Annotated in this window: 94 protein-coding genes, 1 tRNA gene, 1 rRNA gene and 1 other annotated feature; of the genes, 18 read left to right on the plus strand and 78 right to left on the minus strand. The window is 35.9% G+C overall.

What is annotated here, in order from left to right; all coding sequences use genetic code 11:
* Positions 1–329: 329 nt before the first annotated feature.
* Together perR and HCJ50_RS09970 are read right to left on the minus strand one after the other, a co-directional pair.
* A complete protein-coding gene (gene perR, locus HCJ50_RS09965) occupies positions 330–776 on the minus strand; it encodes a peroxide-responsive transcriptional repressor PerR (protein WP_185347129.1) in 447 nt (148 codons plus the stop codon).
* A gap of 85 nt (positions 777–861) precedes the next feature.
* Complete coding sequence (locus HCJ50_RS09970) at positions 862–1803, minus strand: D-2-hydroxyacid dehydrogenase (RefSeq protein WP_185347131.1); 942 nt, start codon at positions 1801–1803, stop codon at positions 862–864.
* Positions 1804–1946: 143 nt separating this feature from the next.
* On the opposite strand from HCJ50_RS09970, the gene HCJ50_RS09975 reads away from it, so the two are divergent.
* Together HCJ50_RS09975 and HCJ50_RS09980 are read left to right on the plus strand one after the other, a co-directional pair.
* On the plus strand, positions 1947–3236 hold the full coding sequence (locus tag HCJ50_RS09975) for a glutamate-1-semialdehyde 2,1-aminomutase (protein ID WP_185347133.1): 1290 nt from the start codon (positions 1947–1949) through the stop codon (positions 3234–3236).
* A 114-nt stretch (positions 3237–3350) separates the two neighbouring features.
* Positions 3351–4439: an aromatic acid exporter family protein gene (locus HCJ50_RS09980; RefSeq protein WP_185347135.1), complete on the plus strand. Its 1089-nt coding sequence runs from the start codon at positions 3351–3353 to the stop codon at positions 4437–4439.
* A 42-nt stretch (positions 4440–4481) separates the two neighbouring features.
* Here HCJ50_RS09980 and ntdP read toward each other — a convergent pair whose 3' ends face one another.
* From ntdP to mutY, 3 genes are all read right to left on the minus strand, one after another.
* Positions 4482–5009, minus strand: coding sequence for a nucleoside tri-diphosphate phosphatase (gene ntdP, locus HCJ50_RS09985; protein ID WP_185347137.1), 528 nt, complete (start codon positions 5007–5009; stop codon positions 4482–4484).
* 145 nt (positions 5010–5154) lie between these two features.
* Complete coding sequence (gene fabL, locus HCJ50_RS09990; protein WP_185347139.1) at positions 5155–5901, minus strand: enoyl-[acyl-carrier-protein] reductase FabL; 747 nt, start codon at positions 5899–5901, stop codon at positions 5155–5157.
* Between the two features lie 3 nt (positions 5902–5904).
* A complete protein-coding gene (mutY, locus tag HCJ50_RS09995) occupies positions 5905–7002 on the minus strand; it encodes an A/G-specific adenine glycosylase (protein WP_185347141.1) in 1098 nt (365 codons plus the stop codon).
* Positions 7003–7201: 199 nt separating this feature from the next.
* Here mutY and HCJ50_RS10000 point away from each other — a divergent pair, with 199 nt between their 5' ends.
* Positions 7202–8182: a metal-dependent hydrolase gene (locus HCJ50_RS10000; protein ID WP_185347143.1), complete on the plus strand. Its 981-nt coding sequence runs from the start codon at positions 7202–7204 to the stop codon at positions 8180–8182.
* 142 nt (positions 8183–8324) lie between these two features.
* Here the strand turns inward: HCJ50_RS10000 and HCJ50_RS10005 are convergent, their stop codons facing one another.
* The 3 genes from HCJ50_RS10005 to recX are packed head-to-tail and all read right to left on the minus strand — an operon-like array spanning position 8325 to position 9843.
* The gene (locus HCJ50_RS10005; RefSeq protein ID WP_185347145.1) at positions 8325–8786 is read right to left on the minus strand and encodes a dCTP deaminase/dUTPase family protein; all 462 of its coding nucleotides are present in this window, start codon (positions 8784–8786) and stop codon (positions 8325–8327) included.
* Between the two features lie 12 nt (positions 8787–8798).
* Complete coding sequence (locus HCJ50_RS10010; RefSeq protein ID WP_185347147.1) at positions 8799–9032, minus strand: YfhJ family protein; 234 nt, start codon at positions 9030–9032, stop codon at positions 8799–8801.
* A gap of 1 nt (position 9033) precedes the next feature.
* Positions 9034–9843 (minus strand): recombination regulator RecX, encoded by an 810-nt coding sequence (recX, locus tag HCJ50_RS10015; RefSeq protein ID WP_185347149.1) that lies wholly within the window; start codon positions 9841–9843, stop codon positions 9034–9036.
* 95 nt (positions 9844–9938) lie between these two features.
* On the opposite strand from recX, the gene HCJ50_RS10020 reads away from it, so the two are divergent.
* A complete protein-coding gene (locus HCJ50_RS10020; RefSeq protein ID WP_185347151.1) occupies positions 9939–10841 on the plus strand; it encodes a TIGR01777 family oxidoreductase in 903 nt (300 codons plus the stop codon).
* Between the two features lie 18 nt (positions 10842–10859).
* Here the strand turns inward: HCJ50_RS10020 and mprF are convergent, their stop codons facing one another.
* Both mprF and HCJ50_RS10030 read right to left on the minus strand, forming a co-directional pair.
* The gene (gene mprF / locus HCJ50_RS10025; protein WP_185347153.1) at positions 10860–13457 is read right to left on the minus strand and encodes a bifunctional lysylphosphatidylglycerol flippase/synthetase MprF; all 2598 of its coding nucleotides are present in this window, start codon (positions 13455–13457) and stop codon (positions 10860–10862) included.
* Positions 13458–13481: 24 nt separating this feature from the next.
* Complete coding sequence (locus tag HCJ50_RS10030; protein WP_185347155.1) at positions 13482–14156, minus strand: VanZ family protein; 675 nt, start codon at positions 14154–14156, stop codon at positions 13482–13484.
* A 205-nt stretch (positions 14157–14361) separates the two neighbouring features.
* Between HCJ50_RS10030 and HCJ50_RS10035 the strand changes: the two genes are divergently transcribed.
* Positions 14362–15327, plus strand: coding sequence for a cation diffusion facilitator family transporter (locus HCJ50_RS10035; protein WP_185347157.1), 966 nt, complete (start codon positions 14362–14364; stop codon positions 15325–15327).
* A gap of 53 nt (positions 15328–15380) precedes the next feature.
* Here the strand turns inward: HCJ50_RS10035 and HCJ50_RS10040 are convergent, their stop codons facing one another.
* From HCJ50_RS10040 to HCJ50_RS10055, 4 genes are all read right to left on the minus strand, one after another.
* Positions 15381–15929, minus strand: coding sequence for a GNAT family N-acetyltransferase (locus HCJ50_RS10040; RefSeq protein WP_185347159.1), 549 nt, complete (start codon positions 15927–15929; stop codon positions 15381–15383).
* A 337-nt stretch (positions 15930–16266) separates the two neighbouring features.
* Positions 16267–16665 (minus strand): FosX/FosE/FosI family fosfomycin resistance hydrolase, encoded by a 399-nt coding sequence (fosX, locus tag HCJ50_RS10045; protein ID WP_185347161.1) that lies wholly within the window; start codon positions 16663–16665, stop codon positions 16267–16269.
* Between the two features lie 17 nt (positions 16666–16682).
* Positions 16683–18062 carry a 23S rRNA (uracil(1939)-C(5))-methyltransferase RlmD gene (rlmD, locus tag HCJ50_RS10050; protein WP_185347162.1) on the minus strand — a complete coding sequence of 460 codons (1380 nt, stop codon included), beginning with the start codon at positions 18060–18062 and terminating at the stop codon, positions 16683–16685.
* Positions 18063–18126: 64 nt separating this feature from the next.
* Positions 18127–18507, minus strand: a complete 381-nt coding sequence (locus HCJ50_RS10055) for an OsmC family protein (RefSeq protein ID WP_185347164.1) — start codon at positions 18505–18507, stop codon at positions 18127–18129.
* 106 nt (positions 18508–18613) lie between these two features.
* Here HCJ50_RS10055 and HCJ50_RS10060 point away from each other — a divergent pair, with 106 nt between their 5' ends.
* On the plus strand, positions 18614–19258 hold the full coding sequence (locus HCJ50_RS10060) for a deoxynucleoside kinase (protein ID WP_185347303.1): 645 nt from the start codon (positions 18614–18616) through the stop codon (positions 19256–19258).
* Between the two features lie 25 nt (positions 19259–19283).
* Here the strand turns inward: HCJ50_RS10060 and HCJ50_RS10065 are convergent, their stop codons facing one another.
* On the minus strand, positions 19284–20153 hold the full coding sequence (locus HCJ50_RS10065) for a YihY/virulence factor BrkB family protein (protein ID WP_185347165.1): 870 nt from the start codon (positions 20151–20153) through the stop codon (positions 19284–19286).
* A gap of 88 nt (positions 20154–20241) precedes the next feature.
* Here HCJ50_RS10065 and HCJ50_RS10070 point away from each other — a divergent pair, with 88 nt between their 5' ends.
* Positions 20242–20463, plus strand: a complete 222-nt coding sequence (locus HCJ50_RS10070) for a DUF1128 domain-containing protein (RefSeq protein ID WP_185347167.1) — start codon at positions 20242–20244, stop codon at positions 20461–20463.
* Between the two features lie 20 nt (positions 20464–20483).
* Here the strand turns inward: HCJ50_RS10070 and HCJ50_RS10075 are convergent, their stop codons facing one another.
* Both HCJ50_RS10075 and map read right to left on the minus strand, forming a co-directional pair.
* Positions 20484–21290 carry an aminoglycoside N(3)-acetyltransferase gene (locus tag HCJ50_RS10075; protein ID WP_185347169.1) on the minus strand — a complete coding sequence of 269 codons (807 nt, stop codon included), beginning with the start codon at positions 21288–21290 and terminating at the stop codon, positions 20484–20486.
* Between the two features lie 114 nt (positions 21291–21404).
* Positions 21405–22163, minus strand: a complete 759-nt coding sequence (map, locus tag HCJ50_RS10080) for a type I methionyl aminopeptidase (protein ID WP_185347171.1) — start codon at positions 22161–22163, stop codon at positions 21405–21407.
* Positions 22164–22351: 188 nt separating this feature from the next.
* Between map and HCJ50_RS10085 the strand changes: the two genes are divergently transcribed.
* The 5 genes from HCJ50_RS10085 to HCJ50_RS10105 all read left to right on the plus strand — a co-directional run bounded on the left by HCJ50_RS10085 (position 22352) and on the right by HCJ50_RS10105 (position 26991).
* Positions 22352–22798: a flavodoxin gene (locus HCJ50_RS10085; protein ID WP_185347173.1), complete on the plus strand. Its 447-nt coding sequence runs from the start codon at positions 22352–22354 to the stop codon at positions 22796–22798.
* A gap of 142 nt (positions 22799–22940) precedes the next feature.
* Positions 22941–24173: an aminopeptidase gene (locus HCJ50_RS10090; protein WP_185347174.1), complete on the plus strand. Its 1233-nt coding sequence runs from the start codon at positions 22941–22943 to the stop codon at positions 24171–24173.
* Positions 24174–24276: 103 nt separating this feature from the next.
* Positions 24277–25533 carry an MDR family MFS transporter gene (locus HCJ50_RS10095; protein WP_185347176.1) on the plus strand — a complete coding sequence of 419 codons (1257 nt, stop codon included), beginning with the start codon at positions 24277–24279 and terminating at the stop codon, positions 25531–25533.
* Positions 25534–25810: 277 nt separating this feature from the next.
* Positions 25811–26803: a rod-share determining protein MreBH gene (mreBH, locus tag HCJ50_RS10100; protein WP_185347178.1), complete on the plus strand. Its 993-nt coding sequence runs from the start codon at positions 25811–25813 to the stop codon at positions 26801–26803.
* A gap of 116 nt (positions 26804–26919) precedes the next feature.
* Positions 26920–26991 (plus strand) — tRNA-Arg (locus HCJ50_RS10105).
* 376 nt (positions 26992–27367) lie between these two features.
* Here the strand turns inward: HCJ50_RS10105 and HCJ50_RS10110 are convergent.
* From HCJ50_RS10110 to HCJ50_RS10195, 18 genes are all read right to left on the minus strand, one after another.
* Entirely contained in the window at positions 27368–28456 is a 1089-nt protein-coding gene (locus HCJ50_RS10110) for a DUF871 domain-containing protein (RefSeq protein WP_185347180.1), read from the minus strand.
* A gap of 21 nt (positions 28457–28477) precedes the next feature.
* Positions 28478–28780 carry a PTS lactose/cellobiose transporter subunit IIA gene (locus HCJ50_RS10115; protein WP_185347182.1) on the minus strand — a complete coding sequence of 101 codons (303 nt, stop codon included), beginning with the start codon at positions 28778–28780 and terminating at the stop codon, positions 28478–28480.
* Between the two features lie 43 nt (positions 28781–28823).
* On the minus strand, positions 28824–29156 hold the full coding sequence (locus tag HCJ50_RS10120; protein ID WP_185347184.1) for a PTS sugar transporter subunit IIB: 333 nt from the start codon (positions 29154–29156) through the stop codon (positions 28824–28826).
* 150 nt (positions 29157–29306) lie between these two features.
* Positions 29307–31991 carry a sigma 54-interacting transcriptional regulator gene (locus HCJ50_RS10125; protein WP_185347186.1) on the minus strand — a complete coding sequence of 895 codons (2685 nt, stop codon included), beginning with the start codon at positions 31989–31991 and terminating at the stop codon, positions 29307–29309.
* A 135-nt stretch (positions 31992–32126) separates the two neighbouring features.
* A complete protein-coding gene (locus tag HCJ50_RS10130) occupies positions 32127–33461 on the minus strand; it encodes a DEAD/DEAH box helicase (protein ID WP_185347188.1) in 1335 nt (444 codons plus the stop codon).
* A 42-nt stretch (positions 33462–33503) separates the two neighbouring features.
* The gene (locus HCJ50_RS10135; protein WP_185347190.1) at positions 33504–34277 is read right to left on the minus strand and encodes a hypothetical protein; all 774 of its coding nucleotides are present in this window, start codon (positions 34275–34277) and stop codon (positions 33504–33506) included.
* Positions 34270–34950, minus strand: a complete 681-nt coding sequence (locus HCJ50_RS10140; protein ID WP_185347192.1) for an ATP-binding cassette domain-containing protein — start codon at positions 34948–34950, stop codon at positions 34270–34272. The genes HCJ50_RS10135 and HCJ50_RS10140 overlap by 8 nt, the downstream gene beginning before the upstream one ends.
* A 1-nt stretch (position 34951) precedes the next feature.
* Positions 34952–35311 carry a GntR family transcriptional regulator gene (locus HCJ50_RS10145; protein ID WP_185347304.1) on the minus strand — a complete coding sequence of 120 codons (360 nt, stop codon included), beginning with the start codon at positions 35309–35311 and terminating at the stop codon, positions 34952–34954.
* 182 nt (positions 35312–35493) lie between these two features.
* Positions 35494–35946, minus strand: a complete 453-nt coding sequence (locus HCJ50_RS10150) for a DUF5085 family protein (RefSeq protein WP_185347194.1) — start codon at positions 35944–35946, stop codon at positions 35494–35496.
* Positions 35943–36392, minus strand: a complete 450-nt coding sequence (locus HCJ50_RS10155; RefSeq protein WP_185347195.1) for a hypothetical protein — start codon at positions 36390–36392, stop codon at positions 35943–35945. Before HCJ50_RS10155 ends, HCJ50_RS10150 begins: the two co-directional genes overlap by 4 nt.
* The gene (locus HCJ50_RS10160) at positions 36389–37372 is read right to left on the minus strand and encodes a hypothetical protein (protein ID WP_185347197.1); all 984 of its coding nucleotides are present in this window, start codon (positions 37370–37372) and stop codon (positions 36389–36391) included. Before HCJ50_RS10160 ends, HCJ50_RS10155 begins: the two co-directional genes overlap by 4 nt.
* Before the next feature lie 5 nt (positions 37373–37377).
* Positions 37378–38862: a hypothetical protein gene (locus HCJ50_RS10165; protein ID WP_185347199.1), complete on the minus strand. Its 1485-nt coding sequence runs from the start codon at positions 38860–38862 to the stop codon at positions 37378–37380.
* The gene (locus HCJ50_RS10170; RefSeq protein ID WP_185347201.1) at positions 38853–39215 is read right to left on the minus strand and encodes a hypothetical protein; all 363 of its coding nucleotides are present in this window, start codon (positions 39213–39215) and stop codon (positions 38853–38855) included. Before HCJ50_RS10170 ends, HCJ50_RS10165 begins: the two co-directional genes overlap by 10 nt.
* 12 nt (positions 39216–39227) lie before the next feature.
* Entirely contained in the window at positions 39228–39479 is a 252-nt protein-coding gene (locus tag HCJ50_RS10175; protein WP_003720034.1) for a hypothetical protein, read from the minus strand.
* A 182-nt stretch (positions 39480–39661) separates the two neighbouring features.
* Positions 39662–40645 carry a Gfo/Idh/MocA family protein gene (locus tag HCJ50_RS10180; RefSeq protein WP_185347203.1) on the minus strand — a complete coding sequence of 328 codons (984 nt, stop codon included), beginning with the start codon at positions 40643–40645 and terminating at the stop codon, positions 39662–39664.
* Positions 40646–40704: 59 nt separating this feature from the next.
* A complete protein-coding gene (locus HCJ50_RS10185) occupies positions 40705–41670 on the minus strand; it encodes a LacI family DNA-binding transcriptional regulator (protein ID WP_185347205.1) in 966 nt (321 codons plus the stop codon).
* A 47-nt stretch (positions 41671–41717) separates the two neighbouring features.
* Positions 41718–44978, minus strand: a complete 3261-nt coding sequence (locus tag HCJ50_RS10190; RefSeq protein ID WP_185347207.1) for a GH36-type glycosyl hydrolase domain-containing protein — start codon at positions 44976–44978, stop codon at positions 41718–41720.
* Complete coding sequence (locus HCJ50_RS10195; RefSeq protein ID WP_185347209.1) at positions 44978–47146, minus strand: glycoside hydrolase family 3 N-terminal domain-containing protein; 2169 nt, start codon at positions 47144–47146, stop codon at positions 44978–44980. Before HCJ50_RS10195 ends, HCJ50_RS10190 begins: the two co-directional genes overlap by 1 nt.
* A 431-nt stretch (positions 47147–47577) precedes the next feature.
* Here HCJ50_RS10195 and HCJ50_RS10200 point away from each other — a divergent pair, with 431 nt between their 5' ends.
* The 3 genes from HCJ50_RS10200 (at position 47578) to HCJ50_RS10210 (ending at position 50623) form a co-directional block, all read left to right on the plus strand.
* A complete protein-coding gene (locus HCJ50_RS10200; RefSeq protein WP_185347211.1) occupies positions 47578–48819 on the plus strand; it encodes a sugar ABC transporter substrate-binding protein in 1242 nt (413 codons plus the stop codon).
* 62 nt (positions 48820–48881) lie between these two features.
* Positions 48882–49775 (plus strand): carbohydrate ABC transporter permease, encoded by an 894-nt coding sequence (locus tag HCJ50_RS10205; RefSeq protein ID WP_185347213.1) that lies wholly within the window; start codon positions 48882–48884, stop codon positions 49773–49775.
* Between the two features lie 17 nt (positions 49776–49792).
* Positions 49793–50623 carry a carbohydrate ABC transporter permease gene (locus tag HCJ50_RS10210; protein WP_185347215.1) on the plus strand — a complete coding sequence of 277 codons (831 nt, stop codon included), beginning with the start codon at positions 49793–49795 and terminating at the stop codon, positions 50621–50623.
* Positions 50624–50672: 49 nt separating this feature from the next.
* On the opposite strand, the gene HCJ50_RS10215 is transcribed toward HCJ50_RS10210, so the two are convergent.
* Both HCJ50_RS10215 and gltB read right to left on the minus strand, forming a co-directional pair.
* The gene (locus tag HCJ50_RS10215) at positions 50673–52142 is read right to left on the minus strand and encodes a glutamate synthase subunit beta (protein ID WP_185347217.1); all 1470 of its coding nucleotides are present in this window, start codon (positions 52140–52142) and stop codon (positions 50673–50675) included.
* Between the two features lie 14 nt (positions 52143–52156).
* A complete protein-coding gene (gene gltB, locus HCJ50_RS10220; protein WP_185347219.1) occupies positions 52157–56749 on the minus strand; it encodes a glutamate synthase large subunit in 4593 nt (1530 codons plus the stop codon).
* Between the two features lie 193 nt (positions 56750–56942).
* Here gltB and HCJ50_RS10225 point away from each other — a divergent pair, with 193 nt between their 5' ends.
* Entirely contained in the window at positions 56943–57830 is an 888-nt protein-coding gene (locus tag HCJ50_RS10225; protein ID WP_185347221.1) for a LysR family transcriptional regulator, read from the plus strand.
* Here the strand turns inward: HCJ50_RS10225 and HCJ50_RS10230 are convergent.
* The 14 genes from HCJ50_RS10230 to HCJ50_RS10295 all read right to left on the minus strand — a co-directional run bounded on the left by HCJ50_RS10230 (position 57827) and on the right by HCJ50_RS10295 (position 71509).
* Positions 57827–58345, minus strand: a complete 519-nt coding sequence (locus HCJ50_RS10230; protein WP_185347223.1) for a GNAT family N-acetyltransferase — start codon at positions 58343–58345, stop codon at positions 57827–57829. The two genes, HCJ50_RS10225 and HCJ50_RS10230, sit on opposite strands and share 4 nt — an antisense overlap.
* Positions 58346–58347: 2 nt before the next feature.
* Complete coding sequence (locus tag HCJ50_RS10235; RefSeq protein WP_185347225.1) at positions 58348–59454, minus strand: iron-containing alcohol dehydrogenase family protein; 1107 nt, start codon at positions 59452–59454, stop codon at positions 58348–58350.
* A 91-nt stretch (positions 59455–59545) separates the two neighbouring features.
* The gene (locus tag HCJ50_RS10240) at positions 59546–60361 is read right to left on the minus strand and encodes an amino acid ABC transporter substrate-binding protein (RefSeq protein WP_185381296.1); all 816 of its coding nucleotides are present in this window, start codon (positions 60359–60361) and stop codon (positions 59546–59548) included.
* On the minus strand, positions 60362–61009 hold the full coding sequence (locus HCJ50_RS10245) for an amino acid ABC transporter ATP-binding protein (RefSeq protein ID WP_185347226.1): 648 nt from the start codon (positions 61007–61009) through the stop codon (positions 60362–60364). It lies immediately after the preceding gene.
* A gap of 10 nt (positions 61010–61019) precedes the next feature.
* The gene (locus tag HCJ50_RS10250; protein ID WP_185347228.1) at positions 61020–61661 is read right to left on the minus strand and encodes an amino acid ABC transporter permease; all 642 of its coding nucleotides are present in this window, start codon (positions 61659–61661) and stop codon (positions 61020–61022) included.
* Positions 61662–61716: 55 nt separating this feature from the next.
* Positions 61717–61956: a binding site (T-box leader), on the minus strand.
* Positions 61957–62202: 246 nt separating this feature from the next.
* A complete protein-coding gene (locus HCJ50_RS10255) occupies positions 62203–63243 on the minus strand; it encodes a sensor histidine kinase (protein ID WP_185347230.1) in 1041 nt (346 codons plus the stop codon).
* A 19-nt stretch (positions 63244–63262) separates the two neighbouring features.
* Positions 63263–65002: an adenine deaminase gene (gene ade, locus HCJ50_RS10260; protein WP_185347232.1), complete on the minus strand. Its 1740-nt coding sequence runs from the start codon at positions 65000–65002 to the stop codon at positions 63263–63265.
* Between the two features lie 19 nt (positions 65003–65021).
* Complete coding sequence (locus HCJ50_RS10265; protein ID WP_185347234.1) at positions 65022–65480, minus strand: hypothetical protein; 459 nt, start codon at positions 65478–65480, stop codon at positions 65022–65024.
* Positions 65481–65499: 19 nt separating this feature from the next.
* Complete coding sequence (locus HCJ50_RS10270; protein WP_185347236.1) at positions 65500–66375, minus strand: SDR family oxidoreductase; 876 nt, start codon at positions 66373–66375, stop codon at positions 65500–65502.
* A gap of 70 nt (positions 66376–66445) precedes the next feature.
* Positions 66446–67123 (minus strand): two-component system response regulator VirR, encoded by a 678-nt coding sequence (virR, locus tag HCJ50_RS10275; protein WP_185347238.1) that lies wholly within the window; start codon positions 67121–67123, stop codon positions 66446–66448.
* A 60-nt stretch (positions 67124–67183) separates the two neighbouring features.
* Positions 67184–69163: an ABC transporter permease gene (locus HCJ50_RS10280; RefSeq protein ID WP_185347241.1), complete on the minus strand. Its 1980-nt coding sequence runs from the start codon at positions 69161–69163 to the stop codon at positions 67184–67186.
* Positions 69153–69920 (minus strand): ABC transporter ATP-binding protein, encoded by a 768-nt coding sequence (locus HCJ50_RS10285; protein ID WP_185347243.1) that lies wholly within the window; start codon positions 69918–69920, stop codon positions 69153–69155. The genes HCJ50_RS10280 and HCJ50_RS10285 overlap by 11 nt, the downstream gene beginning before the upstream one ends.
* A gap of 156 nt (positions 69921–70076) precedes the next feature.
* Positions 70077–70970, minus strand: coding sequence for a carbon-nitrogen hydrolase family protein (locus HCJ50_RS10290; protein WP_185347245.1), 894 nt, complete (start codon positions 70968–70970; stop codon positions 70077–70079).
* A 23-nt stretch (positions 70971–70993) separates the two neighbouring features.
* Entirely contained in the window at positions 70994–71509 is a 516-nt protein-coding gene (locus HCJ50_RS10295) for a hypothetical protein (RefSeq protein WP_185347247.1), read from the minus strand.
* A 218-nt stretch (positions 71510–71727) separates the two neighbouring features.
* Here HCJ50_RS10295 and HCJ50_RS10300 point away from each other — a divergent pair, with 218 nt between their 5' ends.
* Positions 71728–72216: a shikimate kinase gene (locus tag HCJ50_RS10300; RefSeq protein ID WP_311769009.1), complete on the plus strand. Its 489-nt coding sequence runs from the start codon at positions 71728–71730 to the stop codon at positions 72214–72216.
* Positions 72217–72241: 25 nt separating this feature from the next.
* On the opposite strand, the gene HCJ50_RS10305 is transcribed toward HCJ50_RS10300, so the two are convergent.
* From HCJ50_RS10305 to HCJ50_RS10355, 11 genes are all read right to left on the minus strand, one after another.
* Complete coding sequence (locus HCJ50_RS10305; RefSeq protein WP_185347249.1) at positions 72242–72796, minus strand: molybdate metabolism regulator; 555 nt, start codon at positions 72794–72796, stop codon at positions 72242–72244.
* 332 nt (positions 72797–73128) lie between these two features.
* The gene (gene rlmD / locus HCJ50_RS10310) at positions 73129–74490 is read right to left on the minus strand and encodes a 23S rRNA (uracil(1939)-C(5))-methyltransferase RlmD (protein WP_185347251.1); all 1362 of its coding nucleotides are present in this window, start codon (positions 74488–74490) and stop codon (positions 73129–73131) included.
* A 30-nt stretch (positions 74491–74520) separates the two neighbouring features.
* Positions 74521–75279 (minus strand): hypothetical protein, encoded by a 759-nt coding sequence (locus HCJ50_RS10315; protein WP_185347253.1) that lies wholly within the window; start codon positions 75277–75279, stop codon positions 74521–74523.
* A gap of 146 nt (positions 75280–75425) precedes the next feature.
* On the minus strand, positions 75426–76358 hold the full coding sequence (locus HCJ50_RS10320; RefSeq protein ID WP_185347255.1) for a diacylglycerol kinase: 933 nt from the start codon (positions 76356–76358) through the stop codon (positions 75426–75428).
* Between the two features lie 139 nt (positions 76359–76497).
* Positions 76498–77928, minus strand: coding sequence for an Asp-tRNA(Asn)/Glu-tRNA(Gln) amidotransferase subunit GatB (gene gatB / locus HCJ50_RS10325; RefSeq protein WP_185347257.1), 1431 nt, complete (start codon positions 77926–77928; stop codon positions 76498–76500).
* A gap of 11 nt (positions 77929–77939) precedes the next feature.
* Positions 77940–79391 carry an Asp-tRNA(Asn)/Glu-tRNA(Gln) amidotransferase subunit GatA gene (gene gatA / locus HCJ50_RS10330; RefSeq protein ID WP_185347259.1) on the minus strand — a complete coding sequence of 484 codons (1452 nt, stop codon included), beginning with the start codon at positions 79389–79391 and terminating at the stop codon, positions 77940–77942.
* Positions 79392–79413: 22 nt separating this feature from the next.
* The gene (gene gatC, locus HCJ50_RS10335; protein ID WP_185347261.1) at positions 79414–79707 is read right to left on the minus strand and encodes an Asp-tRNA(Asn)/Glu-tRNA(Gln) amidotransferase subunit GatC; all 294 of its coding nucleotides are present in this window, start codon (positions 79705–79707) and stop codon (positions 79414–79416) included.
* 124 nt (positions 79708–79831) lie between these two features.
* Positions 79832–80947 carry a CamS family sex pheromone protein gene (locus tag HCJ50_RS10340; protein ID WP_185347263.1) on the minus strand — a complete coding sequence of 372 codons (1116 nt, stop codon included), beginning with the start codon at positions 80945–80947 and terminating at the stop codon, positions 79832–79834.
* The gene (gene ligA, locus HCJ50_RS10345; RefSeq protein ID WP_185347265.1) at positions 80944–82959 is read right to left on the minus strand and encodes an NAD-dependent DNA ligase LigA; all 2016 of its coding nucleotides are present in this window, start codon (positions 82957–82959) and stop codon (positions 80944–80946) included. The genes HCJ50_RS10340 and ligA overlap by 4 nt, the downstream gene beginning before the upstream one ends.
* Positions 82960–82982: 23 nt before the next feature.
* Positions 82983–85184 carry a DNA helicase PcrA gene (gene pcrA, locus HCJ50_RS10350; protein WP_185347267.1) on the minus strand — a complete coding sequence of 734 codons (2202 nt, stop codon included), beginning with the start codon at positions 85182–85184 and terminating at the stop codon, positions 82983–82985.
* A gap of 58 nt (positions 85185–85242) precedes the next feature.
* Positions 85243–85920, minus strand: a complete 678-nt coding sequence (locus HCJ50_RS10355) for a heptaprenylglyceryl phosphate synthase (RefSeq protein ID WP_185347270.1) — start codon at positions 85918–85920, stop codon at positions 85243–85245.
* 205 nt (positions 85921–86125) lie between these two features.
* Between HCJ50_RS10355 and HCJ50_RS10360 the strand changes: the two genes are divergently transcribed.
* Positions 86126–87481 carry a sodium-dependent transporter gene (locus tag HCJ50_RS10360; protein ID WP_185347272.1) on the plus strand — a complete coding sequence of 452 codons (1356 nt, stop codon included), beginning with the start codon at positions 86126–86128 and terminating at the stop codon, positions 87479–87481.
* 43 nt (positions 87482–87524) lie between these two features.
* Here HCJ50_RS10360 and HCJ50_RS10365 read toward each other — a convergent pair whose 3' ends face one another.
* The 16 genes from HCJ50_RS10365 to rrf all read right to left on the minus strand — a co-directional run.
* Positions 87525–87779: a hypothetical protein gene (locus HCJ50_RS10365; RefSeq protein WP_185347274.1), complete on the minus strand. Its 255-nt coding sequence runs from the start codon at positions 87777–87779 to the stop codon at positions 87525–87527.
* A 17-nt stretch (positions 87780–87796) separates the two neighbouring features.
* Positions 87797–88093, minus strand: a complete 297-nt coding sequence (locus HCJ50_RS10370) for a YerC/YecD family TrpR-related protein (RefSeq protein WP_185347276.1) — start codon at positions 88091–88093, stop codon at positions 87797–87799.
* Positions 88094–88230: 137 nt separating this feature from the next.
* Positions 88231–89493, minus strand: a complete 1263-nt coding sequence (gene purD / locus HCJ50_RS10375) for a phosphoribosylamine--glycine ligase (RefSeq protein WP_185347278.1) — start codon at positions 89491–89493, stop codon at positions 88231–88233.
* Positions 89494–89519: 26 nt separating this feature from the next.
* A complete protein-coding gene (gene purH / locus HCJ50_RS10380; protein ID WP_185347280.1) occupies positions 89520–91049 on the minus strand; it encodes a bifunctional phosphoribosylaminoimidazolecarboxamide formyltransferase/IMP cyclohydrolase in 1530 nt (509 codons plus the stop codon).
* 5 nt (positions 91050–91054) lie between these two features.
* The gene (gene purN, locus HCJ50_RS10385; protein ID WP_185347282.1) at positions 91055–91621 is read right to left on the minus strand and encodes a phosphoribosylglycinamide formyltransferase; all 567 of its coding nucleotides are present in this window, start codon (positions 91619–91621) and stop codon (positions 91055–91057) included.
* Entirely contained in the window at positions 91618–92667 is a 1050-nt protein-coding gene (gene purM, locus HCJ50_RS10390) for a phosphoribosylformylglycinamidine cyclo-ligase (RefSeq protein WP_185347284.1), read from the minus strand. The genes purN and purM overlap by 4 nt, the downstream gene beginning before the upstream one ends.
* A gap of 18 nt (positions 92668–92685) precedes the next feature.
* Positions 92686–94113 carry an amidophosphoribosyltransferase gene (gene purF / locus HCJ50_RS10395; protein WP_185347286.1) on the minus strand — a complete coding sequence of 476 codons (1428 nt, stop codon included), beginning with the start codon at positions 94111–94113 and terminating at the stop codon, positions 92686–92688.
* Entirely contained in the window at positions 94098–96317 is a 2220-nt protein-coding gene (gene purL / locus HCJ50_RS10400) for a phosphoribosylformylglycinamidine synthase subunit PurL (RefSeq protein ID WP_185347288.1), read from the minus strand. The genes purF and purL overlap by 16 nt, the downstream gene beginning before the upstream one ends.
* The gene (gene purQ / locus HCJ50_RS10405; protein WP_185347290.1) at positions 96310–96993 is read right to left on the minus strand and encodes a phosphoribosylformylglycinamidine synthase subunit PurQ; all 684 of its coding nucleotides are present in this window, start codon (positions 96991–96993) and stop codon (positions 96310–96312) included. The genes purL and purQ overlap by 8 nt, the downstream gene beginning before the upstream one ends.
* 3 nt (positions 96994–96996) lie before the next feature.
* Positions 96997–97242, minus strand: a complete 246-nt coding sequence (purS, locus tag HCJ50_RS10410; protein ID WP_185347292.1) for a phosphoribosylformylglycinamidine synthase subunit PurS — start codon at positions 97240–97242, stop codon at positions 96997–96999.
* An 11-nt stretch (positions 97243–97253) separates the two neighbouring features.
* Positions 97254–97967, minus strand: coding sequence for a phosphoribosylaminoimidazolesuccinocarboxamide synthase (purC, locus tag HCJ50_RS10415; RefSeq protein ID WP_185347294.1), 714 nt, complete (start codon positions 97965–97967; stop codon positions 97254–97256).
* Positions 97968–98047: 80 nt separating this feature from the next.
* Positions 98048–99340, minus strand: a complete 1293-nt coding sequence (gene purB / locus HCJ50_RS10420; RefSeq protein WP_185347296.1) for an adenylosuccinate lyase — start codon at positions 99338–99340, stop codon at positions 98048–98050.
* Between the two features lie 18 nt (positions 99341–99358).
* Positions 99359–100483 carry a 5-(carboxyamino)imidazole ribonucleotide synthase gene (gene purK, locus HCJ50_RS10425; RefSeq protein WP_185347298.1) on the minus strand — a complete coding sequence of 375 codons (1125 nt, stop codon included), beginning with the start codon at positions 100481–100483 and terminating at the stop codon, positions 99359–99361.
* Positions 100476–100964: a 5-(carboxyamino)imidazole ribonucleotide mutase gene (gene purE / locus HCJ50_RS10430; RefSeq protein WP_185347309.1), complete on the minus strand. Its 489-nt coding sequence runs from the start codon at positions 100962–100964 to the stop codon at positions 100476–100478. Before purE ends, purK begins: the two co-directional genes overlap by 8 nt.
* Positions 100965–101211: 247 nt before the next feature.
* Positions 101212–101736, minus strand: a complete 525-nt coding sequence (locus HCJ50_RS10435; RefSeq protein WP_185347300.1) for a DUF2179 domain-containing protein — start codon at positions 101734–101736, stop codon at positions 101212–101214.
* Between the two features lie 141 nt (positions 101737–101877).
* Positions 101878–101950 (minus strand): 5S ribosomal RNA (gene rrf, locus HCJ50_RS16130); the annotation flags it as partial.

Here is a 101950-nt window from a genome sequence, read left to right on the forward strand (position 1 = left end):
TGCCCTGCGATTACCAGTGAGACTTTACGTCTCATTGCTTTTCGTCTTCTTCTTTGTTCAGTTTTCAAAGGTCAGTTAGCCGCTTAAAATCTTGTTGTTTGAATGTTTTTGTTTGTTTTTTGCGACTTTTAAATCATATCATTTCAGCGTTTATCTGTCAACAACTTTTTAAATTTATTTTATAAATAAAATCCTTTTAAATCACTGCTATTGTAGCGCCGAAAACTAATATATCAAGTTTTAAGATATATGTCAACTGAATTATGCATAAAATTAAATAAAAATGAAAATAATATAAAAAAACACCTAGCAAGACTAAGTGTTTTTGATTATTTATCTAATTGTTTTGCTTTACATTCAGGACATGTACCGTATACTTCTAACCGATGATTATCGATTTCATATCCAGTTACATGTGCTGCAAAATGCTCTACTTCATCAAGTCCAGGATAATGGAAATCCACTATCTTTCCACAAACATTACAAATCGCATGATAATGGTTGGATGTTGAAAAATCAAATCGGCTTGAAGCGTCACCATAGGATAATTCTTTAATTAGACCAGCATCGCGAAAAACACGCAAATTATTATATACTGTTGCTACGCTCATATTAGGAAAGTTTCCTTCTAATGACCGGTAAATATCATCTGCGGTCGGGTGTGTATGTGAGTTAATTAAAAATTCAAGTATAGCATGACGCTGAGGGGTGATTCTCACTCCAGTTTTCTTCAAGACATCTACTGCCTCTTTTAAAGTTGCATTAGACACCGCCATGCACTCCCTTCCAAAAATAATTATTATATTAATTATAATACCGGAAATAAAGCTTCACTGTCAATAGAACGGCATAATTAAAAGCTTAATAACCTTTATCTAAATCTATTTCATTTCGCAAATCCGTATTTTCTTTAAAATGAACGATATTCTCCAACCAAATTTCAAAACTACGATCCAAGTATTTATCTGAATGCCCTGATACGTGCGGCGTGATAGTTATATTTGCTGCTTGCCACAGTGCACTTCCTTGTGAAAGTGGTTCTTCTGGTAAAACATCTAGATAGAAATGTGAAATAAGCTTTCGTTTCGCTACTGTTTCTAATACATCTAATGAAACAGCACTTCCTCTTCCAATGTTAATAAAAACAGCATTGCGTTTCATTTTTTCAAAGAAGGCAGTGGTATAAATACCTGTTGTTTGTTTTGTTTGAGGAAGCACGCTAACAAAAAAGTCTGCTAAAGAAGCTACTTTTTCTAACTCTGTAATTGCATATGTTTGATTGAATGGTTCTACTGGTATTCCTGTGGTATTAATACCAATTAGACGCATATCAAAGGCTTGAGCAAATTCCGCTACTTTAGATCCAATCGCTCCTGCACCTGCTACTACAAGTGTTTTACCAGCTAGTTCTGTTATTGGCTCCTCACTTTCCCATTGTTCTTTTTTTTGCTTATCATAGAAGAAAGAAGCTTTTTTTACATGATTTAACATAAAAGATAGTGCAAATTCTCCCATTGGAATAGCATGAATTCCTCTTACATTTGCTACTTTTATTTTTCTGTCTTGAATAATTTTTTTTGGTAGTCCATCTATTCCTGCTGAGAAAACCATAATAAATTTTAAATTAGTAGCTCTTTCGACAATTTCTTCTGTTAGGTTCGACCCATATGTGACAATTGCATCGACTTCTGCTAAGTTGGCAAAATGATCGTTATTTCCATAATAGAAAGTATCTTCTGGAAATTGCTCTTCTTGCAACCTTTTCAGTTTTTCTGGCACATTAAGTGTGAACAAGGTTTTCATTTTGCCTCACTCCCGTCCTTTTTATTTTAAGTTAATTTTATGCTTTTTTTCACTTATCGGCAATTATATTGTTTTTTCGATTGCGACATCTCATTTTTTCGCATAAAATATATAAAGTATTAAACTATTGAGGAGATGACAAAATGAATCATTCGATGTCAGAAAAATTGCATGATGAAGCACTTTTACATATTGTTGGCGGGGTAAATAGTCCATCTAGATCTAACAAAGGTGTTGGTGGTGGTATTCCTGTTACTATGGAAAGAGCTAATGGTGCTTACTTTTATGATGTAGACGGAAATAAATATATTGATTATTTAGCGGCATTTGGCCCAATTATTACAGGACATGCACATCCTCATATTACAGAAGCGATTACAAAAGCAGCGCAAAATGGCGTTTTATATGGGACGCCGACAAAACATGAGATTACTTTTGCGAAAATGTTGAAGGATGCCATTCCCTCACTTGAAAAAGTCCGTTTTACGAATTCTGGAACGGAAGCAGTGATGACTACAATTCGTGTCGCTCGTGCTTATACTGGTCGTGATAAAGTCATTAAATTTGCTGGATGCTATCATGGTCATTTTGATTTAGTTCTTGTGGAAGCTGGTTCAGGTCCATCAACACTTGGTATTCCCGACTCGGCTGGTGTAACAAGGTCAACAGCTGAAGAAGTAATTACAGTTCCGTTTAATGATTTAGAAGCTTTTAAAGAAGCACTTACTGTTTGGGGAGATCAAATCGCTTGTGTTTTAGTAGAACCAATCGTTGGGAACTTCGGAATGGTTGCTCCTGCTGAAGGTTTTTTAGAAAGTGTTAACGAATTAGCACATGCAAATGGTTCTTTAGTAATTTATGATGAGGTTATTACAGCATTTCGTTTTATGTATGGTGGCGCCCAAAATTATCTTGGTGTTATCCCTGATTTGACAGCGATGGGTAAAATTATTGGTGGTGGTCTGCCAATTGGTGCTTATGGTGGACGTGTTGATATTATGGAAAAAATTGCCCCACTAGGACCTGCTTATCAAGCCGGAACGCACGCAGGGAATCCAGCTTCCATTTTATCAGGAATTGCTTGTCTAGAAGTTTTACAAGAAGAAGGTCTTTATGATCGCTTTGAAAAATATGGAAAAATGTTAAAAGAAGGTATTGAAAAAGCAGCCAATAAATATGGTATTGCTGTAACAGTGAATCAGATTGTTGGTGCGTTAACAGTATACTTTACAGATGAACCTGTTACGAATTATGCAGAAGCTGGCGATACAAATGGAGAAAAATTTGGTCAGTTCTTTAAAGGAATGTTGGAAGAGGGAATCAATTTAGCACCGTCCAAATACGAAGCTTGGTTTATTACCTCCGCACATTCTGAGGCAGATATTGAAGAAACCATTCGTGCTGTGAACACCGTATTTGCGAAAATGGTTTAAGGTAAATAGGTAATATTACTGTATAAACTTGAGAGAAACGTTATAATAGAAGAAGAATGAGCGAGATATTTAATAAGTCTCGCTCAAATAGTCTATAGAAAGGAATAACCTTCCATGAAATTCGGAGCTAGAATTTTGAAAACAGGTATTGCAATAACACTTGCGCTATTTATTGCCGAGCTTTGCAACTCACCTTCTCCATCTCTGGCAGGCATTTCCGCCGTTTTTGCTATCCAGCCTTCTATTTATAGGTCTTATCGTACTATTTTAGAACGTGCACAAGGGAATATTATTGGAGCTATCATCGCGATTATTTTTGGATTATATATTGGAAATGACTTTATTTTAATTGGTGTTGCCTCCATTATCTGTGTGGCTTTATTAATGCAGTTTCGTTTAGAAAATACGATTGGTCTTGCTGTTGTGACTCTCATTATTGTAATGGACTCACCCGGTAATGACTTTTTAGAAATCGCACTTATTCGTTTTGGAACGATTATGTTAGGATTGCTTGCTGCTTTTATTGTTAATTTATTTTTTATCCCGCCAAAATATGAAGTTTCGTTATTCCAGTTAATTTATAATACTAATAGCGAGATTGTTCGTTGGATTAAACTAAACCTTCGCCATGCTGCTGATTTTCCACTTCTAAAAAAAGATATGGAATGGATGCAAAAACAGTTGAATCAAACACGTAACTTATATGGATTTTACCGAGAAGAGCGTACTTTCCTCAAGAAAAGCGCAGTTTCTAAAGGTCGAAAAATTGCGGTTTACAGGCAGATGTTGCTTTGTTCGCAAAAAGGTTTTGAGCTTCTGAAAATTCAACATCGTTACGAAAATGATTATTTACAACTGCCACCAGATAAACAAGAATTAATTAGACAGCATATTGATTATTTAACAGATAAACATGAACAGTTACTTCTTACTTATATCGACAAAGTTTCTATTGATTTGGACTATGTCGAGTCCCATTTAGCACAAGATCCGCAAGATTTAATGCAACTTTTCCTACGTGAAATGGAAGAAACAGAAAAAGATGAGTATGAAGAAATGATGGACAAATATCATTTAATGCGTATTATCGCTTCTATTTTTGCTTATCAAGAGACTGTTGATTATTTAGAAAAATTAATTCATAGCTTTAAACTTCGACATACAGAAGAAAATCAGATTGATATTAATGTGAATGAAGAATAAACAAAAAACGAGCTTGGAAAATTAATTCCAAAGCTCGTTTTTTTAACGGTATTCCTTATACTTTTCATACCAAATGTCGATATAATCAGGTGAAAATGGACCTTTTTTATCCAATATCCAATGACTTAATATATCCACATTAGTCTTTAGTATCCTGTCTATGGAGTCTGGGTACTTCATTTGGCGACGGTGCTGCTCGTATTCGCCCTCATCAAGCAAATGAAACCTACCATCTGGGAATACTTTAATATCGAGGTCGTAGTCAATGTATTTTAGCGCTTGTTCATCCACTGCAAATGGTGTTCCTAAATTGCAATAGTGATAAATGCCATCTTCACGAATCATTGAAATTACATTAAACCAGTAATCACTATGAAAGTAGCAAATAGATGGTTCGCGCGTTACCCATTTACGTCCGTCCGCTTCCACGACCAATGTATGGTCATTTCCACCGATAATAATATTCTCTGTAGATTTAAGCACCACTGTCTTTTTCCAAGTACGATGAAGTTTACCGTTATGTTTGTAACTCTTGATCTGTATTATTTCTTTCTCTTTGGGTAAGTACATCCTTTATCCTACTTTCCTCATGTACTATCAAAATCAATATCATTATAACATAACGTAACACTGCAAAAAAACAATATTGTGCTAAAATGGTAGAATTTCATCAAAAAACTAGGATTTGCCTCAAAAATAAGTAATTTCTAGCTTATTATACGAGTAAAGTTCTTCCACCATCCACTAAAATCGTTTGTCCGCGAATCATATCAGCTTTGTCGCTAGCAAGAAATAGTACCGCATTGACTAAATCGGCAGGAACAATCATTCGGCCGGCTGGTGTTTTACTAACTGCATCCTCAAGTAACGCTTCCCTATTTGGAAAATGATCTAATGCCTCTGTTTCGATTAAACCGCCTGAAACAGCATTGACTGCTATACCAAATGGAGCAAGTTCTACTGCTAAATAGCGAGTTAGTGCTTCTACAGCTGCTTTAGAAACACCAACTGTTGTATAATTTTCTAAATAACGAATTGATCCAATAGAGCTAAGACTGATTATTTTACCGCCATTTCCACGTTGCATTAATTTTGCTGCTTCTTGTCCTGCAAAAAGTAACGCCTTAGCATTAATATTCATCGTCCAATCCCAGTGCGCTTCTTCTAACTCCATTAATGGTCTAAGTACTCCACTTGCTGCATTATTAATAAATATATCTAATCTGCCAAACTCTGCATCCACTGCCACAAATAGTTCTTTAATCTTTTCAACATCACCAACATTCGCTTTAAAAATCTCGCATTTTTTGCCTAACTTTTCGATTTCTTGCTTTACTTCTTCTGCTTTTTTTCGATTTCTAGAAAAGTTTACTGCAATATCATAACCTTCTTTTGCAAGCGCGATTGCAATTTCCCGACCAAGTCCTCTACTACTTCCTGTTACAAGTGCTACTTTGTTCATTTATTAATCCCCCTTAAATTCTTTCCAAGCTTGCCACATTTTTTGGTAAGGTACTGGAAAAGCAAGTCGTTCCATTTCTTCTTCTGTTGCAAAATACCAATTTTCTTTTAATTCCGCTGATTGAAGTGTTGCTACTTGGATGTCCATTTTCCAAACTAAATGTGAGAAAACATGTTTAATATGTGCAATTGATTCTGTTTCAAGTAAAATATCTAGTCCATATTGATGTAAAAATTGTAACTTGGCTACTTCTTTGTTTTCTTTTTTAGTTATTTCAATGGTTGGAAACTGCCACATATTAGCAAGTAATCCGTTATCAGGTCTTTTTTCAATGGCAATTTTACCATCTTCTGAAAAAACAAGAATGCTTAGTAATTCTTTTGTTTTCGTTTTAACTTTTTTGATTTTTACTGGATAATTTGTTTCTACACCATTTTTATGTGCCTCGCAAAATGGTTGAAGTGGGCAAAGTAAGCACATTGGTTTTGTTGGCGTACAAACGAGTGCGCCAATTTCCATTAACCCTTGATTAAACGCTGCAGGACTTGTTTTGTCAATTAGTTGATAAAGCACTTCTTCAAAAATTTTTCTTGTAGATGCCTTCATTATGTCTTCGCTAATTTCTAACACACGAGCAATTACGCGCATAACATTCCCATCCACTGCTGGTTCCGCTTGATTATAAGCAATACTTAAAATCGCTCCCGCTGTGTATGGCCCTACCCCTTTTAAGGACAAAATTGTGGTTAAATCACTTGGAACCTCTCCTGAAAAATCTGTCATTACTTGTTTCATTGCAGTTTGAAGATTTCGTACTCGTGAATAGTAGCCAAGCCCTTCCCATGCTTTTAAAATATCTGCTTCATCTGCTTGTACAAAACTTTCCATTGTTGGAAATTTAGTCATAAAGCGATTGAAATATGGAATTACTGTGTCGACTTTTGTTTGTTGTAGCATTATTTCTGAGACCCAAATTCTGTATGGTTCTGTATTTTCACGCCAAGGCAATATCCGCTTATTCGCTTCATACCAGGAAACGAGTGCAGTTTGAAAGGCGGTTATTTTTGCTTCGTCCCATGTTAATCTGCTCATTTTTCTCATTTTCTCCTTGTAATTCTAATAGATTTCTAATGTGTGATTATCTAGATATGTAGTATAATGAAAGCAGGGAATAAAAAGATACCCTTTCTTAAGCCGATTTCTATTATACCGAATGCTGGCTTAATTGAATAGTTTTGTGTTTTACTTAAGTAATTTGACAGGTAATTTAAAGATCGATTATTAGAGGAGGCAAAAGTCATTGGATACTGGCACACACGTAGTAATGGGAATTGCACTCGGAGCATTAGCAACTGTAGACCCGGTAGTAGCCGGAAGTTCTCAAGCTGCCATTGGAATTATGACAGCAACAATTATTGGTTCACAAATTCCAGACATTGACACCGTACTAAAACTAAAAAATAATGCTGATTACATTAGAAATCATCGTGGAGTAACACACTCCTTGCCGATGCTTGCAATTTGGCCATTACTTATTTCATCTATTTTATACCTATTCTTCCCAGCGGCCACGTTCATTCATTTATTGTTATGGACATTTATCGCAGTTGGGTTACACATTTTTGTAGATATTTTTAACGCCTACGGGACACAAGCGGTAAGACCGTTTAAAGAAACTTGGGTTGCATTTGGATTTATCAATACTTTTGATTGGTTCATTTTTGGTTCTCATGTAGTTGCTATCGCTGCATGGTTACTTGGTTCTCCAGCTGCTCCAACGTTTATCACGCTATATGCAATTTTAGCACTTTATTATATAGCAAGGTTTGTGACGCAGCGAATGATTAAACATGCGGTTCAAAACTTGATTCCCGATTCAGAAGAAATTATTATCGCTTCCACAATTCACTTCTTTCAGTGGCGCGTGGCAGTTACAACGAAAGATCACTATTATGTAGGTAGAGCTTTCAAACGAAACATTTCAATTTATGAAAAATTTGATCGCTTGCCTGTTCCCGATAACGAGATTATACGTTCTGCTAAATTAGATAAAAATCTCGCTGCATTTATTTCTTTTTCCAAAGTGTACAACTGGAGGATAGAAGAAAAATTAGACGGAACTTATGTGACTTTTACTGATTTACGATATCGAAGTAATGGGCATTATCCTTTTGTTGCTGTTGTGAAGTTAGATGATAATTTAAATATTGTCTCTTCTTATACCGGCTGGATATTCTCTACTGAAAAATTATACAAAAAACTAGCACCTGTTAGTATTTAAAAAAAGAAGCTGGGACAAAACTAAAGCTCAGCACTAAAAGTTGAAATATAGAAAAGCAGAAATCATTGTATAGAGCCATTTTGAAAAATGGATTAGACATGATTTCTGCTTGTTTTTCATTTTAGAGACCCAGGCTTTTTTGTTACCTTCCTGTACTTCCAACTCCACCTATACGTGATTCATTGGCAACAATATCTGTATCGGCAACCAAGTATTTCTGAAAAACACCTTGAGCGACACGTTCTCCAAGTTCGATTTCTACAGGCTCAGTAGAGAAGTTTTTAATGGCAATTCCGATATTCCCATCATTTCCAGGATTGCTGTAATAAGATGAGTCGATAATACCCGTCCCATTGCAAAGTAGTAGCCCTTTTTTAATCCCCATAGATGAGCGTACATAAATATTTAACACTTCATCTTCTTGCATATAACTTTTAATATCTGTCCAAAAAATATGTTTTTCGCCTGGTTGGATGATTACTGTTTCATTGGAGAAAAAATCATATCCCGCAGAGCCTTTATCTCCGCGAATTGGTAATGATATAACTTGATTTTCAAACTTTCGGCTCGCTTTATTTACAACTTCAAATCCTCTTACTTTCACGTGGTTGCCTCCCTATTTGTTTGGATCTTTTCGTTTTACTTGATGTAAAGAACTACCGTGACGTTCAATTTGTTGTCGAACATAGTCAGCGGCATATTCAGGCCCGCGATATGGGTAACCAGCTTTTGCATAGGAACTTTCGAAATCTGACCAAAGCATTTCGATCCACCATAACGCTTGTTCTTTATCTAAATGCGGATTTTTCGCCATTAAATCTGCAGTCAGCTCATCTAAATACGCATACATTTCACTCTTCCTCCTCAAAACTAATCTCATTTTCGGTTAGGTATGATTGAATTGTATCATAAGAAAAACCTTTCTGCATTAGTGATGTAATTGTTTTTTGCTTAGCTATACTTGGTTTAAAGCGTTTATTTTTGCGAATCGCTTTTTCCAATTGTTTCTGTAAAATTTCCAGTTCATCTGCTGCATCGAGTCCACTTGTAACATTTGTAGCTACGAGTTTTGCAAGTTCACTTGTGTATCCTTTTTGGATTAAATCTGTGATGATTTTTTGTTGTAATATTTTTTTTGCACTTTTAGTATTTCTTTTCATAATTTTTTGCGCTTGTTTTTCGGCGTTTTCAGCTTGGGCTTCTTCTGAATATCCCAAGATAACTTGACTAATGATTTCACGAGTTAGTCCTTTTTCCACAAGTTCTCTTTCAATCGTTCTTGGCCCTTTTAAAGTTGTTTTAATTTGTGTTTTTGTATATAACTCAGCAAATTCTGCGTCATTGATATAATCCATGTCTGCTAATTTTTTTAAAATCGCATCAATTGCGTAAGGCTCCATCTCTTGTTTTTTCAAGTAATCTCGAATTTCTTTTTCTGAACGAACTCGGTGAGATAAAAAATGGATTGCTTTATTTAGTCCTTTTCGTACCATATCTGCTTGTTTTATTTCTTCTATCTCAGCCTCAGTAATTGCTTTGCCTTTCATAAGTTGGAATCTAGCGAGAACTTCTTCATCAACACTAAAGTTGTATTTTTCATCAATAAAAATATTGTAACGCTCTTTATTTTTTTGCTGGACACTGATGGACGTGATTTTCATAATACGCCTCCTTTTCTAATCTATCATACCTCAAATATTGGTTTTAATACTACTAAAAAGGGAATATAAAGTTAGATAATAAAGAGGTGATTAATTTGCATATTCTACTTACAGGAGCAACAGGTTTTATTGGCGATCATTTAGTACATGAATTAGAAAAATCAAATCACGAAATCTATATTTTAACTAGAAAACAGCTTAAAGATCGAGCGAATGTACACTATATTGAATGGTTAACATCAGATAAATTACCTAACTTGGAAGACTTACCAATTGATATTTGCATTAACCTAGCCGGGGAAGGGTTAATGGATGAAAAATGGTCAAATGATAGAAAGAAGGCGATTGTAAATAGCCGCATCGAAGCTACTTCAGCGCTTTTATCCATTGTAAAAAAAATGAAAATAAAGCCGAAACTGTGGATTAACGCAAGTGCGATTGGAGCATATAACTCTTCCAAATCAACCATTTATTTGGATACAGAAGAAAATCCTTATGCAGCTAATTTTCTTGGGAAAACTGTATATGAGTGGGAAAAGACTGCTAGTGCTGCAAACGACTTAGGTATTCGTGTTGTTTATGCTCGATTTGGGCTTGTCCTTGGAACGAATGGCGGCTCATTCCCAGCCTTCAAAAAACTGTTTCAAACTTATACTGGTGGTAAATTAGGAAGTGGGCGTCAATGGTATTCTTGGATTCATGTTGATGATGTTGTTGCTGCAATGTTATTTATTTTTCAGCATGAACAAATAAATGGCATCGTAAACTTCACAGCACCTCATCCTGTACAAGAGAAGAAATTCGCTGAACGATTAGGTAAAAAAATGCATAAACCTTACAATACACCCATTCCTAAAAAAATGATTTCCTTAATTCTTGGTGAGCGAGCAATGACCATTCTTGATAGTCAAAGAGCTTATCCAGAAAAATTAATGAGCCATCACTTTGAATTTCAATTTGAAACGTTGCAAGAAGCTATTGATGACTTAATTGAATAGAAAAAAGTAGATTCTGAATTACTCAGAATCTACTTTTTTGCTTGCTTCATCAAGTGGTATATCTAATACAACTTGATTATTGGCAAGCGGTCGTTTTCTCCCAACGAGGATCATTAATTGGAGCATTGTAAACGCAATAGAGCTTCGTTTTCTAAAAGCAACAAATTTTTGTTCCCATTCGGTAACATATTTGGATTTAAAATTTCTTAATCCTTTAAAACCATAAAATCCTTGACTATAGCGATATACTAGTCCTGCCAAACGTTCGCCGAGAAAAGCGTATTTACTTTCCCCAACATTGGCTAATGGCGCCATACCAGCATTGAATATTTGGAAACCATCTTCTTTTGCTTTTTCAAATAAATTGATAAATAGAAAATCCATTATGCCAGATGGTGCTTCTTTTGAATAGCGCATTAAGTCGATGGATGTCATTTCGCTCGTATAAGATGGCATCATTGTAGCAAAGCCGATAATAGTACCTTCTCCATTTTTTGCGATAGCAATGCCTGCCTGCTCGATATAGTATCTGTCAAAAAAGCCAAGTGAGAATCCTTTTTCCTCTCTACCATCTAGCCATTCATCAGAAATTGCTCGTAATGTTTTCCACGTCTCTTTATTAAATGGCGGTTGTAACACTTCAAAAGTATATCCTTCCCGTGCTAATTTATTCATTAGCGCGCGCTCCCCTTTTTTCTTTTTACCGCTCATTGTAAAGCTTTGAACGTCTACAAATCCTTCTTCACCTAGCTTGATAAAATCAAAACCGTGATCATGTAAATATGGAATCATCGTACCGCGAACTTCATAGAAGACTGGACGATAACCAAATCGATCAGCATTTGTCATCACTTCTTCAATTGCTTCTTCCATTTTGTCCATATTACCTGTTGGTTCCCCCATGATGACCATTTTATCAGCAATTATTCGATAAGCAAAAAGTACTTCTCCGTCTGCTGCCCAAAATAATAATTTATCACGTAAAAACATTGTATGGCTAACTTCATTTCCGCCCCATTTGGCTAAATGTTCTCGAATTTTTACTGCTTCAAACGGAGAACCTAGTTTTTCTTTTGTAGTGGAGAGATAAATGTAAATAATTACTAAGCTGACAACAGCAATGAAAACTCCAACGAAACCGACTAGCCACAAGTGCTCTGAAGCAATTTGTAAATAATCTGGAATTTTTTTGGAATGTTTAATATTAGGTGAATTATAAATACCGATAATAATATAACCTGCTAGACAGACAATGAATATAATACTATCGATAATAATTTTACTCCAAGTATAGACAAGTTTTTCACGATAAAATTCATTTCTTGCTAAGAATAAACAAAGTAAGACGATACCCAGAAACACTGCTTGTTTGATAGAAAAGACGCGAGCAAGCGTATTGAAAATTGCACAGCCGAGTACAATAAAGGTAATTATATATGCTTTTTGAGTTTTACATTCAATTCCACGAGCAAGTCCAAGTAATAAAAATCCAAAAGCTACTATTGTTATTTGCGATGTAAATAAGAAATTAAATGGCATAATTTTATAGAGTAAAGGTACATGATATATCGCATTTGGAATTGCGGATGATAAAATTAATAATAATCCTGAAACATATACAAAAATAACTAAAAAGCGGTGAGCTACCTTTTGTAAGAATAATAGTGGTAATCCTTCTAAAAAGTCATTAACACGTTTGCCCGCTTTTTGAACGAAGAATAAAAGTCCGACGAAAAACGGAATAATATAATAAAAAATGCGGTAAAATAACATCCAAGCAAGTGCAAGTTCTTCTGAAATACCTAATTGACTTAATCCTAGAATCATTACTACATCAAAGGTTCCTACTCCACCTGGTACCATCGATGCAATTCCGATTACAGAAGCAATAACAAATAGTGGAAATACTTTAAAGATATCAACTGGCTCCCCAAGCATGATACCTATAATAGCAAAACAACCAAACGCAAATCCCCACTCTAACAGAGATGCAACAATTAAGGTTAACTCTCTTTTAATTGGTAGATCTACAAACAATGACTTGCTTTTCCATTTTGTCACTATAAACAAGATTGGAAAATACAACCCACCAGCAAGAAGCCACGGCCAGTATTTAATAAAATGGTTCGCAAAGCCTGGTATTAGTAATGTAGCAAGAGATACTAAACAATAAATGGATAAACCAGAAACAAGGAATAAAGCGATTTTTGAGATGGCAAGCAATATTTCTTTATGGGAAGCATTTTTTCCATAAAAACTAGCTCTTAAACTCGCTCCTAACACGCCTCCAAATCCGCCAATATTCGTAAAAGTATTTGTAATCCATCCTGAAGCTACCACATGACTAGGCGAAAACTTTCCAGGTAATAATTTTACAATAACATAATCGTATAAAAGCATTGGTGTAACTGCTATTAGCCCGATAATAAACATTAGAAATATTTGTTCTGGGCTTTGAGATGTTAAGTTTGCTTTTAAAGAAGGATAATCAATATCCTTAGCAATACTAATAATTTCGAATACAACAAACGCCATCACAAAAGTAATAAATACAATTTTAACAATTGTGCTATTTTTTTGAAACCAACCATAGGCTTGCATTAATTTTTCTTTCATACTGATTCTCCTTAACTAATCCATTCATCTTCGTTTATTTATTCGTTTTCTTACCGGCGGAATAATATAGGCAAATAAAATACCAATTAAACCACTTAATGTATTTAAAATAATATCATCCACATCTGTTGAGCGGTCTGGTGGTAACGATATACCCTCAAAACCAGTAATCATCGTTGTTTGAATAAATTGCAGCAACTCAATTCCGCATGAAGTTAGAAAGACTACCATTAATGCCTTCCATCCAGAATTAGTTATCTTAAAGTAAAGCAAAAAGAAAGATAACGGTGATAGTAATAAGACATTCCCAATAATTTGAATAATAGTTGGCATCGTTGGTAAGGTTTGCGTAAATGTATTTTCGATTGTTGTAAATGGAATTAAATTAATCATTTCTTTTTGAATATGAAAATTTCCCGTATATATACTATTTACAAAATCGCCAATAGAGATATAGGCAACAAGATGTAATAAAATAAAAATATATAATATAAAAACGCAAAACCAGATAAAGTCTAGCCAATTTTTTAATTTTGCCATTTTAGCTAATATGATTGTTGCGATAAATAGCAAACAACTATTTGCTATTGTATTAATTAAATCTGCATTATTTCCAAATTGTAGTGCCAAGGATACACCATATAATAGGTATAACACAGGCAATAGCAATACAAAAAAACGGCATTTTTGGACTTGCATGTGAGTATTCCAACGCCTTCCATTTCAAGATAATTTCAAACTCTCTAAATGAGCTTCTAGTAATAGTTTAGCAGATATAAAAATGAAAAGAAAGGCTGTATATACTTACATTTTTGCAAGCTTAGGTAAGGTACACTAGTTTCCATTTTACCTTTTCGAAAAAAAGTGCTACAATTTCTTAATGATATTCGTGGAGGAGACTAGAATGAAGGAATTATTTGGATTACTAAAAGAAGGTAATAAATCAGCTTTAACAGCAGCTCTTGTTAATACAATTGTTTCGATTATAAAAGGTGTAACTTATTTTTTCACAGGTAATATCGCGATGTTTGCGGAGACTTTACACAGTCTTGGTGATGCTGCTAACCAATTTTTTGTTTTTATCGGTTCGGCATTAAGCAAAAAAAGACCAACAAAACGTTTTCCACATGGTTTTGGTCGTATGGTCAATTTAGTATTACTAGGAGCCGTTATTGTTGTTGGTATTATGGCGTTTGAAACCATTCGTGAAGGTTTTGCACATATAATTCACCCTGGTAGTTCCACTGGTTTCCTTATAAATTTAATTGTTCTTTTGCTTTGTACAGCCCTTGAGTTCTCCGTTCTTATAAAAGCAATGCGTGAAATCACACATGATGTTGGTTTAGAATCAAAAGGACTTGCCTTATTTAAAGATAGTATTCATAACCTAAGCAAAGCCAAAGCAGCAACAAAACTTGTATTTCTTGAAGATTCTGTTGCTACTGGTGGCGGGCTTTTGGCAATGATTGCTGTGATTATTTCGCATTACACACCTTACCATCAAGCGGAAGGGATTGCTTCCATGCTAATTGGTGTAATGATGTTTATCGTTGTTGGAAAAGTCTTTTTAGATAATGCTGCCGGAGTTATTGGTGAGTCTGACAAAAGTATGCATTTAACTGTTGGTCAATTGGTGATGAGCGATCCTGATGTGCGTGATATTCAAGTATTAACCGTTCTTAAGGAAGGCGATGTATTTCATGTGGATGTTGAAATTGAGCTAGATCCTATGCTTACATTAGCTGAAGTAGATGATATTAAGGACCGATTAGAGGATAATATTGGTAAACTACGCGGTGTTGCAGATGTTCTTATTTCGTTTGATGAGGATGACGCAATTCGAAATTGGGAATACGGAGACGGTCGTTAATAAATAAAAAAGCCAAGTGTTGCCGCTACAGACTGCACTTGGCTTTTTGGTTACTATTTTAAATCTTCCGGGTTAATTATGGCTAGTACTTGATGATCCTCCCAGGTTCCATTAATCCGAACGTTTTTGATTGCTAAGCCTTCCAAATGAAATCCCGCTTTTAAAAGCACCTGCTTAGAACGCTCATTTTTGGGCATGACTCCTGCTTCAATTCGGTGAAGTCCTAAAATATCAAAGCCAAAATCAACCATTAATTTTACCGCTTCTGTCGCGTAGCCATTCCCATTATGTTCTTTATCTAAAAAATAACCGATAAAAGCGGATTGCAAAGATTCTCGTAAAATACTAAATAAATTAATTGTTCCTATTAAAACATCCGTCTCTTTTAAAAATATCCCATAGTAATATTCCACATCATTTGCAGCAAAATCTTCTAAACGTAAAATAAGCGCTTGTTGTTCTTCTATTGTATAAAAACGCTCATCTCGCTCCATTGAATAATTTTCAAAAAATGCTTTATTTTTTAAATGAAATGCTAGTTTTTGATCAATATCCGTTAGTTGAAATGGTTTTAGATAAATTCTTTCCCCTGTAATCCGCATCCTAACCCTTCCCGTATTTTTCTAAATTATAAATTTGTTTTTCAATGATTGCAAGTTATACTCTTTTTTGATTTTTATTTTATAATTTAGACAAATATAGGATGATCGTTGAACCAAAAGGCTAATACTTCTACAACAGATAAAAAAGATGACCTAATGAAAATAAAAATACCCACCTATTCATTTAGGCGGGCGTTTGATTTAATTTTAAAATAGTTTTCAATTCTGCTTTAAACATCCGTCGCTATAATTTGTTAAATGGCCCTACTAAATCCTCTAGTATCACTATTCTACAACGTTCGCTGTTTTATCAAAAAATTTTTTGATTTATAGAATCCTATTTATAATGGCGCAGTCTTTCCTCCAGTGTCCCGGCATGTAGCTCAAATAGATGATTATCGAAATCATAAAAGTAAATTGATTGTCCTTCTCCGGGAACGCGAGCACGAGCTGGTTTTATTTCTGCGCCAACTGCTTCAATTTTGCGAAGATATTCCTCTATTTCATCAGCTTGAATTTCAAAAGCAATATGATTATATGTGCGATCTTGTAAAGAATCCCCTTCCATGATACATACCCATAACCCTGCGATTATAAAGAATTTCTCTTTGGAAAGGGAGAAAGTTGTTTCCCCACTTTCATAAACTTCTTTAGCATTAAAAATAGTTGTTAAAAAGGTAGTTGTTTTTTCTAAATCTTGTACAATTAAAGTGATATGACTTAATCCAGCAACCAAAAAAACACCTCATTTACTTAATTATTTTTAAGTTCTAAAAGTACCACTGTTTCCACATGTGCTGTTTGCGGGAACATATCCACAGGTTGGATATAGCGAACGCGATATTTTTTCGCAAGTAATGCCAAATCGCGTGCAAGTGTTGATGGATTACAAGATACATAAACTAATTGTTCTGCTTCTGCTTGTAGTAAAGATTGAATCAAACCTTTGTCGCAACCGCTTCTTGGTGGATCGACTATTACGGCATTTGGTTTAAAGCCTTCATTCATCCATTTTGGTAAAATATCTTCTGCTTTGCCAACTTCATAGTAGACATTTTCTAAGCCATTTTTTTCGGCGTTTCGTTTGGCGTCTTCAATTGATTCTGGAATAATATCCATGCCGCGAACTTCTTTTACTTTCGAGGCAAATGTTTGGCCAATAGTTCCAACTCCACAGTAAGCATCGACTAGAGTTTCACTACCTGTAAGTACGAGCGCTTTTTCTACTTCTTGATAAAGTCGTTCGGTTTGGAACGGATTTAATTGGAAAAAGGCACGTGCAGATAAATTAAATTCTAGTTCCATTAATTTTTCATGGATACTTTCTTTTCCTGCTAAAAGGAAGGTTTCTTCGCCAAATATAATAGATGATTTGGCTTGATTCACATTTTGCATTATGGAGGTTACTTCTGGTAACGCTGCTTCGATTTCTGCGAGGATTTCCCGTTTTTTAGGTAATTTTTTACTATTTGTAATAAAGACTAATTGGGTTTCACCGGTTTTTACACCTGTTCGAACGACAAGTGTGCGAACAATCCCGCTGCCAGCTTTTTCGTCATAAATCGGAACGGCATATTTTTCAAGCAAATCACGGACAAAATTCGTTACTTTAATAGTTGCTGGTTGTTGAACAATACAATCTTCAATTGGTACTAATTGATGTGAATTTACTCCAAATAATCCCGTCTCCACTTGACCACTACCAACTAAACGTGTTTGGAACTGGCTTTTATTGCGGTAACGCCATGGATCTTCCATACCAATTGTGGCGCGGATATTTAATTTTTGCGGATTTATTTTTGTATGTTTTTCAATTGATTGAATAACAATATCTCGTTTTAATTCAAGTTGAGCATTATATGCCACATGTTGCAGCTGACATCCACCACACGCTTCATATACTGGGCATGGTGCGGTAACTCGGTTAGGGGATTTCTTACGGATTTTGTTGATTTTTGCTTCGGTAAAACGATCACGCACTTTGACGGCTTCTACAACTACCTCTTCTCCGGTAATTGCGCCAGGAACAAATACAACTGCTTTTTTAAAGTAGCCAATTCCTTCCCCATTGATTCCCATACGTCTAATCGTTAGTGGGAATTTTTGTCCTTCTTCTACTGGATTTTGATTCATTATTTTCCTCCATCATTCCAAGTCTTCATTAATACTAACAAAAAAACATCGACTTGTCAGTAGTTTATGGCATGATTTCAAGACTTTCATCGACAATTATGCTATTTTCTACGGAACGGATCATCGAACAGTATTTTGGGGTTAGTTTTAATGCTTTTTCTAATGTTTTTGGGTTTAAATTATCACTGGTTATTTTAAAGTGTAATTGGATATGACTAATTCGATTTTCTTCCTCTGGTATACGTTTCATCGTTGCATCAATCCATAAATCGGTGAAATGGATGCGCTTTTTTTGTAAAATATTTCGAAATACAATGGCACTACAACTCGCTACAGACATTAGCATTAAGTCTGCGGGTGAATAATCAGTCGAGTTTTCATCAATGAAAAATCCCCCTGTGTCAAATCCATTTTTGGTATACACTAATTTTAATGGTTTGGTCATCCTAATCCCTGGTTTCTTCTCTTTTATCGTACAAAAAATCTCTTTATTAAGCAAACTCGTAGTATAATGAATAAATAGTCGGCCAAAAAAGGAGGCTACTCTCATGATGAAAGGAGTAGAAAAAAACGTGATTGTTTTAGCTGGAATGATTGGTGCTGGAAAAAGTAGCTATACTGAACTAATTGCTAAAGAACTTGGGACAAAAGCATTTTATGAAAGCATTCAAGATAATCGAATTTTAGAACTGTTTTATGCAGACCCTAAAAGATGGGCCTTCGCGTTGCAAATTTACTTTTTAAATACACGCTTTCGAAGTATAAAAGCTGCGTTGACTGATCAAAACAATGTGCTGGATCGAAGCATTTATGAAGATGCCCTTTTCACGCAAATAAATTATGAGGAAGGGAATATTTCTGAACCAGAAATGGATACTTACCTTGATTTACTTGATAACATGATGGAAGAGCTAGAGTTTATGCCAAAAAAAGCGCCTGATTTGTTGATTTATTTACGTGGCAGTCTGGATACTGTTTTAAAACGAATTTCTTTGCGCGGACGTCCTTATGAGCAAATTCAAAATAACCCTGGGCTACTTGATTATTACAAACACCTGCATAGTCGCTATGACAGCTGGTTTGAGTCATACAATAAAAGTGCTACGCTTGTCATTAATATTGATGAAGTGGATATTAATAAACCAGCAGAGGCAAAACTAGTAATGCAACTAATCCACGATAAATTAAAACGCTAAAACAGGATGAGTCTGTTTTAGCGTTTTAATTTATTTCTCCTAATTGCTTTTTCTTCTTCCTAATTGCAAGCGTTGCATTAAGTTCTCCGCCCACCATTAAAATAATTCCTGTTAAATAAAACCATAACATCAGTATAATAATCACACCAATACTCCCATATGTTGCGGAATAATTACCAAAATTATTGACATAGTAAGCAAATCCAATTGATGCAACCGTCCAGCCGATAGTGGAAAAAACTGCCCCCGGAAATATACTTAATAAGGTACTACGTCTGTTAGGTGCGACCCAATATAAAAAGGTAAATACTACAAAAATAACAATTAACGTAACAGTCCACCGAAGATTATTCCAGAAACTAAGAAAGTCTTCTGAGAAATTTAAATGGTTAATTAAAAATAATCCAATTTGTTGCCCAAAGACAATTAATAATAAAGTAGCACCAACCGTTGCAAGCATCATAAGTGTGAAGAACATCGATAATAAACGTTGTACCACATAATTACGTTTATTTGTTACTCCATATGCTTTATTTAGTGCTTTCATTACGGCATTCATCCCATTAGAAGCTGACCACAAAGTTGCAATAATCCCAATAGAAAGCAAACCCCCGTTTTTCTGGGTTAATAGGTTATTTAAATTTTCTTCTAAAAAGTCTAAAATCTGCTCTGGTGCAAATTCTTTTAACATATTAAAAACAGAATCTTTGTCAATATGCATATAAGCAAGCAGTGTTGCGGCAATTAGCATCATTGGAAAGATGGAAAATAACATATAATAAGCTAATTGTGCTGCATTTCCAGATACGTCATTTCGCCCTACGCGAACACTAATAGTTTTTCCAACTTGAAAAATACTACTTTGCTTTACAAATTTGACTGTTTTCTTCCACACGTATAGCACTCCTTCCCTAGTCATTCATCTGGAAGTTTTCCAACTATTATGGTAAAATTTTGTCTATTAGTTTGAAAGGAGCAAAAAGATGAATCTTGAAACCCCTTCACAGGAAAACTTGAATTTTATGTTAACCGAAATTACGACTAAATTAAAAATGGTAAATGTTGGCGTATTTGAAAATATCCAACTTGACTCTGTTGATTATAACGCACTTATTGAAATTTATCAGCTAATTAAACGTAAATCAACCTTTAGTACTCGCGAAATGCAGCTATTTGCAGAAGAACTTCGCCGGATTAGAAAATAATAAAAAACTGGAGCCACTTTTTAGTGGTTTTTTGTTTGGAAATAATTCACTCCAAAATCAATTAATTCGCGCATATCATAAATTTTAGTTGGTGCTCCTGAAACAGTTGTCGGATGGAAATCCACTTTTCTTTCATATGCACGACCTAATGCAATAAAAGCCTCACTATCATATTCAATTTCTTGATATTTTTTCCAGGTTATTTCACCTTCTTCTAAAAAAGCTGCTTGATTTTCTACAAGTGGAAACGAGTTAGAACGTTCTTCTGCCAAATGTAGCGATGTATTATTGTTATTATCCACACCAAACAAAATTATTTTTGCTGAAAGTTTATATAATTTTCCTAGTGGCGACTCATCACCTAAGCTTTTTGCAAGTGGCTGATTATGTAGTATCACTTCTTTATCTTTACCCCAAGCGCAAAAAGAGTGATACGGATGAAAACTTCGCTCTACTCCTGGCATTGATCGAAAGGTTTCCGCGATAACTCCCATCCCTCTTGTAGGAGTTACAAGTGGGGCAAAAGGTGGTGTTTCCGAACGAATAGTTTTCCACCAACTTTCTGGCACTGGCGGATTCTCCCATTTAGCAGGATCCGTTAGTTGTCCTGTTTGCGCTGGCATTACTATATTTCCATTTTCACCAATTGTTTCTTGAAGTGCCAAAATAACCGCAACTGCTCCACCACAAATCCAGTGCGCTTTTGACATGGAGGCATGGAAAATAACCGTATCGCCCTTCTCTATTCCAGCTTTTTCTAGGTCTGATACAATTTTTTTCACTGTGTATGGCTTTTTTGTTCGCCAAATAGCCATTTTTTCTCCCATAAGCTTTCACCACCTAAAAAATAAAACCAGATGCTTTAAATAAAACTAGCGAAGTAGAACTCTAACACATGAATTCACTTGCGGCTTTTTTAGGCATCTGGTCATTTAATTTAATTAATCATTTTCACCTTGGTAAGTTAAAATTTCTGGGCCGTCTTTTGTAATGGCAAGCGTATGTTCATATTGAGCGGAAAGCGAGCCATCAACTGTTCTAGCAGTCCAACCATTATCATCCATTTTTGCTTTCCATGCACCCATATTTACCATTGGTTCAATAGTAATAACCATGCCTTCTTTTAAACGTGGCCCTTTTCCTGCTGCTCCAAAATGAGGTACATCTGGTTTTTCGTGTAAAGTTGGTCCCACACCATGTCCGATAAATTCACGAACAACAGCAAGATTTTCAGCTTCTACATAAGTTTGAATCGCATGACCAATATCGCCAATTCTTGATCCAACTTTTGCTTGCTCAATTCCTAAATAAAGAGCTTTATGTGTAACATCCATTAAATGTTTTACATCGTCTGGAATTTCACCTACAGCATATGTCCAAGCAGAATCAGCTAGAGCCCCGTGATAATTGACGACCATGTCTACAGTTACAATATCGCCTTCATTTAGTTTTTGTTTGCGCGGGAAACCATGACAAATTTCATCATTGATGCTTGCACAAATGGCATATTCATATCCTTCAAAACCCTTTTGCTCAGGAGTTGCGCCATTTTTACGTAAATATTCTTCTGTAAAAACTTCTAAATCCCAAGTAGTAATTCCAGGTTTAATGATTTTTTTTATTTCTTTATGTGTATTGGCTAAAATTTTCCCCGCTTCTTTCATTTCATCTATTTCGCGTCTCGATTTAAGTGTAATCATTTCGTTATTTCCCTCCTAAAATTTCCACTATCTACTATTATAGCCCGAAAACCCTTAGAAATAAAGTAATCTGGAAAAAAGGTTGCAGTTTTTCTGAAGACATTTATAATAGAATGTATCAGTTAAAAAATGGTGAACTGGTTTGTGCCATTTTAAACAATAAAATTTTCAGAAAATGGTGATGCAAAATGACAAAAGTAATGATTGTTTATGCCAGCATGACTGGTAACACACAAGAAATTGCCGATATTCTAGGAGAAGAATTGGAAAAATACGATATTGAAGTTGAAATTGAAGAATGTATCTCAGTTGATCCAGAAGATTTACTGGAGTATGATGGTGCGTTAATCGGTGGCTATACGTACGATGATGGTCAACTGCCAGATGAATTTGTTGATTTTTATGAAGATATGGCTGATGTCGATTTTAGCGGCAAAGTATGCGCATCATTCGGTTCCGGCGATACTTTTTATGATGAATATTGTTTAACCGTTGATCTAATTGAGACTCGTCTAAAAGAACAAGGTGCTACCATTCCAGTTGCTGGTCTAAAAGTCGACCTTGATCCTGACGAAGAAGATGTTGTTCGCGCTGAAAGTTACGCAAAAACATTTGTTGATACATTAAAAGGCTAATTTGCAAACAAGCATTCTCCGGAGTGCTTGTTTTTTATTTAGTAAAAATTAAATTTAACAAAAAGCACCGTACATTGGTTGCTTTACCACATTAATTAAGATACAATTCTCGTATTGAATAAAAAGATTGGAGTGATTAATTATGACAGTATTTAGTGAAAAGTTAGAAAAGTATGCAGAATTGATTGTGAAGGTTGGTGTAAACGTACAACCAGAACAGAAAGTGGTAATTATGGCTCCAGTTGATGCAGCTCCATTTGTTAGACTTATTTCTAAGTTTGCTTTTGAAGCTGGCGCAGAGGATGTAATAATAGATTGGCGCGATGAAGAACTTGGCGCTTTACGTTATAAACATGCACCACTACGCGTTTTTGAAAGTGCACCAATACATCGTGTTGCTGAAAAAACAGAACTCGCTAAAGAAGGAGCTTGTTTTATTTCCATTACTTCTGACGATCCTGATTTACTTAATGGTATTGATAGTAACAAAATCTCTACCTTCCAAAAAACAATGGGCGGCGCAATGAGTGAGTTTCGCGAGTTAATGCAAGCTAATGTGGTAAGTTGGACGGTCGTTGCAGCTGCATCACAAGGTTGGGCAGCAAAAGTTTTCCCAGATTTAACACCAGAAGAACAAATGGCAACACTTTGGGAAGCGATTTTTGAAACAACAAGAATTAATACTGATAATCCCGTAGAAACGTGGAAAAACCATGATCAAACATTGGCTGCAAAAGCAGATAGTTTGAATGAAAAACAATTTACTTCTTTACATTATACAGCTCCTGGAACTGACCTTACCATTGGTCTTCCAAAAAACCATCTTTGGGTTGGCGCTGGTAGTAAGAATAAAAAAGGACATGAATTTATGGCAAATATGCCGACAGAAGAAGTATTCTGTTGTGCGGATAAACTAAAAGTGGAAGGCTATGTTTCTAGTACAAAACCACTTAGTTATGCAGGAAATATTATTGACAACTTTAAAATCACTTTCGAAAAAGGTCGTATTGTTGGAGCAGAAGCTGAGTCTGGCGAAGAAATTTTAAAAGATTTAATCGCTACTGATGAAGGTTCCCATTATTTAGGAGAAGTAGCATTAGTTCCAGACCCTTCTCCAATCTCCCAATCTGGCATTTTGTTCTATAACACTCTATTTGATGAAAATGCATCTAACCACTTAGCAATCGGAAGTGCGTATGCATTTAATGTTAAAGGTGGCGAAGAAATGTCTCGTGAAGAATTAGAAGCAGCTGGTGTTAACAATAGCTTAACCCACGTTGACTTTATGATTGGTTCTTCCAAAATGGACATCGATGGTGTAACCGAAACTGGTGAAGTTGTTCCTGTTTTCCGTAATGGTGATTGGGCATTCTAAATCTTTTTTAAAACTTATACCTTTTGCGTAAAACCCTTGTAGCATTATGCTTTCAAGGGTTTTCGTCTGTTAATTTTTATGATAGAAAGTGTGGTGCATTTAGATGAAATTTAAAACATGGGACATCAATTTGAAAGTAAGGCTCTTTGGGGAAGCACTACTCGATATTTCTTTTTGGATGGTCTTCCCCTTTTTAACGATTTATTTTTCAGAAAGTATTGGGCGCGAACTTACCAGTATATTATTAATTGTTTCGCAAATTTTAGCTGTTTTCACTGCCCTTCTTGGTGGCTACTTTGCAGATAATTTTGGACGAAAACGGATGATGAGTATTTCTGTTATCGGCGAAGGATTAGGCTTTCTTGTATTTGCGATTGGCGCGCTTCATATAGTTGATTCGCCTTACTTAAGTTTTGCTGGGTTTACGATTGCAAGTATTTTTATGGCATTTTATCAACCCGCAAGCCAAGCAATGATTGCCGATGTTGTTCCACCAGAACATCGGACACATATTTATTCTGTCTTTTATATGATGGTCAATATTGCGGTTGTAATTGGTCCAATTCTTGGTTCTGTTTTGTTTTATAATTTTACGACCGAAACATTACTTGCTATTGTATGTGCTGATTTATTATTGCTATTCTTATTACAAAAATTTGGTCATGAAACTGCGCCATTAGTCATTAATCCAGCGCTAAAAAAAGATGCGATTCGAAAAAATATTGGCACAGTTTTAATCGAACAATTGAAAAATTATAAAGTTATTTTTAAAGATAGGATTTTCTTTTTATACATTGTTGCCGGTATTATTATTTCTCAGTCGTTTATGCAACTGGATCTACTCTTTCCGCTTTATATTAAAGAAGTTATTGGTGCATCCGACCTTTTCTCCTTCCATTTTACCGGAGAGCAGCTGTTTGGCGTTATCGTTTCCATCAATGGATTCTTTGTTGCTGCACTAACAGTCGTTGTCACTCGTTGGATGAGCCATTTTAGAGAAAAATTTGTTTTTATGAATTCTTCTTTTCTTTACGGAATTGCGATTTTCCTATTTGGCATTTCGACTGGACCTTGGGGAGCGATTTGTGCGATTATACTCTTTAGTTTTGCGGAACTTATGACGGTTGGTTTACAACAAAACTTTGTCTCGCAACTTGCTCCAGAAGATAAACGGGCAATGTATTTCTCGGCAGCTGGACTTCGTTATACTCTTGGTAAAGTTATTGCACCACTTGCCATTACATTGGCGGCTCTAATTGGTTATACAGCTACTTTTGTTGGCATTGGTATTTTAGCTTTGATCAGTGGGCTGATTTATTATTATATGTATGCAGAATTTGAGAAACAGCACCAAGTATAGTTTTGATTTTTTTGACCCAGTGTAATTTAATTAATAAATAAAAAGCAAAAACTACAGAAAAAGGTTAACCCTTGCTTTCTATAGTTTTTGCTTTATTTGATTACTTTTTTTACGTTTTATTTACGAAAACGCGTGGAAACGGCTATTTTCAGGTGTTTAAATTACCTTTTCATGTCATATTTGTTTAAACAAGGTATATTAGAGGAAAAAAGACTATACTGTTACTTGTACACCTAGAATTGGCTTGTTATTTATATAAAGAAAGTTAGGTGTAAAAATGTTTGGAATAACAACTATTGGAATTGATTTAGGCACTGCAAATATTTTAGTCTACAGCAAAGACAAAGGTATTATTTTGAATGAACCATCTGTTGTCGCGCTAAATACAGATAATGGTTCGGTTTTAGCAATTGGTCATGAGGCAAAAGAAATGATTGGAAAAACGCCAACTTCAATTTCTGCCATTCGTCCAATGAAAGATGGCGTAATTGCTGATTTTGATTTAACTAGTGGCTTACTTCGGGAAATTATGCGGAGAATTTCTGCTAGTGGTGTTAAAAAACCAAATGTGGTGGTTTGTACACCAACTGGCGCTACATCGGTAGAACGTCGAGCAATTTCTGATGCTGTTAAGTCTACTGGTGCACGTTCTGTTGTTTTAATTGAAGAACCGGTTGCGGCTGCAATTGGTGCTGATTTACCTGTGTCAGAACCGGTTGCCAATGTGATTGTTGACATCGGTGGTGGTACTAGCGAAATTGCGATTATTTCTTATGGTGGCGTTGTTTCTAGTACATCCATTCGTACTGGTGGCGACCATATGGACGAAGAAATCATCCAGTATATCCGTAAGAACTATAATCTTTTAATTGGGCAAACAACTGCCGAACGCATTAAAATGGAGCTTGGTTATGCGCCCATTGAACATGTAACAAAAACAGCTGAAATTCGTGGCCGCGATTTACTTACTGGCTTGCCAAAAACAGTGGAAGTAAGCTCAGTCGAAATCCAAAGCGCCCTTTCAGAAACATTACTCCGCGTTCTCGAAGCTATTCGAAATACACTTGAAATGTGTCCTCCTGAATTAAGTGGAGATATTGTGGATCGTGGAATTATTTTAAGCGGTGGTGGATCATTGCTACAAGGCTTCCGCGACTGGCTTGTTGAAGAAATTGATGTTCCTGTACATATGGCTCCGAGTCCCCTTGAATCAGTTGCTATCGGGACAGGTAAGTCACTTGTCTTTGCAGATAAATTAACAAAAAATTAATTAAAAAGTAAGCAGTTGGTTCCATATAAATGTGGTTCCAACTGCTTCTTTATCTTGCCCAAATGGCGTATTTCTGGTAAAATTACATCTGTTGTGCACATAAAAATTTCATTCAAGTCCCCTTAGTAAAACGGATATTACGAATCCCTCCTAAGGATTAAGTGCAGGTTCGATTCCTGCAGGGGACATAAGCTGCAAATCTTCTTTTGAGATTTGCCTTTTTATATGGATTAACTTTTATATAATTTGGTACGGTTCAATAGCTGGACGAATTCTACAAACGATAATATTACATCAGGACAATTTTCATCTATTGCATAATAAAATATTACTACTTATTTTTAAATAAAATTAAATTAGCTTACCATAAAAAACATTTTCACCATTTCTTTTCTTTCAGATTAATAATGATTTTTTGAGATATATGTTCTGACATATTATCATTACTATCTATACTATCTATACTATTAATCTAGTATAGATAGCGTTGGAAATACTAATTTTCACAAAAAAAGACATCTACAACACACTTTACAAATGTGATTGCAGACGCCTTTTTAATTATTATTTTGTTTTCTCAACTAATCTAAAGTGTTGCCACGGTAAGATGGTGTCGAGTAAATAGCGTTCTTCGGGAACAATTCGAGCAACAATATTGGTTTTTCCCGAGTTTTCCATTTCCTGGAGTGCAACTTGCATTTCGCCTTTGTAGCGTTCGTAACCGTTATTATCAATTGTTACGTCTCCTTTGGCAATGGTTTCCGTATCATGAGGCTCAAAACTATATTGTTTGAAATTCACCCGCGTCATGGTCGAACGAAGCACATATGCAGATGCATCCCCACGATTGAAGTGCTTTTGGGTTAAAACAATTTCTTTTTCCACATCTGTCGCTCCATCTAAAAATTCTACTGCTAATTGTAATTCATTACGGTTTAGTTCGCTTAAAGCACGTAACTCATCTTCAGAAGCAAACATATTGCCAATAATTACATCATCAATTAAACCTGTGTTCCATAAGTCTTTCGCTTGAACAGTAATATCCATGCCACGGTGTTCTTCCATTGTTGGAAGTCCGCCGTCAACTACAAACCAAGGACCAAATTTGCCACTGTTAGAAGAAACAAAAGCTGCTGTCCGCAAGTTTAAATCTTTAAATTGCTTACTCGTACGCAAGAAATGTTCTCTAGAAAGACCGGTGTATTTTCTTGGATAGAAGTTGTGACAACCAATAATATTCCCTACATTCGCTTGATAAGATAAAATATTTTCTACATAACGAGTTCCGTTACTAATATTTAACTCGATTTTCAGGTCTGTATCATCGAATGACATTGCTGCCTCTTCTGACCCAGAAAAGCCTAGATCAAGACGTAAGCCAGCAAGCCCAAGTTCTTTAAAGCGATTTAATTCTTTATAAGTGATATTTAAAGATTCAAAAACAGTTGGATCAACATCCGCAATAACATCAAAGCCTAGTTCTTTTGCACGTTTGCAAATGGTTTCTAACTTAGCAAATTCTGCTTCATCATTGGCAGAAATCAAACAAGTAAAAATACGACTAAAACCATATTTTGCTGCTGTTTCAATGTATTCTAATGATGCTTCAAGTGATACATGTTGTGGAAAGACAGATATTCCTAATTTTCTCATTTAAATCATCCCTTCGAAAACTTATTTAGAGCGGTATAAATCAACAATTTCTTTTGCTAAATCTTTAAAAGTAATTGCATTCATTAAATGGTCTTGTGCATGAACTAATAGTAATGATACTTCTGCTTTTTCCCCACGTGCTTCTCCTTGAATTAAAGAAGTCTGCGAATGATGGGCTTCAAGTAAAGCTGTCTCGGCATTTTTAATTTGTTCATCTGCTGTTTCAAAGTCACCTTTTTTCGCTGCTTCGATTGCAAGCATAGCATCACTTTTAGCGTTTCCCCCGTGTACGATTAATTGCATAATTGTTTGTTCTAATTCCATTATTTACACATCCTTTTTTCATTTATCAAACTTATCATTGTTCCTATTCAGCATTTTCATCTTGAAGTCGTTGGTTGATCATTGTTAGTGCATCATTTAACACTTTTTCCCCGTCCATTGTCCCGTAATCAATACCATTAATGATTGAAACGGGTATCCCGATTGGGTCCAGTACGCGTTTTAAGTTCTTCTCAAGAAAACGGACTTGCGGTGCCAATAAAACGACATCTACATTATTTCTAAATTTATCAAAATCCGCTTCTGCTACCGCGATTACAGTGGCATCTACTTGTTTTTTTTCGATAGCTTCTGTCATTTTTTTAACGAGAAGGCTTGTGGACATACCGGCCGAACAAACTAACATGATGTTTTTCATAATTAATCCTCCTAGTTTGAAAAGCTGCACGCTATTATAATATGCAAGATATATGCCAACTTTTCTGTTTTTTGTTTGCTTCTTTGCTACATTCGTCTTTACACAAGTAAAAAAGCCAAGTGTGTAAGACAATACACACTTAGCAGGGGATTATTTCTGGCTCCCTTCCACCTGATTGGAGAGCATCATCTGTGTTAAATATGCAATTTCTGATTGTGGGATGACGATATCATATTCAATCTCAACGTTTTCCATCATTTGTTGCGTAATTTGCATTTCTACCATATGATTCTTTGCAAATTCGTTTAAATCGGGAAATTCACGGTCAACTGCACCAAGTTTTACTCGTTCAATAAGGAAAGCAAGATGGAGAATCATTCCAATATCTACACCTGATTCCAAAATAACATTTAGTTGCAATTGCAGTTCTGAGATTACTTTTCTTAGGAAATAAACTAGCTGTTCCGCAGAGCTTACTGCTTGTAAATTCCCTTCCAATGAAGTTATAAGTTTTTCATAAGGAACTTCATCATTTAAAATCCGTGATACAATTCCAAGTCCACCTTCTGATAATACTTCTAATGCGCTAAAGAACGGAATATCCCGGTATTCAAAAGCAACAGATCCCATAATTGCCAAAATATTATATTCTTCCATCAGTTGATCGATTCGCTCACGAAATGCTTCCTTATGCAAAAATTGTAAAACGATAATTTCGATTTTTGTTTCATCAATTATTGGTGCGACGACTTTGCGGAGTTGTTCTGCCACACCTTCTCCTGTGAAGCAAGTGAAAATAACTGCATTTTTGACAGGTTTGGCACGTAAAACATGCGCTTTATATTTATTTTCAAATAATTGCTCGCAGCTTTGATAAATATCTTCTAAGCCTCGACCAAGTGAAGCTTTACGCATTGCTTCTAAAACAACCGGAGTACTTACCATTGTAACGGTTTTAGTCCGTATGCCAAGTTCTTCTGTTAACATATTTCCAAAAGAAGTTAACGAACCCATATCTGAAAGTAATAATACACCTTTCACAGGATTTAGTTTGATTACCATTTGTTTTAATTTTTCATACATTGTTTTTACTTCTACGGATAGCGGCATATCGAGTGCAACACCACTATCAATACTTAATAATTCCTGCACTGTTTCTACCATACTTGTTGCAGTAGAGCGGCCATGCATCATTACAATCACTTCGACTTGGAGTTCTTGTGAAAGTGCCGTATCCACTACTTCTTCAGTAAGAAACATTGTTAAAAAGCCGATTTCATCAAAGGGAATTTCAATACGTAACTCTTGTTCTATCAGTGCGGATAAATCAATCGCAACCTGGAACTCTTTTGGATACTTTTTCCGAATATTATTTAAATCCGGGTGAATAATATGTTTTTGCTCACGAACACGTTCAATTGTACTTTGTAAATGTAATGAAAAAGCGAATTTCATTTTTTCGTTGTATTTACGATTAAGTTTTTCTTCTGCCATTGCATAGACTTTTTCCGTTAATTCCCAAACTGCTGGATCGATAATTTCTTTCGCTGTTTGATGGGTTGGAAGCTGAACCATATAATCGTGAAAATATTGATCTACATCGACATAAAGCGCTTCTTCTAACTCACTTTGATCTTTACCTTCTTTCATTAGTTGATCGGCTTTTTCTTGAATAGCGTGATAAACGTCATGAACATCTTCTACTTTTGCAGTTGGATCACTTGTATCAACGAATTTAAAAATAGCTTTGTTTACATCAATAAGTCGATTTAATTTTTCTGGTTCGTCTTTAAGATGTAGTAACCCTTTTTGAACATGGATTGGTAAATCATCTTGTTCAATCAAGATATAGTTCGCTGTTTTGGTTTTATAATGTAAAAAGGCTTTTGCACAGGCAAGTTTTAAATCGCGTTGAAGTTGTCCAACATTGGCACTAGCATGGTACAGCAAAAAGGCGATGAGTGCTTTTCGATGTACTCGAATTGATTGGTGTAGTCGGATTGCTTCTTGATTTAAGAAAAATTCAACTAATTGATAACGCTCTTCCAAATTACGTTCAGCGAGTGCAGGTAACGTTATCGTCATTGGAATACGTCTTGTAAAAGTTTCTAACAAGAAATTATCAGGAGATTCTGTTGTTGCACCAATAATTTGCACTTGCGCATGGTGAACGTTAGCGCTTTCTCCAAGGGGCCGAAATTCTCCTTTATCAATAAATGTAAAGAGCATTTCTTGACCTTCAGGAGGCAAACGATGAATTTCATCTAAAAATAAAATTCCACCGTCTGCTTTTTTTAGTAAACCTTCTCGCGTTTCTTCTGCGCCTGTGTAAGCACCTTTAATTACCCCGAAAATATGACCGAAGAGAAGTTGTGGATTTTGCGCATAATCTGCACAGTTAAACGATATAAAAGGAGCATTTGCTGGAATTGTTTCCGACTCTTTGGCAAATTGATACATACATTCAGCAAAAAGAGATTTCCCAGTCCCAGTCCGTCCTAAAATCAAGCTATGCAAACCATTAGGTGGATAAAGAATGGCTGCTTTAGCTTGTTGGATACTTACTTTCAAACTATCCTCTGAACCAATTAAACGTCCAAAAGCGGTTTCTGCATGTGCGATGATTGGTTGTTCCGTTTTGGTAGTAGATTTTAAAGCTTGATAAAAAACTGGTTTCCCTGAAAGTTTATCAATCCTATTTTCTTTAAAAAGATCATTTAGATAACGACTAGCGTTTGCTCGGTCCATTTGAAGCAATTCTGCAACATCTGCTGCAGATACTTTTTCTTCTTTTTTCTTTAGAAGTTGGAGGACTTCTTCTTTTCTACTAGACATCTACTCTACTCCTTTTTAAAACTATATATTTTCATTATACCTTTTTAAATAGCATCCTCGCAACGATAAAAACCAAATGTAAAAAAAGAGCGAATATCTTTCTCATGGTAAAGAGAGAAAGATATTCTGCACATTTTAAAACTTTTTAAAATTAGTTGGTTTCTTTTTTGTTTTATTGGTTGTATTATTTCGTTTTGCTTGGAATGAATGAGTCGATTTTTCTTTAGATGCTGGCTTCGTATTTTTAGTTGTTTTTCCTTTATACGCAGATTTTGCTGAAGAACTGCTGGTTTTTTCATTGCGGACTTGTTTAGGCGGTCGTGTCGCTTTTTTGGCGATTTTATTTTCTGGCACTGCCCCGTCAAGCAGCTTTCCTTGGTAAAATCTAACTTGCTTTCCTTTTAGATTGTGGATAGTTAAATATTGTTTTAATGTGCGTATTTCACGAGGATTAGCAAAAGTAATGACCGTCCCAGATTTACCCATTCGTCCAGTACGTCCAGAACGATGCGTATATTCTTTCTCACTCACTGCCAAATCATAGTGAATAACATATGGTAAATCTTCAATATCTAAGCCCCGAGCTGCAACGTCTGTCACGATTAAATAGGTTAATGTCCCTTTTTTGAAATCATCAAGATATTTTTTACGCTTTTCTTTCCGAATTTCGCCGTGAACACCCGCAGCTTTTACTTTGTCAAAATGTAGCTTTTCTAGTAAAATCTCCATTCTCGGTTTGTCTTTTACGAAAACAAGTGCACGCATGTCTTTAATATGCGAAATCCGGCGTAAAAGAGTTGCTTTATCGCGTGACTCTACATCCATATAAAGATGTTCGACATTTGTTAATTCCTCGGATTTTGCAGTCACTTCAAGTACAACTGGCTCTTGCTCTGTTTGCGTGAAAAATGTTTCTGGATTTTCTAACTTTGTAGCAGAAACAAGCGTGAGTTGACGATCACGTACAGCACTTTCAACAATTTCAAGTGTACTTTTATAGTTTTCTTGGCGAAGTAACTGATCACATTCATCCAAGGTAATTGTTTTGATTTCATGCATTTTAATTTTTTTTTGTTTGATTAATTCTAATGCGCGTCCTGGAGAAGCAACGATTATTTGTGGTTTTTTCTTTAGTTTTTCAATTTGACGCTTTACATTCGCTCCACCGATTAACGACACTACAGTTAAATCTTCATTTGGTAACCACGAGCGAATTACCTCTGTGATTTGCATTACAAGTTCATGGGATGGCGCTAAAACTAACCACTGTATGTGTGGGGTGGCTTCAATTTTTTCCAAGGTTGGTAGTGCATAGGCTACCGTTTTCCCTGTTCCAGTTGGTGACACCGCTAAAACATCTGCGCCGTCTTTGATTGGCTGATACATCGCTTGTTGAATTTCTGTTGGTGTTTCATAGCCATGTTCTTGCCATTTTTCCGCCCAAAAGCTTGGGATTTTTGATTCTATCATGATCGGACTCCTTTATTCGTTCTTCCTTGTATCATACCACGCTTACTGCAAGTCTGCACTTTTATTTAGAATTTTTGTTGCAATAAATAGAAGAAAAACGACAAAAAGCAGATTAAAAACAAATTCTGAGGCAGAAAACTGAAATGCAAGCCCAATAGAATAATGAAACTGTATTTCTGGTCCTACTTCTGGTAACCAATTACTTTTGATATATATTTGCGCAGCATTAATCACCAAAAAATAAATAATTGCTGCTATAAATCCAAAACGATAACCATACACTGGAACCATGCTAAGTGCTGTCGCCACAATGACAATACAAACAAAAGATAAATTAACCAGCCAAATTCCTAAGAAAGTTTCTAATATTATTTTTAGAGCTTCTATTACACCAAGGTCTGCACCACTTATAGTTATTATCGATAACATCATAAAAAGGAATCCAGCAGTTAAAATAGTTGTTTCAACTAAAGAAATGATTACTTTATTTATAAGCGTTTTCCAAATAGGTGCTTTTGTTTGGAAAAATAAATAACGTGTTTCATCATATACACCACCACGGGCAGTTGCTACAAAAAGTAGTACCCAAATAAGTATCCAGCTTCCCCCGACAATACTTAAAAGTGTTAGAAAAATATCATCCCCTGCTGTAAAAATAGCTCCATCGCTACCTAGATTAATTACTACTGGTTGAAGCACGCCTTTCCCTAATTTATAAAAAAGCCCCACGAGTAAACAAACCATCCATCCGGAAAAAGCTGCAATAAACCAATAGCGATGTGCATTCCATTCTAATTTCCAATGAGCTTTAAGCATGTCCAAATACCTCCCGATAATAAGTAACAATCGATTTCCCATCTATTTCTCTTAGCGTTTCGGTGTTTTTACGGTCAATAATTTCCCCATGCTTCATCAAAATAATTTCATCAAACATCATTTCCATATCTTGAATTAAATGTGTGGTAACAACAAGTGTTGCATCTTCTTTTAAAAACTGAGCGATTGATTTCACCAAGTCATCCCGCGAAATTAAATCAATTTCCGAAAAAGGTTCATCTAGTAAATAAAGGTCTGCGTCCCGACACAAAATCAAGGATAGCATTACTTTTGCAGCATTTCCTTTCGATAAATATTTGGTATTTTCTTTGACATTAACACCAAGTGAATGAATCATTTCGGTCGCTTTTTCAGGATTAAAATCTGGGAAAAAGCCCTGGTAAATTAAAAAATAATCACGAATCACCATATTAGGTAAAAAATCTTCACTCGGTAAATAAGCAACTCGTTTATCCTTTGCCAAAACAAGCTCACCAGAGGTAGGTTTTAATAATCCAGAGATCGCATTAAATAGCGTTGTTTTCCCTGCCCCATTCGGTCCAAGTAGTCCAATTATTTTTCCGGATTCTAGCGTTAAATTAATATCATTTAATGGTTTATATTTACGATATTTTTTTGTTAGACCTGTTATTTTGATTATGCTTTCAGTCATATTAAATACTCCTTTTTGTTAGTAGTTCTATTGCTGCTTGACGGGTTAAACCAATACTTTCTGCCTCTTCCAAAAAACGCTCGGCCATTTCATCAGCCAGTTCACTTTTAAGCTGCTCGAAAACAACTCTTTCTGATGTTACAAATGATCCCATCCCACGCTTAGCATAAATGTAGCCTGCTCTTTCTAACTCTTGGTATGCTCGACTAACTGTATTTGGATTAACTGCAAGTGATGCTCCCATTTCACGGACAGACGGTAATTTATCATCTGATTTCCATTCTCCTGTAACCATCTTTTTCTTCATCCAATCACAAATCTGACTATAAATGGGTTTATCTGTATGGAATGTTGGTTTCATCATTACCTCCTCCATCTGAAACTAGTGTATTAAGTAAATAGTACACTTAAATTAAACTTATTGTCAAGCACAAAAAAGCCAGGAATAAGTATTAAAAACACTTTTCCTGGCTTTCCATTAAATTATTTTTCTACATTAAACCTTGATGCTACAAAAAATAGTGTTAGCCATATTAATAATATTTAACTTTTATAATAACCAACATATAGATTAACATATTTGCTCCCGTTTTTTGGGAATACATGAAAAAAAGGTGTTTCTATATTCAAATTATTTATTTCTAAGGTCGCTAATAATTCTGCATAAGACTGCTCCGTTACGTTATCAAAATCACCCACAATGATTGTTTTTAGTAATGGAGTGATTTCAAAATATGAAGCAAATTGATAATCTTCTACTTCAAAGATGTTTTCAATGATTGGAAAAAACATTTCGATATCTATCATTTCATCTGTTGGAACATTATTAAGGCTATAAAAAAAGGGACCTTTCAAATTATAACCTTCATTAATAATGCCAGAAACAAAATTTTGATAGTTCTCTTCTATTTCAGAATAATAAAATTTAGCTCTTTTACTTACAACATTCTGAAAGCTAATTTTGTCTGCTGTAAAGACTTTTGGCAACAATTTCATAGTTTGTCTACCTCACAATATAAATCAATAACAATATCGCCTTCTAAATCCAGAAGAACGTGATAAATTGTTAATAAAATACCTTTTTCCTTATCAATCTTTTCCTTAATTTCATTATAAGGTATAGCTTCTTCTTGGTCATAATGACGATAAAAATAATTTGTAGTAAATTCTAGTCTTTCTTTATAAAAAAACTGTGACTTATTTTCTCCAACAATGTTTATTTTATTGCCAACAGTGGATAAAATAGTCACATCATTTGATTCATCAAATGGATTGTATTCAAAGATAGTGGGTGAATCTGCAAAATATCCATTCTGAACTAATACTTTCTTAAACTCAGCGCCAATTTCAGCCACTTGGTCAAATATCTCTTTATCAGAATCAAGTGTTGCACTAAATCCAATGACATTATTTAGGCTAAATTGTCTTGTTTTTATTTTCATTTTTTTCTCCCAACATGCTTATTTTTTATTTTTTTTATAATCCATTGTATCAAAATTATCATAAATCCAATTAAGATGACAATTACAATAAATCCAAATATATTTTTTATTGTTTTAGATAATGCATATTTCTCATCAATTTTCACCATACCAACTATTATAGCTATTCCTATTAACACATATACATACTTTTTCCTGAGTATTGATCTCAATCTCCCATTGAAAGAAAAGGGCTTCTGGTCTTTATACTCTTCCCAATAATCTCTATTTACAGATTTCAAATATGTTAGGTAGCCAATTTCTATCAGCAATCTTGTGAAGGCTAACACAAAAACCAAGGCAAGTAAAAGTCCTAAAATAAATAAAAAATTTGTAAAAAATACGCCTGTAATACTAACTACTCCAAAAATAATCCAAGCAGAATTAAAATTAAATACCTTAGAAAAAGCTAGATAATTAGCAACTTTTCTTTGTTCCGAAAAGCCTTTCCTTATATTTTTTCTAATCCAAAAAACATTATAACAAATAGTCAGTAGAGCTACTGTTCCAATTAAAACTAGAAATATCATTGAATAGGTTGCATTAAAATCAGCTATGTTTGACTTATACCCAGTTGATTTACTATTACTAATCATGAATGAAAGAGCTACTAAAATAACTAATTCAATTAATAAAGTAAAAAATAATAATATAGAATTAAATACCTGATGTTTATAAACTATTTTTTTGGGAATAAGAAAAAAATAGATATTCAATACAATCGCATAAACCACATAAAATTTTAGCATCCCATATAAAATTGTGCTTGCTATATTATTGTACCAAGAGTGAATTTCTATTCCTGGGATCAATCCAATAATTGATAGGACTAACAAAGCAATTAATTGGATTCGTAGTGCCCCCACTGAACCTCTAGTTTTTGCCAAAGAAATAAAGTATTTTTTATTTAATGATTCTGAACTGTTTATATTTTCTACCATAGATATCACCCATTCCCAAATAAGAATCCTCCAACCCAATCACCTACTGCTTTTGTGACAGTCTTAACACCATCTTTAACATGATCTACAGCACTTTTTTTAGGAGGTCCTCCAAATTCCCAATTTATAGCTACATTAATTCCAACACCCACTGCTGCACCAACAACCGTCCCTAATGGGGGAAGGAATGCTGACCCAACCATAGCACCAACCGCAGTAGCGCCTGCAGCTGAACCAATATCAATTGCAGAATCTGTTACAAAATCAACTGTCTCTCCTGCATCAAGTCCATCAGATAAGTCTATATTTTCTGCAAAATTATTTCCAATTGTTAAACCTGTTCCAAGGATACCCAGTCCTTTTCCAAATTTACCAACTTTTGAAGCATCCCCCCATCCTTTAAAATCATTTACAGGATTGAATGCTTCTTTAAAATTTGAAAGTCCTGCTAACTTTAACTCTCCAAAGTCAATACTCCCATTTGGAAGCATAGAGTAATGATAATTTCCCAGATCAATACCAGATTTGTTTTGGAAACTTTTACCTAGATTATAAACGTGACCTCCATTTGTTGTTGGTTTAAATAAAAATCTATTTCCTAATTTTAATCGACCTAATGAATCTTGAGTGATAGCAACACCATTTAGAAAAGCACGACCATTTACAAAGCTTATAGTTGAAATAGTTCCATCTTTAATATAATCTAAAAAGTCTGGGCCAAATTTATTAAGGTTTTCGATTAGCCAGTTTTCTGTCTCTCCTGGTGTCATATTTTCCGGTGCATGTGTAGCAATATAGTTTGGTGAATTTTTAAATGCTGCTACATCTTTTTTGCCTGTAAACCAGCTTTTGTCTGTACCAGTGGGCAAGGTGTATGAGCCATCAGAATTTATAATCGTATTATCTAACACTAATACACCTTGCATAGCTATATTTAAATCGTTAAGACTATCACTAAACAATCCATTTGTTTGTGAAGAAAAGGTATGTAACTTATCTAATTTTATTTGTAATTGCTCAATATCATCCTGAATGCTATCTGACATTTGATCTAGTTTTTTCTGAAAATCAAGTAAAGAATCTAGTATTGTTGTAGCCGGATTATTTCTTAAAGCAGCTTTTGCAATAGATGAAGCAAAGTCAACAGAAGCTTTCATCATTTTTTTTATCGCAATTTGCTGATTTAAATTTTCTTCATTTAAATACCCTTCATTTGAAATGTTTTGATCAGCTGTTTCATATTTTTGCAGTTCTAGTTCAATTGCTTCACAAGCAGTAGTTACTCGTGTAATAGTTGGGATAATCAGATCGCTAAATATACCTTTTCCCGCAGTATAAGCAGCGCCCGCCAATGAATGTCCATCTACTGCTGCAATGACCTCTTGGCTTCCAAGTTTTAGTTGGTTGATTGCTTCTTTTCCATTTGTTAAATTACTTGTTAAAGATTGAACTAATTCGGCAGACTCGCTACTTGAATAAACTAATCCCAAGGAATATCACTCCGCTTCTTATAAAGGATTTCACGTTCTTCGTCCATTTTTTTCGTTTCTTTTTTGTAGGCTGATACAATCTGGTCATTGGATTCACGTAGTAATTGACGAAATGATTGTTCTTGCTCTTCATTATGACGTTTAAACCAATTTGTTTCGGAGCTATCAAATCTTGCATTTTCATTATTTAAATTGTTTAGTTCCTGAAAACCTCTACGAAAGTCTACTTCCAAATTATAAATAGATTCTTCAAGTTTTCTTTTTCCGTTGCTGAGCTCATCAATTTGCTGTTCATTTTCTAAAATTAGCTGATTATATTTCACACGTTCGTAATCATTTGACTTTTTATTCAAATAATTCACCTCTTAAAATGTAATTTGACTATCTTGAAGGGCAATAAGTTCTGCAATTTTGGGGAATTTTTCGCTTTGAGTCGTCACACAGTCAATTAGTTGCGCTAAATCTGTTAACAACTGGTTATTAACTTCCATTCCTGTCTTCATACTGGTTATTGTACTTTGCTCTAAAGAGACTTGTTGTCCTTTATTTATAGTCACTGATTTTACTCCCGCAACGGCAGATGTTGCTGAGCTAGTACTTGAAGCGATGTTACTCATGAAATGTCTCCTCCCGTCATTTATACTAAAATTAGTATATCAAAAAATAGGTACATACTTCCACTAATATTAAAATAGTTGACTACTAAATAATCAGGGTAATTATGTTTCGCCACAAAAAATACCGACCTCCAAAAGTTAGATTTTTGGGGTCGGTTCATAGTATTACGCTTTCCTTTAAATTATTTTTCTACATTAAACCAAATATCATTTTGATGGCGGAGTTCGTTTGAGACACGTAGTACTTTTAAGCTTAAGTCAGCTAAGTATTCATAGGTATCATGGTCACTTTGTTCGATAATTCTTGCAAACTCTGCAGCTTCAAATTGCATATCATTAGGAACAGTTGGTCCTGCTAGTTCGGTCACTTCTTTTGTGGCATTATCATAAAAAGTAATATTTTCAATACCCGTAAGCGGATCAATAATCAAGGTTCCTTTTTGACCATAAATTTCGCTTGGTAAGAAGGACTGTGAATTTTTCCCTTGAATAATCGTGATGTTAAATGTAGGATATTCCAAAATAATTGGTCCTAATCCGTCCACCCCAGTTGGTAGTTTTGTGGCAAAATAAGTTGCTTTCACTGGTTCTCCGAATAGAGTAATTGCTGAATAAAGCGGATATACGCCTAAATCAACAATCGAGCCACCTGAAAATTTCAATGAGAAGATATTTGGTTCTTCTCCATTTAAAACTTGGTCATATCGGGATGAATATTTCATATAAGATAGTGTTGCCCCATGGATTGTACCAATTTTTGTTAAATTTTCTTGCACTTTTTTAAAATTAGGTTCTTGGATATGGCGTGCTGCTTCAAATAAGAACACATTATTTTCACGAGCGATTTGGTGGGCATATTCTAGTTCAGCCACCGTAGAAAAAATTGGTTTTTCGACGATAACATGTTTTTTATTTTTGAGTAAACTTACTGCATGTTCAAAATGAAGGGCATTCGGGGACGCAATGTACACTGCATCGAGTGCGTCCGATTTCCCCATTTCTTCTATATCAGTGAAATAAGCTAAATCTCCATATTTTTCTCCAAATGCTCGAGCTTTTTCTTCTGTTCTTGAATAAACAGCAGTAAGTGTCCATTCACCTGAATTAATAGCTCCATCAATAAAAGCATCTGTAATCCAATTCGTTCCCATAATTCCAAGTTTCATTAGCCAACAACTCCTTTAATTTTACTTTAAGTATACCTTAAAATAAGCAAAAAAGTGTACTAATTTTTTGAAACAGAGGAACCGCTAATTCTTGTAGTGTAGATTATTTCGTTTTCAGCTTTATCTCCTTCGAGAAGGGCAACTAATTTATCAGCTGCTACTGCTCCCCATTTGTATTTAGAATATTCAATTGTTGCAAGACGAGGTACTAAATATTCACTAATATCAGTGTTATCAAAACCAATAATTCGCACATCTTTTCCAATTTCTAGTGTTGTTTTTGCAAAATAACGATACATGCCAATGGCCATATTATCATTTAAAGCAAATACTGATACTGGTGCTTTCCAATTTTCAGCAATAATCGCGGCAGCATTTTCACCACTTTGTTCAGAAAAATCCCCTTCAATGATATGTGCTGTTTTATCTCCTGACCGAGCTAATTCTTGTTTTGCAGTTTCTAGCCTGACTCTGGCATCGTAGGAATCATCTGGACCTGTAACCACATAAAAATCTCCTGAAAAGTCTGTTGATAAATAATCAATTGCCAGCGTAGCGCCACCTTTATTATCCAACAAAACTTGGCAAACATTTTTATGTGTTAACTCCCGGTCTAATACGACTAATTTATGACCACGATCAGCGTAGTTAATAATCTCACTGGAAGGGAAGTTAGCATCTAATATAATTGCCCCATCAATCATTTTCTCGGGTAAAAACCGGTGTGCTTTTGTACCACTGCAAGCAATAAGCTCATACCCATGTTTGTAAAGCGTTTGCGTTAAACCCTCGAGTAAAGTTCCATAAAATATCCCGCCATAGTTTGTTAAATAGACGCCGATAATTTTAGTTTCTCGTGTTTTTAACGTTCGTGCTGCCATATTGGGAATATAGTTCAATTCATTTGCGATGGTCATAATTCGTTTTCGCGTTTTTTCGGTCACTTTCGGGCTGCCATTGAGTGCATAGGATACTGTTGATATGGAAACCCCTGCCTTTTTCGCGATATCTTTAATTCCTACCACGTGAATCGCATCCTTTTCTGTTTTCTTTTATTATACACAAAACAATCTTAGAGACAGTTGTTTTTTTGAAATTTAATTGTAATTTGCGAACATTTTGACGTTAAGTTCTTTTTCGGTAAAATCATTGCCCCTGTTCGATATAGATTTGCTGCATTTTCTACTAATTGCTTTTCTCCATCTACTAAAATCCCTGCTTTTTCCGCAAGTTCGTAAGTTATATCAAGTGCGTAATTATCCAACTCTATATGACATTCCAAACCATCTAGTTCTGCTGGTAAAATTGGATCAAAAATAAATGTATCTTTAATTTGACGAATGCCCAGAACAGCACTAATCAATTGATGCAAATAGATTCCTGGACCACTTGAATAAATGCGCCAACCACCTTTTACTGGGATTGTTCCTTCTTTTACACGTGAAAATTCATTTTGAGCCTGATAACGATCTAAAAAGGCCGCATCTGAACTACTAAAATAGGTGTTGCTTTGACGAAGTGCCGCGTTTGGTACAACTTCTTTAATATTGATTGGATTAATAATTTCCAACATATGCCACGCACTTGCATCACCAATTTTAGCTAATGATTCAATATAACGAATATGAGCATGGACATATTGCAAGCCTACTTCTCTCCCAAAATTAGCTGCTTGTTCTGCTCGTTTAAAATGGGTACTCACCCCGCCTGCATAGTGTGCTGGTTCACTCATTAATCTTACGCCATCAGGATGTAATAAATGGCTGTTGATAATTTCAAAATTCCGCTTAGCTTGTTCTTTGCTTACCAGTTCAGCGATAACACTTCTAGTTAAAGGAATTAGGCGATAGTTAATTTTTGTATCCTTATCTTCCGGGTGAATCATCCAAACAGGCTCTTTCCCTTCTTCTAAATAAAGGAACCCTGGAATCACATCCGTTTTACCAATCATATATTGTTCAAAATCCGCTTGTACGCGATTCGCAAGCACTGCAAATTCTTCTCCTGCTGGCAAATATGCCGCAAGTCGTTTGAAGGCTTGATAAGTTAGCGCCACAGTCCAACTGGATACCATGTTTTTCTTTAACTGGGCATTTGCTGGTTGCAGTGTGTCATCCCAGTCTCCATCTCCATAATTCGACAGTGCTGTTCCTTTCATAAAACGGGATTCGATTGTTTTAACAGTTAATTCAATATGTTTTTTCAGTGAGCTGGTTTCTGCGGTGAAATTTTTCGATGTACGGTCCATAAAAGGAATTTCTTCCTCTAAAATCTTTGTATCTCCTGTCAATTCTAAATAATCACCAATAATCTTAAGCGGCCAGACTATTACATCACCGTGGCTTTCTTCTTGTTGAATGGAAGTGTATTTATCGAACATAAACCACTGCGGCCAGTCTCCTGTATCTTGATATTGATGAGAATAAATCGTTACTATAAGGTTGCGTAACACAGCCTTATTGCCGGTTGCAAGAAAGAATTCAAACGGACCTTGGCTAACATCACGAGTTCCCCAGGCTGCCCCGCTATACTGTTCTAAACCGTGCGGGGATGCATAATGAACCAACATTTGGTGAGCATACCAATATACCGTTAAATTTAATTTTTCTGCCGCTGCATTAGAATGATTCAAATGAAACTGCGCAGTTAATTCATCGTAGTTTGCACGAACTTCTTTTATTGCTATTTCTAAATCTGGTTGAAGTGCAGCAAATTCTTTTGTTAGCTTAGCTTGCACATGAAAATTAGCATAATCAGTTGCATCGTAAATAAAGACATCTAATCCCGCTGACTGAGCATAGGCTTCTGCAAAATAGCTTTCATCTGTGATTTTTTGGAAAGATCCATCCACTTGGAAAGAAATATCTGGGTAGGTAGCTAACATTGGAGATTCATCGGATGGATAGTATGTGACTACCTTTTGATTTATTGTTTTTTTCACGCTAGTCTCATATTCATTCGTTCCCATTGTTACCTGGTTTGTTAGTACAAATTTATATTGGCGGCCTTTTTCCGACTTCACTGTTACATAGGCTTCTTTACTTTCAGCAGTGAGTGTTGTTTGGATGGTAATTAGATCATCCGCTAATTGGTAGTACCAGATGGAATAGTTTGTTCCCGTCTCCCATAAAGACGGCACACCCAGTAACCTAAGCTTCGAATCCTGTTCTATATAAATTCGCACCCCGCTCGTTTGAAGGATATTAAGTGGATTTCGGGCGTGGCTATTCCATTTGTTCATATTGGAATTTCCTGCGACAAGTTGAGATAAAAATGCGCCATACATATATGTTGTTGCTGAAAGAGTTGTTTCTGGATTTAATACATTCACTTTATCAAGTAAAATACTGCCATGAGGGCGCTCTAGTTTCCCCTCTTTTTCGCGAGTTACAACATGTGAATAATTAGGAGTGAAGAAAGATAACAACATATCATCTTGTGTTTCTTCTTGAATACGATCTGGAAATTTCGCTTGCAACCATGCTTCTGAAATAGTTTCTCCAGTAATTGGTAAATCTATCCTTTTTTGACGGGTAATTTTATTTACTGTTTGATAGTTATTTTTTGTTGCTACTTTGTTTATGTCCCATATATTTTTATGTTTGGCACCTGATGCTTCTGGTTGATTTTCTGTTATATAACCATAAAAAGTAGTTTCTCCGTTTCCTTGGAACTTCTCTGTTTGTAGAGAAATTTGCGCGAATTCATATTGATAGACTCGGTTTGGTAATGAACTTTTGGATAATGCTTCTATTTGATTCGTTAGTTTGTAAGCAGTTCCGTAGATATCAAATCCATCCGTTGCGTAACCAATAATCTTCGTTGTTCCACCTATTTGGACTGCTGGAAATTGATTGTTTTGTGGTTGGTTTTGGCGTGCTTGGATAGTGTAACCTGCTTCGTCTTCTGTCACATGATAATCAATATACTGCGACATATAAGCTTCATTCGTTCTTACAGCTGCTTGTTCTGCCAACCCTAAATCTTGTAAATAAACCAAATCAAATTCCACATCTCCGTCCACTTTTACATGATAAAACCAACCCTGTGGATGAAAATGCATTTGTACATCAAAGCGAAAAGGCCCAGCTTCTCCAAGATACCTTACACTACTTTCGCTAAAAGCTACTTCTGCGTTTTCTGTGAGTAATGGATAGGCTGTTATTTTATTTCCTTGATACGCACGTACATATATTTGCGATAATCTGTTTTCTAATGGATTTTGGATAACTTGATTTAACATAATTTGATTTAATTTCATCCATGCTAACTGCCCTTGTGGATGAAAAGCTGCAGTAAAATTTCCTTGTTTTAGTTCAATTAAGTTTGTCACTAAATTTCCCCCACTTCCAGTTCAAAAGTATCCACTTCTACGCTACTTGTTCCAACGAAAATACGGTGTAAACCAGGTTCTTGTATTTTTTCTAATTTGGAATTATAGAAAGAGAATGCTTCACTTGTTAATTCCAATGAAACGGTCTTCTCTTCCTCAGCTTGAAGGAATATTTTTTCAAATGCTTTAAGTTCTTTTACAGGGCGAGATATACTAGCTGTTACATCTTGTAAGTAAACTTGAATTACTTCTTTTCCTGCTACTTTGCTTTTATTTCTTACAGTTACTTTTATTTCTACTGACTCGCCAAGACGGATTTGTTTTGGTAATTCGGCAGTCTCCCACTCGAATGCACTATAACTTTTTCCGTAGCCAAATGGATAGTATGGCTCATTTGGAATATCTAGATAATGAGAAACATAGCGTTCCCCTTTATTTCCTTCTGTCTGAGGTCGACCTGTTTGTAAATGATTGTAGTATACAGGAATTTGCCCTGTTGTTTGTGGGAACGACATAGATAATTTACCAGAAGGATTACTTTTACCAACTAATAAATCAGCTGTTACATGACCAGCTTCTGTCCCTGGAAACCAGAGTTCTAAAAGCGCATCACTTACCTCAGCTAGTTCCTTAACTTCTAACGGTCTACCATTAAATAATGTGGTTACAACTGGTTTCCCAAGTGTTTTTACATAGTTCGCTAAATTATATTGTGCTTCCGGCAAACGTATTGTAGCTAAACTTCCTGCTTCACCGCCCCATTCATTCTTTTCGCCAAGTGCAAGAACAACCACTTCGGATGCTTGAACTGCTTTTGCTATTGCTGTTTTATTTTCCTCAGTAAGTGTGGTGTAGTCTGTTTGAACAGTTATTAACTCAGAAAAAACTTCTCGTAAACCAGTTTCTACTTGGATAGCATCTTTTTCTTCACCGTATACTGTCCAACCGCCAAGAATATCGCTTGAAGTTGCTAATGGACCAATGAGGGCGATTTTGGTTTTAGGAGAAAGTGGGAGTAGCTGTTGTTTATTTTCTAGTAAAACCGCAGATTCTAAACCAGCTTCTCTTGATTTTTGCCGATTTACCGTTGTTAGAATATCAGTTTGGCGTGATTTTTCTTTTAAACCACGATAAGGATCTTCAAATAGCCCTAAATCATTTTTTAATTGTAAGATTCGTAAAACAGCTTCATCAATCAAGCTTTCTGATAGTTTATTCGTTGTAACTAAATCTTTTAATTCATGAATATAGCAAGTAGTCATCATTTCCATATCAACACCAGCTTCCATCGAAAACTGTGCTGCTTCTGCCGGATTTCTTGCCGTCCCATGATTAATTACTTCTGCAACTGCGCCCCAATCAGAAATTAATACGCCATTAAAATTCATTTCATTCCGCAAAACGTCTCGATTTAACCACTTGTTCATTGTTGCAGGAACACCATCTACCACATTAAAAGCTGTCATTACTAATTTGGCTCCTGCTTGAATTGCTGCATCATATGCTGGTAGATAGTTTTGATATAGTTCGCGCGTTGACATATTTACAGTATTATATTCTAGACCAGCCTCTGCTGCCCCATATGCTGCAAAGTGTTTTACGCATGCCGCTAAGTTTGTGTAATTTTCATGAAGCTTTTCAGTTTCACCTTGATACCCAGCAACCATTGCCTTTCCAAGCTCACTATTTAAAAATGGATCTTCTCCAGTGGATTCCATTACTCTTCCCCATCTAGGGTCGCGTACTAAATCAAGCATCGGTGAAAAGGTCACATGATGTCCATCCGCTGTTGCTTCCAGGGCGGAAACTTCTGCCATCGTTTGAACTATTTCTCGATTAAAAGAACATCCAAGTGCGAGCGGTATTGGAAACACTGTTTTATATCCATGAATGACATCCGCCATAAAAATAAGGGGAATGCCTAATCGATTCGTTTTTAAATAGGCTTCTTGAATGCTTAACATATCCTCAGCTGAACTTGATCCAAGAACGGAACCAGCATTTTCTGTATGAGCATCTGTTAATTTCATTTCTTGAAGTAAAGGTCCTGTTAATTCGGCATTTTTAATTGCTCCTTTAAAAAGAAAAGGGGATAATTGCAAACACTGGGCAATTTTTTCATCTAAGGTCATTTCTGCTAATAAAGCGGTTAATTTTCCTTGTTTCATAGGAACCTCCTAAAACACATTTTTCGAAACGTTTCTATTCAAATATAACAACAGTATAAGCGCTTTCTTTTCTTTAGTCAACCAATAAATCAATTCACAAGTGTAATAAACCGGATTTATCATTTTCTTCTATATTATCCCGCTTTTGCAAATGTTATTCTTTAAAAATAATATGCCTATTAAACCATTGATATACAATGTGTTTAACTATATTATTAAAAATAATTTTGCAATCCACTTGAAACCGATTACATTATATACTATAATAACCTTATCGAAACGTTTCTATTGAATATTCAGTATGTGAATTAGTTTTCACAATTTGTTTTTCCCCGTACGCAGCAAAACTTGTTTCGTACAACTTGTTTTATTTTCATATACTTCAGTCATAAGGGTTGTTTTGAAAAAAACCAAAAAATGGAGGAAAAATCATGAAAAAAAAGATGTTTGCACTATTAGCTTTGTTGTTATCACTTAGTTTGGTTCTGATGGCTTGCGGGACGAAAGATGAGGTAAATTCAAGCGAATCTAAAGTATTAAATGTTTGGGCAATGGGAGACGAAGCAAAATCTTTAAAAGAACTAGCACTGAAATTCACAAAAGAAACTGGTATTGAAGTAAAAGTTCAAGTTATTCCTTGGGCAAATGCACATGATAAATTATTAACTGCTGTTGCTTCTAAATCTGGCCCTGATGTTGTCCAAATGGGAACTACTTGGATGCCAGAATTTGTTGAAGCTGGTGCATTACTGGATATTACAAAAGATGTAGAAAAAAGTGAAAATATGAACCCTGAATTATTTTTCCCTGGTTCTATCAAAACAACACAATTTGACGGAAAGACGTATGGTGTTCCGTGGTATGCAGAAACCCGTGTACTCTTCTATCGCACCGATTTACTGAAAAAAGTTGGTTATAATGAAGCACCAAAAACTTGGGAAGAATTATCTGATGCTGCTTTAAAACTTTCAAAACGTGGCAAAGATATGTATGGCTTCTCAGTTGATCCAAATGAACAAACTACTGGTTTCATTTTTGGTCGTCAAAATGGCTCTCCTTTATTTGATAAAAATGAACAACCTGTTTTCAATAAAGCACCTTTCGTTGATGCTGTTTCTTACTTAGATAGTTTCATTAAGAACGGTTCTGCCCCAGATACTGATCTTGGTCTAGATGCTTCTCAAAGCTTTGGCGGCGACGGAATTGTTCCAATGTTTATGAGTGGTCCTTGGATGGTTAACACTTTAAAAGATACTGCACCTGATATTGATGGTAAATGGGCAACAGCTGTTTTACCTAAAAAAGAAAATAATCAGTCTAGTCTCGGTGGAGCAAACCTTTCCATATTTAAATATAGTGATAAAAAAGACGATGCTTTGAAATTTATGGATTATATGAGCCAACCTGATGTACAACTTTCTTGGTTAAAAGATACTAACTCTATGCCTGCTCGTATGGATGCATGGGAAGATGATATGTTGAAAAACGATCCTTACTACAAAGTGTTTGGAGAACAAATGAAAACAGCAGAACCAATGCCATTAATTCCACAGTTTGAAGAAATTGCGCAATTATATGGTAAATCTTGGGAACAAATTTATCGTGGTGGCGCAGATGTGCAAACGCAAATGGATAGTTTTAATGATCAAGTAGAATCGCTACTTAAAAAATAACGAATAAAAAGGGCAAATATAGATAGTGCAGTTATTTGCCCTTTTAGAATGGAACTGATGTTATGAAACAATTTCTAAATAAAAACACCCCCTATTTGTTTATTTCGCCAGCGTTGTTTTTACTTCTTCTGTTTTCGCTACTACCGATTATGCTAGCTTTCGTTATTAGTTTTACAGATATTGATTTAGTCGGGCTCGCGGATTATTCTAAGATTAACTTTATTGGTATTGATAATTATGTCAACATTATGCAAGATCCGGTCTTTTTAAAATCGATTTTTAATACCCTCTTCTATGTAGTTATTGGTGTACCCCTTGTTATTATTTGTTCGCTTGGTATTGCTCTTATGATTAACTTTTCGCAAGCAAAGATTTTTCAATTTTTCCGGTTAATCTTCTACACTCCTTCGATTACAAACGTTGTCGCTGTTGCAGTTGTTTGGAGTTACTTATATAATCCACGGTTCGGTTTACTTAACTACTTGCTTTCTTTCCTAGATTTAGGACCTGTACCCTGGTTGCAAGACCCAACAATCGCGAAACTTTCCTTAATTGTCCTCGCTGTATGGCGGGCAATCGGTGTAAATATGATTATTTTCCTAGCAGCACTTCAAGGCATTCCAAAAGAATATTACGAAGCTGCTTCCCTTGATGGAGCAAATAGTCGCCAACAATTATTTAAAATTACAGTTCCCATGCTTCGTTTTGCGATATTCTTTGTAACGGTAACAACAATGATTGGTTGGTTACAATTCTTCGAGGAACCTTTTGTTATGACAGAAGGCGGACCTTTAGATAGTACTAATTCTGTTGCCCTTTTCATCTACCAAAATGGGTTCCAACTTAGTAAATTTGGATATGCTGCTGCTGGATCATTTATATTATTCATCGCGATTATTATTATCACGCTTATCCAATTCCGAATTCAGCGCAAAAATAATGACGGGGATATTTAAGAGAGGAGTTTTTATACATGAATCAATATACGCAAAAATCGCGTGGAGCTAAAATTGCTGTCATTACAATTTTGACGGTTGGCGGATTCTTTATGATTTTACCGTTCATTTGGATGGTTCTCTCCTCTTTAAAAACGGATGCAGAAATTTTAAAAATCCCGCCTACGATTTGGCCTGAAACTTTTACGCTAGATAATTTCACGAAACTATTTACAGAGATGGACTTTGCTGTCTATTTAAAAAACACTTTAATCATTGTCTTTTTTTCCTTCTTCGGATTATTTTTAAATGCAATGGCAGGTTATGGTTTTGCGAAATTTAAATTTAAAGGAAAAAATAAATTATTTTATCTTGTACTTGCAACAATGATGATTCCTGGACAAGTGACAATGATTCCAGTTTATTTACTACTAAATGCAGCTGGACTTACTAACACAATGACCGGGATTGTACTTCCAGGGCTGGTTGGTGCTTTTGGGATTTTCTTATTCCGCCAATTTATGTCAACTATCTCAGATGATTTACTTGAGGCAGCACGACTGGATGGTGCGAGTGAGTTTTATATTTTCTGGCGGATTATCATTCCTATTTCACGCCCTGTTCTCGCGGTACAAGGAATTCTTACCTTTATTGCTGGTTGGAACTCGTTCTTATGGCCATTAATTATTGCTAATGACGAGAAGTTCTACACATTATCAGTTGGCTTACAACTTTTAAAAGGACAATATGGCAGCAATTACGCACTTCAAATGGCTGGGGCAACTTTCATGGTTATCCCGATTATCTTGATTTTTATGACTTTCCAAAAGTATATTTTAAAAGGATTCAATGTTTCTGGAATGAAATAATTGGACAAGCAAAAAGCTTATTCGAATACCGAATAAGCTTTTTGTCTTATTAAGGTAAAAAAGTTTCTCCCATCAAGTAAAAGTCCACTTCCCTAGCTGCTTCACGACCTTCTGCAATAGCTGTTACGACTAGACTTTGACCATGACGAGCATCACCACAAGCGAAGACACCTTCTTCATTTGTGCGATAGAATCCTTTCGCCGCATCAATGGTATGACGGTCTGTTTTATTTACGCCGAAATTGGTAAAAATATCTTCTGTTGTTCCGGCAAATCCGATGGCAATTAAAACCATATCTACTTCGAAAAATTTCTCACTACCTTCTACTGGTGTATATTTTCTAGTTTCTTTATCTTCCACTACTTCGACAGTATGAAGTCCAGTGAGATTGCCGTCTACATCTTTTTCGAATGCAGTTGTGTTAATCAAATACTCACGTGGGTCTTTTCCATAAACAGCCTCAGCTTCTTCGTGGGCATAGTCCATTTTAAAAACACGTGGGTATTGTGGCCATGGGTTTTCACCGGCACGTAATTCTGGTAATTTGTCTTGAATCCCAAATTGATAAATACTTTTTGCACCTTGTCTAAGGGCTGTTGCAACACAATCTGCTCCAGTATCTCCCCCACCAATGATGACAACATTTTTTCCTTTAGCTGAAAGGGTTTGGACACCGCCATTATCTAAGTTATCCCGCGTACTTTGCGTTAAATACGGTACTGCAAAATGAATTCCTTTAGCATCACGTCCAGCTAGAGGGATATCACGTGCATTGCCAGCGCCAGTTGCTAACACTACAGAATCATATTCACTGCGTAGCTCAGCAAAACTAATATCACTTCCAGCTGCAACTCCAGTAATAAATTCAATTCCTTCTTCTGCCATCAAATTCACTCGGCGGGTTACTTGTTCTTTTTCCAGTTTCATCGTTGGAATGCCATACATTAACAAACCACCAACACGATCACTTTTTTCAAATACGGTAACACTATGTCCGGCTTGATTTAATTGATCGGCACAAGCTAAACCAGCTGGTCCTGAACCGATAACAGCAATTCTTTTACCTGTACGATGTTTTGGGGGGGATGGTTTAATCCAGCCTTCTTCAAAACCACGATCAATAATTGCTTTTTCAATTGATTTAATTCCTACTGCTGGTTCAGAAATTGCGACAGTACAACCACCTTCACATGGTGCTGGACAAATCCGACCGGTAAATTCAGGGAAATTATTCGTTTTTAAGAGTAATTGCAATGCTTCATACCAATCGCCTCGATAAACAGCATCGTTCCATTCTGGGATTAAATTATGCAGTGGGCAGCCTGATACGCCATTTTTAATTTCCATACCAACGCTACAAAATGGTACACCGCAATCCATACATCTTGCCGCTTGCAAAGTTAAATCAGCTGCTGGCATTGGCAAACTATATTCATTCCAGTCACGCGTCCGGCTTTTTGGATCTCGTCCTGGTGCTGGAATTCGATCATATTCGATAAATCCAGTTGCTTTTCCCATATTTCCACTCCTCTCTATTTCGCCATAATAGCCGTTAGTTTGCCATCTTTATGTTCATAAAAAGCTTGTAATTCTGCTTCATCATGCGTTTGACCAGCATGCTCCAATGTTTCAATCCGCGTTAGCATCATCTCATATTCATTTGGAATAACAAACAGGAAGTTCTCCTTTTCTGTTTCCCAGTTTTGAAGAATCATTTGAGCAAATTCACTTCCGGTCCAGCTAGCATGTTGTTCAATTAGCTGCTTTAATTTTGCTGCTTCTTTATTAGTAGATACAGCACGACTATTTACGAGTTCATGATTAATTTTTGCTTGCGTGCTCTGCTTATTAGTTGTATAAATATAGGCACTTCCACCAGACATACCAGCTGCAAAGTTTTCGCCAATTTCTCCGAGAATAACTACTGCGCCCCCTGTCATATATTCACAACCATTGTCGCCAATACCTTCAACGACTGCTGTTGCACCACTATTTCTTACTGCAAACCGGGCTCCAGCACGACCATGCATATAAGCTTCTCCGCCAGTTGCACCATAAAGCGTTACATTTCCTACTATCGCTGAATCATGTGGGTTAATCGGTGTCTTTTTATTTGGACTTACGATTAGTTTACCGCCAGATAATCCTTTTCCGAAGTAATCATTTGCATCTCCGTGAATTCGGAGCGTCATTCCAAGTGGTGTATAGGCGCCGAAACTCTGACCAGCTGAACCAGTAAATTCAAGCGAGATTGTATCTTCTGGTAACCCTGCTGCTCCGTATTTCTTGCTTATAAATGAACCAGCAATTGTTCCAATGGCACGGTCGACATTACGTACATTAAAGGAACCCGTCACTTTTTCTGCATTTTCTAAAGCTGGCTTAATTAATGGGACAATTTCACGCATATCAAGTGTTTGCTCTATTTTATGATCTTGTTGTTTTGTACAATATTGGACTTGGTTTTTATAAAAATCATCACTATAAAGCATTTTCGAAAAATCGATGTATTTCGCTTTCCAATGAGCTTCTTTTTTCTCATGTGTTTTCAAAAATTCTTTATGGCCGATAACTTCTTTTAAACTTCTAAAGCCAAGTTCCGCCATCATCTCGCGCATCTCTTCTACAATAAAGTGAAAGAAATTTACCACATAATCTGCAGAACCATTAAATTTCTTGCGTAGTTCTGGGTTTTGAGTAGCCACACCGACCGGACAAGTATCCAAATGGCAAACACGCATCATCACGCAACCAAGTGTTACAAGTGGCGCCGTTGCAAAACCAAATTCTTCTGCTCCAAGCATTGCAGCAACTAATACATCTTTTCCAGTCATTAGTTTGCCATCTGTTTCTACAACTACTTTATTACGCAAACCATTTAGAAGTAGTGTTTGATGGGTTTCTGCTAATCCGATTTCCCATGGAACACCAGCATGGCGAATACTAGTTCTTGCTGCCGCCCCCGTTCCACCTTCATAACCACTAACAAGTATGACATCTGCATTACCTTTTGCTACACCAGCAGCAATCGTCCCAATACCAGTTTTCGAAACTAATTTCACGTTAATACGAGCGTTTTGATTGGCATTTTTTAAATCAAAAATTAGTTGTGATAGATCTTCAATGGAGTATATATCATGATGTGGAGGTGGTGAAATAAGTCCAACACCAGTCGTTGAACCACGTGTTTTGGAAATCCACGGATATACTTTTTTCCCTGGTAAATGTCCTCCTTCTCCAGGTTTTGCCCCTTGAGCCATCTTAATTTGCAATTCTTCTGCATTCACTAAATAATGACTTGTCACTCCAAAACGACCTGAAGCAATTTGCTTAATCGCACTTCTTCGCCAGTCGCCATTTGCATCTGGGGTAAAACGATTAGGATTTTCTCCACCTTCTCCACTATTACTTTTCCCACCAATTCGGTTCATCGCAATAGCAAGTGCCTCATGAGCTTCCTGACTAATCGATCCATATGACATTGCACCTGATTTAAATCGCTTAAAAATAGCCTCTGCTGGCTCTACCTCATCAAGTGGAATCGGTTTGCGATCACTTGTAAATGTTAATAATCCTCTTAAAAATGCATTATTTTGATTTTGCATTAAATCAGAATAAAGATTATAAGTTTCACGGTCATTTTCTCTTGTAGCTTGTTGCAACGAATGAATTGCAAGCGGATTATACGCGTGGTATTCTCCGTTTGAGCGCCACTGGTATTCTCCACCAGTATTTAGAGTAAAACTTTGGTAGCCAATATCATGATATGCTTCTCTATGACGCAACCAGGCTTCCTGCGCAATAATAGAAAGTGGAATCCCGCCAATTTGAGAAGCAGTTCCTGGGAAGAAGCTAGCAATAACATCGTCCCCAATACCAATAGCTTCAAAAATCTGCGCGCCACGATAACTTTGAACAGTTGAAATACCCATTTTGGACATGATTTTTAGAATTCCGTCCGTAATCGCTTCAATATAACGGCTCTCTGCTTCATCCAGAGAAAATCCTTTTAAGCGGTCTTCTTGTATCAAGCCAGCAAATGTATCAATCGCTAAACTAGGGAAAACTGCATCTGCTCCGTAGCCAATTAAAAGCGCACATTGATGAACATCTCGCGCTTCTGAAGTTTTTACAATGATACTTACTTTAGTTCTTGTTCCAGATTTTACTAAATGATGATGTAATCCACTTACTGCTAAAAGTGAAGGAATTCCAATAAAATCAGCATTTACACCGTCATCATCAAGAACGATTAATTCTGTTCCTTCTGCAACTTTTTGGTCTGCCATCGCAAATAATTTCGCCAGCGTCTTATCTAAGTCATCTCTTTCTTCCGCTTGAAATAAAATTGGAAGTGTTACTGTTGGTTTGGCAAATTTTGTTTGAGATAGCAAAGCATTGAATTCCTTCCGAGATAAAATCGGCGTTTTCAAGCGAATTCGCTTAGCATTTTTTGCCGTCGGATTTAAAATATTACCCTCATCCCCAAGCAGTGTCATAGCAGATGTTACCGTCTCTTCACGAATTCCATCAATTGGTGGATTTGTTACTTGCGCAAAAAGTTGTTTAAAATAGTTAAATAACACTTGTGGTCGCTGGCTTAAAACTGCAAGTGGCGCATCATATCCCATCGCGCCCATTGGATCTTTTTTCTCAGTAACCATTGGAATTAGTATTTTATTTAGTTCATCTTGGGTATAACCAAACGCCCGTTGTTTTTTAAAGCGTTCGGATTTTTCCATTGATTGATAGTCTAATTCTTCTTTTAGAAGGTCAGCAATTTCTGTCATTTCCTCATCTAGCCATTCACGATAAGGTTTATCTGTTGTTAATTTATCTTTTAATTCTTTATCAGTAACGATTCTTCCCTCTTCTAAATCAATTAACAACATGGTTCCAGCTCCAACGGTTTCTTTGCGAATAATTTCACTCGGATCCACTGGTACTACACCTGTTTCTGAAGAATAAATGATTGTATGGTCTTTTGTTTCATAATAGCGAGCAGGTCGTAATCCATTTCTATCTAAAATCGTGCCAATTACTCGACCGTTAGTAAAAGAAATCGAAGTAGGTCCATCCCACGGCTCCATCAGAGTACTATGATATTCATAAAAAGCACGTTTTGGATCTGTCATATGCGGATTTTTATCCCATGGTTCGGGAATAAGCATCATAGCAGCATGAGGTAACGAACGGCCAGATTGGATTAAAAACTCCAAAGCATTATCTAACGTCGCTGAATCACTACCACTTTCATCAATAACAGGTAGTAATTTAGCTAAATCCTTACCAAAAAGGGCCGAGTCTGCTCTTTTCTCTCGTGCTTTCATCCAATTAACATTGCCACGTTGCGTATTAATTTCTCCATTATGAATTAAATAACGATATGGATGCGCTCGTTCCCAACTAGGAAAAGTATTCGTTGAAAAACGTGAATGAACTAACGCGAAAGCAGATAAATATGCTGAGTCTGCTAAATCTAAATAGTATTGATTAATTTGTTCTGGTAATAACATTCCTTTAAAAATAATTGTTCTTGTAGATAGACTAGGGACATAAAAAGTCTCTGTTATTTTTTCTGAAGTACTGGCAAATTTCTCGATTTGTTTTCTAAATAAATAAAGTGCTCGTTCAAAGCCGGCCTCGTCTAGTTTGGCATTTTTTTGAATAAATAGTTGATAAATCGCTGGTTCTGTTTTTTGTGCACCAGCGCCAACTTTTGTTACATCTGTCGGCAATTTGCGCCATCCTAAAAAGAGCTGTCCTTCTACGGCAATTAGTTTTTCTGCTTCCGCCATAAGAAGTTCTCGCTCAGTTTTATTTTGTGGAAAATTAAACATTCCTACTGCATAATGATATTTTTCAGGTAATTCAATACCTAATTTAGTACATTCTCGTCGAAAGAAAGAATCAGAAATCTCAAGTAAAATACCAGCACCATCGCCTGTATCTCCACCAACTTCTCCACCGCGGTGTTTTAACTGGCAAAGCATGTGGATACCTTGCTCAACGATTTTATGAGAAGAAATCTTTTTAATATTAGCCACAAATCCAATGCCACAAGCATCATGCTCATTTTCCGGATTATATAGACCGTGCTTTTTTGGTAAATTAGTTTGTTTCATTTTAGTTCCTCCTCTTCAAAAATGGAATCTTCCAATATATATCACAGGAATTGTACAAATTGACTGACAATTCAATTCCGAATTAGTTTACCTTACATTTCTTGTAGTATCTATTTTATTCCTTTTCATTTATCGAAACAATATATATAATAGAATAAAACAATCTCATTTCGAGAACAATTGGAGGTCGCACATGGAACTTAGACAATTGAAATATTTTATGGAAGTAGCTCGAGTAGAGCATATGACAAAAGCAAGTGAGAATTTGCATGTAGCACAATCTGCCGTTAGTAGACAGATAACTAAATTAGAAGAAGAATTAGGCGTACCTTTATTTGACCGTATTGGAAGAAATATGCAACTAACAAGTGTTGGTCAGGACTTCTTAAATCAAGCTGCTATTGCTTTAAATGAACTACAAAAAGCGGAAGCACTCGTCACAGAATATACCGATCCAACTAAAGGAACAGTTCGTGTTGGTTTACCGAACTCACTTTCCACCAAAGTTTTGCCTTCTGTTATTTCTAGTTTTCGAGAAAAATATCCGCATATTACTTATCAATTCATGGAAGGAACAAACGAAGAACTTACTGATATGCTTGTTAGTGGCGTCTTAGATATTAGCTTCTTATCTCCTGTACCAGAATCCAGTGAACAACTCGAAGCTATTCGTTTCTTTGATGAAAAACTAAAATTAATTGTCCCTAAAACACATCCGCTTGCTGACAATTTTAATGTATCGCTCAAAGAACTAGCTAATGAAAAATTTGTGCTTTACCCTGAAGAGTTTGATTTATATAAAATAGTTACAAATACTGCCATTAAAAAGGGCTTTCAACCAGAAATTGCCTTCCAAAGTCGAGATTTTTATACAATTCAAGGTTTAGTTGGGGCTGGACTTGGCATTAGTATTTTACCAGAAATGATTTTAGATGGTGCCATTTTCAAAGAAACAAAAAGTATCGCCTTGCGTGATAAGGAATTGCGCCGCTCTGTGGGAATTATTACGACAAAAAAGCGGAACTTATCCCCTTCTGAGAATTTGTTCCGCTCGTTTATTATTTCCTTTTTTTCTAATTAGTCATTCATTGCAAATGCTTCTGGATACTGAATCGCACCTTGAAGATTTTCCAAGCTACCATTATATAATTCTAATAACATATAATATTCAGCTGGCACATCAAATGGTGAAGGAATTCCAAATGCTTCTGAAGTTTTAAATCCAAATCGTGGATAATAATCAGCATGTCCTAATACCGCAATTGCAGGATATGCTTTTTCTCGTGATAGCCGAATTCCTTCTTCCATTAATTTAGAACCAATTCTCGCCCCTTGAAACTCTGGAAGAACAGCGAGTGGGGCTAAAGCTAGAATAAACCTATTCTTATTTTCTGTTTCTAAAGAGATTTCGCTAAACATAATGTATCCTATAAGTTGGCCATCTTCTGCTTCTGCTACAAGGGATAATCCTTGCTGATAAAATTCAGATTCTCGGATATGTTCAATTAAATCCGCTTCAACAGTCCCCTTAAAAGCTTGTTCATTCAGTTGGCGAATAGCTTGGTAGTCTTTTGGTTGTTCTGTTCGTATCATCATGTTTATTTAGTCACTCGTTTCGCAGCCATACTTTCTTCAAGTTGTTTTATTGCATTTAAAACAACGATAGGTGTCATTTCACCTGGCATCATATGAATCGTTTCATGTTCTTCTGTCGCCCGCTCGGACACAGCCATAAGTGTTTCTTCTGAAAGAGAAGCAAGCCCCATATCGTATAAGCTAGCAGGTAAGCCAAGTTTTGTATAGAATGGTAATAATTGTTCGATTTCATCCCATCTATTTTCAATCACTAATTGGACTAAAATGCCATAAGCAACTTTATTTCCATGAAGTAAATGATGTGTCTCTGGAACCATTGTTAGCGCATCATGGATAGAGTGCGCTCCTGCACAACGACCATAATCATCACCAAAACCTCCAACCATTCCACCAACTAAAATATTTGTTTCGATAATTTTAATAAACGCTTCATTGAGTTCTTGTTTATCCATTGCTAAAAGAGCTTCTTCACTAAAATTCAGCAAATTATCATGGCACATTTTGGCAGCAAAGTGGGCAATTTCAATTTCAACTGATTTCATAGGAAGAGATTGAATAATCACATCTGCTTCATACCATTTTGCAAGTGTATCACCAATTCCTGCAACAAGTAATTCTTTTGGTGAATCAAGAATCATTTCCGGGTCGATTAATAGTAATGCATTGCTACTTGCAAAAACATCATAACGAATCATCGCACCTTCTGAATCATACATAACGCTTAGAGGTGTGTATGCTGCGCAGGTGGACGCAAGTGTCGGTAAAATAATTACAGGTAATCGTAAAACGGCTGCAGCAGCTTTTGAAACATCTGCCACTTTTCCACCGCCGACAGCAATAATAGCATCCATCTTATTAGCTTTCATGATAGCTACTAGACGATCACGTTCCTCATAAGTAGAAGTTCCATTATAGGTTTCAAAAGTAGATGTAATAGCAGGTAGTTTAGGGAATTTCTTTTTGGCAACTTCCCAAGAAGCATTTCCACGAACAATTAATACATTTTCTAAGCCACGTCGTTCTAAGTGGTTTGGTAATGTATCCCATGCACCTACTTGACATAAATATTCTTGCGGAGCTCCGCGAACAATCAATTCTTTATTCAACAAAATTCATCCCTTCTGTCTGGCACGGTCGTCAATTCGGCTGCGACATTTATAATTCAAATTGTATAGGAACTTAAACTGACTGTCAATCTAGCTATTGTTTTACAATTTCATCATCACCAAACCATTTTTTACTAATTTCTTGCATTTTTCCTTCGTCATATAAAGTTTTAAACGCATCATTTATTTTTGTTTGCAGTTTTTTGTCGCTTTTACGCATGCCTACTGCAAAATCGGTTGCATCAAATCCACCTGTGATGATATTATAATCGTCTTTATTTTTTTGTTTATCAATATAATAACGAGCATAGACTTCATCAATAATTAAACCATCAATACGTTTATTATTTAAATCAATAAAAGCAACATCAAAAGTATCGTATAATTCTGGTTCATTGTTTGCAATAATATCAGTTAGTACTTCTGGATTTTTAGCCATATCATCAATAGAACTTGCGCCATTTTGGGCACCTAGCGTTTTATCTTTCATATCACTAAATTTGTTAATATTACTTGATTTAAGCGTTACTAAGACTTGTTCATTTTTCATATAAGGCTTACTAAAATCAACTTTTTTCTTTCTAGCATCTGTTACTGTATAGCCATTCCAAATTAAGTCAATTGATTCATTTTTTAATTCTGATTCTTTCATAGACCAATCAATAGGGGTAAATTTAACTTTAATACCATATTCATCAAAAACAGCTTTAGCTAAATCAATATCAAATCCAACTAACTTATCGTCTTTATCACGGAACCCCATTGGGACAAAGCTATCATCTAAACCGACTACCACTTCTTTATCTTTTTCAATTCTACTCCACTGGTCTTCTTTTGCCTCACTTTTCCCACAAGCTACAAGCGTTAATACAAAAATTGCCATTACTGCTACTAATAATCCTTTTTTCATTTAAATTGCCTCCTTTTTTAATGGTTCTACTTCTAACATTTGATCCGCTATTTTTTCAGCGAATGCATGATCATGCGTTACAATAATTTGTGTAATACCTACTTGTTTTAAACTTAAAATGAGTGATGCAACATGGTCACGTAAGTCTGGATCTAAAGCTGAAGTTGGTTCATCAAATAACAACACTTTTGGATTCATCGCAAGTGCCCGGGCAATAGCAACACGTTGTTTTTGACCGCCCGATAGTTGATATGGCATGCTATCTGCTTTATCTGCTAAATCAAGTAAACTAAGTAATCGTTCTGCTTCTTTTTTAGCCGCTTCTTTTTTTGTTTTTCGAGCTAGTGTAGGAGCTAAAATCAAATTATCCATCACACTTAAATGCGGAAATAGGTGAAACTCTTGAAAAACAACTCCAATAGTATTTTCGACATCCTTTTTAGACATCGGATCAACCACTTCCCCGTCAATCAAAATTTCTCCTGAATCCATTTTTTCGAGACCGCTAATGCAACGAAGCAAGGTTGTTTTCCCACCACCAGAAGGCCCAACAATAGAGAGGATTTCTCCGTCTTTAAGTGAAAGATTAACATTATCTAAAATCGTTTTTTGCTCGAATTTTTTCGTTAAATTTTTAATTTCCAACATTTTTTTCACCTCATTTATAATAACTAAAACGTTTTTCCAATTGTTTAAATAGTAAAGTTAAAATAGCTGTTAGCGCTAAGTAAATCGCTGCAACTAACACTAGTGGTATTAAAGTGACATCTCTACTCATCGCAATTTTTCCTGCACGAAGTAAATCGCCAATGCCAAGAATATAAACTAATGAAGAGTCTTTAACTAGATTAATCACTTCATTTCCGATAGCAGGAAGTACACGTTTGACTACTTGCGGTAAGACAATTTTTCGAAGTGTTTGTCCATATGTTAGACCAAGAACTTTTGCACTCTCATATTGACCATTTTCGATTGATAAAAATCCACCACGAAAGATTTCTGCAAAATAAGCAGCATAATTTAGAATAAAAGCAATAAATACGGCATCCATGCGATCAAAAACAATTCCAATAATTGGTAAGCCATAATAAATAAAAATTAATTGTAAAAGTAAAGGGGTTCCTCGCATAATCCAAATATAAATATTTAAAATAAATTTAAGGGGGGCTATTTTACTGACATTGCCAATTGCTACAATAGCACCTAAGGGAATCGAGCAAACAAGGGTCACTGCAAAAACCAAAAGTGTTGTTTTCGCCCCATCAAGTAATGCTGGTAAAATTTCTGTTATATAGTCCATTTAAATTCGCTCCTTTTTAGCATAAAAAAATCTCGTCCGCTTGGCATAAAACTACCAAGAGGACGAGAATAATATTCACGTGGTTCCACCTCAATTTACTAATACTTCACAGTACCAGCCTCTGTTAGTGCTAGACTAACAAGCTATAACGGGCTTTCCCGAGTTCACCTACTACTCACTTTTCAGCAAACCAGCTCCTAGATGTGTTCGATAACGCTATCTTTATCCTTTCGCACCAACCAAGGACTCTCTTGTAAAAGAATTACGCTCTACTTGTTCTAATCAACGCTTTCACTTCTTCTTGCTAATACTCTACCACGATAAAGTGATAGAGTCAACTGTTTTACAAAAAATTTTAAAGAACTAAATAAATGTTTTTACAAAGAGTTAGCCATAAAGAGGCATTTTTACATTGATACATTCGCTGCTTCTACAAATTTTTTGATATTAAAAAGCACTTTTAACCTATTGAACCTGGTTTAAAGTGCTTCTATCATATTGCATTATTTTATTTAGCTACTTATATGGTTTACAGCTTGAACTAGTCTTTCGCAATTAATAAATAGTCATCTTTTTGCTCAAAGTACAATTTCACTTCTGTTCCTTGTTCACTTTTTGACTCAATACAAATTTCGTGGCCTAATTTTTTAGCCATTTGTTTGGCAAGATATAGCCCCATACCAGTAGCTTTCTTTTCTTGTCGACCAGTATTGCCTGTAAAGCCTTGCTCAAAAATCCGTGGTAAATCTTCTTCTTTAATTCCGCGACCATTGTCTTTTATGTGCAGAACTTTTTTTCCACTAGCTTCTGCATCACACCAAATTTTTATTTCGCCACTTTCTGCTGTATATTTCAAAGCATTAGATATAACTTGATCGAGAATAAAACCAAGCCATTTACTATCTGTTCGCACATCCAGATCCACATTTTGTATATCCAGCTTCATTTTTTTCCCGATAAAAAGTTTGGAGTGGCGCTTGACAGATTCGCGAACTACAACTCCAAGATTCTGCTCTTGGATAAAATAATCTTTGGAAAAAGTATCTAATCTTGAAAAATAAAGTGCTTGCATAACTAATTTATCAATCGTTGTTAATTCCTCATCAATTTGTTGGAAAATCGTTTTTGTATCATTTAAATCAGGATTATTAATTAGCATCTTACTTGCAACAACAGGAGTCTTCACTTCATGCACCCAGTATAAAATAAAATCATGATATTCTTGCTGTTTATCTTGTAATTTACTAATAGCTCGTAGTTCTTCTTGATGTTTTTTCGCCATCAATTGATTAAAAAAAGCTTGTTCACGAGTTCGCGGTTTTGGCAAAAGCTCAATAATATTTTCTTCCATTTCACCACTTACTAATTCTTCCATCTCGTGCCAATAACTATATTTAAAGAAATAGCCTAGCACAAGATAAGCAAGTAAAAAAACGAAGACAAAAATATATAAATAAATGAAATTTCCTAGTGTAAGTTTGCTGTTAGGGTCGATAGAAATTAGTACACCAACGAAAAACATTATGCTACAAAAAAACAATAAGAAAAATCGTTTATCCTTAATATAATTCCACCAATTCATATGGATTTCCTCGCTTTCGTTAATTTACTTCGTTGGGGATAATTTGGAATGTAGCAAAGTCGAATAAACCTTGATCTGTTAATTTAAGCTCAGGAATAACAGGTAATGTTAAAAATGACAATGTTAAAAATGGATCAAATCCTGTTGCTTGGCTAATTTGTTTAAATGCTTTTATAAGTCCGGCTAAATCCTCTTCCACTTCTTCAAAAGAACGATCGCTTAAAAGCCCAGCAATTGGTAAAGCTAAATCGTGTAATACTTTACCAGATGCGTCTACTACAGCAATTCCACCACCACAATTTGTTATATGATTAATGGCGGCTTCCATCGCTTCATCTGTGACACCAACTGCGACAATATTATGTGAATCATGTGCGACAGTAGTTGCAATCGCACCTTCTGTTAAACCAAATCCTTTAACGATACCGACACCCACATGACCAGTATCATGATGCCGTTCGACAACCGCCATTTTAAGTAGGTCTTTAGTTACCGATGGAACAAATAAGCCAGCTTGGACAGACACTTCTTCTATTCGTTTTTCTGTGAATAGACTATTTGGTTGCATGCCAATCACATAGCACGTTGCCTTTTTAAGGGGAAGTTCTAAATCTTTTCGTGTTAAATGATGATTGATTTTTGGTGATACGAATTGTGTTGATTTTCGTTGTTGGAAGGCTGCTTCTTTTCTAACACCATTTTCAACGACAACCTGTCCATTTTTTAATACTTTAGATATTTCTACGGTTTGTAAATCTTTTAGAAAAACAATGTCAGCTTGATACCCCGCTGCAACGGCTCCTAAATATGGCAGATTATGACAATTTGCTGCATTGATTGTCGCCATTTGAATTGCTGTGATTGGCTCTATACCATTTGCAATTGCCAGGCGAATATTATAATTAATCGAACCTTCTGTAATTAAATCATTAATTAGTTTATCATCTGTGCAAAAACAAAAGCGATGACTATTTCTAGAAGTGACTGCCGGGATTGTTGCAAGTAAATCACGTCCCACAGTTCCTTCGCGGAGCATCACAAACATGCCAGCACGCAACCGGTCCATGGCCTCTGTGGCATTTGTACTTTCGTGATCTGTTCGAATTCCTACAGCTAAATAGTTATTCAAATCAGCGCTAGTTAACCCAGCCCCATGTCCATCAATTCTGCCGCCTTCTTTTTTAGCATTGATAATTTTAGTCAATATATCCGCGTTTCCTTTTGCGACAGACGGGAAATCCATCACTTCCGCAAGACCAATTACTTTTTCATGTGCGTATAGTGGGTGAAGTTTTTCTGCATGGAGTGTCACACCATTATGTTCTCCTTCTGTTGCTGGAACTGATGATGGAAGCATTACAAACATATCTAGTGGCACATCTTCTGCATTTTCTAGCATAAATTCAATGCCTCTTTCACCAGCAACATTCGCTATTTCATGTGGATCAGTAATAATAGTTGTTACGCCATTTGGTAATAATACACGAGCAAATTCAGCAGGTGTTACCATGGCGCTTTCCACATGGACATGCGCATCAATAAAGCCTGGAACAATAAACTCTCCTGCTGCATCCATCGCGTTCGCACTATTTGGAAAATGACCAATCCCAGCAATATAACCATTTTTAATAGCTATATCTCCTTCGATAATTTCTCCTGAAAAGACATTGACTATTCTTCCATTAGTAATAACTAAATCTGCCTCTGCTCGACCATCACTGACTGCTACACGTTCTTGCAGTTGTTTTAAATTCTCCACCCAATTTCACCTCCGTTATTTATACTTCCGAAAATCCTTCGTCAAGCAAATATCCCTCTGCGCCTTCTTTTGTTGGAAAAACGGCTTCTAAATTTTCGCCTGTATAAATAACCCACATTTCATTCTCATAAATGAGTGATAGTTTATCCCCATGATTATCTTGATATATTTTTGTAAGGCCTTCTTTATAGCCTGCTTCATCTTTATCCATATATTCTTTTGCTTCCTCTAGCAACACTCGAATTTCATTTTCGGAGTAATCTTTTACATTGACATATCCTTGTTTATCCAGTGGTTCTACTTCTAAAAATGGTGCATAAATAAATGCATTTCCATTAGGATGTAAATGTTTGACGATTATTTTTTTATCGCGCTTGCTTGCAGGATAGTGTACATTCACACGATCCATTGAAATTTCATGCAGTTCAAAACCACCAACTGCTTCTATTAACGCTTTTTTCTCTTCAAAATTCAACATAATATTTATTTCCTCCAAATTAATTTTCTTGTAAAATTTTTGTCACTAGTTTTGGTAACCAATCATGCAGATTATCAAATATAAAGCCTGCTTCTGTTGCTTTTGAGTTATCAAGATAATAGGTTTTTTCAATCCCAAATGGTGAATTATCTTCGTCGTCGGTCACTTCTTCAACAAGCGCTTTCTGACCTATTTTTGCTTCAAGCATTTTGATAAATCCATTTAACGAGTAGGTTCCATTGGAGCTAGCATTAATTGGTCCAGTAATTTCTGTTGATATACCTATCCATTCTAAGAAACGAGCTGCCTCATCAGAAGTAATAAAGCCAATTTCTGCTTGATTATTACTAATACCAATTTCTTGTTGGTTTTTAATATGTTCCAAATGAAAATGCAGTCGCTTTGTATAATCATCCATTCCAAGAACAATTGGAAAACGTACTGCTACAACTGGAAAAGATGCCTTTTGAAAAAATACTGCTTCTGCCAGTCTTTTTCCTTCCCCGTAATCAAAATCTTCTTTATCACCACTGACAATTTCATATTGTTTTGGATTGAAATCTTCCTCTACTAAGGCATGCCCTTTTTGACTATATACAGATAATGAGGAAGTAAATATGTATCGTTTTACTTTGCCTTTAAAAGCATCTACTGCATAAAGTGCTTCTTGTGGTGAGAAGCAAATATTATCATAAATAACATCCCAGTCTTCCTTAGCTAATTGAAATAAATCATCCCTAGATTCACGATTTAAAACAACACGTTTTACTTCATCGCCAAAATTATCTGTTGTTTTTCCTCTTGTACCAATCGTAACATCATGCCTCGCTGCAACAAGTCGTTCTACTAATTTCTTCCCAAAAAACCGCGTCCCGCCTAAAACAAGTATTTTCAATTTAATTCCTCCTTTATTTATGAAAAACAGGAAGTACGCAATCAGTTAGCGCCATCTTCCTGTTCATTACTCATTCAATCATATATCCTTGGCCTTTTTTGGTTTTAATAAATTCTTCTAAGCCGATTTCTGCTAATTTTTTACGAATTCGAACCACATTAACTGTGAGTGTGTTATCGTCTACAAAGCTTTCATCTTCCCAAAGTGCACGCATAATTTCGTCTCGGCTCACTATGCTACCTTTTTGCTTCATTAATTCATATAAAATTAAAAATTCATTTTTAGTTAGTTCGATTTTATCTTCTAAATGTGTCAGTGTATTTGTATCAATATGCAGAAAAACATTATTATGTTCCATTACATTTGCTTCTTCTAAATCTGCGTAGGAATAAGTCCGTCGTAAAAGTGCGTTAATTCGAGCCATTAAAACATCCAAATCCACAGGTTTTTCAATATAATAATCTGCTCCCATGTTCATTCCCATAATTTGATCCATACGGGAATTTCGGGAAGATAAAAAGATAATTGGTACATTAGAAACTTCCCGGATTTGATTACACCAATAAAATCCGTCAAAGAAAGGCAAATTCACATCCAAAATTACAAGTTGCGGCTCAAAAGCTAAGAATTCTTGTAAAATATTATTAAAATCCTCCACTACACCAATTTCAAATCCCCACTTGTTTAAATGCTTCTGAATCGTATCACGAATTACCTCATCATCTTCTACTATATATACCTTTACCATCATCATACCTCCTCGGCAGAACTCTCTTTTCATTTTAGCTGAAATACCTATAAAAGCCAATTACTTTTTATCTGCCGTAACGATTTTAGTAAATGAATTGACGCAAAGCATGTAATAAGCACCAAACAATAAAATATAAATACCTGTCCCAATTAAAACTGGAAATTTAATATTATCGATTAAATTAATAGATATTCCCCAAAGCGCAACCATTGAATGCGCAATTCCCAAAAATAAAGGAATCACAAAAATGGGCCAAATTTGTTTGGAAATTATCTTTCTTATTTCTTTCTCTGTGACACCTAGCTTGAATAATATTTGGAATTTCACTTTTTCCGTTACCGCATCTGTAACTAATTTAAAGTAAATAATACTACCAGTGGCTAAGAAAAATACAATTCCGATGAAAATACCGATAAATAAAAATGAACCTGCAAGTAACGAAATCATATGATAGTTTGTATAGTAGGAAGACACTTTTTCTGAGAATAGCGAAGGCTTTCCGTCCACAATTGTTTGAACTTTTTTATCTAATTCTTCACTATGGCTCGAATTTGTAATATTAAACATTCCTACTGTTTCTCTTGATGCTAACGTTTTTATATCGTTATAATATTCATCCGAAACGACTAATGTTTCATAGGAAATCCCGGTATTAAAAATCGAAAATTCTCGAAAACCAATTACTTTGATAGGCGCCATCTTTTGACTAGTTGCTTTTTCTGTTTTCACTGTTATTTGCCGTTCCAACCAATCATTCTGAATTTCTGGTCTTGCATAATAAACATTTTTCCCAAGTAAAATTGCCTCACTATATTGTAATTTTTCAGGCCTCACAAAATCACTTTGTTGTTTTGCTGCAATTCGCGCATATTCAGATTCAGCAACAATGGGATGTATCATTTGTAGTTGTTCTGAATCTTTTTTGCTATTCTCTCGATATTCTAAATTAGCTCTAACCATTTCTGTTTTCATGATACTTTTTAGCTGATGATTTTTGTCTGTATTAATGGTTTGAATTATTTGCTGTTCATTTTTACTTGTTAGATTTCGTACTTGATAACTCGATGGATTATCTTCTGTAATATCATTGAGTGTTCGAACATAAAAACTACTCAATGAACCAATGATTGTTAAAGTAGTTGCACTTAAGACCGCTATCATTGCAATTGTACTTGCATTCTTTTTCAATCTAAAACGCAGTGATGTAATCCCTATTAGATTGGTACCATTGTATAAAAAATGTTTATTATGATAAAGTTTTTTAATCACATAGGGCGTTCCAAATCTGACAGTTAGCCAAGTTCCCAAAATTACAGAACATAATATAAATAGATTTATATCCAGAAAATCATATTTCAGCCAAATAGGTGATTCCTCAATATTGCGAGTTGCGATAAAATAGCCAATCCCAATTAAAATAAGCCCCACTACCATAAGAAAAAATGAGCCTTTTGCAACTCTTTCTTCTTTATCGTCATTCTTAAATAATTGACTTAAATTATAACGTAATACAATGATGATGGCGTATACAGATGTAAATAACATAATTGCTAAAAACACCAATGCCGTATCTATAATCGCTGATGTAGAAATAAGAAACTGTGCATCTATCGTTAAACCAACAATCCAAAACAATAGCATGGCAAACATTTTAGAAAAAAAGATACCAAGTAAAATACCAAATACCGTCGCTAACATATACATCATGGCATTCTCAAAGAAAAGCACTAAAGCAATTTGGGATTTACGCAAGCCAAGCAACGAATATAAGCCAATTTCACGTTTTCGTCTTTTAAGAAAAAAGCTATTCGAATAAAAAATAAAAAAGAAGATAAATAAAATAAGTACTATACTTGCCGCAGAAAACATCGCCGGCCCAAATAGTTCCCAGCGTTTAAAAACCTTATCAATAAGAGGATTATAAGACAAAGAAACAAATGTAAAGAATACGAGTACACAGACAATAAGCGAAACAAAATATACCATAAATTGCGTAAAGTTTTTTCGCATGTTGGTAAGTGCTACTTTAAATAACATTGTTTTCGTCCCCCCCAAGAAGCGCCAAAACATCCAACACTTTTTGGAAAAATTGTTTTCTTGAATTATTTCCTCGATAGATTTCCGTGAAAATTTCTCCATCTTTAATAAACATAATTCGCTCGCAATAACTTGCAGCAAAGGCATCATGGGTAACCATCATAATTGTTGAATCGCGGATATTTTTAGCTTTAGCAAGACCTTCTAAAAGATTAGTTGCAGCCTTGGAGTCGAGCGCACCAGTTGGTTCATCTGCGAAAATAAGGGTAGGCTCCGTAATCATCGCCCTACATACTGCCGTTCGTTGTTTTTGTCCACCTGATATATCGGTTGGATATTTATTTCGCTGCTCATAAATGCCAAACTGACGAGCAATAAGTTCAAACCGTTCATCAATTTCTTTTTGTCTAACATGCGATAACGCAAGCGGTAAGACAATATTATCTTTTACAGTCATTGTATCAAGCAAATTATAATCTTGAAAAATAAAGCCCAGTTGGTTTCTTCTAAAAAGTGCCATTTCTTTTGCTTTCATTTTTGAAAGTTGCTTTCCACCAATTTCAATTTCTCCAGAAGTAGGTTTATCTATGGAAGACAACACATTAAGCAATGTTGATTTACCTGCCCCAGAAGGTCCCATTATCCCAACGAATGAGCCTTTTTGTATTTCAAAGCTAACACTTCCTAATGCAGAAAACAAATTTCCCTTTGAGCCATATACTTTTCTAACTTTGTGCGCTTTTAGTACGGTCTCCATTCTTTTCCTCCTGTTACTAGATTATTTGCTTATTCTACCTTAATTTTATAGAAGATACTATGGGCTATAGTTGTATTTATAAAAAAATCTAAACTTTATCATACAAAAGCGATTAATCCAATAGACTAACCGCTCCACGAAATTAAGTAAGACTCATTAATTTTTTTCTTTTCGTTTAAATGGCTCCATTACTTCCTCATTTACAAGTGAAGCATAGGTCTGTGGTTTTCGATAAGCATTTCCCCAAACCTCCGTCCTTCGAAAATTTCTTATCTCCGCTACGTTAAATTCTGCCATATAAATAGCTTCCGAACTAGCCTCTGCTTGAAAAATCACATTATCAATATATTTACCATCGTTATCAAAAACTACTGGAGAAAAGGCACAAGATTGTCCCCAATTCTCACCAGGATAATTTGCCATTGCCACACCAACCATATTTTCAAAAGCTCTAGCGTTAAGTTGATTCAGTCGCGCTGGATTCATATCACATGCATTGGGAACAAGAATTATTTCAGCGCCTTTTAGCATAAGTGTTCGGGCGCTTTCCGGAAATTCTCGGTCAAAGCAAATCATCACACCCAATTTAACCCCTTCAAACTCGCATACTTGAAATTCATTACCACTATCAATTAAACACTCTAATGAAAAATCACATGTATGTACTTTTGCATAGTCTAAAATAATCGCACCATTTCGATCAATAATAATTGCCGTATTTTGTCTTTTCTCACCTATTTTTGATAAATAGGTCGCACAAATACCGATATGGTGTTGTTTAGCTTGCTCTCTGAGGACTTTGACATACTCGCTATCAATTGTTACTGCCTCGTCTAACCACATAGCACGTTCTTTCTTAAAATCAGGATGCAACGGATAATCGAAAGCTTTATCAAAAGGAGGCGCATATCCATTTGACCACATTTCTGGAAAAAGCACTAAATCTGCTCCATTTTTCGCAGCTGTTTCGATATGTTGGATAGCTAAATTTAAATTAGCCAATTTATTATTAGCAACTGCTTTTTTCTGAACTAAAGCAATTTTTAACATACGTTTTTTCCGCTCCAATAGCTTTAAAATTTTTTCTTATCAATAAAAATTTCTGCCCCTACTGTTTCATCATCTGTATATTTCTCGCGCATTGAATGGATTAGTGCTTCTAATTCTTCTAAACTAATCGAAACGTCTGCAGCAACAATGTCCCAAGCTACTTCTGTTCTCCCATTAATGGAAGTCATTATTTTCAAGCGACCTTGAGCAAACAATTTGATAGCAGGTTTTTTTAGTTCGGTTTCTTTTACTTCATTCCATGGTTTAAAATCTCCACGATAAGCAAGCCCACGTTCCGTCAATTCAACGGTCGGAGCAGTATTTAGCAATCTTAATAACGGCCGTAAAATACAAAGTCCAATAAATATAAGTAAAATAGTCTCTTCTATACCATTTACACCTTTTATATGACTAAAAATGATATATACTAATAATCCAACCGCTATCCATAATAAGCAACTTGAAAAAATCAAACGGCGATTTACGCTAAATTCTATTCTCTCTGTCTTTTTTTCTTGATCTAGTTCCGCTTCTATCATTTGCATCCTCCACTCCCACATTGTGTGCTATTTCTATTGTACTAGAAATAAGGTTCAATGGAAAGGCGCCAATTCTGGATTGACGTGCGTTTCGATTAATTGTATGCTAAATAAGGAATTTATGTTGACCTTTTGAACATATATGATATAATTTCTTTAATGCTTTTAAGTAGTAAAATATAGTTTCTAAAAAGGAGGCGAACATCATCGACCAAGTTATCTTAATCGGCTTTATGGGAGCTGGAAAAACGACCGTTGGAAATATACTCGCAAAATTAGCTAATTTACCATATATTGATATTGATGAAGTTATTACTCACGAACAGGGAATGAGTGTTTCTGCTATTTTTGCTAAATATGGTGAAAAAGAATTTCGTCGTTTAGAACACGAAAAATTAAAAGAATTGGCTGATACAAAAGCCGTTATCGCAACAGGCGGTGGAATTGTTCTTAATCCTGAAAATAGAGAAGTTTTAAAAAATACATATCCGGTAATTTATTTAGAAACAAATCCAGAAGTATTTATGAATAGACTTAAGGGTGATACAACACGCCCACTAGTACAGCAAAAAACACCTGAGGAAATTCGCGCTATTTTTGAACCAAGGATTGAGCATTATAAAACCTCAGCTGATTTTATTGTGAATACGGACAACCGCAATCAACAAGAAGTTGCCAAAGCAATTATAGCCATGTTAGATAAATAAAAAACAGCGCATTTCGCGCTGTTTTTTATTCAGTACAATGTCTACACCACATATCTGGCATAACGGATGTATAATCTTTAGTAAAGGTAAGTAAATCATAAAAGATACTATCAGCATAGCCACTATCACTAATTTCTAGTTTATTTAATTCGATTTCGCGATGAAGTGATTCAAGTGCTGCATCTCGAAGTGCCGGTAGTATATACCCGGTGATTTTAATTTGTGCTAAAGCAGCAGCAATCGTAATTCGGTCTGATTGATGCACAGCGCTACCAAATTCAGCTAAAAGTTGTTGTAATCGTTCTACCCCATCATCTTTCGCTGGAACATAGGTCGAATTTTTCACAGTTTCCATCATGTACTTCGGAAAAGCCGATAAATTTAAGCCTTGATCACTTTTATCACTAAAATATTCCTCTAGCCGTTTTAGAACTTCTAAACCTTCCTTCTGTCCAAATGGTGCTAATTTATCATTTTCATCTAAATAAAAGCTGGCTTTAAAGTGGTCTTTAAAATTGGGATGTGTTGTTTCTAAATGTAGTTCTTTTCCTGGTTGATCAATATACATCTTAATTGCCATTTTTGCCTTCCTCCTCCTTGTGAAATCTCTTACATTTATCTTACCAAACAATCAGCTCTTTTTGAAGCAAGAAAAATATGACAAATTACCAACAATTTCAAGCGTTTTTTCCGATTTTTTAGTATGGTATTTAACTTTTTAACGTAAAAAAAGTATATAAAACTATTATTTTAAACCTAAAAAGCAAAAATGTACTCTTTTGACCAATTTTTTATTCCATGGTTAAATAAAACCTGGGCTTGATCTAACAACAATCACATCTGTTAACTAACAGTCCACTTACACACTTGAGAAAACAAAAACCGCCATTATCCCATTTTGGCGGTCTTTGTTTATTTAATTTCTAACACGGTAACAGCTTCGATATGTGTTGTCATCGGAAACATATCTACCGGCTGGACTTGTTTTGCTTCATAACCACCATCCGTCAGTATTTGCATATCGCGAGCTAATGTCGCTGGATTACAAGAAACATAGACCACTTTTTTTGGTTTCATTGCTAAAATAGTTTGAAGTAACTTTTCATCACACCCTTTTCTTGGGGGATCAACGACAAGTACATCTGCTGTAATTCCTGCCTTATACCATGCTGGAATAACTTCTTCTGCTTTCCCCGTCTCAAAAGTAGTGTTTTTTAAATTATTTAATTCTGCATTTGCTCTTGCATCTTGAATCGCCTGATCAACAATTTCTACCCCATATACATGTTTTGCTTTTTTAGCTAAACATAAAGAAATAGAACCAATACCACAATATGCGTCAATAACGGTTTCTTCTCCGGTCAATTCTGCCGCTTCCACTGCTTGTTGATAGAGGACTTCTGTTTGCTGTGGATTTACTTGATAAAAAGAACGAGCAGAGATTGCAAACCGAATACCGTGTATTGTATCTTCAATAATGTCTTTTCCCCAAAGTGTTTTAGTACGATTACCAAAAATAACATTGGTTTTCTGTGAATTAATATTTTGAACAATCGAGGTTAATGCTAATTGTTCTGTTAATTCTTGAATAATGTCATCTTTAAATGGAATTCGCTCTTTATTGGTGACAAGCACTAACATTAATTGCCCTGTTGTGTGGGCATATCGTGTCATAATATGCCGAATATCGCCTTTTCCTGTTTTTTCGTTATATGGTTCCGTCCCATATTTTGCTAGAATTTCTCTCGTTTTTTGAACAGCAAAATCACCTTGTTCGTTATGAATTAAACACGTTGTCATATCAATAATATCATGACTTCTTTTTTGATAAAAACCTGCTGTTAACTTACCATTTACAAAGCCAACTGGCACTTGTGATTTATTCCGATAGCGCCATGGGTTTTGCATACCTAAAGTATCTTTAACCTCCACATGAAGTTTACCAATTCGTTTCATTGTTTCTTCTACTTGATTTTTCTTAAACTTGAGCTGGCCTTCATAACTTAAATGTTGTAAGCTGCATCCACCACATTTGGAATAAACCGCACATGGCGGCTCCACCCGGTTCTCACTCTTTACTTGGATACTTTCCATTCGAGCAAAGCCGTAGTTTTTATTTAATTTGATTATTTTAGCTGTTACTTTTTCGCCTGGTAATGTATTGGGAATAAAGAGCGGATAGCCATCAATTTTGCCAACGCCGCTACCATCATGTGTTAAATCCTCTATAATAATATCAATTGATTGATTCTTTTTTAAAAGGGATACTTCCAAATTCCCTTGCCCCTCTCTTTTACGATAAATTTACTTAATGATATATTCGATCCCGATTGGCTCTGTAATCATTTCTTCGTTTTGTTCTTTAAAAATAAGCAATGTATTTTTTTGTAAGGTAAAATCATATACAAATGTTTTTGGATAGATAGTAACATCTTTATTGGTTATTAATGTTTTTGTTTCATCTGCTATGGTGACTTCTTTGGGAATTTTACTGCTAAATAACTTTGTTGCAATTTCTGCATCAAAATTTGAATAGCTTGTTTTTAATGTTGTTTGGATTTTATCTTCATTTTTAACTGATGTTACTTTTACAGGAGTCGCTTCTGTTATTATCGTTCGTTCGCCACTTGTTATTTCGAAATTAGTTATTTTCTCTTGAATGGTTGTTGTTGGAAAACGATATTTTACATTTGTAATATATTCAGACACTTTTTTTGCAGCGACACGAAGACGATAAGTTTTTATTCCTTTATATCTTTTATCTGCAGAAGCTAATTGTTTTAAAAATTCATTATTAGTAGAAGTAACGATTAAATCACCATTTGGTGCAATCGTTGCTTCGGTGTTTGCGGATGGAGTGGAGAGAAAGATATTATCTTGTATGGGAATTTGCATTTTATTGTTTACCCACACTTTATTACTTTCAATTAATTCTGTTTTTGATACTTTAGTCGTTTGTTCTTCAGCCTCCACATGCCAAAAGAAAAGTACAACTGCTGCGATAGCAATGATAAACATAATAATTATCACTGTGAATTTTTTAATTAGTTGTCCACCTGCCATATCGCACTCACCTCATTTCTTTCCAAGACGTCTATTATACTTGTTTTAATGACATAAGACAAATATTTAACAAAAATGACATCCTTTTTACTATGTTGCAATTAGGACATTTAGGCTAAAGAAAAAAACTACTAAGCTTAGTAGTTTTAGTTGTTTTCTTTTATAAATAAGTCTGTCGCTGGAATATCATCTACGCTTGCGAAAAATTCAATATGTTGCTTTAAATTTTGGAATGTCATTGGTGTTTCTCCGCCTAGCTCTCCATCAAGATTAATTAACATTTTATCTTCTGAAGTTACTACTACTTTTTCAGACTTCACATAGATAACATTCGGTTCTTTAATGTGATCGCCTCGTAGTGCTAGGGTTACTAAACGAACAAACTCTGCTAAATTTACCTTTTTGATGATAATTAAAGAAAATTTGCCGTCATCTAATTTTGCATCGGGGGCAATTTTTTCAAAGCCACCAATTGAATTTGTCAGGCCTAAAAGGAAAAACATAATTTCTCCTTCAAAAACACCTTGGTCGTATTCAACTTTTACTTTAGTTGCTTTTAGGGATGGTAGCATTTCAATCCCTTTTAAGTAGTATGCAAGTTGACCAAGCATTGTTTTTAATCGGCTAGGGACATCATACGTTAGCTCTGTTAATCGTCCGCCACCGCCAATATTAATAAAATACGTATTATTTGCTTTTCCGATATCCACCGCGACACTTTGACCAGCTGCTATAATCTTTGTTGCTTTTATCACGTCTCTAGGAACATGGATTGCCCTTGCAAAATCATTGGTTGTCCCTGTAGGAATAATCCCTACTTTTGGCCGATAATCTTGTTCTGCAATGCCATTTATCACTTCATTGATTGTTCCATCTCCGCCAGCTGCGACGACTAAATCATATTTAGCTTTAACAGCTTCTTCTGCTGCGTGTTTGGCATCATCTGGCTCAGCTGTTGTTGCATGAGCTGATGTGACATACCCAGCTTGCTCTAATATCGAAAGGACATCTGCAAGATTTTTCTTAATGATTTCTCTTCCAGATGTAGGATTATAAATGACTCGAGCGTGTTTTTGCATTTTGTTCGTCCTCTCCTTGCTCAATCAGCGTTATTCCATTGAAAAGCGCATTTTGACACATGATAAATAATATTATAGCAAATTTCACTTTAAATTCCTAATAAGTAAAGCAGTGAAGGCAAGCTTCACTGCTTTATGTTTATCGTTTATTCATTTCTTCTAATAATAATTTATTCACCATTGGTGGGTTTGCTTGGCCTTTTGTTGCTTTCATAACTTGACCAACTAAGAAGCCAACAGCACGATCTTTTCCGTTTTTATAATCGGTAATGGATTGCTCGTTATTATCGAGAATTTCTCCAATAATCGTACGTAGTGCTCCTTCATCCGAAATTTGTACTAAACCTTTGTCTTTAACTACTTGTTCCGCATCGCCACCATTTAATGCTAATTCACGGAAAACTTTTTTCGCAATTTTAGACGAGATAGTTCCTGCTTCGATTAATTGAATCATACCAGCTAAGTTGTCTGGTGTTAAACCAGTTTCGTGAAGTTCTTTTTGCTCTGCATTTAGATACGCGGAAACTTCTCCCATTAACCAGTTAGACGCTTGTTTAGCATCCGCACCAGCTGCCAAAGTTGCTTCAAAGAAATCAGACATCTCTTTTGTTAAAGTAAGCACCATTGCATCGTAGGCTGGTAAACCTAGCTCATTAATATAACGTATTTGACGTTTATCTGGTAGTTCAGGAATTTCCGCACGAATACGTTCTTTCCAAGCTTCATCAATAAATAAGTCTACTAAGTCTGGCTCTGGGAAATAACGATAGTCGTCGGATCCTTCTTTAATACGCATTAAGGAAGTTTTTCCAGTTGCTTCTTCAAAACGGCGTGTTTCTTGTTCAATAATACCTCCAGAAAGAAGTACTTCTGCTTGGCGTTTTTCTTCAAATTCAATTCCTTTACGCACATTATTAAAGGAGTTTAGGTTTTTCAGTTCTGTTTTTACACCAAATTCTTCTTGGCCGATTGGACGAATAGAAATATTAGCATCGCAGCGCATTGAACCTTCTTCCATTTTCACATCAGAAACGCCTGTATATTGAATAATGGATTTTAGTTTTTCTAAATAAGCATACGCCTCTTCCGCAGAACGAATATCTGGTTCAGAAACGATTTCGATTAGCGGTGTTCCTTGACGGTTAATATCTACTAATGAATAGCCATGAGAAGTATGAGTATTTTTACCAGCATCTTCTTCTAAGTGAAGACGAGTAATACCGATTTTTTTCTTTTTACCACCAACTTCAATTTCGATCCAGCCATGTTCTCCAATTGGTTTATCAAATTGAGAGATTTGGTATGCTTTTGGATTATCTGGGTAAAAATAATTTTTACGATCAAATTTAGTATGTTCAGCAATTTCGCAGTTAATCGCCATTGCTGCTTTCATACCGTATTCTACAGTTCGTTTATTTAAAACTGGTAAAACACCTGGCATTCCTAAGTCTACCACGGTTGTATTAGTGTTTGGTTCTGCCCCAAAATGAGCTGGCGCAGAAGAAAATATTTTTGAATTGGTTTTTAACTCAACGTGAACCTCAAGTCCAATAACTGTTTCAAAATTCATTGCTACGCCTCCTATAAGTTTGGTTTTTCTTTATGGAATGTTGTTTCTTGTTCAAATGCATGTGCGACTTTGTATAATAATGATTCTTCAAAGTAATTACCAATAATTTGTAAGCCAACTGGTAAGCCTTCTGAAAATCCACAAGGAACTGAAATAGCTGGAACTCCCGCTAAGTTAATTGGAACAGTCAAAATATCATTGGAATACATTGTAATTGGATCATTAATCATTCCATCAATTTTAAATGCTGTTGTTGGCGAACTTGGTCCAATAATCACATCATAGTTTTCAAAAACATCTACAAAATCTTGTTTAATTAATGTACGTGCTTGTTGTGCTTTTTTATAGTAAGCATCATAATAACCAGAACTTAGTGCATAGGTTCCCAGCATAATACGACGTTTTACTTCATCTCCAAATCCTTCCGAACGTGTTTTTTTGTACAGTTCTTCTAAAGTATGCGCATTTGGAGAACGATATCCATAACGAACACCATCAAAACGAGAAAGATTAGAAGAGGCTTCACTTGATGCTAAAATATAATAACTTGCTACACCATATTCAGAATGAGGCAATGAAACTTCATCCCAAGTAGCACCTAGTTTTTCTAGTGTTTTAAGCGCATCTAACACCGCTTGTTTTACCCCTGGATCCACACCCTCGCCAAGATATTCTTTTGGAACACCAATGCGTAGTCCTTTAATGTCACCTGTTAAGCTATCTGAAAAACGCTCATTAGGTTGATTAATTGATGTAGAATCATTTGCATCTACACCAGAAATAGCTTCTAACAAATAAGCATTATCTTCTACGTTTTTCGTGATTGGTCCAATTTGGTCTAAAGAAGAAGCAAAGGCAATTAAGCCAAAACGAGAAACTCGACCATATGTAGGTTTCATTCCTACTACACCACAAAAAGCTGCTGGTTGGCGAATGGATCCACCAGTATCACTACCAAGTGAAAATAAAACTTCGCCTGCCGCAACAGCGGAAGCACTACCGCCTGAAGAACCACCTGGAACGCGTGATAAATCCCACGGGTTATAAGTTTTATGGAAATACGATGTTTCTGTAGAAGAACCCATCGCAAATTCATCCATATTTAGCTTTCCAATATTAATCGTTTGAGCATTTTTAAGTTTAGAAACAACTGTCGCATCATAGATTGGATCGAAGTTTTCTAAGATTTTACTAGCAGCCGTTGTACGCAAGTTTTTTGTTACAATATTATCTTTAATCCCAATTGGCATACCTGCGAGCATATTATTAGGATCAATCCCAGCATCTCCAAGTTCTTCTGCTATGCCAAATGCAGTCTCTTTATTTAAAGTAATAAATGAACCTACTTTGTTTTCTACTGCATCTATTCGGTTGTATGATTCTGTTACTAAATCAAAAGGTGTTATTTCTTTTGCAACTAATTTATCATGTAATTCTTTTACTGAAAAATCAAATAAACCCAAAATATTTTCCCTCCCTAATTTTTTATTGTTCCATTATTGTCGGTACTTTAAACATACCATCTTGTTGGTCTGGCGCATTTTTCAAGACTTCTTTACGATCAAGTCCTTTTGCTGCCACATCTTCTCGTAATACGTTTGATACTTCAATTGCATGGCTGGTTGGTTCTACATTACTTGTATCAAGGGTGTTTAATTGCTCCACTAACTCAATTATTTTACCAAGTTGACCAGCGAATGCAGTTGCTTCGTTGTCGGAAACTTCTAATTTGGCAAGGTTTGCTACTTTTTCTACAGTTTCTTTTGATATATTGGACAAAATGCCATCCTCCTTTTTAGTGATGCTTTGTATGTAACAATGCTCTCCCCCTCTACTTAAAAGGGAAGAACTGTTCTCTCCTGCATAATTATACAACAGGAAAGAACAATTCGCATTGTTTTTATTAATCGTAAATATGAGCGGTCGCTGCATCTTCATTTGCTTTTCTTGTAATTAATGCAGCAGGGCCGTCAGTTGTATTGATATTTACTTGCAAGTCGGCTGTTTTTGGAATGTGTTGACCAACTAAATCTGTTACATATTGAGTAAAACCAATAATTTCAGCTTGTCCATAAAATTGTAAAGGAATATCAATATTAAGTTCAGCTAATTGTCCATCTTCATATCTACCTCGACCAACGACACCAGTAAAGTTTGGATAATAATCTTCAATTGATTTTTTGAAATTTAAGAAGTTATCATTATCTGTTTTATGGTCTTTAGCTGATTCCGTGGATGGTAACACATAGTTCTTTTCATCTACTGTTTCCCATTTTGAAAGTGTATCGCCAGTTGCTGTTGAATAAGAAATAAAATTCCCCGGCGCTACTGCATCACGTTCCCCTTGTTTATAAATGGCAATAGTGACTGGAACATTTTCCAATCCTTTTGTTTGGCGAATTCGATTTAACACGGTAGCAGACATTTGTTTTCCTTGCTCAAGTAAAACACTATCGCTAATTGGTTGCTCGTAAGTGTCGCCGTACTGTTCTTTTTGGTAATAATCAACTGAGTTCATCGCTAAAGCAATGGAAATCCCACCAAGTGAAACACTGTCTTTATCTGTTTGTTTTAAATAATCTTGTTCTAAAATATGTGCTAAATAAATGGGTTTGCGGTCTTTACCATTTCCATTACTTGCTGGATTTAAACCGTTTGGATTATCTTTACTTTTGCGGTCAAGCCATTTTTGAAGTGTATCTTTATCTAAATATTGTCCTTCTTGGAAAAGATAGTTATCCGAAGAATATTCATTTTGAGAAATACGCATCAAACCTGATTCAAGCTCATTAATATCATATCGAGAGTAAATATTTGAGACAACCAGTCCACGTGATTTACTTGCTTTATATGGTAATACAGTTTTGTAATAATCAGATGAGATTTGATTTTTTGTCATAATGCCCGTTTCTGCTTTTTTATCATCTTTTTGTACCACTTTATCATTGGAATCTAGTTTTGGGGCACAGCCAGAAAGAATCAGCGTTAAACCGAGCATTGCAATTATGATTTTTTTCATTTGTTTAATCCACCTTCGTCTGGTAAGTACTCTATTAAGTCATCTTCGGACCAAATAGGAATGGCTAATTCTTCTGCTTTAGCGAGTTTAGAACCAGCATCACTGCCAGCCACAACAACATCTGTTTTCTTACTTACACTCCCTGAAACATTCCCGCCAAGTGACTCAATTAATGCTTTGGCATCGTTTCGCGTTAATTTTTCTAATTTCCCAGTTAAGACAACCGTTTTCCCTGCAAAAACAAGTGCTTCTTCGGACATATTTTCTAGTTTTGGTCCGGTATATGTCATATTGACACCAGCTCTTTTTAATTCAGCGATTAAATCATGTACTTCTTCATTCGCAAAATAAGTAACAATACTGTCTGCCATTTTTTCACCAATATCATTAATGCTTGTTAATGTTTCTTTATCGGCTCTTTTCAAATTATCCATTGTTTCAAAGTGAATCGCAAGTGATTTAGCTGCTTTGGCACCGACATGACGTATACCTAAGCCAAATAGTAATTTTTCTAGTGAGTTTTGTTTACTTTGTTCAATTGATGCAAGTAAATTTGTGACTGATTTTTCTCCCATTCTTTCTAATTCTAACAGTTCTTCTTTCGAAAGGAAAAACAAATCTGCTACATCTTTAATTAAATGATGTGAAAAAAGTTGAATTATTACTTTTTCGCCAAGTCCATCAATATTCATTGCATTACGAGAGACAAAATGAATTAATCCTTCTTTGATTTGTGCTTGGCATTTAGGATTAATACATCGAAGCGCCACCTCTTCTTCTAAACGAACCAATTCGCTATCGCAAGTTGGACAGTTTTTTGGCATATGGAAAGGTTTTTCATCACCAGTCCGTTCTTCAACAATCGTTTTAATAACTTCTGGAATAATATCGCCGGCTTTTTTAATTAATACCGTATCGCCAATGCGAATATCTTTTTCTATGATTAAATCTTCATTATGAAGGGAGGCTCGACTTACTGTTGTACCAGCCACTCGGACCGGTTCTAACGCCGCAGTGGGAGTTACAACACCTGTTCGACCCACATTTAGTTCAATATCGAGTAATTTTGTTGGTACTTCTTCTGCCGGGAATTTGTAAGCAATGGACCAGCGAGGAGACTTGGCAGTTGTTCCCATTTGGCGCTGTTGTTCTAAATTATTTAATTTTAAAACAATACCGTCAATATCATAAGCTAGGCCTGCTCTTTTTTCCGTCCATTCATCAATATAAGCATAAACTTCTTCTAAATTAGTACATAATCTGCGTTCTTTATTTACTTTTAGACCCAGTGTTTCTAACATATCAAGACCTTCGCTATGCGTTCTAACACCCATTTCTCCAAAATCAGCTACAGCATATAGAAAAATATCTAAGTTTCTAGATGCAGCAATTTTTGTATCTAATTGTCGAAGCGAACCTGCTGCTGCATTTCGCGGATTAGCAAATAACATTAGCCCTTCTTCTTCGCGAGCTTCATTGAGTTTTTGGAAAGAGCGTTTTGGCATAAACGCCTCACCGCGGACTTCTATGGAATAATCTTTTTGTAATTTCATTGGTATGGAGCGAATTGTCCGTAAATTGGCAGTAATATCTTCACCAATTGTACCATCTCCACGTGTAGCCCCTTGTTTGTACTTGCCATTTTCGTATTGCAGAGATACAGCAAGTCCATCAATTTTCAGTTCGCACATATAAGCAATATCTTCACCAACTTTATCACGAATACGACGATCAAAATCAGCTAGATCTTCTCGGTTAAATGCATTCGCAAGACTTAACATTGGTGTGTCATGAGCTACTTTTTGAAATCCTTCTAATACTTCCCCGCCAACTCGATTAGACGGGGATTCAGGTGTAATCCATTCCGGATGCGCTTCTTCTATTTGAAGTAGTTCCTGCATTTTCTGATCATATTCTGCATCTTCTACTGTCGGATTATCAATTACATAATAATCATAGCTGTACTGATCAAGTATGTTTATTAATTCTTCATACCTTTTTTTATCAGCCATTTCTTCACCTGCTTTTTCCAAATTTATACTTTTTCAATTGGCGCAAATTCTGCCAGCAATCGTTTGACTCCAGTTGGGCTTGGGAATGCAATATCTAGTTCCATTCCACTACCGTCTCCTTTAACACTAACCACTGTTCCTACGCCCCATTTTTTATGACTTGCTTTATCTCCTACTGTCCAGCCAAGTGTTTCAGCACCACTTGATTTATAAGCAGTCGTTGCTTTTTGTGGCATACGTGGCTTAGCATATGGTTTCTCTGATTTTAGTTTGTTTTCATTTGCTAGTTCAAGTAAATCTCGTGGAATCTCACCAATGAAACGCGATTCTTGGTTAGAGGAAGGTCGCCCGTATAACATCCTTGAGTAGGCGCTAGTTAAGAAAAGTTCTTCCTCTGCCCTCGTGATTCCTACATAAGCCAAGCGACGTTCTTCCTCCATTTCATCCTCTTCATAAATTGCTCGAGAATGTGGGAAAATCCCTTCTTCCATTCCAACTAAAAAGACCACTGGAAATTCTAATCCTTTTGCGGAGTGAAGTGTCATTAATGTTACTGCGCCATTTTGTTCATCATTATCTTCTTCTAGTTTATCAACATCCGCTACAAGCGCTAAATCTGTTAAAAAAGCAAGTAATGTTTTATCTTCATTTTCTTTTTCAAAGTTTTGTGTAACAGATAAAAACTCATCAATATTTTCTAGTCTGGTTTGTGCTTCAATAGTACGTTCGTTTTTAAGCATCGCACGATAACCAGTTTTTTCAAGGATTTCTTCTACGAGTTCCGTTACTGATAAAAAGTCTTGCATTTGCGTAAAACCACGAACTAAATCATGAAATGCTACTAGATCTTTACTTATTTTAGCTGAAATACCTGCTAGTTCAATGCGATTAAGCACTTCAAATAAACTTAGATCATAAGCTGTAGCAACATTATTTAACTTTTCAAGTGTACCAGGACCAACTCCGCGTTTTGGTACATTAATAATGCGCGTTAAACTAATATCGTCCTCATTATTACTAATAAGTCGTAAATAAGCTAAAATGTCTTTAATTTCTTTTCTATCATAGAATTTTGTTCCGCCAACCATCGTATAAGCCATATTCGACTTCATAAAATATTCTTCCATTACACGAGATTGTGCATTCGTTCGGTAAAGAATCGCAAAATCAGATAATGGACGGCTTGTGTTGTTTACTTCTTCTTGGATTTTCATCACAACATAAGCAGCTTCTTCTTTTTCCGTTAGTGCTTTATGATAAAAAATCTTTTTCCCTTCTGCATTACTAGTCCAAAGATTTTTTGGTTTACGATTGCCATTGTTTTCGATTACGCGATTGGCCGCTTCTAAAATGCGCTTTGTTGAACGATAATTTTCTTCTAATAAAATAGTTTTAGCTTTAGGATAATCTTTTTCAAAAGACATGATATTACTAATATCCGCCCCGCGCCAACCATAAATAGATTGATCCGAATCACCAACGACACATAAGTTTTTAAATCTAGTCGCTAGTAACTTCACAAGTAGATATTGTGCATGGTTCGTATCTTGGTACTCATCCACATGAATATATTGGAATTTACGTTGATAATATTCCAAAACATCCGGAACCCGTTCAAATAACTGGATAGTCACCATGATTAAATCATCAAAATCGAGTGCTTGGTTTTTCTTTAATTTCTTTTCATACTTTTCATAGACTTCGCCGACCATTTTATCATAAAAACCACTGGCTTCTTTCACATATTCACTTGCAGAAATCAGTTCGTTTTTGGCGTTACTAATGGATGCAAGAATACCTCGTGGCTCAAATTTCTTTGGATCCACATTTTTTTCTTTTAAAATCCCTTTAATAACGGACAATTGGTCACTTCCGTCTAAAATAGTAAAATTTCGTTCATAACCGATTCGATCAATATCGCGGCGTAAAATACGGACACACATTGAGTGGAAAGTTGAAATCCAAATAGACTCTGCTTCCCCGCCCATTAAATTGCCAATCCGTGATTTCATTTCACGTGCTGCTTTGTTTGTAAACGTAATCGCTAAAATATTATATGGATTAACGCCACGTTCCCTTACTAAATAGGCTATCCGGTGCGTTAAAACACGTGTTTTCCCACTCCCGGCTCCAGCCATAATTAATAAAGGTCCTTCTGTGCTTTCTACCGCACGCTTTTGTTCTGGGTTTAATCCATCCACCAATTCTTTTGCATTTAATTGCATTCTCCTATACACCACCATACAAACATTTGTTCTTATTTTATCATACTACACTATATAATCAAACCGTTTTCTTTGCAAAAATACTTGCGGTTGCTAGTGCTGCGTCTAAATCTTCATAAATCACATTGCCAACAATAATTGTATCTGCATATTTTGCCATCTCGGCTGCTTGTTCCGCTGACCGAATGCCACCACCATACCAAAATTTAGTTTCATTAAGAACCTGGCTAACTTCCTTCACAATAGCTGGGTCTCCGTAAATGCCGCTATACTCTACATAAAAAATGGGCAGATGAAATAGATTCTCAGCTAACCTGGCATATGCGACAATATCTTCTTTTGTTAACGCTGTATTTGCTTCTGTTAACTTAGCCACTTTTGCATCTTGATTTAAAATGACATATCCTTCAGAGGTCACTCGTTTCCACGGGATAAAATCACCCATTTGTTTAATTAGCTCTTGATGAAGCCCGAGTGTCCATTTGCTATTTGTTGTATTTAACACAATTGGAATCAAAAAATGTTCTGCTTCCGGCAAAATCATCGCCTCATCACTGACTTCCAAATAAACCGGTAAGTCCGTTTCAGCGAGTAACTCATACAGCTTTTCCACTGCTTCTATTTGTAAATTATCTGTTCCACCAATAATAAATCCATCGGTTCCAGAATGAATGAGCTTGGTTGCAACATTATGAGGTAAATCTTTTGCTGGGTCTAACTTAAATAAATGCTTCATTTGCCCCTCCAACTATCTATTATGGGATATCTTATTATAGCATTAGTTGCATATCACCGCACCCTTCCAAAAGCAATTTTTAACTTTTTTTAAGCTTTTTTGCCATATTGGTATTGGGCTAGCTTTTATTTTATGGTATGATGAGGAAAATTTGATTTTATTCATACAACTTAGGTTTACATAAAAAAATGGAAATGAGGTTATTATGCAAGAAAAAAGGGAAGAATGGGGCTCAAAAGTTGGATTTATTCTGGCGTCTGCTGGCTCCGCAATTGGAATTGGCGCAATCTGGAAACTGCCTTATGTCGCCGCAACTGCAGGTGGAGGCGCGTTTTTCTTATTGTTTTTATTTTTAACATTACTTATTGTTATGCCGCTTTTAATTGCGGAATTTGTGATTGGACGAGGTTCTGGTGGTGATGCGTTGCAAGCTTATAAAACACTTGCACCTGGTTCAAAATGGAACTTGGTTGGGAAACTGGGCGTGGTTGGCGCGAGTGTTTTATTTTCCTTTTATAGTGTGGTTGGTGGTTGGATTATCACTTATCTTATTAAAGCAATTTCAGGTGGGATTACCGGACAAAACCAAGCTAGCTTATTGCATGATTTTCAAATAACTACGGCAAATCCTTGGATATCCATTAGTGCAACTATATTTTTTATTTTACTTAATGTCCTAGTTATTAGTCGTGGGATTGTTAGTGGAATTGAAAGAATGAGCAAGTTTATGATGCCCGCATTATTTATATTATTTATCGTTTTAATTATTCGGTCGTTAACGCTTCCTGGCGCGATGGAAGGAGTCGCTTTCTTCTTACGACCAGACTTTAGTCATTTTACTGCGCAAACGGTGCTTATTACGCTTGGTCAAGCTTTCTTTTCTTTAAGTGTCGGCATTTCGGTGATGGTTACATATAGTTCTTATTTAAATCGTTCTATTAGTTTGCCTCAATCAGCCATCTCTGTTTCTTTGATGAATGTCTTTGTTTCATTGCTTGCTGGATTGGCCATTTTTCCAGCAGCATTTGCCTTTGGTATTACGCCCGATGCAGGACCTGGATTACTATTTGTAATTTTGCCGTCGATTTTTAATCAATTACCATTAGGAATGTTATTTTTTATTATCTTCTTAATTTTATTCTTGTTTGCTGCGCTTACTTCAAGCTTTTCAATGTTAGAGGCTACGGTTGCACCTTTGATAAATAGCGGGATTAGTCGAAAAAAAGCGAGCATTGGAATGGGTATAGTTATTATTCTAATGGCAATTCCAAGTGCGCTTAGTTTTGGAGTTTGGAGCGATATTCAGATTTTTGGATTAAGTATCTTTGATGCCGCCGACTATCTCGTATCCAACATTATTTTGCCAGTCGGTGCTTTGTTTATCGCTATTTTTGTTGGTTACAGGTTACCTCGCGAACTATTATTAAAAGAATTTACTACTAGCAGCCATTTTGGAAAGAAAATTTTTATTGTGTGGTTATTTTTGATTAAGTATATTGCGCCAATTGCCATTATTTTAGTTTTTCTTTCCGCGACAGGTTTACTTGATTTACTCTTTTAACTAAAAAAGCAATCTCACTAAAATGTTAGCGAGATTGCTTTTCTTATATTGCCATCAGTACAATGCTAGTTACACAAATTAGCATACCACTCAAACCAATTGCTGTTCCAATTGCTCGTTTTTCTTTTAAATTGGCGAGTGTCGTAAAAATAAAGCATATTATAAAGACCCAGTGCCATAATAGGGAAAAATCAAGTCCTATACCACTTGCAACCATATTAAAGATAAAATAAATAACTGCAATAGCAAGAATAGAAATGATAACAATTTGATAGGTCTTACTATTAAATTTCTTCAAGCCGCACCCCTACCAATCTATTCTGGCTTCGTCATTCTTGAAAAAACCACATCATACATATCGTTGCCATAATGAAGAGAACGCTTTACACGTGAAATCGTTGCCGTGCTAGCACCCGTTTCAGCTTCAATAACATTATACGTTTTTCCATCATGAAGCATTTTTGCCACTTGGAAACGTTGAGCCATGGATTGTATTTCATTAACTGTACAAACATCATCAAAAAAAGCATAACATTCTTCTAAATTTTCTAGCGTTAGAATTCCTTGGAAAAATTCATCCAATCCTTGTCCGCGCAACTTCTCTATTTGCATATCGTTACCTCCAAATAATCTCATATATCCTACTTTCATATTTTAACGTACCAACGTGTAAAATACAAACGTTTCTCTTTACGAAACAAACAAAAAAAGTACTATCTAAGAGTTTTTCTCCAAGATAGTACTTTTTATTATTCTGCTTTTGTTCCAATATCCATTCGATAAAAGAAGTTTGGATTATCTAGTTTTTCCATTTCTGGATAAAGTAAAGCGCGCGCCTCACTCATTGTGTCTGCTTCTTTTGCTAATAGTAGAACACGCCCACCATCAGAAACTAATTCACCATTTTCTGCTTGTTTTGTTCCCGCATGATAAATTGTAACACTTTCCGCAATATCATCTAAACCTGTTAATTTTTTTCCTTTTTCGTAATTTTCCGGATAGCCTGCGCTTGCTAAAACTACACCAAGCGTAATTCCCTCTTTTTTAAAGCGAACATCTGGTTTTTTGTTATTAAGCAAGTCCTCAATAAGTGCAGCAAAATCACTTTCTAAACGAGGTAAAACAACTTGGGTTTCTGGATCACCAAATCGTGCGTTAAATTCAATTACTTTTGGTCCATTTTTAGTTAAGATAAGACCTGCGTAAAGAATACCGCGGAAGTAACGTCCTTCTTTTACCATTCCTGATGCAGCTGGCCGAAGAATATTTTTAACAGCTTCTTCTACTATCGCTTCAGCAATGTGTGGTACAGGTGAATATGCGCCCATTCCACCAGTATTAGGTCCTTTATCGCCTTCATATGCACGTTTATGATCTTGCGCAATGGCCATTGGGTAAACTTCTTCTCCATTCACAAAAGCCATCAATGAAAATTCTTCACCTGCTAAGTAGTCCTCGATAACAACTTTTAACGAAGCATCACCGAATTTTTCTTCTAGCATCATATCTTTTAGCGCAAGTACAGCTTCTTCCATTTCTAGTGCTACTGTGACACCTTTTCCTGCCGCTAGTCCATCTGCTTTAATAACGATTGGAACACCACGCTCATCTAAGTATGCTTTGGCTTCTGTATAATCAGTGAAAGTTCTTGATGATGCAGTTGGAATTGCATATTTTTCCATAAATTGTTTGGCAAAATCTTTGCTACCTTCAATTAGCGCCGCATTTGCTTTTGGTCCAAATGCTTTAATTCCAGCTTCTTCAAAAGCATCAACAACCCCTTCTAATAGAGGTATTTCTGGCCCAACAATAACAAAAGAAATATCTGCTTTTTTTGCAAAATCAATTAGCCCAGCTTTATCCGTTTCAGAAATCGCCACTAGTTGAATATCGTCTAAACGCATTCCATCATTTCCTGGAGCGCAGTAAACTTTTTCGACATGGTTTGATTCTAATAATTTTTTACTAATGGCATGTTCTCTACCACCGCTACCAACTACTAATAAGTTCATTTAACTACACGTCCTTTGTTTGAGGATTAATGTTTAAAATGGCGTACATGGGTTATAACCATAGAAATACCATATTTATTTGCCATGGCTATGGAATCTTTATCTTTAATGGATCCACCAGGTTGGATGATTGCTGTAATTCCCGCTTTTGCCGCAGCTTCCACTGTATCATCCATTGGGAAAAAGGCATCTGATGCAAGTACGGCTCCTGTCGCTTTTTCACCAGCTTGCTCTAGTGCAATAAGAGCCGAACCAATTCGATTCATCTGTCCAGCGCCAATCCCAAGTGTTTGTTTATCTGTACCAACAACAATCGCATTGGACTTCACATGTTTCACAATTTTCCACTGAGCAAGTAGAGCTTTCATTTCTGTTTCGGATGGTTGTTTTTCTGTTACGACTTCATAGCTAGCTGTATCTTCTACCAGAGAATCGCTCGCTTGAATAAGAAGTCCACCATTTACTGATGTTTTCTCGAAACCTACCACTAAACCTGCAAACGGAACAGTCAGTAAGCGAATATTTTTCTTTTTCGCTAAAATGGCAAAAGCTTCTTCTGAAAAACTTGGTGCAATAATTATTTCTAAAAATATATGGCTCATATGTTCTGCTGTTTTCACGTCTACTTCTTTATTTAAAGCAACAATACCACCAAAGATAGAGGTTTCATCCGCTTCATAGGCTTTTAAATAGGCTTCTTCAATATTTTCGCCAACACCAACGCCGCATGGGTTCATATGTTTTACTGCAACCGCAACTGGTTCTGTAAACTCACTCGCAATTTTAAGCGCTGCATCCGCATCACGAATATTGTTGTAAGATAGCTCTTTGCCATGCAATTGTTTAGCTGTACTTATAGAATTTATTGTAGTGCGAGGTTCTGTATAAAAAGCTGCATCTTGATGAGGATTTTCACCGTAACGCAAAGCTTGTTTTCGATTGTAAGTTAATGTCACTTTTTCTGGGAAAGTTTCTCCAGTAATATCAGTTAAGTATTCAGCAATAAGCGCATCATAAGCCGCTGTATGCCTAAATACTTTAGCTGCTAGGCGTTGTCTTGTTTCAAAAGTAGTTGTGTCGTGTTCTTTTAGTTCCGTAAGTATTGTATCATAATCATTTGTATCAACTACTACCGTCACTGCCGCATAATTTTTGGCAGCAGATCGTAACATCGAGGGGCCACCAATATCAATATTTTCAATCGCTTCTTCTAATGTAACACCTGGTTTTTGAATTGTTTCTTGGAAAGGATATAAATTCACGACAACTAAATCAATTGGCTTGATGTCATGTGCTGCAATAGCTTCCATATGTTCCGCTGTATCACGTCTTGCAAGTAAACCTCCATGAATTGCGGGATGAAGTGTTTTTACTCGACCATCAAGCATTTCTGGAAATTTTGTTACTTCTTCTATTCCTGTCACTGGTATGCCAGCTTGTTCAAATGCAGCTTTTGTTCCACCAGTTGAAATAATTTCTACACCAAGTTCTACTAATTTTTCTGCAAATGGCACGACGCCGTTTTTATCTGATACACTAATAAGCGCTCTTTTCATGATAATTAATCGTTCCCTCCATTTTGAATTAACCCGCGAATCACTTTTGGATAAAAAACATGTTCTTTTTGATGGATTTTTTCAGCTAAAGTATCCACAGTATCTGCTTCATTAACCGCTACTTTCACCTGATCAATTATTGGTCCTGTATCCATTCCAGCATCTACAAAATGCGCTGTGACACCTGTTTCTAAAACATTCGCCCGAATTGCTTGACCAATCGCATCTTTCCCTTTGAAGGCAGGTAGTAAAGATGGATGTAAATTAACGATTTGCTCCGGGAATTCTGCAAGTACCGTTGGACCAATCAGGCGCATATATCCTGCAAGCACTAATAAATCGATTTCCAGTCCACGTAGTTCTAATAAAATTTCCGTTTCAAAAGCTTCCTTATCTGGATAATTTTTCGCTTCAAAAAGGAAAACCGGAATATGTTCCTTATTCGCGCGTTCTATAACATAGGCATTTGGTTTATCACATACGAGTAACTTCACATGGGGTTTAATGAGTTCATCATCCACTAACGCTTGAAAATTCGAACCGTTTCCCGAAGCAAAAATCGCTATATTCATCCTCTAGCGCCTCCTACAAAAACAACTGCATCCTTATCACGTGTTGTAACCTCCCCAATAACATAAGCAGCTTCACCGTTTTGGACAAGGATTTCTAATGTTTTTTCGACATCGGCATTCTCAACTGCTAACACCATACCAATACCCATATTGAAAATTTCATACATTTCAAGCGCATCTAAATTACCATACTTTTTCATTACGTCGAAAATTGGAAGAACCGGCCATGATCCAAGCTCCACTTTCACTGCTAACTCTTTCGTTAACATCCGTGGTAAATTCTCTACAAATCCGCCACCAGTCACATGTGTAATTCCGTGAACCGCTACTTCTTTTAACACTTCTAAAACTGGCTTCACATAGATGCGTGTTGGTTTAAGAAGTTCTTCCGCAAGTGGTACGTCAAGTTCAGTAAGCTCAGCATTTAGTGTAAAATCATTATCTTTAAAGAAAATTTTCCGAACGAGGGAATAACCATTACTATGAATTCCGCTAGATGGAATACCGATGAGTGTGTCACCTGCTTTGACTGCACCCTCTGTAATTAATTTCTGCTTCTCAACAGCGCCAACTGTAAATCCAGCTAAATCATAATCGTCTGCTTCATACATATCAGGCATCTCAGCAGTTTCTCCACCAATTAAAGCCGCTCCCGCTTGTTCACAGCCATCTGCCACACCTTTAACAATTTGTTCCATTTTAACAGGATCGGTTTTTCCTGTTGCAATATAATCCAAGAAAAATAATGGCTCGGCGCCTTGAGCTAAAATGTCATTAACACACATTGCCACACAGTCAATCCCAATCGTATCATGCTTATCTGCTTCAATAGCCAAAAGTAATTTTGTTCCAACGCCATCCGTACCAGAAACTAGGACAGGCTCTTTTAAATTTAAACTACTTAAGTCAAACATCCCACCGAAAGAACCAAGCGCTCCCATTGCACCTATTCTTTCCGTTCTAGCAACATGTTTTTTGATGCGTTCTACAACTTGATAGCCAGCTTCAACGTCCACGCCTGCTTTACTATATGCATTTTCTGCCATTCGATTTGTCACTCCTCATTATTTTTCTGCTTCTAAGCTCGCTAAATATTCTGCTTCATAATCGTATAAAGGGGTTGGATAATCTCCGTTAAAATACGCCATACAAAGTCCGCCATATGGTTCATTTGGATACGGTTTACCAATGGATTCTACTAGCCCTTCCTCACTCAAATACTCTAAAGAATCTGCGCCAATAATTCGGCAAATTTCATCCACAGAATAATTTGATGCGATTAACTCATTCCGTGTTTGAATATCAATGCCATAAAAACAAGGATAAGCAAGTGGCGGTGAAGCAATTCTCACATGAACTTCTGCTGCTCCTGCTTCTCGTAAAAGCTGCACAATTCTTTTACTCGTCGTTCCGCGCACAATGGAATCATCAATCATAACTACGCGCTTTCCTTCGACAACTCCCCGCACTGCAGAAAGTTTCATTCTAACCCCCTGCTCTCTAAGTTCTTGGGATGGTTGAATAAAAGTTCTTGCCACATATCTATTTTTAATTAGACCAAGTTCATAAGGGAGTCCAGCTTCTTCCGCATATCCAATCGCGGCAGAAATACTTGAATCCGGTACACCTGTGACAACATCTGCATCAATAAAAGCTTCTTTAGCTAATCTTTTCCCAGAACGTTTTCTAGCTGAGTGAACATTTATCCCAGCAATATTAGAATCTGGGCGGGCAAAATAAATATACTCCATACTACAAATGGAATGCGTCACGTTTTCTGTGAACTTTTCAATGCGAAGTCCGTCATTATCAATAATAATCAGTTCCCCAGGCTCCACATCACGCACAAATTCAGCACCAACTGTTTCGAAAGCACAAGTTTCTGAAGCAACAACATAAGAATCGCCAATTCGACCAATTGAAAGTGGTCGAAAGCCATTTGGATCAAGAGCGGCGTACATCGTATCTTCTGTTAAAAGCATATACGCAAAGCCACCTTTCACCTTGTTTAAAGCTACTTTTAAATCTTCTACAAAGTCTCCTGTATGACTACGTTTAATTAAATGTGCCAAAACTTCTGTATCCGAACTCGTTTGAAAAATCGCGCCCTCTTCCTCTAACTCACGGCGTAAACTTTTCGCATTAACTAAATTACCATTATGCGCAAGTGCTAAAGATGAACTATGAAAATGAAATAAAAATGGTTGTACATTCCCAAGGTTTTTTTGACCAGCTGTCGCATAACGAACATGACCGATTGCTGCCTTACCTTTTAACTCGTCAAGTTCCCCATGTTTAAACACATCTGCTAAAAGTCCTAAATTCCGGTGACCTTTTAACGTTTCTCCATCTGTTGAAACAATTCCGGCGCCTTCTTGCCCGCGATGTTGTAAACTATGCAACCCATAATAGGTGATTTCCGCTGCACTCGGATGATCCCAAATACCAAAAATACCACATTCTTCATTAAGTCCTTTTACTTCAGCAAGCATGGAATTGCCCCTTCCCAAATGGATCGTAAATCAGTTGTACTTGTTTTTACTAATTCTTCCTTATGTTTTATGCGAATTGTTTCATCTGCTGTTACTACACCAAGTCGATATACTTTTTCTAGTTCCATTAATTTAGCAAATGCTGCTTCGTTTTCTGGTTTAACCGATACTAAGAAACGTGATTGTGATTCACTAAAAAGTTGATTTAATGCAAAAGGTACTTCTACATCCGCACCAAGCCCAGCTTTAAAAGTCGCTTCCGCAAGTGCAACTGCAAATCCGCCCTCAGCCAAATCATGACTTGAAGCAACTAAGCCTTCACGAATTGCCGTTAACAGTAATTGTTGGTATTTCTTCTCTGTCATTAAGTTTAATTCTGGGGCACGTCCGCTAATTTTCCCTTGTTGTAATTTCTGTAATTCTGATCCACTATATTCGGGTTTTGTTTCACCAATTAAGAAAATGATATCGCCACTATTTTTAAAATCTTGTGTTGTAATATGCGCCAAGTCTTCTACTAAACCAACCATTCCAATTACTGGTGTTGGATAAATTCCCGTTCCATCTGTTTCGTTGTATAGCGAGACATTCCCAGAAATAACAGGCGTATCCAGCTCTAAACACGCAGCGCTAATGCCATCTGCCGCCTTTTCAATTTCCCAAAAAATTTCTGGTTTTTCTGGATTCCCAAAATTAAGTCCATCAGTAATCGCAAGTGGTTTTCCACCAGAACAAACAATATTACGCGCCGCCTCCGCAACCGCTATTGCTCCTCCCACTTCAGGATCAAGATATAAATAGCGCGAGTTACAATCCGTCGTCATCGCAATCGCTTTCTTTGTTCCACGTACACGCACAATTGCTGCATCCGATCCAGGTACAACCGCTGTATCCGTTCTAACTTGATAATCATACTGCTCATAAATATGTCTTTTACTTGCAATCGTTGGCTGAGCAAGTAACTCTTTCCAAACATCCACTATATCTTCAATAACCGGTTCAAATGCCTCTTCATCCTTAAAAGCTTGGTAACGAGCTGGCTCTTTAGAAGGCTTATGATAAACAGGTGCATCTTCTGCAAGTGCATCAACTGGTACATTAGCCACTACTTCCCCATGATGAATAATTTTATACATTTTATCATCAGTTACCTTGCCAATAACTACTGCCTCTAAGCCGTAACGATCAAATAATGCTTGAATTTCCTCCACATGTCCTTTTTTCACACATAGAAGCATTCTTTCTTGAGATTCAGAAAGTAACATTTCATATGGGGTCATATTTAATTCCCGTTGCGGAACATCATCCATAATTAATTCTAGCCCCGCACCAGCTTTTGATGCCATTTCTGAACTAGAGCTAACAAGACCAGCAGCCCCCATATCTTGAATTCCTACTAAAATATCTGAATGGTCACGAATCACATCTAAACAAGCCTCAAGTAACAATTTCTCCATAAAAGGATCCCCTACTTGTACGGCAGATCGTTGTTGTTCGCCTTCTTCGCTAAACTCTACAGAAGCAAAAGTAGCACCATGAATTCCATCACGACCTGTTTTAGCGCCGACATACATAACCGGGTTATCTATTCCTTTTGCTTGTCCTTTTTGAATATCTTTCGCTTCGATTAGGCCAACACACATCGCATTTACTAGTGGATTTTTTGTATAACAAGGGTCAAATTGGATTTCTCCACCAACAGTTGGAATCCCAATGGAATTACCATAACCAGCAATCCCAGCAACTACCTCACTTACCAAATATTTTGCGTGCGGTGTATCTAGTTCTCCAAAACGTAGCGAGTTAAGCATCGCAATTGGTCTAGCTCCCATGGAAAATACATCGCGAATAATTCCACCAACACCAGTTGCAGCTCCTTGATACGGCTCTACGTACGATGGGTGATTATGACTTTCGACTTTAAAAGCAACCCCTAAACCATCTCCAATATCCACAATCCCAGCACCTTCACCTGGACCTTGCAGCACTTGTTTTCCTTCTGTTGGAAATTTTCGCAAGACAGGTTTGGAGTTCTTATAACTGCAATGCTCAGACCACATAACAGAGAAAAGTCCTGTTTCTGTATAATTAGGCTCACGTCCAAGAATGGAACAAACAAGCTCATATTCACTATCTGTTAAACCCATTTCTTGATAAATTTTTTGCTCTTTGATTTCTTTTGTTGTTGGTTCCATATTAGGCATTTATGTGTTCCTCCTTCCAAGCTTTTACAACTGATTGGAAAAGTCTTAAACCATCTGTACCACCAATAATATCCTCTACTGCACGTTCTGGATGCGGCATCATCCCAAGTACATTTCCACGTTCATTTACAATACCAGCAATATCCGCACGACTTCCATTTGGATTTACGCTATCATACGTAAAAACAATTTGATTTTTTTCTTTTAATTTTAAAAGCGTTTCATCATCACAATAATAATTTCCTTCTCCGTGAGCAACAGGAACTTGAATAATTTCACCATCTTGATAAAGTCCTGTAAACATTGTATTCGCATTTGCAACACGAAGCGGTACCGTTTTACAAATGAAATGCAAATTATTATTTCGAATTAAAGCACCTGGTAATAAACCAATTTCTGTTAAAATTTGAAATCCGTTACACACTCCAAGCACCGGTTTCCCCATTTCAGCAAAGCGCAAAACTTCTGGCATAATACTCGAAAATTTTGCAATCGCACCAGTTCTTAGGTAATCTCCGTAAGAAAATCCACCTGGAAGTAGTACTGCATCAAAACCTGCAAGACTTGTTTCCGCATGCCATACATATTCCGCCTCCTCGCCAAGAGAATCACGAATCGCATGTAGCATATCAAGATCACAATTAGAACCTGGGAACTGAATGACAGCAAATTTCATCGTTTATGCCTCCTCGATTTCATATCGGTAATCTTCCATCACCGGATTTGTTAATAATTTATCGCACATTTCATTCAATACTTCATGAATATCTCTATCTGATTTCGCTACTTTTAATTCCATAAACTTACCAATACGAACATCTTCTACTTCCATATAACCCATACTTTTTGCTGCGTCCTTTACTGCAACTCCTTGTGGATCTAATACGCTTTTCTTTAAAGTGACATATACTTTGACATTATACATTTTGTGGCCTCCTAATTTTGAACTTGCTTTAATCTATTTAATACTTCTGTATATACATCTGTTAAATTGCCAATATTCCGACGAAAGACATCCTTATCAAGCTTTTGATTTGTTTCTTTATCCCAAAGTCTGCATGTATCTGGTGAAATCTCGTCTGCTAATAAGATTTTTCCATCTGCATCACGACCAAATTCTAATTTAAAATCAATCAGCGTAATATTCATTTGATTAAATAATGTTTGTAAAGTCTCGTTTATGGAACGAGCTGCATTACGAATTATTTCCATCTCACTAGTTGTCGCAATTTCTAAATATAATACATGATCATCATTAATAAATGGATCATCTAAAGCGTCCTCTTTATAATAAAATTCCACTATCGCATTTGGAATCTCTTCTCCTTCTTCTTTTCCAAGATGCTTTGCAAGACTACCTGCCATCACATTACGAACTACCACTTCAAGTGGAATAATTGATACTTCTTTTACCAACTGCTCCGTTTCCGAAATCGCCCGAATAAAGTGACTCGCAATCCCTGCTTCTGCTAAATAGGAAAAAATAAGCGAAGTAATTTGATTATTAAGTTCTCCTTTACCAGCAAATGATTCTTTGCGCACGCCATTTAACGCAGTCGCATCATCTTTATAAGCAACACGCAAGACTCCAGCTTCTTCTGTTTTAAAAAGTTGTTTTGCCTTACCTTCATACACCAGTTCATTAGTCACAATAATTTATCTCCTTATAAATTACTTAACCTCTTTGAAAAAACATATATCAAAGAGGTTAGGTTGTATTCTGTCCGTAATTATAATCCTAAGCGATCAAAAATTAAGTCGACATTCTTCAGGTGATAGTTGTAATCAAAGCAGTCAGCAATTTCTTCTGCAGAAAGGTTTTGTGTAATCACTTCATCTTGTTCTACTAATTCACGGAATGGTACTTGTTTTTCCCAAGCTTCCATTGCTCTTGGTTGCACGACATCATACGCCGCCTCACGAGCCAAACCTTTGTCAATTAATGCAAGCAAGACACGTTGGGAATAAATAAGTCCCAGCGTTCTATCCATATTGCGTTTCATATTTTCAGGGAATACTGTCAAGTTTTTCACAATATTACCAAAACGATTTAAAATATAATCAAGTAAAATAGTGGAATCCGGTAAAATGATCCGTTCTGCTGAGCTATGAGAAATATCACGCTCATGCCAAAGTGGTACATTTTCGTAAGCTGTAACCATATGTCCGCGAATAACGCGAGCTAACCCTGTTACATTCTCAGAACCAATTGGATTTCGTTTATGTGGCATGGCGGAAGAACCTTTTTGTCCTTTTGCAAAGAATTCTTCTACTTCACGCACTTCACTTTTTTGCAAAGCTCGTACTTCTACTGCAAATTTTTCCACAGAAGTCGCAATTAAAGCAAGTGTAGCAAGGTATTCTGCATGACGATCACGTTGCAATGTTTGCGTGGAAATTGGTGCAGGTGTTGTTCCTAATTTTTCGCATACATAGGCTTCCACAAAAGGATCAATATTCGCATATGTCCCTACCGCACCAGAAATTTTCCCAAATTCCACACCATCAGCAGCAAAATTAAATCGTTCTAAATTACGCTTCATTTCCTCATACCATAAAGCAAGTTTTAAACCAAATGTTGTAGGTTCCGCGTGAACACCATGCGTACGTCCCATTGTTACAGTATATTTATGTTCTTTCGCTTTTTCACCAATAATTGCAATGAAATTCTCCAAATCTTTTCGTAAAATCTCATTTGCTTGTTTTAATAAATAGGAGTTGGCTGTATCTACTACGTCTGTGGAAGTTAGTCCGTAATGAACCCATTTACGTTCCTCGCCAAGAGACTCAGAAACTGAACGAGTAAATGCTACCACATCATGTCTTGTTTCTAATTCAATCTCATGGATACGATCAACATCAAATTTAGCATTAGCACGAATTTTCTTCACATCTTCTTTTGGAATATCACCTAACTCAGCCCACGCCTCACAAGCTAAAATTTCTACTTCTAACCATGCTTGATAGCGGTTTTCTTCTGTCCAAATATTGCCCATTTCTTTACGAGTATAACGTTCTAACATCCTTTTAAACTCCTCCAATTAATTCCAAATTTGTGCTTTTTCTATATCTCTTAAGACCGCCTCTGGATTGCTTGTTAATATAGTAACGTGCCCCATTTTGCGATTTATTTTTGCTTCTTTTTTTCCATAATAGTGAACAAACCAGTGTGGATAATCCGCCATTTTTTCATTTACAGCATCCACATGTTGTCCTAAAATATTAATCATTAATGCTGGTTTTAGTAGTTCTGGTTTTAGTAAAGGCAAACCAACAATAGCACGGATATGTTGCGTGAATTGAGAAATGGAACTTGCTTCTATTGTATAATGCCCAGAATTATGTGGTCTAGGCGCAAGTTCATTAACATAAATCGCTCCCGACTTCGTAACAAACATTTCTACTGCCAATACACCGCATAATTGAAGAACATCTGCTAATTTTTTTGCAATTTCTTCTGCTTCTTCATGAACATCTGCCGAGACATTCGCTGGTGCAATTGTAGTATGCAAAATATTATTCTGATGAACATTTTCAGCCACCGGAAACGTCTCTACTTGACCATCTATTCCTCTTGCAACCATAATAGAGATTTCTTTTTCAAATGGAATCCACGCTTCTAATACACATGAGCCATAACGCAATAAACGTGCTGCCATTTCAATATCATTAGCATCTCGTAAAACAACTTGCCCTTTTCCATCATAACCGCCTTGTGCTGTTTTCAATACCGCTGGATAACCAATACTTTTAATTTCACGTTCAATTTCTTCTTTATCCACAATAATTGCATAAGGAGCAATATTGATATTAGCAGACTCTAAATAGGCTTTTTCTAAAATCCTGTCTTGCGTAATCGAAAGCAATTCCGACCCTTGTGGTACAGCGACTAAATCTTGCGTCATTTTCAAAGCATCATAGTCAATATTTTCAAATTCATATGTAACTACATCCGCTTTTTCTGCAAGATCTCTTAAAGAAACTTTATCATCATAGTCTGCAATAATTTGTTCATCACTTACTTGTGCAGCCGGACAATCTACAGTCGGATCTAGAACAATAATTCTATATCCCATCGCTTTAGCAGCTAGAGCCATCATGCGCCCTAATTGTCCACCACCAATGATACCTATCGTGCTATTTGCCAGTAAATATTTTTTATCCAAGAGAATCACTACTTTCTAGAACTATTTTCTCTAGTGTAGCACGTCTATTTTGCAATCTGTTAGTAATTGCCTCGTCTGTTACAGATAAAATTTGTGCTGCTAGAAGTCCAGCGTTTACAGCACCACTCTCACCGATTGCGACAGTAGCAACAGGAACTCCCCCAGGCATTTGTACAATGGACAATAAAGAATCCATTCCACTAAGCGCTTTTGATTTAATTGGCACACCAATAACAGGTAAAGTCGTTTTTGCTGCAACCATACCTGGCAAATGTGCTGCACCTCCAGCACCTGCAATAATAATTTTTAAACCACGTTCCCGCGCTTGTTCTGCATACTGAAACATTAAATCTGGTGTACGATGAGCTGAAACAACTTTTTTCTCATAAGTAATCTCTAATTCATCCAATATATCACATGCTTTTTTCATTGTATCCCAATCTGAGGTACTCCCCATGATGACACCAATTTCCGCAGGCATTACGTGATCAACTCCTTTATATCTCATTTCGACTCCTTCATTCTAACAATAGCATCACTAAAAGTCAATTAAAAAATCGAACATTTAAATGTTACATTTTATTAACGTTCGTGTTTTGTTGTAATTAAGGTTGTTTTTGCCATTTAAGTGCTTTTTTCACGAAAGAAAAGGTTGTACATAAAAAAGCACGCCTAAAATCCTAACCTAGAATTTCAAGCGTGCCAGCTCTATTTAAAATATTTATTGCTTACTTTCTAACTTGTTTTATCCAAAATCCACCATGAATCTGTTTTGGTTCAGAAGAGACTATAAAAGCTCCTCCATCAATCTCAATAATCTGTCTATATAATTTTTGCTCATTTTTCCTTTGGGTCAAAATTTCCAGCATCATTCGCTCTCCATCACGACCACTAGCGAGCCAACTAGTAACACCATAACCTAAATCTCGAATTTGATTAGGTAAGTCCAAATTATACTCTTTTGTAATAACATTTACTGTAATATATCCAAGTGCAATTCGCTCTTCAATTTTCATTCCAACGATAACCCCTACACCAAATCCAATTGCATAAGCCAATACATTCGCAATATTATTTAAATTATCCAACACTAAGCTGAGTGCAACTACATAAATAATCATCTCAAATACACTAGAAAGTGCCGCTAAATATCTATAACCTTTCATCGTAAGCAATAATCTTACTGTATAAATTGTCACATACAAAATATTCACAATAAAAATCGTAACCACTATAAACAAACTATTATCCACAAAATTACCTCCGACTAAAAAACTGCAGTAGAATTCCTATATGAAAGAATCTTTTACCAATATAACATTCAATCATACACCTTACAAAGAAAAACTTCTATCCAACAAAAAAAGCCCTAAATAATTAGGACTTTTTTAATTGCCCGGCAGCGACCTACTCTCGCAGGGGGAAGCCCCCAACTACCATTGGCGCAGAGAAGCTTAACTACCGTGT

It is taken from the genome of Listeria immobilis (genome assembly GCF_014322765.1).
Classification (GTDB): Bacteria; Bacillota; Bacilli; order Lactobacillales; family Listeriaceae; genus Listeria; species Listeria immobilis.

What these genes read in the sequence shown, in the direction of transcription:
- HCJ50_RS10320 (WP_185347255.1), bottom strand. Translation starts at nt 76,358, where the DNA reads ATGCAAAAACACGCTCGAGTCATTTATAATCCTACATCTGGAAGAGAA.
- HCJ50_RS10135 (WP_185347190.1), bottom strand. Translation starts at nt 34,277, where the DNA reads ATGCTTAAAGCTCATTGGAAATTAGAATGGAATGCACATCGCTATTGG.
- HCJ50_RS10090 (WP_185347174.1), top strand. Translation starts at nt 22,941, where the DNA reads ATGACAGTATTTAGTGAAAAGTTAGAAAAGTATGCAGAATTGATTGTG.
- HCJ50_RS10205 (WP_185347213.1), top strand. Translation starts at nt 48,882, where the DNA reads ATGAAACAATTTCTAAATAAAAACACCCCCTATTTGTTTATTTCGCCA.
- HCJ50_RS10085 (WP_185347173.1), top strand. Translation starts at nt 22,352, where the DNA reads ATGACAAAAGTAATGATTGTTTATGCCAGCATGACTGGTAACACACAA.
- purN (WP_185347282.1), bottom strand. Translation starts at nt 91,621, where the DNA reads ATGAATATAGCGATTTTTGCTTCGGGAAACGGTTCGAATTTTCAAGCG.
- HCJ50_RS10110 (WP_185347180.1), bottom strand. Translation starts at nt 28,456, where the DNA reads ATGAGAAAATTAGGAATATCTGTCTTTCCACAACATGTATCACTTGAA.
- HCJ50_RS10285 (WP_185347243.1), bottom strand. Translation starts at nt 69,920, where the DNA reads ATGGAGACCGTACTAAAAGCGCACAAAGTTAGAAAAGTATATGGCTCA.
- HCJ50_RS10360 (WP_185347272.1), top strand. Translation starts at nt 86,126, where the DNA reads ATGCAAGAAAAAAGGGAAGAATGGGGCTCAAAAGTTGGATTTATTCTG.
- gatB (WP_185347257.1), bottom strand. Translation starts at nt 77,928, where the DNA reads ATGAATTTTGAAACAGTTATTGGACTTGAGGTTCACGTTGAGTTAAAA.
- HCJ50_RS10280 (WP_185347241.1), bottom strand. Translation starts at nt 69,163, where the DNA reads ATGTTATTTAAAGTAGCACTTACCAACATGCGAAAAAACTTTACGCAA.
- HCJ50_RS10210 (WP_185347215.1), top strand. Translation starts at nt 49,793, where the DNA reads ATGAATCAATATACGCAAAAATCGCGTGGAGCTAAAATTGCTGTCATT.
- HCJ50_RS10245 (WP_185347226.1), bottom strand. Translation starts at nt 61,009, where the DNA reads ATGTTGGAAATTAAAAATTTAACGAAAAAATTCGAGCAAAAAACGATT.
- HCJ50_RS10075 (WP_185347169.1), bottom strand. Translation starts at nt 21,290, where the DNA reads ATGGGAGAAAAAATGGCTATTTGGCGAACAAAAAAGCCATACACAGTG.
- HCJ50_RS10240 (WP_185381296.1), bottom strand. Translation starts at nt 60,361, where the DNA reads ATGAAAAAAGGATTATTAGTAGCAGTAATGGCAATTTTTGTATTAACG.
- HCJ50_RS10355 (WP_185347270.1), bottom strand. Translation starts at nt 85,920, where the DNA reads ATGAAGCATTTATTTAAGTTAGACCCAGCAAAAGATTTACCTCATAAT.
- HCJ50_RS10195 (WP_185347209.1), bottom strand. Translation starts at nt 47,146, where the DNA reads ATGAAACAAGGAAAATTAACCGCTTTATTAGCAGAAATGACCTTAGAT.
- purE (WP_185347309.1), bottom strand. Translation starts at nt 100,964, where the DNA reads ATGCCTGCGGAAATTGGTGTCATCATGGGGAGTACCTCAGATTGGGAT.
- HCJ50_RS09970 (WP_185347131.1), bottom strand. Translation starts at nt 1,803, where the DNA reads ATGAAAACCTTGTTCACACTTAATGTGCCAGAAAAACTGAAAAGGTTG.
- HCJ50_RS10070 (WP_185347167.1), top strand. Translation starts at nt 20,242, where the DNA reads ATGAATCTTGAAACCCCTTCACAGGAAAACTTGAATTTTATGTTAACC.
- HCJ50_RS10225 (WP_185347221.1), top strand. Translation starts at nt 56,943, where the DNA reads ATGGAACTTAGACAATTGAAATATTTTATGGAAGTAGCTCGAGTAGAG.
- HCJ50_RS10290 (WP_185347245.1), bottom strand. Translation starts at nt 70,970, where the DNA reads ATGTTAAAAATTGCTTTAGTTCAGAAAAAAGCAGTTGCTAATAATAAA.
- HCJ50_RS10010 (WP_185347147.1), bottom strand. Translation starts at nt 9,032, where the DNA reads ATGTATGCGTATTTAGATGAGCTGACTGCAGATTTAATGGCGAAAAAT.
- purH (WP_185347280.1), bottom strand. Translation starts at nt 91,049, where the DNA reads ATGAAAAGAGCGCTTATTAGTGTATCAGATAAAAACGGCGTCGTGCCA.
- purD (WP_185347278.1), bottom strand. Translation starts at nt 89,493, where the DNA reads ATGAACTTATTAGTAGTTGGTAGCGGTGGTAGAGAACATGCCATTAGT.
- HCJ50_RS10150 (WP_185347194.1), bottom strand. Translation starts at nt 35,946, where the DNA reads ATGAAATTGTTGCCAAAAGTCTTTACAGCAGACAAAATTAGCTTTCAG.
- purF (WP_185347286.1), bottom strand. Translation starts at nt 94,113, where the DNA reads ATGCTTGCTGAAGTAAAAGGACTTAATGAAGAATGTGGTATTTTTGGT.
- mutY (WP_185347141.1), bottom strand. Translation starts at nt 7,002, where the DNA reads ATGAGAAAAATGAGCAGATTAACATGGGACGAAGCAAAAATAACCGCC.
- HCJ50_RS10055 (WP_185347164.1), bottom strand. Translation starts at nt 18,507, where the DNA reads ATGACCAAACCATTAAAATTAGTGTATACCAAAAATGGATTTGACACA.
- mprF (WP_185347153.1), bottom strand. Translation starts at nt 13,457, where the DNA reads ATGAAAGAAAAATTAATGCAAGCCTATGGTTGGTTTCAAAAAAATAGC.
- HCJ50_RS10115 (WP_185347182.1), bottom strand. Translation starts at nt 28,780, where the DNA reads ATGGAATTAGAACAAACAATTATGCAATTAATCGTACACGGGGGAAAC.
- HCJ50_RS10175 (WP_003720034.1), bottom strand. Translation starts at nt 39,479, where the DNA reads ATGAGTAACATCGCTTCAAGTACTAGCTCAGCAACATCTGCCGTTGCG.
- HCJ50_RS09980 (WP_185347135.1), top strand. Translation starts at nt 3,351, where the DNA reads ATGAAATTCGGAGCTAGAATTTTGAAAACAGGTATTGCAATAACACTT.
- rlmD (WP_185347162.1), bottom strand. Translation starts at nt 18,062, where the DNA reads ATGAATCAAAATCCAGTAGAAGAAGGACAAAAATTCCCACTAACGATT.
- HCJ50_RS10140 (WP_185347192.1), bottom strand. Translation starts at nt 34,950, where the DNA reads ATGACTGAAAGCATAATCAAAATAACAGGTCTAACAAAAAAATATCGT.
- purQ (WP_185347290.1), bottom strand. Translation starts at nt 96,993, where the DNA reads ATGAAATTTGCTGTCATTCAGTTCCCAGGTTCTAATTGTGATCTTGAT.
- HCJ50_RS10095 (WP_185347176.1), top strand. Translation starts at nt 24,277, where the DNA reads ATGAAATTTAAAACATGGGACATCAATTTGAAAGTAAGGCTCTTTGGG.
- HCJ50_RS10145 (WP_185347304.1), bottom strand. Translation starts at nt 35,311, where the DNA reads ATGAAACCAACATTCCATACAGATAAACCCATTTATAGTCAGATTTGT.
- pcrA (WP_185347267.1), bottom strand. Translation starts at nt 85,184, where the DNA reads ATGCAATTAAATGCAAAAGAATTGGTGGATGGATTAAACCCAGAACAA.
- HCJ50_RS10250 (WP_185347228.1), bottom strand. Translation starts at nt 61,661, where the DNA reads ATGGACTATATAACAGAAATTTTACCAGCATTACTTGATGGGGCGAAA.
- HCJ50_RS10295 (WP_185347247.1), bottom strand. Translation starts at nt 71,509, where the DNA reads ATGATAGAAGCGGAACTAGATCAAGAAAAAAAGACAGAGAGAATAGAA.
- perR (WP_185347129.1), bottom strand. Translation starts at nt 776, where the DNA reads ATGGCGGTGTCTAATGCAACTTTAAAAGAGGCAGTAGATGTCTTGAAG.
- HCJ50_RS10215 (WP_185347217.1), bottom strand. Translation starts at nt 52,142, where the DNA reads ATGGGAAAAGCAACTGGATTTATCGAATATGATCGAATTCCAGCACCA.
- ligA (WP_185347265.1), bottom strand. Translation starts at nt 82,959, where the DNA reads ATGGCTGATAAAAAAAGGTATGAAGAATTAATAAACATACTTGATCAG.
- HCJ50_RS10030 (WP_185347155.1), bottom strand. Translation starts at nt 14,156, where the DNA reads ATGCAAGTCCAAAAATGCCGTTTTTTTGTATTGCTATTGCCTGTGTTA.
- purM (WP_185347284.1), bottom strand. Translation starts at nt 92,667, where the DNA reads ATGGCAGAAAATGCATATAGTAAAGCAGGCGTGGACGTTGAAGCTGGC.
- HCJ50_RS10230 (WP_185347223.1), bottom strand. Translation starts at nt 58,345, where the DNA reads ATGATGATACGAACAGAACAACCAAAAGACTACCAAGCTATTCGCCAA.
- mreBH (WP_185347178.1), top strand. Translation starts at nt 25,811, where the DNA reads ATGTTTGGAATAACAACTATTGGAATTGATTTAGGCACTGCAAATATT.
- fabL (WP_185347139.1), bottom strand. Translation starts at nt 5,901, where the DNA reads ATGAACAAAGTAGCACTTGTAACAGGAAGTAGTAGAGGACTTGGTCGG.
- HCJ50_RS10265 (WP_185347234.1), bottom strand. Translation starts at nt 65,480, where the DNA reads ATGTTGAATTTTGAAGAGAAAAAAGCGTTAATAGAAGCAGTTGGTGGT.
- virR (WP_185347238.1), bottom strand. Translation starts at nt 67,123, where the DNA reads ATGGTAAAGGTATATATAGTAGAAGATGATGAGGTAATTCGTGATACG.
- HCJ50_RS10315 (WP_185347253.1), bottom strand. Translation starts at nt 75,279, where the DNA reads ATGGCAGGTGGACAACTAATTAAAAAATTCACAGTGATAATTATTATG.
- HCJ50_RS09975 (WP_185347133.1), top strand. Translation starts at nt 1,947, where the DNA reads ATGAATCATTCGATGTCAGAAAAATTGCATGATGAAGCACTTTTACAT.
- HCJ50_RS10370 (WP_185347276.1), bottom strand. Translation starts at nt 88,093, where the DNA reads ATGCAAATAGAGAAGTTGCGCGGACAAGGATTGGATGAATTTTTCCAA.
- HCJ50_RS10130 (WP_185347188.1), bottom strand. Translation starts at nt 33,461, where the DNA reads ATGATAGAATCAAAAATCCCAAGCTTTTGGGCGGAAAAATGGCAAGAA.
- HCJ50_RS10060 (WP_185347303.1), top strand. Translation starts at nt 18,614, where the DNA reads ATGAAAGGAGTAGAAAAAAACGTGATTGTTTTAGCTGGAATGATTGGT.
- purS (WP_185347292.1), bottom strand. Translation starts at nt 97,242, where the DNA reads ATGTATAATGTCAAAGTATATGTCACTTTAAAGAAAAGCGTATTAGAT.
- HCJ50_RS10125 (WP_185347186.1), bottom strand. Translation starts at nt 31,991, where the DNA reads ATGTCTAGTAGAAAAGAAGAAGTCCTCCAACTTCTAAAGAAAAAAGAA.
- ntdP (WP_185347137.1), bottom strand. Translation starts at nt 5,009, where the DNA reads ATGTACTTACCCAAAGAGAAAGAAATAATACAGATCAAGAGTTACAAA.
- gltB (WP_185347219.1), bottom strand. Translation starts at nt 56,749, where the DNA reads ATGAAACAAACTAATTTACCAAAAAAGCACGGTCTATATAATCCGGAA.
- HCJ50_RS10160 (WP_185347197.1), bottom strand. Translation starts at nt 37,372, where the DNA reads ATGGTAGAAAATATAAACAGTTCAGAATCATTAAATAAAAAATACTTT.
- purB (WP_185347296.1), bottom strand. Translation starts at nt 99,340, where the DNA reads ATGTTAGAACGTTATACTCGTAAAGAAATGGGCAATATTTGGACAGAA.
- HCJ50_RS10180 (WP_185347203.1), bottom strand. Translation starts at nt 40,645, where the DNA reads ATGAAACTTGGAATTATGGGAACGAATTGGATTACAGATGCTTTTATT.
- HCJ50_RS10340 (WP_185347263.1), bottom strand. Translation starts at nt 80,947, where the DNA reads ATGAAAAAAATCATAATTGCAATGCTCGGTTTAACGCTGATTCTTTCT.
- HCJ50_RS10255 (WP_185347230.1), bottom strand. Translation starts at nt 63,243, where the DNA reads ATGAATTGGTGGAATTATATTAAGGATAAACGATTTTTCTTATTGTTT.
- HCJ50_RS10040 (WP_185347159.1), bottom strand. Translation starts at nt 15,929, where the DNA reads ATGCGGATTACAGGGGAAAGAATTTATCTAAAACCATTTCAACTAACG.
- recX (WP_185347149.1), bottom strand. Translation starts at nt 9,843, where the DNA reads ATGAAAATCACGTCCATCAGTGTCCAGCAAAAAAATAAAGAGCGTTAC.
- purL (WP_185347288.1), bottom strand. Translation starts at nt 96,317, where the DNA reads ATGCCTAATATGGAACCAACAACAAAAGAAATCAAAGAGCAAAAAATT.
- HCJ50_RS10305 (WP_185347249.1), bottom strand. Translation starts at nt 72,796, where the DNA reads ATGGCAATTAAGATGTATATTGATCAACCAGGAAAAGAACTACATTTA.
- HCJ50_RS10120 (WP_185347184.1), bottom strand. Translation starts at nt 29,156, where the DNA reads ATGAAAAACATCATGTTAGTTTGTTCGGCCGGTATGTCCACAAGCCTT.
- HCJ50_RS10035 (WP_185347157.1), top strand. Translation starts at nt 14,362, where the DNA reads ATGAAGGAATTATTTGGATTACTAAAAGAAGGTAATAAATCAGCTTTA.
- map (WP_185347171.1), bottom strand. Translation starts at nt 22,163, where the DNA reads ATGATTACACTTAAATCGAGACGCGAAATAGATGAAATGAAAGAAGCG.
- HCJ50_RS10200 (WP_185347211.1), top strand. Translation starts at nt 47,578, where the DNA reads ATGAAAAAAAAGATGTTTGCACTATTAGCTTTGTTGTTATCACTTAGT.
- HCJ50_RS10155 (WP_185347195.1), bottom strand. Translation starts at nt 36,392, where the DNA reads ATGAAAATAAAAACAAGACAATTTAGCCTAAATAATGTCATTGGATTT.